Genomic DNA, 91,388 nt, shown 5'->3' with positions numbered 1-91,388 from the left:
ACGCGCGCCCCGAGCCCAGCCTGCACAGCGCGCCGGCGCCGTCCGCGCCCGCACGGCCCGAACCGGCGGCGGACACCGCCGAACGCCCCAGCGGTTTTCTCTCGCGGATGCCCGCCCTCATCCGCCGGGCAGAGCCCGAACCGGAACCCGAGCTCGTTGATCGCAGCTATCACGGCGAGGAACCCGAGGCCCCCGGCCCCGATCGCATCCGGGCCAAGATCGCGGACGTGGTGCGCGCCCGCCGGTCCGACCCCGACGAGGCGGCGGAAGAGCCCCACGCCGACAAGCCGCTCACGCGCGGTCGTGGCCGCAGGCCCGATCCGCTCGTCCTGCGCGAGACGCCGGTGCCGGGCTTCAAGCCGGAGCCGCCGCTGACCGCGGGGCAAGCCGTGACGCAATCCGCGCCGGAGCCCGATCCACAACCCGAACCGGCGCCGCTGTCCGACGGGATGCCGCCAATGCCCGAGGCGACGGCCACCGGCCAACGGCCGCGCATCCCGACCCCGGAGCCCCGCCACGTGGTGCAGCACCCGCCGCGCAAGGCGCCGGAGCCTTCCGAGCGCGCCCGCGCCGAGGCGCAGCCAGCCCTGCAGTTCGACGACACGCCCGAAGCCGACTTCGAGCTGCCGGCGCTCGGCCTGCTGACCAACCCCGAGACGATCCAGCGTCACCACCTTTCCGACGAGGCGCTGGAGGAAAACGCCCGGATGCTGGAAAACGTGCTCGACGATTACGGCGTTAAGGGCGAGATCGTCTCGGTGCGTCCCGGCCCCGTCGTCACCATGTACGAGCTGGAACCCGCCCCGGGGCTCAAGGCCTCCCGCGTCATCGGGCTGGCCGACGATATCGCGCGTTCGATGAGTGCGCTCTCTGCCCGCGTGAGCACCGTTCCGGGGCGCAGCGTCATCGGCATCGAGCTGCCCAACGACAACCGCGAGATGGTCGTCCTGCGCGAGCTTCTGGCCACCCGCGATTTCGGCGACAGCAACATGCGCCTGCCGCTGGCCCTCGGCAAGGATATCGGCGGTGACCCGGTGATATCCAGCCTGGCCAAGATGCCCCACCTGCTGATTGCCGGAACCACCGGCTCGGGCAAGTCGGTGGCGATCAACACCATGATCCTCAGCCTGCTCTACAAGCTGACGCCGGATGAATGCCGGCTGATCATGATCGACCCCAAGATGCTGGAACTCAGCGTCTATGACGGCATCCCGCACCTGCTCTCGCCAGTGGTCACGGACCCGAAAAAGGCGGTCGTGGCCCTCAAATGGGTCGTCGCGGAGATGGAAGAGCGCTACCGCAAGATGTCCAAGATGGGCGTGCGCAACATCGACGGCTACAACGCGCGGGTCGAGGACGCGCAGGCCCGCGGCGAGATGTTCAGCCGGACCGTGCAGACGGGCTTTGACGACGATACCGGCGAGCCGGTGTTCGAGACCGAGGAGTTCACCCCGGAAAAGATGCCTTACATCGTGGTCATCGTCGACGAGATGGCAGACCTCATGATGGTCGCCGGCAAGGAGATCGAGGCATGCATCCAGCGGCTGGCGCAGATGGCGCGGGCCAGCGGAATCCACATGATCATGGCCACGCAGCGCCCCTCGGTGGACGTCATCACCGGCACGATCAAGGCCAACTTCCCCACGCGCATCAGCTTCCAGGTGACGTCGAAGGTCGACAGCCGCACGATCCTTGGCGAGATGGGGGCGGAGCAGCTGCTGGGCATGGGCGACATGCTCTACATGGCTGGTGGCGGCAAGATCACCCGCTGCCATGGGCCGTTCGTGTCCGACGAAGAGGTCGAGGAGGTGGTCAACCACCTCAAGGCGTACGGGCCGCCCGACTATGTCGGCGGCGTTCAGGAGGGCCCGCAGGAGGAGAAGGCCAGCGACATCGACCAGGTTCTGGGGTTGTCCACCGGCGGCAATACCGACGGTGACGACGCGCTCTACGATCAGGCCGTGCAGATCGCTATCAAGGACCGCAAGTGTTCCACTTCCTACATCCAGCGCAAGCTGGCCATCGGCTACAACAAGGCCGCGCGGCTGGTCGAGCAGATGGAGGAACAGGGCGTTGTCAGCCCCGCCAACCATGTCGGCAAGCGGGAAATCCTCGTGCCCGAGCAGTAGCGGCGCGCTGGCCGCCCTTGCGCCGTGTGCGCGCATATCGCGGCGGCCGTGGCGCGTTCCCTTTGCCGCGATGTTGCCGATATTGCCCGTTGCCGCCAACGGCTTGCCCTTGCCGTGCGGGTGGGCATGTTGATGCTGGCGGGGCCTTGGGCGGCGGGCGTGGCCTTGATCCTCGGCGCGCGCATGCTGATATCCCGTTGACCGGTTCTTGTTATCGCATGTCGCGGCCCCGCGAGGCAGGATCGGAACGGATTCGCGCAGGAAGGAGCAGCGCCAACATGGATTTCAAACGTTTTGCCGCGGCGGTGGCGCTGACCTTCGCGATGGCCCTGCCCGCGGCGGCTGAAAAGCTGTCACTTGGCGAGATCTCGGCCTACCTCAACGGGTTCAAGACCGCAGCCGGCGCGTTCACCCAGATCAACGACGACGGCACGATCAGCACCGGGCAGATCTTCCTGAAGCGACCGGGGCGGGTGCGGTTCGAGTACGATCCGCCCGACGACATACTGGTGATCGCGGACGGGACGCGCGTCGGCGTGATCGACGGCAAGTCGAACACGGGCCCCGAGGCCTATCCGCTGCACCGCACGCCGCTCAAGATCATACTGGCCAACGACGTCGACCTGACGCGCGAACGCATGGTGACCGGCCACAGCCTGGACGGCAAGACCACGATCGTCGAGGCACAGGACCCCGAGAACCCGGAATACGGCAGTATCGAGCTTGTCTTTACCGGCGATCCCGTGGAGCTTCGCCAATGGGTGATCAATGACAGCGCCGGCGCGCGCACCACGGTGGTTCTGGGCGACCTGCAGACGGGCGTCCAGCTTGAAAATGACCGCTTCGAGATCCCCGGCGTGGGCGTGGACGAACCCGACCGCTGAACGCACGGGCCGTCAGTACCAGCGGCAGTTGCGCAGTTGCGCCTCGTAGGTTTCGGCCCGTGCGGCCGTCTTGTCGGCCACGCGCATCAGCCAGGGTTTTTGGCGGTGACTGCGACGGGAAAAGCCTGCGCGCCCCTCGTGATAGGCAAGGTACTGGTTGCGCGTGTCGTGCTTGGAAATGCCCAGCCTCTCGGTCGACTGGTCCATGTACCACCCCATGAAATCGGTCGCGTCACGGATATCGTTGCGGCGCGCGCCGAACCGGCCGGTCGTCTCGCGGTACTCGTCCCATGTGCCGTCCAGCGCCTGGCTGTAACCGTAGGCCGAGCTGATGCGTCCCATGGGGATGATGCCCAGTGTCCAGCGGAAGGGCGTGCGCGCCTCGCCGTCGAACTTGCTTTCCTGGTAGATGGTGGCCATCTGGACATGCACCGGGATGCCCCAGCGGCGCTCGGTCGCGCGGAACGCGCGGGCATATTGCGGCCGTTGCTGGAGGATGTCGCACGCATCGTCCAGGTTCGATGGCGGCGGCCCGCCGGTACGCCCGCCGCAGGATCCAACCAGCAGCAGGATCAGAATGACGCGAAGTGCCCTGCTCATCTGCCTCTCGCTCGCACGTGTTTTTTTGGCAATGGTAACGAAAACCGGCGCGCGACGGAATCCCGAATCCGCGCCGAAGGCACTGTAAATCCGGGGTTCACAATGTGTTTCCCAAGAAATCCCGGCTGCACGTTGGACAAAGGCCCCTTGAAAAAGATAAAGTGCGCGGGTAGGGGCTGACGACAATGAACACGACACGCGCGAAATATCACATCGGACAGGTGGTGCGGCATCGCAAGCACCCGTTCCGCGGGGTCATATTCGATGTTGATCCCGAGTTCTCCAATACCGAGGAATGGTACGAATCCCTGCCGGAGGAAAGCCGCCCGGCCAAGGAGCAGCCGTTCTATCACCTGCTCGCGGAGAATGATCAGAGCTACTACGTCGCTTACGTGAGCGAGCAGAACCTGATCGCCGACTACTCCGGCGAGCCGGTTGATCACCCGGATATCCCCGACCTGTTCGGCCCCTTCGAGGATGGTCACTACCCGCTGCATTTCCAATTGAACTGACCCGTAGGCGGGGCGCACGCCTAGGGGTCAGTTATGTGCCGGGCGGGCTGGCCGCCCGCGCCATGGCTGTCATCAGGTCAGGGGTTTGAACCCCGCATCCGCAGCTTTCAACGGGTCAATACCCAAGGGCGCAGCCGTCCTTGCGGGCGTCACTGCCGCCTTCCAGCACGCCGTCGGGACGGATCAGGATCGCCTGCGCGCCGCCGATGGCCTCCTGGGGCACCACGACGTTGTGCCCCATATCCGAAAGCGCCTGCCGCACCGCCTCGGGATAGCCACGCTCGACGCGCATCTCGCCCCCGGTGGCAAAGCAGCGCGGCGCGTCGATCGCCGCCTGGGGGTCCATGCCGAAATCCCGCAGGTTGGACACGAACCGCGCGTGACCGTTGGGCTGATACGCCCCGCCCATCACGCCGAACGGCATGACGACCCCGCCGGTCTGGCGCAGCATCCCCGGAATGATGGTGTGCATGGGCCGTTTGCCGCCGGCCATCTCGTTGGGGTGGCCCGGCGTGAGGTTGAACCCCGCGCCACGGTTCTGGAACAGGATTCCGTACTTCTCCGACGCGATACCCGAGCCGAAGCCGTGGAAGATAGAGTAGATCAGCGACACTGCCATGCGATCCCGGTCGACCACGGTGATGTAGACCGTGTCGCGGTGGACTGCCTCGGTCAGAGGGGCGGCTGCCGGCATCGCCTGGAGCGGGTCGATCAACGCCGCCAGCGCCTCCGCGGTCTCCGGCGCCAGCATGAAATCAAGCCGCGCGGTGTGGTCGGGGTCGGCGATGATCCGGTCGCGGGCGTCATAGGCCAGCTTGGCCGCCTCGGCCTCGATATGGGCGCGCTCGGCCCCCCAAGGATCCATTCCAGCGATATCGAACTGCCGGAGGATGTTGAGCATGAGTATCGCCGCCGCACCTTGGCCGTTGGGCGGATGCTCGACCAGATCCACACCGCCGTAGCTGCCCGCAACCGGCGTGGCCGTGTCGCACGCCGTGTTGGCAAAGTCCTCGGCCGTGTGAACGCCGCCCATTGCCTTCAGCGTGGCCAGCATGTCCTCGGCCACCTCGCCCTCGTAAAAGGCGCGGCGCCCGTCCTTGGCGATGCGGCGCAACACCTCGGCCTGTCCCGGCGCGCGAAAGATGTCGCCTGTTTTCAGCGGGCTGCCGCCGTTGGAATAATGCGTGATGCCATGGCCCTGAAGCACCTCGCCCGCGCGCGGCCAGTCAAAGGCGACGCGCGGCGCCACGGGGACACCCTCCTCGGCATACCGGATCGACGGGGCAAGCAGCGCGTCGAGCCCCAGCCGCCCGTACGTCTCGCTCAGATGGCAGAACGCATCGACGGCGCCGGGGATCGTCACCGCATCGACCCCGTTGACCGGCACCGTCTGGTGGCCCGCCTCCCGCAGCTCGGCTGCGCTCGCGGCCGCCGGCGCGCGGCCCGACCCGTTCATCGCCTCTATTCGGTTCCCGCCGCCGGGGTTGAACAGCACGAAGCAATCGCCGCCGATCCCGGTCATCTGGGGTTCGCATATCCCCAGCAGGACCGCGCCGGCAATCGCCGCGTCCATGGCGTTCCCGCCTCTTTGCAGGATATCCACCGCCGTCTGTGCGGCAAGGGGATGAGAGGTTGCGCAGATACCATTGGCGGCAAGCACCGGGGAGCGGCCCGGCAGATGAAAGTCGCGCATTGAAGGCTTTCCCTTGTCTTTCCCGTTCGGACGGACCCTAGCCGCCCCGTCGGAGGATGCCAATCGGCGCGTTTCCATCCTTGTTCCGGGTAAAGACCTCGACGCCGCGCACTGGGTGGGGGCTGTTCAACGCGGCGCCGAGGGAAGCTATCTGCAGCTACAACACAGTGAATGCCGGCCTTTCTTGGCGAATTTACGCTTGAATTGTGGCGAAAGTTAGGTCTCTGCCTCTCGTTCGGCGCCCCTTTGCCGAAACCGCAGTTCCAGGCGGTTTTGCCCATGCTCATGACGGTAAGACAGTGACTCCGTCTGCTCGCGGATCAGGAACCAGCCGAAACCGCCCTCGGGAAGGGTCTCTGCCCGGCCTGACGACTCGGGCAGCGTACCGGCGGGCATGGCCCCGCTGGGCATGGGGCGGCCCGAATCGTACACGATCACCCTTAACTCGTCCTGCGCGATGCTGGCGCACAGCCGCACCCGCCCAGGCGCCGACCCGTCATAGGCATGTTCCGCGATGTTGTTCATGACCTCCGCCAACACCAGCTCCGCCCGTGACAGCAGCGCCGGCCCGGCACCGCCCGCGCTCAGCCGTCTGCACATGGCGCTCAGGACGGCGCGAATGGCATCTGGCGTTGCGATGACCTCGGTTTCGAACCGTGCCCCCGACCCGGCGCATCGGCCGTGGCGGGTCATCTCGCGACCCTCAGCCGGCTCCAAGGCTCTGCGGTGCGCTGGCATCTGCGTGAATCTCGAACACCGAATCCATCCGCGTCAGGCGGAATACCCTGGCCACGTCCGGGTTCAGCCCGGCCAGTTCCAGCGACCTTTCGGGTGAAAGGAATTTCATGACCGCCACGATCGCGCCGAGACCGCTGGAATCCACGAAGACCACATCGCCCAGGTCAAGGATCACCCGGCGGGGGGCGTTTTCCGTTTCGGCGCGCATCGCATCCTTGAACCGGATCGCGGCGGCCGAATCGATCCGGTCGGCCCGCACCACCACGATCAGCGCGTCCTGCTGTCTGCTGCACTCAAGCTGCATGATCTGTCCCGTGTCATAGGTAGTAATACGCCAAAGGCTAGACCGCATTCCTTACGATCCGGTAACCTGCCGCCTGAGACCACGAGGAGGAACGACAGTATGAAGAGCGTTGTGATTGCCGGCGCCGCCCGCACGCCCATGGGCGGCTTTCAGGGGGATTTCGACGGCGTCGAGGCCGCGCATCTTGGCGGCGCGGCCATTCGCGCGGCGCTGTCCGATGCGCGGGCGGACACGGCGGACGAGGTGGTGATGGGCTGCGTGTTGCCCGCGGGGCAGGGGCAGGCCCCCGCGCGGCAGGCGGGCTTTGCCGCCGGGCTCGGGGAGGAGGTGCCGGCGACGACGCTCAACAAGATGTGCGGCTCGGGGATGAAGGCCGCGATGGCGGGTTTCGACCAGATCGCCCTTGGCTACGCGGACACGATGATCACCGGCGGCATGGAAAGCATGTCCATGGCGCCGTACCTCCTGCCCAAGATGCGCGGCGGCGCGCGTCTCGGCCATTCCGAGGTCAAGGACCACATGTTTCTCGACGGGCTGGAGGACGCCTATGACAAGGGCCGGCTGATGGGCACCTTTGCCGAGGACTGCGCCGAGACCTACCAGTTCACCCGCGAGGCGCAGGACGAGTACGCCTTCGGTTCTCTCGACGGGGCGCTGGCGGCGCAAAGGACCGGCGCGTTCGACGGCGAGATCGCGCCGGTGACGATCGCAACCCGCAAGGGCGAGGTGACGGTCACCGTCGACGAGCAGCCCGGCAAGGCGCGGCCCGACAAGATTCCGCATCTCAAGCCGGCCTTCCGCAAGGACGGGACGGTGACGCCGGCCAACTCATCCTCCATTTCCGACGGCGCTGCTGCGCTGGTGCTCGCCTCGGACGAGGCGGCGCGGGCAGGCGGCCTGAACGTCCGCGCGCGCATTCTCGGCCATGCCAGCCACGCGCAGGCGCCCGGCTGGTTCACCACCGCCCCCGTGCCTGCCGCACAGAAACTGCTCAAGCGCATCGGCTGGGGTATCGACGACGTTGATCTCTGGGAAGTCAACGAGGCCTTCGCCGTGGTCCCGATGGCCTTCATGCGCGAGATGGGCCTGCCCCGCGACAAGGTGAACGTCAACGGCGGGGCCTGCGCGCTCGGCCATCCCATCGGCGCCAGCGGGGCGCGCATCATGGTCACCCTGCTCAACGCGCTGGAAAAGCGCGGGCTCAGGCGCGGCGTCGCGGCGATCTGCATCGGCGGCGGCGAGGGCACGGCGATCGCCATCGAGCGGGCCTGACCGGCGCGGCCTTTCCGCGCGTCAGTCGAGGTCGCGCCGCATCGTCGCCATGCCGCCGCGGCGCGACAGCTCCTCGTAACCGGCCTTCTGGTAGAGCTTCAGTGCCGGCTCATTGTCCAGTTCCACCTTGAGCGTGATGCTGAGCGCCCCGAGATCCCGCGCCGCGTCCTCTGCCAGCCGCGCGAGCTCTTCGCCGGTGCCGCCGCGCATCGCCTCCTCGACGAACACATATGTCAAGTGGCGCACTTCCGGGCCGATGCCGACGCGGAGAACGAAGAACCCCACCTCGCGACCCGCCTCGTCGAGCAGGTAAAAGGATTCGTCGTCGGCCTCCTTGAGCCACTTCATCTGCCATTCGCCCGGATCGAACGGATGGCGCGCATGGGGATTCACAAGGGCCAGATCGGCCGGATCGTCCAGAAGCCGCGCCAGCGGATCGAGGTCGCGGGCGGTGTTGTGACGGAGTGTCAGGGTCGTCATGATGGCGCTCCTTGGCGTGTCAGGGTCGTTCAGGGGCGTTCGGCGCGCGCCCCTGCCATGGCGCGCGGCCCGGATGCAAGGGCTGGCGCAAAGGACCGGGCCGTGCGATACGCCGCGTCATGAGGATCGACTACGACACCGCCGCAAGCACCATCATGGCCCTCGCCGACGGCGAGGCCGACGTGATCGCGCTGATGGCCACGCTGGCCTGCGAGCTGCACCATGCCGACGATCGCTTCGACTGGACCGGTTTCTACCGCGTGACGGAGCCGGGGATGCTCAGGATCGGGCCCTACCAGGGCGGCCACGGATGCCTGACGATCCCGTTCTCGCGCGGCGTCTGCGGCGCGGCCGCCCGCACCGGCGAGGTGCAGCTTGTCGACGATGTCTGCGCCTTCCCCGGCCACATCGCCTGTTCCGCCTCCACCCGGTCCGAAATCGTCCTGCCCGTGCGGGACGGGCAGGGACGGCTGATCGGCGTGCTCGACATCGACAGCGACCGGCCGGCAGCCTTCACCGGCAAGGATGCGCAGGGGCTGGGCGCGATCCTCGACGCCGTGTTCGGCCGGCTCTGACAACTCGTCACGCGGCGGTTAACCAATCTTAAACTCTCGCCGGTCTATCCGTTAACCAAGGTTGCGAAAGCGGGGAGGCCGCCATGGTCGCGCGGGCCTATACGGTGGCGTTCGAAGGGGTGGAGGCCCGGCCCGTCGAGGTGCAGTGCGCCGTCACCGCCGGCATGCCGGGCTTTTCCGTCGTCGGCCTGCCTGACAAGGCCGTGTCCGAGGCGCGCGACCGCGTGCGCACCGCGCTCACCTCGATGTCCATCGCGCTGCCGTCCAAGAAGATCACGATCAACCTGTCGCCCGCCGACATGCCCAAGGAGGGCAGCCATTACGACCTGCCAATCGCCCTTGCGCTGCTCGCGGCGCTGGAAATCGTCCCGGCCGACGCGGTGGAGGGGACCTGCTCGCTCGGGGAATTGTCGCTCGATGGGTCGCTTCTGCCGGTGGTCGGTGCCCTGCCCGCGGCGATGACCGCTGCCAGCGACGAGCGGACGCTTCTCTGCCCCAAGGGCTCTGGGGCAGAGGCGGCGTGGGTCGATGCCGCGCAGGTGATCGGCGCGGCGAGCCTTGCCGACGTGGTGCGCCACTATACCGGGCAGTCGCCGCTGCCGCCCGCCGCGCCCGGCGAGGTGACGGGCGCGCCCTCGGACCGCGACCTTGCCGACGTCAAGGGACAGGAGCGCGCCAAGCGCGCGCTGGAAATCGCCGCCGCCGGGCGGCACCACCTGATGATGGTGGGCACCCCCGGCTCGGGCAAGTCGATGCTGGCGGCGCGGTTGCCCGGGCTGCTGCCGCCGCTCACCGCGCGCGAAGCGCTGGAAACCTCGATGATCCATTCGCTTGCCGGGCTGATCGAGGAGGGCGGTATCAGCCGCGCACGCCCTTTCCGCGAGCCGCACCACACCGCCTCCATGGCCGCGATCGTCGGTGGTGGGCGCCGCGCAGGCCCCGGCGAGATCAGTCTTGCCCATAACGGCGTGCTCTTCATGGACGAGTTCCCCGAGTTCGCCCGCGCCGTGCTGGAAACCCTGCGCCAGCCGGTCGAAACCGGGGAGGTCGTGGTCGCCCGCGCCAACGCGCACGTGAAATACCCGTGCCGGTTCATGCTGGTGGCCGCCGCCAACCCCTGCAAATGCGGCTACCTGCCCGACGCCGCCCGCGCCTGCGCCCGCGCGCCCCAGTGCGGCGCGGATTACATGGGCCGCATCTCCGGCCCGCTGATGGACCGCTTCGACCTGCGGGTGGAGGTGCCGCCCGTGTCATATGCCGATCTCGATCTGCCCTCTGCCGGTGAAACCTCGGCCGTCGTGGCCGATCGCGTGGCGGCGGCGCGGTCGGTGCAGGCCGCAAGGTTCGGCGCTGGCGGCGCGGGCCGCCTGAACGCCGATGCCGAGGGCGAGACGCTCACCGCGATCGCAACGCCCGACAGCGAGGGGCAGGCCCTTCTGGCCGATATCGCCGACCGCTTCGGCCTTTCCGCGCGCGGCTACCACCGCGTGCTGCGCGTGGCCCGCACCATCGCGGACCTCGACGGCGCGGACACGGTGCGCCGGCCGCACGTGGCCGAGGCCGTCAGCTACCGTCTCTCGACGGCGAAATCCGGCTGATCCAGCTGCCCACCTGCCGCAGCGTGGCGTTGGCCTCGGGCAGGTATGGCTGGAAAAACGGCCAGACATGCGGCAGGTCGTGCGCGACGATTTCGGTCACGTCCACGCCGTCGTGGCCCAGCCGCGCGGCCATCCGCCGCGTGTCGTCGAGCAGGATCTCGGTATCGCCCACCCCCAGCCAGACCGGCGGCGCCCCGCGAAAATCGGCGAATAGCGGCGAGGCGCGCGGATCGTCCGCCGCCGCGCCGCTCAGGTAGATCTCTGCCCCCTCGCGGGTCCGGCAGGCCGGGAGCATGACGTCCGCCTCGGCATTCCGGCTCAGGCTTTCGCCCGACAGCGTCAGGTCCGTCAGTGGAGAGAACGCGAAGAGCCCCGCGGGCCGCGGCAGATCGTGCCGCAGGATCTCGCCCAGTAGCGCCAACGCAAGGCCGCCGCCCGAGCTGTCGCCGCCGAGGATCACCCCGCCGGGCCGCTTGCCCAGCTCCCGCCAGACCGCCAGCGCATCCTCCACCGCCGCCGGAAAGGGATGTTCGGGCGCCAGCCGGTAATCGGGCAGGCAGACGGGCAGGCCGGTGATGCGCGACAGCCGCCCCAGCATCGCGCGATGGGTGTCCGACGAGCCGAAAACGTAGCCGCCGCCGTGGAAATATAGGATCAGCGGGCCGGTTCGCCGCGCAACGCCCCGCGCCGTCACCCATTGGACCGGCACCTGCGCCATCCGGCCCCGGGTCCGGCGCGTGCCCGGCGGGGCGTGGAACAACAGCCGTGCCTTGATCTCGAAATTCCGCCGCAGCGTCTCCGGCGCCGTCACCCTCGCCAGATAGGGCTTCTCGGTCAGGCGCAGCCAGGGGTTGAGGATAGCCCGGGCGAGGCTCACGCCCGCCTTGCCTCGATCGCGTCCCAGATCCGCCCGGCCACGTTGACACCGTCGAAGCGTTCCAGTTCCTGGATGCCCGTGGGGGATGTCACGTTGATCTCGGTCAGGTAGTCCCCGATCACGTCGATGCCGACAAAGACCTGCCCCTTGTCGCGCAGCAGCGGCCCGATCTCGGCGCAGATCTCGCGGTCGCGCTCGGTCATCGCGATTTTCTCGGGGCGCCCGCCCACATGCATGTTGGACCGGGTCTCTCCCGCGCCGGGAATGCGGTTGATCGCGCCCACCGGCTCGCCGTCGACCAGGATCACCCGCTTGTCGCCTTGCGCGATCTCGGGCAGGTATTTCTGGACGATCAGCGGCTCGCGCGAGAAGCCGATGAAAAGCTCGTGCAGCGCGCTCAGGTTGCGGTCGGATTCGGCGAGGTGGAAAACCCCGGCGCCGCCGTTGCCGTAGAGCGGCTTGAGGATGATGTCGCCCTGCGCGGCGCGGAAGGCGCGGATCGTGTCGAGGTCGCGCGCGATCGCGGTGGGCGGCATCAAGTGCGGAAAATCGAGGATGAGCAGCTTCTCGGGGAAGTTGCGCACCCAGAACGGATCGTTGACCACCAGCGTCCCGGGCCCCAGCCGTTGCAGCAGGTGCGTTGTGGTGATGTAGAACATGTCGAAGGGCGGATCCTGCCGAAGCCAGACCACATCCATCCCCGACAGGTCGCGCGTCTCTTCCGACCCGAGGCGGAAATGGTCGCCCTTGACGCGCTGCACCTCCAGCGGCCAGCCCCGCGCCACGACCCGGCCCCGGTCATAGGCCAACCGCTCCGGCGTGTAGTAAAAAAGCTCATGCCCCCGCGCCTGCGCCTCTTCGGCCAGGCGGAACGTGCTGTCAGCGTTGATGTCGACCGGACCGATCGGGTCCATCTGGAATGCAATTTTCATGGGCCGCCCCCGGCAGATCTGCTGCCGCCATTACATGCGGCAAAGATCGGGCCGGTGCAAATCAGAAATGGCTGAACGCGCCCTCGCGGATTTCCACCCGCCCCTGCGCGTCGCAGACCGCGAGATCGAAGCGCACCTCCGAAAGCTGGCCCATGGGCGTTCGTGCGAGGTATTCCGATGCCGCCGCGTGCACCCGCTCCATCTGGCCGTGGCGCAGGCGCAGCGCCGCTGCGTCGAAGGAGCGCGCCTTCTTTACCTCGCAAAAGACATGAACGCCATCCTGCAGGAACACCAGATCGATTTCGCCCGCGGTTCCGCGCCAGCGCGTTTCCAGCAGGTCGGCGCCGGCTGCTTCATAGGCCGCCGCGACGGCGCTTTCGGCGCACATGCCCGAAAGATAAGCCCGGCGGCCCCGGCGCCGCCGTGTCACGGCCGTGGCATTTCCGTCGGTCTCCGCATGTGCGGTCATTCCGTCTCCTTGTCCAGTTCCAGCGCCCTTTGGTACACCTGCCGGCGCTTCAGGCCCAGCCTGGCCGACACGGTATCGGCCGCGTCCCGTACCGTCTGGTGTTGCAACGCCTCTTTCAGCGCCCTGTCTACATCGATTTCCCTAACGTTTCCCGAATCTCCCTGTCCCACGAGCACGACGACCTCGCCCTTCAGGTTGCGGTCCGCCGTTACGGTCGCCAGGGACTCGAGCGTCCCGCGCATCACCTCTTCGAATTTCTTTGTCATTTCCCGGCACACGGCCGCCTCGCGCGTGCCGCCCAGAACCTGCGCCGCGTCGCGCAGCATGGTGGCCACACGTTTCGGCGATTCGTAAAAGATGAGCGTGCCGGGCACTGCCGCCAGCTCCTTCAGCGCGGATTTCCGCTTGCCCGCGGGGGACGGCAGGAAACCGGCAAAGAAGAACCGGTCCGCCGGCAGGCCCGAGAGCGTCAACGCCGTGATTGCCGCCGAGGGGCCGGGGGCCGAGACCAGCCCGTGCCCCGCCTCCACCGCCGCGCGGGCAAGGTCGAAGCCGGGGTCGGATACCATGGGTGTTCCGGCCTCCGAGGCATACACGACGGACTTTCCCGCCGCCAGCGCCTCCATGATCGCCGGACGCGCCCGCCCCGTGTTGTGGTCGTGGTAGCTGATGATCCGGCGCCCGCGCAGGGCGATGCCGTGGATCTCCATCAGCCGGCGCAGGCTGCGCGTGTCCTCGGCCGCCAGCACGTCGGCGCCCGCCAGGAGATCGAGCGCCCTGAGCGTGATGTCGCGCGCCGCCCCGATCGGTGTCGCGATCAGGTAAAGCCCCGGCGCCGGTTCCGGGCGTTCCGGATTCCCCACTGGACCCCTCCTGCATGACGTTTATGATCGTCGGTCACGGACCCACTGCCAGCAAGGAGCCCGACCTGTCGATGTTTGCCGTTTTCACCCGCATCCGCAAGCTGTTCCTCCCCGTCCTGCTGCTGCCCGTTTTCCTCCTCGCGGGCTGCCAGGGCGGCCCGGTGATCGGCAGCGGCCCGTCAGTCGGCCCGTCGGCGCCTGTGCCCGTGGCCTTGCTGGTGCCTTACGGGGCGTCCGATCCCAACGAGCAGAAACTTGCCGAGGACCTGGAGAACGCGGCGCGCATGGCAGTGTCCGACCTTGCCGGGGTCAAGGTCGATCTGAGCGTGTATGACACCGCGGGGAACGCCGACAAGGCGCGGGAGGCCGCGCGTGCCGCGGTCGGCGGCGGTGCCCGGATCATCATCGGTCCGCTGCGCGCAGAATCGGCCACCGCCGCGGCCGATGCCGTCGCGCCGCGCGGGGTCAACGTGCTGGCGTTTTCCAACGACCCCACGATCGCGGGCGACAACCTATTCGTTCTGGGCCAGACCTTCCACAGTACGGCGGACCGGTTGGTGCGTTTCGCGACGGGGCAGGGCAGGGACCGAATCCTGACCGTCTATGCCGATAACCGCGCCGGGCGTCTTGGCCGCCAGGCGATCCAGCAGGCGATCACGCGCAACGCCGCCGTTCCGGCCGGCGGCGTCAGCTACGCCTTCTCGCAGGACGCTGTGGTGGAGGCCGTGCCGCGGATCAGGTCGGCGGCGGAGGACAACAGCGCAAACGCCATATTCTTCACCGCCAACAGCGCGGGGGCCCTGCCCCTGTTCACGCAGATGCTGCCCGAGGCCGGGCTGGGCCAGGATGAGGTCCAGTATATCGGCTTGTCACGTTGGGATACGCCCCCCCAGACGCTGGAGTTGCCGGGCGTGCAGGGCGGCTGGTTCGCGCTGCCCGATCCGCAGCGGACGGCCCAGTTCCGCGAGCGTTTCGAAACGGCGTACGGGCGCCCGCCGCATGCGCTGAGCGGTCTGGCCTATGATGGTATCGCCGCGGTCGGCGCCTTGGCCAAGGAAGGCGGCAATCTGGGCCGAGACGCCCTGACGCAGCCCGCGGGTTTCCAGGGCGTGAACGGTATTTTCCGCTTCACGCCGGATGGCACCAACGAGCGCGGTCTCGCCGTGGCCACGATCCGCGACAAGGCGGTCGAGGTCATCAGCCCCGCCCCCGCCAGCTTCGGCCGGGCCGGGTTGTGAACGGGTGCGGGAACCCCGAACCGCCATGACCTGCCACGTTCCCCGCCGCAACAATGGACGGTTTCGCAGAATGTCAGCGGCCGCCGCGGTGGTGAACCGCGGCGGGTGCCGGCCACAGGGTGCCGCATGAAGGACATCCCGCCGGCCCCCGACGCGCTGATCCGGCCGTCCGACCTGATCTTTGACCGGCGCGCGGTCGGCGCCGAGATCGACGCGGCCTGCGACACCGCCGCGCCCGGCGGGCAGGACGGGGCGGAGCTTCGCAAGCAGGTCGTCGCGGTGCTCGCCGGGGCGATGAAACAAGGCCGGGCCCGGATCGCAGAGGGCCTTGCCGCCGATCCTTTCGCCGCCCGGGCCGCCACGCGGGCCTATACGTGGCTGACCGATTGCATCGTTCATGCCGCGCTCGACGTGGCGACGCACCGCCTTCACCCGCTTTCCACCCCCACCGAATCCGAACGCATCGCGGTGTTCGCAGTCGGCGGCTACGGACGCGGCGAGATGGCGCCGTTCTCGGACGTGGACCTGCTCTTCCTGACGCCCTACAAGATCACCCCCTGGGCAGAGAGCGTGATCGAGAGCACGCTCTATATCCTGTGGGACCTGCGGCTCAAGGTCGGCAACGCCAGCCGCACGGTGCGCGACTGTCTGCGGCTCGGGGGCGAGGATTTCACGATCCGCACGGCGCTGCTGGAAAACCGGTTCCTCTACGGCGATGCCGATCTGGCGGAGACGCTTCGCCGGCGCCTGCACGACGAGCTTTTCGAAGGCTCGGCGCGGGAATTCATCGAGGCCAAGCTGCAGGAACGCGGCGCGCGCCATGAAAAGCAGGGCGTGCGCTACATGGTGGAACCCAATGTCAAGGAGGGAAAGGGCGGCCTGCGCGACCTGCAGTCGCTTTTCTGGATCGCCAAGTATCTCCACCAGGTCGACGACGTCGCCGAGTTGGTGGATCTTGGCATGTTCACCGAGGACGAGTTCGACACCTTCGCCAAGGCAGAGAACTTCCTCTGGGCGGTGCGCTGCCATCTGCATCTGGCCACGGGCCGGGCCACCGAGCAGCTTACCTTCGACCTGCAGGTCGAGGTGGCCGAGCGCCTGGGCTACACCGACCGTTCCGGCCGCCGCGCGGTCGAGCATTTCATGCAGGACTATTTCCGCCATGCCACCGCGGTGGGCGAGCTCACGCGCATCTTCCTCACCAAGCTCGAGGCCGCGCACGTGAAATCCGAGCCGCTGCTGCAGCGCCTGTTCAAGCGCAAGCGCAAGCTCAAGCCCGGCTACGTCGAGGTGCACGGCCGCCTGGCCATCGCCGAGGAGACGGCCTTCCTGTCGGATCCGCTGAATCTGCTGCGCGTCTTCGAGGAGGGGCTGCGCACCGGCCTGCTGATCCATCCCGACACCATGCGCCTGGTCACCGCGAACCTGCAGCTCATCGACGAGGACGTGCGAAACAACCCGCGCGCCCGCAAGCTGTTTCTCGATCTGCTGCTCAAGCACGGCGCGCCGGAACGCGCCCTGCGCCGGATGAACGAGCTCGGCGTCCTGTCCGCCTTCATCCCCGAGTTCGAGCCGATCCGCGCGATGATGCAGTTCAACATGTATCACAGCTACACGGTGGACGAGCACATCATCCAGTGCATCGCGCAGCTCGATCGCATCGAGCGCGGCGAACTGGAAGAGGAGTTGCCCGTCGCCTCCTCGATTCTGGAGGAGGGGGTGAACCGCCGCGTGCTTTACGTGGCGCTTTTGCTGCACGACATCGGCAAGGGCCGGGACGAGGACCATTCGATCCTCGGGGCGAAAATCGCGCGCAGGGTCGCGCCGCGGCTAGGGCTCAAGGCCAAGGAGGTCGATACCGTCGAGTGGCTGGTGCGCTATCACCTGCTGATGTCCGACATGGCCCAGAAGCGCGACATCGCCGACCCGCGCACGGTGCGCGACTTTGCCAAGGCGGTACAGACGAAGGAGCGGCTCGACCTGCTCTGCGTGCTCACCGTCTGTGACATCCGCGGCGTGGGCCCGAACACGTGGAACAACTGGAAGGCCTCGCTGCTGCGCGCGCTCTACCGCCAGACCCGCCGCGCGATGGAGGGCGGTCTGGAAGAGCTCAACCGCGAACAGCGCGGCTCGGATGCCAAGCGCAACCTGCGCGCGGCGCTATCCGACTGGGACCCAAAGGACCTGAAAACGGAAACGTCGCGTCACTACCCACCCTACTGGCAGGGGCTGCACGTCACCGCGCATGTCGTCTTTGCCCGTCTCCTGCGAGACCTTGACGCCGACGAGATCGCCATCGACCTCGCCATCGACGAGGACCGCGACGCCACCCGCGCCTGTTTCGCGCTGGCCGACCATCCCGGCATATTCTCGCGTCTTGCGGGGGCGCTGGCATTGGTGGGCGCCAACGTGGTGGACGCGCGCACCTACACCAGCAAGGACGGCTTCGCCACCGCCGCCTTCTGGATACAGGATGCCGACGGCAACCCCTTCGAGGCCGAGCGCCTGCCGCGCCTGCGCGAGATGATCCACAAGACGCTAAAGGGCGAGGTGGTGGCCACCGAGGCGATCCGGAGCCGCGACAAGATCAAGAAGCGCGAGCGCGCCTTCCGCGTGCCAACCCACATCACCTTCGACAATGACGGCTCGGAGATCTACACCATCATCGAGGTCGACACCCGCGACCGCCCCGGACTGCTCTACGATCTCACGCGGACACTGGCGGCCAACAACGTGTACATCAACTCTGCCGTCATCGCGACCTATGGAGAGCAGGTGGTGGATACCTTCTACGTCAAGGACATGTTCGGGCTGAAATTCCACTCCAAGGGCAAGCAGCGCGTTCTGGAAAACAAGCTGCGCCAGGCAATCGAGCAGGGCGCGGAGCGGGCACGGGAATGAGATGCGCGGTCCACCACGGCCTTGCCCCGGCGGCAATTTTCCTGCTGGCAAGAAGCACGGGGGCCGACACAAGCGCCAAGTGCAGGTGCCTTGAATGACCGCGGCGACGACGGAGAGGGCTGTGCTGATCGACCGTGCGCTCAGCCTGCCACAGCAACCCGCGACGGGCCACAACCGCTGGCATCCCGACATTCCCCCCGTCCTGTCCGTCGCCCCCGGCGATCTTGTCCGGCTCCAGACGCGCGATGCCGCCGACGGCCAGATCACCCCGGGCTGCGGGGTCGGGGTGCTCGACAGGCTGGACGCGGGACGGATGCACCCGCTTACCGGGCCGGTCCACGTGGAGGGTGCCGCGCCCGGCGACCTGCTGGAAGTGGAGATCGTCGAGGTCCTGCCGGAAAGCTACGGCTTTGGCATCCAGTACCACAGCCTCGGGGTGCTGGCACGGCACAGCCCGGGGCCGTTCCTCGCCCATTTCGACATCGCTGACGGCTACGCCACCTCGGCGCAGATACCCGGCGCGCGGTTCCGCGGCGCGCCCTTCATGGGGGTTATGGGTGTGGCGCCCGATCATGGCATGCTGGCGGATAGCCGCGCCTACGAAGAGCGCCTCGGCCTGTCCGGCGCGCCGCCGTGCATGGCGCAGTCATGCGTGCCGGATGACCCGGCGGTGGCCCGCGACGGGCTCAGGACGATCCCGCCGCGTGCCAACGGCGGCAATCTCGACATACGGCAACTCACCGCCGGTGCCTCGCTGTTCCTGCCGGTTTTCGTCGACGGCGCGCTCTTCTCGGCGGGGGACGCGCATTTCGCGCAGGGCGAGGGCGAGTGCGTGACCGGGCTGGAGATGGCGGCGACTCTGCTGTGCCGGTTCCACCTGCACAAGGGCCGCGCGGCCGAACGCGGCATCCGTGATCCGCAATTCAGCTTTGCCCGGCCCGGACCCGCCGTGCCGGACGGGCCGCGCCGCTTCCACGCCACGACCGGGCAATCCTTTGCGCGCGATGGCGGCCTTGCCCATTCCGACCTGCGCACCGCCGTCGAGAACGCCCTGCTGAACATGGTCGAGCACCTGATGCAAACGCGGGGTTACGACTTCCAGCAAGCCTACCTCGTCTGCAGCCTTGCCGCCGACCTGCGGATCAGCCAGGCGGTGAACGTGCCGAACTTCACCGCAAGCGTCATCCTCGACCTCTCGATTTTCGAATGAAGGTGACCGGGTTGAACCGGCCCGCCCGCGATTGGCCCCGTCGGATGTTGACATTCAGCGGCCGCTTCGCCCAGTTTGAGGTCATGTCCTTGACCTGCAGGGCCCTGTTGACCGCCTGTTTCGCGGTGGCCGTCGCGGCGTTCCTCGCGGCGTTGCCGGCGCCCGCGTCGGCCCATAGCGCGATGCCGCATGACACGGCGCAGCCTGCGCCCGAGACCGGTCCAGCGGCAGCGTTGCCCGGGGCCGAGACATGCTGTCACCATAACGGCTCCTGCACGGTCCAGATCCTGCCCGGCGCGCCGGGTATGCAGCTGCGGGATGCCGCGCCAACGGCGCTGCGGCATCTCTTCGCGGCGGTTCACGCCGAATCGATGCCCATCGCGACCGACCCGCCGCCGCCGCGCCCCTGACCGATGGATCACCGCCCTGCACGGGCAAATTCTATCGGATCAAGGGAGATGAACATGAAACCGAAACATCTTGTTATGGCCGGCGTCACGCTGGCCGGCCTCGCGGTGGCCGCGTTCGCGCATTCCGGCGCCACCGGCGTCGTCAAGGAGCGCATGGAGGCGATGAAAACCATGGGCGAGGCCGTCAAGCGGATAAAACCGATGATGACGGGCGAGACCGCCTATGACGCCGCAGCCGTTCGTGAGGCCGCCCGCACAATCGCCGCAGAGGCGGGCGAGGCCATGGTGGAGAAGTTTCCGCAGGGGTCGATGGAGGATCCTTCCGAGGTGCGCCCGCGCGTCTGGGAAGAATGGGACCGCTTCGCCACGCTCGCCGATCGGCTGGAACTGGCCGCGACGGGGCTGGAGCGCGCTGCCGGGAACGGCCTGCACGGCGCAGGCCACATGATGGGTGGCCAGCAGGGCATGATGGGCGGCCAGCAGGGCATGATGGGGAACCAGCAAGGAATGATGGGGAACCAGCAAGGAATGATGGGCGGCAACATGATGATGCCGGGTGGTGACCTGCCGAACGGCATGACCGCCGAACATATCGGTCAGATGCCCGCCGACGGCGCCTTCATGATGGTCACGCAGGTCTGTTCGGCCTGCCATGACAGGTACCGTCGGGACGACGGCTGATCATGCCGCGCACAATCGGGATCCTGATGGCCCTTGCCGCATTGGCGGGGCTGGGGGGCGTGTCGCTGATGGCTTGGCCCATCGGCACGCCGCCCCAACTGGCCGAGCGAAAAGGTGACCCGCAACGGGGCGCATACCTTGCCCGTGCGGGAGGGTGCATCGCCTGCCATTCCGCCCCCGGCTCGGGTCGTCCGGCCTTGACGGGGGGCGCGCCCATAAAGACCGCCTTCGGCACCTTCGTGCCGCCCAACCTGACACCGCACGAGGAGGCCGGCATCGGCGCGTGGTCGATCGAGGCCTTCGCCCGGGCCGTCCGGCAGGGGATCGCGCCTGACGGCACGCCTTATTACCCTGCTTTTCCCTATGCTTTCTACGGCCATCTCAGCGATCAGGACATCGCCGACATGTGGGCGGCTTTTCAGGGAGTGCCCCCGCAGGATGTCACGGCCGGCGGACATGACCTTGGTTTTCCCTTCAATCTGCGCGCCGGGCTCAAGCTGTGGCGCGCGGTCTATGCCCACGGCCCGCCGACCGCGCCCGTGCCGGAACGGTCCGAGGCATGGAACCGGGGGCGTTGGCTGGTCAACGGGCTGGCCCATTGCGGGGCCTGCCATACAGACCGCAACCTCGCGGGCGGCCGCAGGCCGGGCCGGTACCTCGCGGGCAGTGACGACCTGCCCGGCGGCGGCACAGCCCCGTCCATCCGTGCCGGCGACCTGTCGGAGGCGGGGTGGAGCGTTGCGTCCCTCGCCTACGGTCTGAAATCGGGCGTGATGCCCGACGGCGATACCTTCGGCGGCGGCATGGGCGAAGTTGTCCGCGACGGCACGGCATGGCTGTCGGATGCGGATCGCCGGGCGATAGCCACCTACCTGTTGAACAAGAACGAGACCGGGGCGGGGCAATGACGCCCGCCCGATCCACGCAATATCGGGAGACACGAAAATGAACAGGATGCTTCTTATCGGTGCGGTGGCGGCGGGCCTCGCGGGGGCCGCCGTCTACATCGCCCGTCCCGGCGGCGACGACGCCGCGTCCGGCAGCGCCACCGCCTCGGCACAGGACGGGCCGATGGTCGAGGTGACCCTGCCCGCCGAGCTGTCGCAAAAGGCCCGGATGGGGGAACGCGCGTTCAACGCCGTCTGTGCGGAATGCCATGGCACCAATGCCGCCGGCAACGCGGGCAAGGGGCCGCCGCTGGTGCACAAGATCTACGAGCCGTCGCATCACGGAGACATGTCGTTTCACATGGCGGTTCAGAACGGCGTGCGCGCGCATCACTGGACCTTCGGCAACATGCCCGCGCAGGAAGGTCTGACCAAGGCCGACGTGACCGCGGTCATCGCCTATGTCCGCGAGTTGCAGCGCGCCAATGGGATCGAGTGAGGCATCGGCGCATCCGGCGGCCTCACCGCGCCGGGGCACTGCCGAGGTAACACGGAGGCGTGGCCGCTCCATGTTTCCGCCACCTTTTCGGCCGGTTGACCCCGGGCCGGATCGCGCGCCCTTCCCCCCTTACGCGCGATCCGCTAAGGCTCTTTCAGTCCACTGGCGAAAGGCCCCGAATGAAACCCGTCCGCCTTCTCTCCGGCGTGCTGACCGTGGGCAGCTGGACCCTGATGAGCCGCGTTCTCGGCTTCGTGCGCGACGTCTTGATCGCGGGCTTCATCGGGCCGGGGGTGCTGATGGACGCCTATGTTGCCGCCTTTCGCCTGCCCAACATGTTCCGGCGTTTCTTCGCCGAGGGCGCTTTCAATGCCGCCTTCGTGCCGATGTTTTCCAAGCGACTGGAATCAGGGGAAAACCCGGAGGGATTCGCGGCCCTTGCGCTGGCGGGGCTGAGCCTTGTGCTGCTGGTTCTGACGGGGCTTGCCATGGTGTTCATGCCCGCGCTCGTGTGGGCCACGGCCGAGGGGTTCTACGGCGATGAACGCTTCGATATCACGGTAGAGTTCGGGCGCATCGTCTTTCCCTACATCTTCTTCATCTCGCTGGCCGCGCTGTTCTCCGGCGTGCTCAATGCCGCCGGCCGCTTCGCCGCCGCCGCCGCCGCGCCGGTGCTTCTGAACATCCTGCTGGTCACGGCCATGACGGTGGCTTGGGCCGTGGGCGGCGCGGTGGCCCAGGCGCTCGTGTGGACAATACCGGTGGCGGGGCTGGCGCAGCTGGCGCTGGTCTGGGGCGCGGCCGAGCGCGCGGGCCTGCGCATCCGGCCCGTCCGTCCCCGCTGGACGCCCGAGATGGCCCATTTGCTGCGCGTGGCCGTTCCGGCGGCGCTGGCCGGCGGGGTGGTGCAGGTCAACCTGCTGGTGGGGCAGCTTGTGGCCTCGAACTACGACAAGGCGGTAAGCTGGCTGTACTCGGCCGACCGGCTCTACCAGTTGCCGCTGGGGGTCGTGGGCATCGCCGTGGGTATCGTCCTCTTGCCCGACCTGTCGCGCCGGCTCAAGGCGGAGGACGATACCGGCGCGCGCGAGGCCTATTCGCGAGCGGGGGAAATTTCGCTTGCCTTGACGATACCCTCGGCGGTCGCGCTGATGGTCATACCACTGCCGCTCGTCTCGGTCCTGTTCGAGCGCGGCGCGTTCGGCGCCGACGACACGGCCGCCACGGCGCTGGCCGTGGCGATCTACGGTCTCGGGCTGCCCGCCTTCGTGCTGCAGAAGATCCTGCAGCCCCTTTTCTTTGCGCGCGAGGACACTCGCAGCCCGTTCCGCTTCGCGCTCGTGGCGATGGTGGTCAACGCGGTCATCGCCGTCGGTCTGGCCATCGCGATCGGCTGGATCGCCGCGGCGGTCGCGACCACCGTGGCGGGCTGGGTCATGGTCTGGCTGCTGATGCGTGGTGCCCGCTCGATGGGAGAGGTGGCGCGCTTCGATGCACGCTTTCGCCGCCGCGTCTGGCGCATCTGTGCCGCGGCGCTCCTGATGGGGGTGGTTCTGTGGGGCGTGTCGGTCCTGTTGACCCCCTTCTTCGCATTGGGGGGCTGGCGGTGGCTGGCGCTGCTGGTGCTGATTGCCGCGGGCACGGTGGCCTACTTCCTTGCCGGGCAGGTGATGGGCGCCTTCCGGCTGTCGGAGTTTCGCGCCGCGCTCCGCCGCTGAGGTGGCGGTGCCCGCGTCCGCTACCGGTGCCTGATTTTCGACCGCAACCGCCGCCACCCGCCGGGCACCAGCACGAAGGACAAAAGAAATCCCGCGCAGAAGCCCGCTACATCCGCGATCCACGTGGTGCCGGTGCCGAAGAAAAGCCCGAAGACGAGTTGCAGCGCCAGCAATATGCCGATGAGCGAAAAGGCGCGGATCTGTTGTTCGCCCATCTGCCCCAGCCGCAGCCACACGAGATAGGTGAACCCGCCGATGAGGCCGTAAACGCCGGGAAAGGCCCCGATCAGCCCGCCCCCCTGCGGCAGGATCAGCGCGTATGTCAGTGCCCCGAGCGCGGCGGAGGCGAAGAACAGAACCAGCACGGCCAATTGGCTCAGCCGTTCGCCAACGAACTTGCCCAGTGCCAGGGTCAGGACGGCGGCGAACAGCATGTGGGTAAAGGTCGCGTGGACGAACGGGTAGGTGAAAAGCCGCACGGCGTAATCGAGCCGGAAAATCCCGTTCTCCAGCATCCACGCGAAGGCCCGGTTGGAAAACCCGTAATCCTGTATCGCCAGGCTGCGCCAGCCGATCGCCTCCGGCCCGCCGACGAGGCCCCGTGCACCGAGCGTGAAAACCGCCTCGGCGGCGGCCATCGCGGCAACCAGCACGATGACGGAGGCCGGCAACGGGTTGACGGGGCCGTTATTGGTGTCGGGGTGGCTCATGCCTGCTCTCCTTGACGCCATGCGCGGCCATGAGTAAGCGAGGCGGGCGGAAATTTCCAGACGGAGACGGCGTATGACGGAGGTGGCGTTCACACCCCGCGTGTTCTCGGGCATTCAGCCCTCGGGCAACCTGCATCTTGGCAATTATCTCGGTGCGCTCAAGCGCTTCGTCGAGAGCCAGGAGGAGGGGGTCGAGTCGATTTACTGCATGGTCGACCTGCACGCCATCACCGTATGGCAGGAGCCAGAGGCCCTGTGCCACGCCACCCGCGAACTGGCCGCCGGGTTCATCGCCTCGGGGCTGGACCCAGAGCGGTCGATCCTGTTCAACCAGAGCCAGGTGGCCGAGCACACCCAGCTTGCGTGGATATTCAACTGCGTGGCGCGCATGGGCTGGATGAAGCGGATGACCCAGTTCAAGGACAAGGCCGGCAAGAACGCCGAGCAGGCAAGTCTCGGCCTGTTCGGGTACCCCGCGCTGATGGCTGCCGACATCCTAGCCTATCATGCCACCCACGTGCCGGTGGGCGAGGACCAGAAGCAGCACCTGGAGCTGACACAGGAGATCGCGCGCAAGTTCAACCATGATTACGGCGTGGAATTCTTTCCCGTCACCAGGCCGGTGATCGAAGGCGCGGCGACACGGGTGATGAGCCTGCGCGACGGCGCCAAGAAGATGTCGAAATCCGATGTATCGGACATGTCGCGCATCAACCTGACGGACGATGCCGACACCATCGCGAAAAAGATCCGCAAGGCCAAGACCGACCCCGAGCCGCTGCCCTCCGAGGAGGGGCCGCTAGACGACCGGCCCGAGGCCCGCAACCTCGTCAACATCTACGCCGCGCTGGCCGACATGAGCGTCGATCAGGTGCTGGCCGAGATGGGCGGCAAGCCATTTTCCGAGTTCAAGCCCGCGCTGGCCGACCTCGCCGTGGACAGGCTTGCGCCGATATCGCGGGAAATGGCCCGGCTCATGGAAGACCCCGCCGAGATCGACCGCACGCTGGCGCGCGGGGCCGAGCGCGCCCGCGCCATCGCCGCGCCCATCCTGCGCGAAACCTATCGTATCGTTGGCATGGTGGGGGCCTGACCAGGCGCAGCGCATGACAGGCCCGCGGCCCCGGCGCGGCGCTGTCAGAGCTTTTTCAGCCACCACACATGCTCGGCCGGATAGTTCCGTGCCCACGCCGCCGGAATGCCGAAACGCGTGCCCGTGGCCCCCTCGGGCGCGTAGAGTTCCCTCAACCCCTCTACCGAGAACCCGATCTCGCGGAACAGCGTGATCCAGTCCTCGAAGCCCAGGCTGAACTCCACCCCGCCGGGGTCGATCTTCGCCTCGGTCCAGTCGGTGCGTCCCAGCCCGCGATAGGGCCGGTGCAGCACCCGTTCACAGGCCGCCCCGCTCGGTGGCGTCGTCATCACCACCAAGGCGTGATGGCCAAGGAACACCAGCCGCCCGCCGGGGCGCAGCACCCGCCATGTCTCGCGCAGCCACATCGCCGGGTCGCACCAGATCGCCGCGCCGTATTCCGATATGGCGAAATCGAACGCCCCGTCCGCGAATGGCAGCGCCTCGGCGTTGCCCTCCTCGAAGCGTATATCCGCCCCGTGCTCCCGGGCCAGCCGCCGCGCCGTGGCCAGTTGACCGGCCGACAGGTCGATCCCCGTCACCCGCGCCCCGCGCCGGGCCATCCAGCCCGAGACATAGCCTGTCCCGCAGCCCAGCTCGACCGCCTCCATGCCCGCCATGTCCTCCGGCAACATCCCCAGCCGGGTCTCGGGCACCTCCCAGATGCCCCAGAACGGCGCCGCGCTGGTCCAGGCCCTCTCGCCCGCCGCGACCCAGTCTGTCGCCATGGAGTTCCAGAGATCGCGGTTGATATGGATATGCTCTTCCATGCCCGGCAGCCTAGCCGGGTGTGACCCGCAGGCAAGCGCCATCGCCCGTTATGTGCGCTAATGCACCATTTATATTTTCATACGCAGGATAATGCCTCTTGCTGCACAAGGGCTGCACCCCATATCTCTTCTCGACGCAAGGAGGATACGGCCATGCAGAAACTACAGGTTCAGGGCGTGCATCACATCACGCTGACCGGCGCCGACCGGCAGACATCGATCGACTTCTGGGAGGGTGTGCTGGGCATGCCGTTCATCTTCGACCAGCCGAACCTCGACGATCCCGACGAGGGGCACCTTTATTTCGATCCGGGCGACGGGCGGCTGATCACCGTTTTCACCAACGAGAACCGCAAGCCGGTGCACCGCGCCACGCCCGCGGATGCGGGATGCGTGCATCACCTTGCCTTCAGCGTGAGCGAGGCGACGTTCACACAGGTCGCGGACCGGCTCGAGGCGCGTGGCATACCGCATTCGGGGCGAAAGGATCGCGGCTTCATGGACTCGGTTTATTTCAGAGATCCGCTGGGGCTGCTGATCGAGCTGGCCAGCTACCGGTTCGAGCCGCCACGCGGCTGTTCCCACGCCGATGTGCTGATCGAAGCACATCGCGACCGGGTTGCGCGGGGCGATCATCACATTCAGCAGGTCCACGTCGCCAACGCCATCGAGACGCTGGTACGGCGCACCCAGCCCAGCCTGTCGGCCGACCGCGAGCCCAAGAGCGCCTACTGAACGCGGCGTGAACGCGGGACCGGGGCGAGCACCGCATCCGCAAGCGTGCAATCGCGGATCACGTCCTGCCCGCAGGGGACCGGTTGCAACGTCTTGGACAGGCACAGCCGTGCCTCCTGTATGCGGTTCTCGCGGCATGTGACGGTCAGCATGTCGCGGTGCCATCGCGGGTTCGCCCGGAGGAACGCGTCCTCCACGGCCCGTGCAGAGAGCTTCACGGGTTCGCGCAGCTGTCGGAATACCCCGGGCTTGCGGACGCGGGCAAAGGCCTCGCGGGAGCGTGCGAAATACTCCGCGGCAGAAAGCCCGGTGCAGGTGCCGTGTTTATGCCATTGGTGCCACGCCAGGCCGCCCGATCCCATGATATCCGCCATCGCCGCGGTCATGCCGCGTGATGGCGGCGGCAGCGATGTGGGGCAATTGGCCGGCCAGCCACGGTGGAATTGCGGCCACAGCCCGTGCAGTATCCAGCCGTTGCCGGCCTCGGGGTCACACTGGGCGGCATCCCGCGCCGTGCCCTCCAGCGCGCACCATGTCGGTGACCAGCTCATGCTCAGGACATAGTAATCGAACCGGCCCGCACGGTCGCCGTCGGCCAGGCTCATGCCGGCACATAACCAGAGCAGGATGACGTGTGCCGCGCGCATCATTCGGTCTTTCAATTTGTATTCTGCCCGACTATATACGCGCCAAGTTCCCCGACAACGGAAACCCGTCCCTTCTAGGGACAGCCAAGCCAGGCGACGGGGAAGATGTGCGTTAAGGAGACGTGAGAAATGGCAAAACCGCTTATGGCCAAGGCCACCGCCGTATGGCTGGTGGACAACACGACGATCAGTTTCAAGCAGATTGCCGATTTCGTCGGCCTGCATGAACTCGAGATCCAGGGCATCGCCGACGGCGACGTGGCCGCGGGGGTCAAGGGGTTCGATCCCGTTGCCAACAACCAGCTCACGCAGGAAGAGATCGACAAGGCTGAGAAAGACCCGCTGCACAAGCTGCAGCTCAAGCACAACCCCGCCGCCGTGGGCGAGGAAAAACGCCGCGGCCCGCGCTACACGCCGCTGTCGAAGCGGCAAGACCGTCCGAACGCCATCCTGTGGCTGGTGAAATTCCATCCGGAACTGGCCGACGCGCAGATCGCCAAGCTGGTCGGCACGACCAAGCCTACGATCCAGTCCATCCGCGAGCGGACCCATTGGAACATCGCCAACATGCAGCCCATCGACCCGGTGGCCCTGGGTCTTTGCAAGCAGACCGAGCTTGACGAGGCGGTGCAGAAGGCCGCGGCCAAGAAGGCCAAGGAAGGCGAGGCGATGGGCGATGACGAGCGCCGCAAGCTGCTGAGCACCGAGCAGAGCCTGGAGGCCGAGGCAGAGCCCAAGATGCCGACGGCCATCGAGGGGCTGGAAACCTTCAGCCTGTCGCGCGACGACGACGAAAGCTCGGACGACGGGGAGGAGATCGACGCCGACAGCTTCTTCAACCTGCCCGAAAGCAGCGACGACGAAGACGACGACGAGGACACTGGCGGTCGCGGGTAGGACGCACCGTATCCGGCCGGGCGGCGGATGGCGGGCAATGGCCCGCCGTTTCCCGTTTTTTCACAGGGCCTTGCGGGCGTTGAGCGCAGCGCCGATCGTGCCGTCGTCGAGATAGTCCAGCTCGCCGCCGATGGGGACGCCCTGCGCCAGAGAGGTCAGGCGCACCCGGTCCTCGAGCTGGTCGGCGATGTAATGGGCGGTGGTCTGACCGTCCACGGTTGCATTCAGCGCGAGGATGACCTCGGTGATGCTCTCCGCGGCCACGCGTTCGACCAGCTTGGGAATGCGCAGTTGCTCGGGCCCGATCTGGTCGAGCGCGGACAGCGTGCCGCCCAGAACGTGGTAGCGCCCCTTGAACACGGCCGCCCGCTCCATCGCCCAGAGATCCGCCACGTCCTCCACGACGCAGAGCTGCCCGTTGGCACGTTTTTCAGCCGCGCAGATATCGCAGGTCTCTGACGTGCCGATATTGCCGCAGCTCGTGCATTCCCGCGCGGTGGCGGCCACCCTTTGCATCTGGTCGGCAAGCGGGGTCAGCAACAGTTCGCGCTTGCGGATCATGTGCAGCACGGCGCGCCGTGCCGAACGGGGTCCGAGCCCGGGCAGCTTGGCCATCATCTCGATCAGCGCGTCGATGTCGCGAGTGGAGGTCATGCGCCCTACCGCGGATCAGAACGGCAGGTTCATGTCCTTGGGCAGGCCCATGCCTTCGGTGATCTTGCCCATCTCCTCCTTGGCCTTTTCGTCGGCGGTGGTCTGGGCGTTCTTGATCGCGGCGAGGATGAGATCCTCGACCGCCTCCTTGTCGTCGGGGTTGAAGATCGACGGGTCGATGTCGAGGCTCTTGAGCTCCCCCTTGACCGTGCAGGTGGCCTTGACCAGCCCGGCACCGGATTCACCCTCGACCGTCATGGTCTTCATTTCTTCCTGCAGATCGGCCATCTTCTGCTGCATTTCCTGCGCGGCCTTCATCATCTTGGCCATGTCGCCCATCTGGCCCAATCCCTTGAACATCGTGTCACCCCGGCGTTTGAATTGCGTTGGTCTTGGCCCCTAGATACGGGGCGCGCGGTCCGTGGACAAGGGCAGGCGGCCTTGACGCGCGCAGGGCTCGGGGTCATGTCCGCAACAGCTGTCCGGCACCCGGCGGAGGCAAGCGATGCACCGATTGTGGAAACTGTCCGCCGCCGGCTTTGCCGCGACCGCGATCACCTATGGCCCCGCGCGCATGGGGTTCGGCCTGTTCCTGTCGGAATTCCGGTCGGAGTTCCCGATGTCCAACGGGATTGCCGGGCTAATTTCCAGCCTTGGCTTTTTCGGCATGCTTCTGGGGCTGGTCGCGGCTTACGCGGCGCTGGCCCTGATAGGTCCGCGTCTGCCCGTCGTGCTCGGCCTGGGGCTTGCCGCGCTTGGCATGGGGCTGGTGGTTTCGGCCCCCAACCTGATGGTGCTTTCGGTCGGCGTGTTCCTGGCGATGACAAGTGCCGGGTTCGCGTGGTCACCGTTCAACACCATCGTCAACCGGCAGATCCCGCGCGCCGCGCGGCCGGCCGCGCTGTCGATCGTGAGTACCGGCACCAGCCTCGGGATCGCGGCGGCAGGGGCAACGGCGCTCGCGCTCGGCCTTGGAGAGTTTTCCTGGAGGGCGGCCTGGACCGCCTTCACGCTGGCCGGCGCCGCCGCCTTGACAGCGAACCTGTTGGCCCTGCGGGATTTGCCGCGTCAGATGGGGCCAAGCCCGCATCAACCCTGGGGAATACTTCTGCACGGATCGGCGTTGCCGCTCTACGGCATCGCGCTGTCCTTTGGCGTGACGACGGCGATCTACATTTCCTTCGCGGCGGACCGGATCGAGCAGGCCGGCGGCCTGCCGGGGCTGCCCGACGGCGCATCGTCAGCGGTCATTTTCGTGTGTTTCGGCGTGTGCGGGCTGGTCGGCCTTGCAACCGCGCGCGTCGAGGCGATGATCGGGCTTGCCGGGCTGCTGTGCATGCTGCTGATTACCTCGGCCTTGTCGCTGATCCTTGTGGCCCTCGCGCCGGGATCGTGGACCGGGGTGGTCCTGTCTGCGGGGCTGCAGGGCGCATTCGTCATGAAAATGAGCGCCGTCCTGTCATTCTGGTCGGAAAGGCTCTTTCCGCTGCTGCCGTCCCGCAGCTTTACCGCCGCGCTGATTGCCGTCGCAGCGGGCAGCGTGCTTGGTCCCGTGGCCGCCGGCGTCATGAGCGACCGGTTCGGCGCGGTCCCGATGTTCCTTTGTGTGGCGGCAGTTTCGGTGGCGACGCTCCTGATCCTGGTTCCGCGGCGCGACGATGCCTTTCCGGGGCGGACATGACCCTTCGGCCGCGCCGTGCCCGTTTGCGGGGCGCATTCCCCGTCTGAATGAAAACGGGGCGGGAATATCCCGCCCCGTACCGGTTCACGCCGCGTGCGCGCTCAGGCCGCGTTCGCGAGATCGCGCAGCACGTAGTGCAGCACGCCGCCGTGTTCGACGTATTCCTTCTCGATGGCGGTATCGATGCGGCACTTGAGGGTGATTTCCTTGGACGTGCCGTCGGCATAGGTGATCGTGCACGGCACCTCCTGCTGCGGTTTCACACCCGAAAGCCCCTTGATCGTCACCGATTCGTCGCCGGTCAGCTCCAGCGTCTTGCGGGTGTCGCCGCCGGTGAACTCGAACGGGATGACGCCCATGCCCACGAGGTTCGAGCGGTGGATGCGCTCGAAATTCTCGGCGATGACGGCCTTGACCCCCAGCAGGTTGGTGCCCTTGGCCGCCCAGTCCCGCGAAGAGCCCGCGCCGTACTGTTCGCCGCCGAACAAGACCAGCGGCGTGCCCTGCTCCTGGTAGGCCATGGCCGCGTCGAAGATCGAGGTCTGCTCGCCGTCCGGCCCCTTGGTATAGCCGCCCTCGACCCCGTCCAGCATCTCGTTACGGATGCGGATATTGGCGAAGGTGCCGCGCATCATCACCTCGTGGTTGCCACGCCGCGAGCCGTACGAGTTGAACTCGCGCGGCTGCACGCCCCGCTCGATCAGGTACTTGCCAGCCGGCGTATCGGGTTTGAACGACCCGGCGGGCGAGATGTGGTCGGTCGTGACCATGTCACCCAGAAGCGCGAGGATGCGCGCATCCTCGATGTCGGATATCTGCCCGGGTTCTTTCGACATGCCGCGGAAGTAGGGCGGGTTTTGAACATAGGTCGACTCGGGCGGCCAGTCGTAGGTTTCGCCGGTTGCCGTTTCGACGGACTGCCATTTCTCGTCGCCCTTGAAGACGTCGGCGTATTTCTCCTGGAAGGCCGCACGCGTGACGGTCCGCTCGACCAGCTCGGCGATCTCCTTCTGGCTGGGCCACAGGTCCTTGAGGTAGACATCCTTGCCATCCGGCGTCTGCGCGATGGGGTCGCTGGCGAGGTTGATGTTCATGTCGCCGGCCAGCGCGTAGGCCACCACCAGTGGCGGGCTTGCCAGGTAGTTGGCGCGCACGTCCGGGCTGATCCGGCCCTCGAAGTTGCGGTTGCCCGACAGCACGCTCGTTGCGACGAGATCGTTGTCGTGGATTGCCTTGCTGATCTCGGGCTGGAGCGGGCCGGAGTTGCCGATGCAGGTCGTGCAGCCATAGCCCACGAGGTTGAAACCGATTGCGTCGAGATCATCCTGCAGACCGGCATCCTCCAGATAGGCCGAAACGACCTGCGAGCCGGGGGCGAGAGATGTCTTGACCCAGGGCTTGCGGTTGAGTCCCAGTTCGCGCGCCTTGCGCGCCACGAGGCCGGCGCCGATCATCACGTAGGGGTTGGAGGTGTTCGTGCACGACGTGATCGAGGCGATCACGACCGAGCCGTCGCGCAGCTCGTACTCCTCGCCCTCGACCTTTGCGGTCTTGCGCGGGTCGATCAGCGCATCCGGTGCGGGGCCTTCGGAGGCCATGGCGGTGGCGCCGTTGCTTTCATCCTCGCCGCGGTAGTCGGCGACCACCTGGAAGAATTCAGGGGCGGCGCGGTCGAGCGCCACGTAATCCTGCGGGCGTTTGGGCCCCGAGATGGCCGGCACGATCTCGCCCATGTCGAGCTTGAGCGTGTCGGTGTAGACCGGCGCGTAGTCCGGCCCGCGCCAGAATCCGTTTTCCTTGGCGTAGGCCTCGACCAGCGCGATGCGGTCCTTGTCGCGGCCGGTCTGCTCGAGATAGCGCAGGGTTTCGTCGTCGATGGGAAAGAACCCGCAGGTGGCGCCGTATTCGGGTGCCATGTTCGCGATGGTGGCGCGGTCCGCCAGCGGCAGGTTGTTCAGCCCGTCGCCGAAGAACTCGACGAACTTGCCCACCACGCCTTTCTTGCGCAGCATCTCCACGACCTTCAGCACCAGGTCGGTGCCGGTCACGCCCTCGACCATTGCCCCGGTCAGCTCGAACCCCACGACCTCGGGGATCAGCATGGAAATGGGCTGGCCCAGCATGGCGGCCTCGGCCTCGATGCCGCCCACGCCCCAGCCGAGCACGGCGACGCCGTTGATCATGGTGGTGTGGCTGTCGGTGCCGACCAGCGTGTCGGGGTAGGCCACGGTTTCGCCGTTCTGGTCCTCGTCGGTCCAGACCGTCTGGGCAAGGTATTCCAGGTTGACCTGGTGGCAGATACCGGTGCCCGGCGGCACCACGCGGAAATTGTTGAACGCGCCCTGACCCCATTTGAGGAACTGGTAGCGCTCCATGTTGCGCTCGTACTCTCGGTCAACGTTCATCTGGAAGGCGCGGGGGTTGCCGAACTCGTCGATCATCACCGAGTGGTCGATCACGAGGTCCACCGGGTTCAGCGGGTTGATCTGGCTCGCCTTGCCGCCGAGTTCCTTGATGCCGTCGCGCATCGCGGCGAGGTCCACGACCGCCGGCACGCCGGTGAAATCCTGCATCAGCACGCGCGCGGGGCGGTAGGCGAGTTCATGGTTCGTGCGGCCGCCATTGTCCGCCCACTCCGAAAAGGCCTTGATGTCGTCGGTGGTGACGGTCTTGCCGTCCTCGAAGCGCAGCATGTTTTCCAGCACCACGCGCAGGCTGACGGGCAGACGTGAGAAATCCCCCAGCCCTGCCGCCTCGGCCGCGGCGATGGAGTAATAGGAAACGGTGTTTCCGGCAGCGGTGAGCGTTCTGCGCGTATTGGCGGTGTCTTGGCCGACTGTAATGGGCATGCGGGCTGTCCTTTCGAAATCGGGGCTGGCAATTCGTGCCTGCTTCTGGCCCATCTGGATCAGGCGATCAAGAGGGCAGGGCAGTTTTGTATACTATCGCACACAATTGCTGCGGCGCGCAAGCCTTGCCGGTATCGCGAATCCTTGATTGGCCATCGGCGCAAAGAACGCCTAGAACCGGCCAAGGTCACGGAAACCCGAGGCATCTGCTCCGATGATGAAGAAAACCCGATCCCTTCTGGCATGCGTTCTCATGCTCGTCGCGTCGCCGCTGGCGGCGCAGGAGCGGACCGTGCTGGTCGAGTTGTTCACGTCGCAGGGCTGTTCTGCCTGCCCCCCCGCGGACAAACTGCTACACGAACTCGCCGCGCGTGATGATGTTGTCGCGCTCGCGCTGCATGTCGACATCTGGGACTACATAGGCTGGAAGGACAGCTTTGCCCGCCCGGAGAACACCAAGCGGCAGCGTGCCTATGCACAGGTCGCCGGCCGCGACATGATCTATACGCCGCAGATGATCATCGACGGTGCGGACGATGTGATGGGCACCCATCCCGAGGACGTGTCCGCCCTGATTCGGCAGCACAAATCCACGCCGCGCCCGGTCGACCTGGAAATCACCCGTCAGGGTGACATGCTGTCGATATCCGCGAGGGCAAAACGGGGCGTCGAAGGCACGTGCACGGTGCGCTTGGCGCGCTACAGGCCGCGCGCCACGGTGGATATCCTGCGCGGCGAGAATGCCGGCCGCACGCTCACATACGCCAATGTCGTGACAGAGATGACCAGGGTTGCGGAATGGGACATGCGTGAACCGCTCACCGTCGAGGTGGCGCTGACGGGGGAGTTGCCGGCCGTGGTCATCGTGCAAAGGAACAGTCACGGCCCCGTGCAGGCCGTCGCACAGGCGGATTGACGGGCCTGCAGGTGCCCGCCGTGCCAAGGTTGCCGTCGGCGGCGGGCTTGATGTCGTCGGTTAGGGTGGCGGTCCCCTCTTTTCACTTGGGCGCGTGAAGTTATATACACCCCCGGGATGGTGCCACGCCAAAGGACACCGAGCGAGAAATGCTTCAGCCGATCATTTGCATGTCAGGTTCCGATGACGGGACGGGCGGGGACGACACCTCTGTCGTCATCGAGACCAAGACCAAGACCAAGCGGCCGCCGCTATACAAGGTGCTGCTTCTCAATGACGATTACACGCCGATGGAATTCGTCGTCGCCGTGCTGGAACGGTTTTTCGGCATGTCCCATGCGCAGGCCTTCGAGATCATGTTGACGGTGCACAAGAAGGGCGTTGCCGTGGTGGGGGTCTTTACCCACGAGATCGCCGAAACCAAGGTGACGCAGGTGATGGATTTCGCCCGGCGTCATCAGCACCCGTTGCAATGCACGATGGAGAAGGAATAGCTTGGGCGGATCGTCGCGCCTGGGGCTGGCCGTGGGGTCAGGGGACGTGTCGCTGCCCGAGGACGGGCGGATCGCGGTATTCGGGCCGCGGGCGGGCATGGACCTCTCGGCACTGCCGGGCGGGCTGTGCCAGGTCATCACGGGCTTCAAACCCGACCGCGATCATTTCGCCGGACTTGGGTATGATTGCGTCCGCGAGCCGGAAGGCCGTTACGCGGCATCCTTGGTGTGTGTCGCCCGCGTCCGGGCGCTCACACAGGCGATGATCGCCGAGGCCGCGGCGGTTACTGACGGTCCGGTGATCGTGGACGGGGCCAAGACCGACGGCGTTGAGGCGGTGCTGAAGGCGTGCCGCAAACGCGCGGCGGTCGGGCCCGTTCTGTCCAAGGCGCACGGCAAGCTCTTCCACTTTCCCGCCGGCCCCGGCTTCGAGGACTGGGCGCGTGGCGCGCCCCGCGAGATCGAGGGCGGGTTCGTGACGTTGCCCGGCATCTTCTCGGCCGATGGCGTGGACCCGGGCTCGGCCCTGCTGGCCGATCACCTGCCCGCCAGATTGGGGGCGCGGGTGGCGGACCTGGGCGCCGGGTGGGGATATCTGAGCCACCGGGCGCTCGCGCGGGAGGATATCGAGGAGTTGCACGTGGTGGAGGCCGATTTCGCCGCGCTTGCCTGCGCGCGGCGGAACGTGCTGGACGGGCGCGCCCGGTTTCACTGGGAGGACGCCACGCGTTGGCAGCCCCCGGCAAAGCTCGACACGGTTATAACCAACCCGCCCTTCCACACCGGCCGCAGCCCCGATCCCGCGCTGGGGCAGGCCTTCATCCGCGCCGCGGCGCGGATGCTCGCGCCCAAGGGCCAGCTTTTTCTGGTCGCCAACCGCCATCTTCCGTATGAGTCGGAATTGACACGCCAGTTCGCGGATGTGGGCGAGATGGACGGGGATACGCGGTTCAAGCTGCTGCATGCGGCACGCCCGGCCGTCAGGGCCGGCTGATCCGGCCGCGAGCGGCCAGAAAAGGGGAATCATCCATGTCATTTTCCATTTCGGGCAAAACCGCGATCGTCACCGGCGGCGCCAACGGCATCGGGCTGGCCATCGGGCGACATTTTGCCGACAAGGGTGCCAATGTCATGTTCGCCGACATGGACGAGTCACAGCTCGTCAAGCAGCTCGGGAAGCAACAAGAAGACAGCAACACGCGCTATTTCGCCGGCGACCTGCGGGAAAAGCTGACGCTGGCCAACCTGCTCTCGGCCACGATCGACGCCTTCGACCAGGTCGATATTCTGGTGAACGCGTCGCGGCAGGTGATGGTGTCGGACCCGCTCAATCCCGATGACGACGCCGTGGAAATGCTGCTCCAGCAAAACCTGATCACCTCGCTGCGGACCAGTCAGCTGGTCGCCAAGCGCATGATCAAGCAGGCCGAGGGGCGCGAGGACGGGATTGCGGGGACGATCGTGAACCTGTCGTCGATCGCGGCGCGGCGCACGCATCCCGACCTGCTTGCCTTTTCCGTTTCGTCCGCCGCGCTCGACCAGATGACGCGCAGCCTCGCCGTTGCGCTTGCCCCGCACCGCATTCGCGTCAACGCCCTCGCCTTCGGTTCGGTGATGAGCGCCTCCCTGCGCGACACGCTGCGCGAGAACCGTGATTTCCGCGCCGACATCGAGGATCATACGCCGCTTGGGCGCATCGCCTCGGCCACCGAGCTGGCGGAGGCGGTGCAATACCTCGCCTGCGACAGCTCGGCCTTCATGACCGGCCAGATCATGACGGTAGATGGCGGGCGCACCCTGCTCGACCCGGTCGCTGCGCCGGCACATTGAAGAGGGAAGTACACGACGATGACGGCGCAGATGAGCGAAGAAAAGCGGCGCGCGGCGGACTGGTTCAGACATCTGCGCGACGAGATCGTGGCGGCCTTCGAGGCCCTGGAGGACAGCCATGACACCGGCCCCCTGTCCGAGGCCGGGCCAGGCCGGTTCGAAGTGAGCGAAACCAACCGCAGCAGCGACGACGGGTCCGACGCTGGCGGCGGATTGATGAGCGTGATGCGCGGCGGCCGCGTGTTCGAAAAGGTGGGTGTCAACGTCTCTGAGGTCTACGGCACGCTCGGCGAGGCCGCGCAGCAGGCGATGGCCGCCCGCGGCGTGGCGGGCATCGACCGTGACCCGAGCTTCTGGGCCAGCGGGATCAGCCTTGTCGCGCACATGCAGAATCCACATGTGCCGGCGGTGCACATGAACACGCGGATGTTCTGGACCCCGAATGCGTGGTGGTTCGGCGGCGGGTCGGACCTGAACCCCTGCATCGAGTATGACGAGGACACCGCGCATTTCCACGCCACCCAGAAGGCCCATCTCGACCCGCACGGGAAAGAGCAGTATCCGCGCCTAAAGGCATGGGCGGACGAGTATTTCTACATCCCGCACCGCCACCGCGCGCGGGGCGTGGGCGGCATTTTCATGGATGACCAGAACAGCGGTGACTGGGAAGCGGATTTCGCGCTAACGCAGGATATCGGCAGGGCCTTCCTGCCCGCCTTCGTGCCGCTGGTGGAAAAGCGCCGGGTGCAGGCGTGGAGCGAGGCGGACAAGGATACCCAGCTCGTCCATCGCGGTCTCTACGCCGAGTACAACCTCGTCTACGACCGGGGAACCAAGTTCGGCCTCGCCACCGGGCACGACGCGAACGCCGTTCTGATGAGCCTGCCGCCACTGGCGAAATGGGTTTGATCGCGAGGGGACGGTGAAAACTGTCCGTCCGGTCACGCCCCGGCGCCGGCCTTAGCTTTCACCCGCCAGTTTGCGTTCCAGCTCCTCGAGTTGCTTGGCACGCATCTGGCCGACGACGTTGGCCCCGTCCTTCCACCGGCGGTGAATCCAGAACCACTGGTCCATGTTCGCGCGCACCATGGCTTCGAGGCGGCGATTGAACTCTCGGGTCATCGTCAGCGGGTCGGTATGCGGGATCTCGTCCTCGAGAATAACCTCGAAATCCAGCCCGTTCTCCAGCCGGCGCGCCCAGACCGGCACCAGCGGCGCATCGTATTTCAGTGCCATTTCCGCGGCCGAAAGCGAGGTCAGCGCCGGCTTGCCGAAAAAGTCCAGCGGCAGACCGTCATGTGCGTTCAGGTCGTTCATGATCGCCACCGTTCCGCCCTTGCGCAGATGGCGCACCATCCGGGCGACGCCGGCGCGGCTCTGTTCGAAAATCGGCTCGCTCACCGAGGCCATGGCCCGCACGTAATGGGCGTTGAACGGCCGGTTCGACATGGCCCGGTAAAAACAGGCGATATCGATCCCCTGCTCCACGAGGCTGCGGCGCGCGGCGTTGAAATTGGCGATATGCCCCGAGACGATGACGGCGGGACGCCCTTCGGCCTGTGCCGCCCGCAGGATGTCGATCCCGGGTCCCCGGGCGGGCGCATCGCGCATCCGGGCGAAGAATTCCGGCGAGTAGAGCTCGATCATGCTGCGCCCGACATTGTCGGGCACTGCCACCATCAGCCTGCGAACTTCCGCGGCGGGCAGGTCCGGGCGCACATGGGCAAGATTGTCGCGGACACGGCGGCTGTATCCGGCCAGCGGGGCGAGGATACGTGCCGTCAGCCATCCGGCGACCGGGACGCGCCAGCGATAGGGTAGGGCGCGCGAAAGGATGACCGGAAGGAACAGGGCAACACCGGTCAGGCGCTCTGTGATCGGAATGCGATCTTGGCTGGAGGTCTCGCTCATCTGGGTCGCACGCGGCAGGTTACCCCGCCCCCTTACGCCGCCGGCTGCCGAACGGCAAGACCGTCACGGCCGGTGCGGCTGCCCGGTTCCGATCATCGAGTCGCGCGTGACCAGTGCTGCCAGATCGGCCTCGTTCATGCCGGCGGTGCCCGCCGGGCGCAGCGGCAGCACCATGTACCGCATGTCGGCGGTGCTGTCGTGCACGCGTACCTGCACATTATCGGGCAGATCGACACCGAATTCGCGCAGCACGGCGCGCGGCTCGATCACGGCGCGCGAGCGGTAGGCGCGGGTCTTGTACCAGTCCGGGGGCAGGCCCAGCAGATCGCGCGGGTAGCACGAGCAGAGCGTGCAGACCACGAGGTTGTGCACGTCATCGGTGTTCTCGACCGCGATCAGCCGCAGCGGGCCGATGTCCACGCCGGCCGCACGACAGGCCGCTGGCGCATCCGCGAGCAGCAGCGCCCTGAAATCTGGGTCCGTCCAGGCGCGGGCGACAACGGTGGCGCCCCGCGCCGGGCTGCGGGCGTCCATCTCGTCGATCTGGGCCGCGATTTCACCTGCCGTCATCTGCCCCTTTTCAACGAGGAGTTCGCGCACGGCGATCTCCATCCGCTGCCAGTAGCTCAGCGGCGTGTCGTTGTCGGGGCGGAATGGATGCCCCGAGGCGCTGATACCGTCATGGTCGTGCGGCATCCGTCAAACCCTCTCCAGCCAGTGGCCGAAAATCTCGGCATCGAGCGTGTCTGCCGGGGCTTCCGCGTCCGCGCCCCAGAGTTCCGCCATGGTGAACCTCACCCGGTAAAGCCGCTGCATCTCGGCAGGCAGACCATATGCGAGTTGTTCGGGGTTGCGCGAGGACCCGAGCTCGCGTTCGATCACCCCGACCTTGCCGCGCAAATAGGCGGGCGTGCGGACATGGCCCGGTGGCATCATCGTCTTGACGCGCACGCGTTCAGCCACGCTGCGCCTCGCCATAGGTCGCGCCGCGCGCGGCGACATCTTCCATCCGCTGGCCAAGTTCCTCCAGCGTGTAGACGCCGGATTCCACCAGGTTCTGGTTCACCGCGGCGATCCAGCGTTCATAGTAGCTCATGCGCTCGAAGGCGTCTTCGCCCATGTCCTCCAGCGCCCGGCGCAGCCCGTCGACGGTAAAGAGCCCCTTCTTGCCGCAGAGCACCAGCAGCGCGTCGACGCGCTTTTCCCACAGCGCGTGGTCGTGTTCGGCACGGTCCACGGCGCCCGCTGGCTGGCCACCCATGTCATGCCAGCGGCGTCCATTCATATCCATCATGGCTGCACAGTAGGCCGCGTCCGCCGACCGTGTCCACCGCTTTCATCGGTATGCCCGGATGCCGTCATTCCTTGCGGGCGGGAGCGCCCGTATAGAGGACCGTCGCCACGCAGATCGCGGCGACCGCGATGATGAACCCGGTCGCCGGGCCGACGCAGCCCTCGGCCGCGGCGGTGCGGCGCAGGCTCTCGGCCGGGTTGAAATGGGTATGGAACGAGAGCAGCACGCTCCAGCCGACGCAGATTGCCACGCCGCCCCACGCGCTGCGCAGGCGCAGGACAAGCATTGTCGCCACGAGCAGGACCAGCGCGGCGGGAGAGCCGAACAGGACGAGTGCCTCCGACCACGTGTTGACGGGCTCGCCGTCCCATCCCGGGCGGAGCCTGTCACATGCCGGTCCGGCCAGCGCAGGGCCGGGCAAGAGCGCGGCGATCAGTCCTCTTCGAAGGGATCCCATTCCTCGTCCACCTCTGGCAGCGCCTCCGCCTCGGCAGCGGCCTCCTGCTCTTCCGGCGTGCGGATTTCCGTGATCTCGGCTTCCGGGAAGGCGGCGAGAACGGCCTGCACCAGCGGGTGACCGGCCGCTTGCGCCTTGAGATCGTCGAATTTCGCCGACTCGGATTCGTCGATAGTCGGTGCCCCGCCGGACGAGACGACGGAGACGGCCCACCGGTTGCCCGTCCATCTTTGTAGCGCGGATCCCAGCCTTTGCGGCAGATCCGACGGTGCACCCGGCGCCGGCTCGAACTCGATTCGGCCGGGCCTGTAGGAGACAAGCCGCACGTAGCGCTTCACGTCTATTTGCAGCGTGGCGTCGCGGTTCGCGCGGATCAGCTCGACCACGTGATCGAACGTGGGGAAGCGCGCAACCGCCGCGTCCTGTTGCGGGGCGAGCGCCGTGGTCTGCCCCGATGTGCCGATAGCGGCCCTGCCACTGTCCTGCGTCGATGGCCGTGCGCCGGTTTCGGTGGATGTGCCCGGCCCGGCGGGCGCGCCGCCACCCGGCCCCCGCGGTGGGGGCGGCGACTCCTGCAGCTTGCGCACCAGCTCTTCCGGCGCCGGCAGGTCAGCCACGTGCGTCATGCGGATCACCGCCATTTCGGTTGCCATCATCGCGTTCGGTGCTGCGGCGACTTCTTCGAGCGATTTCAACAGCATCTGCCACATCCGCGTCAGCACCCGCATCGGCAGCGCCTCTGCCATGGCGCGGCCGCGGTCGCGCTCGTCTGGGCCGATGGTGGGGTCCTCGGCAGCCTCGGGGGTGATCTTGACCACGCTGACCCAGTGGGCGATCTCGGCCAGGTCGCGCAGCACGGCCATCGGATCGGCGCCTTCGGCGTACTGGCCTGAGAGCTCTCCGAGCGCGCCGGCGGCGTCGCCTTTCATGATAAGGTCGAAGAGGTCGAGCACGCGGCCCCGGTCGGCCAGCCCCAGCATGGCGCGCACCTGGTCGGCGGTGGTTTCGCCCGCGCCGTGGGAAATGGCCTGATCGAGCAGCGAGGTCGCATCGCGCGCCGAGCCTTCGGCGGCACGGGTGATGAGCGCCAGCGCGTCGTCGGCGATCTGGGCATCCTCGGCATCGGCGATCCGGCGCAGCATGGCGATCATCTCTTCGGGGTCGATGCGGCGCAGGTCGAAGCGCTGGCAGCGCGAGAGCACGGTGACCGGCACCTTGCGGATCTCGGTGGTGGCGAAGATGAACTTGACGTGTTCGGGCGGTTCCTCGAGCGTCTTGAGCAGCGCGTTGAACGCGCTGGTCGAGAGCATGTGCACCTCGTCGATGATGTAGATCTTGTAGCGGGCCGAGGCGGCACGGTAGGCGACGCTGTCGATGATCTCGCGGATGTCGCCCACGCCGGTGCGGCTGGCCGCGTCCATTTCCAGCACGTCGACATGGCGCCCTTCCATGATCGCGGTGCAATGCTCGCACCGGCCGCAAGGCTCTGTCGTCGGTCCGCCCGTGCCGTCGGTGCCGACGCAATTCATGCCCTTGGCAATGATGCGCGCCGTGGTGGTCTTGCCGGTCCCGCGGATGCCCGTCATGATGAAGGCTTGGGCGATCCGGTCCGCCTTGAAGGCGTTCTTGAGCGTGCGCACCATCGCCCCTTGGCCGACGAGATCGTCGAAGGTTTCGGGCCGGTATTTGCGGGCGAGAACCTGATAGGCTTGGGAGGGCGTGTCGTTCATGGGGCCTGCCGGATTCGGACATCTGGCGCGAGCCTAAAGGCCGCCAACAGGAGCGTCCAGCTTGCTTTTGGGGCGGCGAGAGGCCACGCTTGGCCCGCGTGTCAAGGATGGGAGGACCGCATGGTTTGCACGCGGGCCAGCTTTGCCCGGGAAGGCCGGAGGCGATAGGCGTTGTCGGGATTCATCGTGTTCGCTCTTCCGGTCGCGCGCGGGATCGTCGGGATTTCGCCGATGCCGGGCCGCGGGGGGCATTATGCCGAGGATATCGCGCATCTGAAGGACTGGAAGCCGGCGCTGGTCGTCACGCTGGCCACGGAGGCCGAGATGACGGCGGCCGGGGCGGGGGGGCTGGGGAATGATCTCCAGAACAGCGGGACGCGGTGGTTTGCCTTCCCCGTTCCCGATCTCGGTGCCCCCGGGTTTCGCCAGGAGGCGGACTGGCGCGCCGTCAGCCGGCCGGCGCTCGCCGCGCTGGAAGGCGGCGGGCGGGTTCTGATCCACTGCATGGGCGGCTGCGGACGTTCGGGGATGGCGGCGCTGAGACTGATGATCGAGTCCGGAGAGGCGGCGGAACCGGCGCTGCAGCGCCTGCGGGCCGTGCGTCCATGCGCCGTCGAAACTGGCGATCAACTGGATTGGGCGCGACAGGGAGCGGTATAGGCGGGTATCAGGCCGCGGGTGATGCAATGAGAAATCCCGGGCGCGTGCCCGGGAAAGGGTGAGAGGTTGGACAACGACCCAAGCGGGGCTCGTTACGGCTGCTTCCTTCCGGACCTGACCGGGTTGGCGAGGCGCTTGCCCGCGCCAACCTCTCGAACCTTTAAATAGTGGTCACATCGCGGATTCGCAAGGCGCATGGGCGAGCGGCATGCGCAGTTCTACGAAACCCGCCGGGTTCTGGCCGATCGGCTCCAGCCCGCAAACGGCCATCTCCGCCCGATGGGCGCGTATCCCCGGCCCTGTTTCGATCACCGTGCTGGCGCCGGGCACGGGCAGAAACGACCAGACAGGCGTGCCGTCGAGTGTCCGCAAGCCACCGTGCCTAATGAAATCCGTGACCGTATCGCGCACCCAGCCCTTGCATGTCACGATCAGTCGATCGGGGGGCAGGGCGGGATACGGGCCGCCTCCGAAGGCGCGGTAGTTGGTTACCGCCATGGCGAACTGCGCGTCCGGGTCGACAGGGCGGCCACGATGGCCAAGATGCCGGATGCGGCCACGCGCCCCGCGCGTATCGGCCCGACGCTCGCCCTTCGGCGTGTAGAGCGGTCGCGCCGTCAGGTCGATGCGGTAGCTCAGACCGGCGATGGTGTCGACCGCGTGCCCCGGAAAGTCCGGATCGCACAGTGGCTGGTCGTGCGCGCCCGGCTCGACTGTGTGGAAGCTGGATGCCGCGCGTTCCAGCCAGTCAAGGATCTCGGCCCCGCTCAGGCGCACCGCGCAGAGCATGTTCGGAAAAGGGCACAGATCCGTGGCGTGGCGTAGCGTGAACGGACCGGCGGGGATGTCGGTAAAGGCGGCGGGGCCGGAACGGCCGCCGGTGTGATACGGGGCCGTCGCGGCGAGCACCGGCAGATCGGCATGAGGGCCACCGGCCAGAATGGCCCGAAGGGCGCGGCGCTTGGCCTCCGCCACCAGTTGCACCGCCCGGTCGCTGCGGACGCGGGAAAGGTAGCTGTGGATGGGGCGGTGGGTATGGCCGTACGGGGTGTCGAGCCGGTCCAGCGTCGCTGCATGAGGGGCACTGACCCGATCAACGACCGCGGGCAGCGGTGGCGCGGGGGGCGTGTCCCCGCCGGACCGGACCGGGCGGACCTCGGCGTTGTGTCCGGTCACCCGCCAGCCGGACCCGGTCCGCGCAAGGTACAGGTCGATCACCCCGAGATGAGAGCCGCGGTATCCCGGCATGACGGCGGGAACCCCGTCGAATGTGCCGGCATCGTGATCCGCCGTACCCATTGCCCTTGCGCCCGGCCGCGGAAAGATCTCGTGGCTGTGGCCGGCGATGATCGCGTCGATCCCCGGCCGCCGCGCAAGCGCGAGGGCAGCGTTTTCCATGTCGGCATGTTCCGGTCCGGGGGCGGGGCCCGTATGCGCGAGCAGCACGACGATGTCGGCCCCCTGGCGGCGCAGCATCGGTACGCGCGCCTCGGCTGTTTCGACCATGTCGCGTGCCGCCAGGCGGCCACCCAGGTGATAATGGTCCCACGCGACGAATTGCGGTGGCAACAGGCCGAGAACGCCGATCCGCAACCGGTGGCACGACCCGTCCGCCAGCGTGACCCGGCGATCCAGCAGCACCGATGGCGGAAACAGCGTCTCGTCCTCTTCGGCCGTTCGGCCGCGACGTGTCAGCGCGTTGGCGCACACGACCGGCCATTCCGCGCCGGCAAGGGCGGTGTGCAGGGCCTCCAGCCCGAAGTTGAACTCGTGATTGCCAAGCGACACGGCATCGTAGCCAAGGGCATTCATCGCGGCGATGACGGGGTGGACGCCTTCGTGCGAAACGGTGCCGTCGATGTCGCCAAGCGGGGTGCCCTGCAGGAAATCACCGTTATCGAAGAGCAGGCATGGCCTGTCATCGGATCTGGCCTCCGCGATCAGGCTGGCGGTGCGCGCCAGGCCGAAGCAACCCGCGGTGCGGTTGGCGGCATAGTCGAACGGCAAGACGCTGGCATGAATGTCCGATGTCGCCAAAAGGCGCAGCCTTGCACTGGCAGAAAATGAGGAAGGTGACGTCATCGTACCTGTGCCATCCTGACGATCGGATCCGTCCGGTCATCGCGCGGCATCGCCGCGGTGTGGGCTGCAAGAAATCATGCGGTTACCTTAGATATTCCGTTCGGCAGCGTATATAAACACTCATAGGTTGTAAATGCCCGCACCTCGTGCATGCAAGGGATTTTGTGCCATGTGGCCGATGCTGCCCTGTGCCCTTGTCGCCGGGCGGGGAACGTGGCAGGCGGACAGGTCATGGAACATGCCGAAACGGTGACATTCGGCGGCTCGAACCTCGACCGGGCCGCGGAGCTGCGCGGCGCTGACGCGGCGCTGGCTGCGTGTATTGACTCGCGGCAGGCCCGAACGGTTCTGCTGTGGCGGGGCAAGCCGCTGCTGGTTGCGCCCGGGCGCGACCGGCTCGCGCGGTTGCCGATGGATCATGCGGTGCTGGCCGAGGCCGACCTCCCGCCCGTGCTCTTGGGGCGTGAGGATACGGAAACACTCGTCTTTGCCCACGACATATCGGGCTGGCGGCCCGACGGGCTGGACGAGGCAGAGCTGGACAGGTTCGCCGATACCAGTGAGCAGATGCATCCGGAGATGCCCCGAGATTTTCTGTTCGCCGATCTTCGGCGTGTCATGAGCCGTCTCGATCCCCGCGATGCAGAGCTGGCGGCCACGGCCAAGGCCTTGCTGGGCTGGCACCGCAGTCACCGTTTCTGTGCGCGATGCGGCAGCGAAAGCCGAATGGTGCAATCCGGCTGGCAGCGTAGCTGTGACGCGTGCGGGGGACAGCATTTCCCCCGCACGGATCCCGTGGTCATCATGCTCATCACGCGCGGCAACCGCGCCCTGCTGGGGCGCTCGCACGGCTGGCCGGACGGGTTCTATTCTTGCCTCGCGGGCTTTGTCGAGCCGGGCGAAACGGTCGAGGCGGCCGTGCGCCGCGAAGTTTTCGAGGAATCGTCCATTCGCGTGGGCCGTGTCGAATATCTGGCCAGCCAGCCCTGGGCGTTTCCCTCGTCGCTGATGATCGGCTGCCATGGCGAGGCGGTTGACGACGATATCCGGATCGATCCCGGCGAGATCGAGGATGCCGTCTGGGTCAGCCGCGAGGAGGTCATGCAGACCTTTGCCGGGCAGCATCCGACGCTGATGCCGGCCCGGGAAGGGGCGATCGCGCATTTTTTGTTGCGCAACTGGCTTGCGGACACGCTGGATTGACGTGACAATACCGCCAAGGTCCCGCGCGCCACGATCGCGGGGCGCATGTGATGGCAGGCGTTACCGGCAAGCAGGGGCTGGATCATGGAATTTTGCAGGACCGTCGATGTCGAGGCGCCGAGCGATTTCGTTTTCTCCCAGATGGCCGATTTCAACGCGATCGAGCGTGCGGCGATGCGTCGGGGGGCCGAAGTGCAGCGCATCGACAAACTCACGCGGACGGGGCCGGGCATGGCGTGGGATGTCAGTTTCGAGTTTCGTGGCAAGACGCGGGAGCTGCGGCTGGAGCTTGTGGAATACGATCCGCCCAACGGCATGTCGTTCGACTATCGCTCCCCGTCGCTGAGCGGCCGGATGACGCTGGAACTCGTGGCGTTGTCGCGCAACAGCACGAGGGTGAGGATGGATGTCACGGCCAAGGCTGAGACCCTGACCGGCAAGCTGATGCTGCAATCGGTGAAGCTGGCCCGCAAGACGGTCAACAGCCGCGCGAAGGCCCGCATGGCCACCTACGCCGCCGAAATCGAGAGACGCTACCGCCACGAGGCTTGACCCGGGCCGGGCCGTGCGATCCGGAAGGAAAGGCATGCGATGCAAAACCGTTACATTCCGACGCTAGGGGCGGTGGTGACGGACCGGAGGTGACATGACATCGGCTTTTACCGCGCCGGGGCGGTTCTACCGCGGCAACCTGCATACGCACTCCACGCTTTCGGACGGACGGCTGACGCCGGACGAGGTGTGCCGCCGATACCGGGCGGCGGGCTATGATTTCATCGCCCTGACGGACCATTTCGTGGGGCTCTTCGGGTATCCGGTGGCAGACACGACTCCGTATCGCACCGGAAATTTCACCACTCTGCTGGGGGCCGAACTGCATTCGGGCCCGCTTTTGAACGGCGATATCTGGCACATCCTCGCAGTGGGGCTGCCAGCGGATTTTGCACCGGCCAACGCGCCGGATTTCGCCCCGGCGGACGGGCAGGAAAGCGGGCCTGACATTGCCAGGCGGGCGCGCGACGCCGGTGCCTTCGTCGCGGTTGCCCATCCGCATTGGTCGGGCCTGACGCTCGACGACGCGATGTCGCTCGACGCGGCGCATGCCGTGGAGATATACAATCATGGCTGCGCGGTCGACGCCGCGCGCGGCGACGGTTTCCACACGGCTGAACTGATGCTGTCGGCCGGCCGGAAACTGTCGCTGGTCGCGACCGACGACGCCCATTTCGCAAGCGACGACGCCTTTGGAGGCTGGGTCATGGTCAAGGCTGAGGAAAATGCGCCGGGGCCGTTGCTGGAGGCGCTCAAGGCCGGGGCGTTCTATGCCACCCAGGGACCGGAACTGCGGGACATACGATTCGACGGAGATCAGATCGTCGTGGAGAGTTCTTCGGTGGAGCGTGTGATCGTGCAAGGCCATGCCAGCGCGGCGCAGTGCCGGAAATCCCCGGCGATGACCGAGGCGCGCCTGGGGCTGGCACCGTTCGCAAACAGTCCTTGGATCAGGGTGACGGCGATGGACGCGGCCGGGCGGATGGCGTGGTCGAACCCGATCTGGCGCGACTGAGGTGAAAAGCGATCGGCCCCGCCCATGACTGGACGGGGCCGGAGCGGTGGCTTGGCTCTGGCCGGTCTCATGCGATGTCGGTGCCGCGCTCCTGCTCGCTCAGCTCTGCGATGTCGACGCCGCGCTCCTGCTCGCTCAGCTCGGCGATGTCGACGCCGCGTTCCTGCTCACTCAGCTCTGCGATGTCGATGCCGCGCTCCTGCTCGCTCAGCTCGGCGATGTCGACGCCGCGTTCCTGCTCACTCAGCTCGGCGATGTCGACGCCGCGTTCCTGCTCACTCAGCTCTGCGATGTCGATGCCGCGCTCCTGCTCGCTCAGCTCTGCGATGTCGACGCCGCGCTCCTGCTCGCTCAGCTCGGCGATGTCGACGCCGCGTTCCTGCTCACTCAGCTCTGCGATGTCGATGCCGCGTTCCTGCGCGCTCAGTTCCGCGACGGTCAACGGCGCCACCGGGCCGAGGGTGGCGAAGGCGGCAAGAGCGGGAATGGCGGCTGCGGTTGCGATCTTGATGATGCCAAGGGTCTTCATGGTGTCCTCCTTTCGAGGTCTGGGTTCGAACTTGGCCGGCGGCGATGCCGGCGTTGATGGTGCAAAGATCGGCTGTTTGGGGGGCTCGAACAATGGCTCTCGCGGCGCTGTGACTGTCCGTGGTCGCCACGGCGCGGCGCCGTGATCGGAAGCGTACAAACTGCTCACGGGAAAGCGACTGGCGCGTGTGGCGATGCTGAAAAAATATATTTAATTCAAACACATGAGCCAGTCACGGCGTGATCGGCCGCTCACATATGCGTGTGAGGGGCGTAACCTTTGAACCACCGCATATGCGGCTTTGAAACAGAATCGGTGGTTCAGTGCCGCTTGGGATCGGCGGGATAGACCCCGAGCATGGTGATCTCGGAGGTGAAATAGTCCAGCTCGTCCAGCGCGCGCTGAACGGCGGGGTCCTCTGGATGCCCCTCGATGTCGGCGTAGAACTGCGTGGCATGGAACGAGCCGCCGAGCATGTAGCTTTCAAGCTTGGTCATGTTGACCCCGTTGGTGGCAAACCCGCCCATTGCCTTGTAGAGGGCCGCGGGAATGTTGCGCACCTGGAACACGAAGGTGGTCATCATCCCGTCCTCGCCCCTGCGGCTCCAGTCGGGCGCGGCCGACATCACCAGAAACCGCGTGGTGTTGTTGCCCTCGTCTTCGATGTCCCGCGCCAGCACATCGAGACCGTAGACCTCTCCGGCCAGCGCGCTGGCCAGCGCGGCGACATGGGGGTTGCCGTCCTCGGCCACCTGGCGGGCGGAACCGGCGGTGTCCGCACCGGTCACGCGGTGGATGCCGTGCCGGCCGAGGAATTTACGGCACTGGCCAAGCAGCATGGTATGGCTCATGGCGTGCGTGATCTGGTTCAGCCCCGTGCCGGGCAGGGCGAGCAGGTTGATCCGCACCCGGACGAACGCCTCGGCCACGATGTAGAGGCCAGACCGGGGAAGAAGGTGGTGAATGTCGGCCACGCGGCCGAAGATCGAGTTCTCCACCGGTAGCATGGCCAGCGCCGCCTCGCCCGAACGGACGGCCTCGATCGCGTCCTCGAAGGTGCGGCACGGCATCGCTTCCATGTCGGGATAGGTTTCGCGGCAGGCTTGATGGGAATAGGCGCCCGGCTCGCCCTGGAAGGCAATGCGTCTGGTCATGTCGCTCCGGTTTGTGTCCCTGCGTCCCGGTGGCCGGGGGTTGGTCGTTTGGTCGCGCAAACTACACCTTGCGCCAGCGTAGTGGAAGCGGATAGATACCGCGCGAGACGGATCAAGGGAAACAGGCCTATGTTCGATACAATGACACTTACCAAGGTCGTCGGAGGCTTTTGCGGCGCACTGCTTTTCTTCCTGCTGGGCCAATGGGCCGCGGAGCTGATCTATCACACCGGCGGCGGCCACGGTAAGGGCCACGATCAGGCCTATGTCATCGACACTGGCGAGGAAGAGGAACAACCCGCCGAGGAAGAAACCGGCCCGAGCTTTGCCCAGCTTTTCGTCGATGCTGACCCCGGCAAGGGTGAGCGCGTGTTCAACAAGTGCCGGGCCTGCCACCAGCTCGAGGAAGGCGCAAACGGCGCGGGCCCCTATCTGTACGGCGTCGTTGGCCGCGATGTCGGCACGGCCGAGGGATTCGCCTATTCCGGCAGCCTGTCGGCGGTCGCCGATGTCTGGACCCCGCGAGAGCTGGACGCGTTCCTCGAGAACCCGGCCGAGTATGCGCCGGGGACCACCATGGGGTTCGCCGGGCTGGATGACGTCGAGGACCGCGCCAACGTGATCGCCTATCTGGACCAGACCGACGGTGACACCTACGAGATCGAGGTGTCCGGCGCCGGCGATGCGGCCGGGGATGACGCTGCCCAAGAGGATGCCGCGGCCACGGAGATGACCGAGGACGCCGCCGAGGAAAGCGCGATGGCCGACGAGCCGGCCGAGGAAGTGACGGCCGAAGCGCCTGACGCCGAGGAGGTCGAGCCGACGCCCGAAGCCGAGGCGGTCGCCGAGGATGTGACCGACGACGCGGCCGGCGACATGAGCGAAACCGCCGAAACGGATGCAGCGGATACCGCGGCCGCGGAGACGGACAGCTCGGGCGAGGCGAGCCAAGAGACTGCGGACGCGGCAGCCGGGGAAGAAAGCGGTTTCGCCGCCATGGTCGCGGCCGCGGACCCGGCAGACGGCAAGAAGGTCTACCGCCAATGCCAGGCCTGCCACGTCGCCGACAAGGAACAGAACCGCGTCGGGCCCCACCTCGTGGACGTGATCGGGCGCGAGGTCGCCGCCGTGGACAGCTTCCGCTATTCCGACGCGCTCATGGAACTCGGCGGGGAATGGACGGTTGACCGGATGAACGCGTGGCTGGAAGATCCCCGCGGCTTCGCCCCCGGCAACAGGATGTCCTATCCCGGCGTGCGGGATGAAGAGGACCGCGCCGCGGTGATCGCCTATCTCAAGAGCCTGTCGAACTGACCTGCCCGGTTGATCCCGATGCTCAAGGCCACCGTCCGCTATCGGACGGTGGCCTTTGCTGTTTCATGCACCATATTTGATCGCGGGGATGGCATCTGCGCTTGAACACCGGCGATGCCCTCCTTTAGCCTTGCGGCAAAACGCCGGGGCGTTCGATCCGGGATCAACAGGAGGACCATGAGCATGATCCGACGCAAGAGCCGGAATGGCACGGCATGTCCTGCAAGACCGGCCGCGATGGCGATCGGCGCGCTTGCGGGGCTCTGGATTGCCGCGCTCGGCGCCGGCGGGGCTGACGCGCAGGACGCGCAGGATCAGATCATAAAAAGCCACGGATATTCCTATTTCGGCGACCTGAAATATCCTGCGGATTTCGAGCATTTCGACTACGTCAATCCCGATGCGCCGAAAGGCGGCGAGATTTCTATCGCGCTTGCCGGCAGTTTCGACTCGATGAATCCCTACACGCGCAAGGGACGGGCCTCGGCATTGTCCTCGGTGATGTACGAGAGCCTGCTTGGCACCGTGCTTGCCGGCGGGGGCAGCCTGCCGGCCGACAGCTATGGCGAACTGTACGGTTTGCTGGCACACACGGTTGAATACCCCGAGGACAAGTCTTGGGTGATTTTTCACATGCGGCCCGAGGCGCGTTTTTCAGACGGCACGCCGGTGACGGCCCATGACGTGCTGTTCAGCCATAACCTGCTGCTTGACGAGGGGCTGAAATCCTATGCCGACGCCGTGCGCGAACGCATTCCCAGGGCCGAGGTGATCGACGATCACACGATCAAGTTCTACTTTGCCGACGGCATTTCGCGGCGGTCGCTCATCGATCAGGTGGGCACGGTGCCCGTGTGGTCGCGCAAGTGGTTCGAGGAAACGGGCGCGGGCCTCGACGAGGGGCGGCTTGAGACGCCGCCGGGATCGGGGCCTTACGTGGTGCACGATGTGGACGTGAACCGCCGCGTCGTGTTCAAGCGCAATCCCGATTACTGGGGCTGGCATCTGCCCATCAACAAGGGGCGGCACAACTTCGATACCATCCGGCTGGAATACTTCGCCGACACCACCGGGGCCTTCGAGGCGTTCACGGCCGGCGAGGTGACCTATCGCACGGAGGCGGACCCAAAGGTCTGGGCGACAGGCTATGATTTCCCGGCCATGGAGCAGGGGCACACGGTCAAGTACACCATTCCCGACGGGATGCCGCCGGACATGACGGGCATCGTTTTCAACCTCGGTTCCCCGCCGTTGAAGGACAAGCGCGTGCGCGAGGCGGTCGCGCTCGCCTTCAATTTCGAGTGGACCAACCAGTCTCTGTTCAGCGGATTGTTCGAGCAGCAGCGCTCCTACTCCACTGGCACGCATCTGGAGGCCACCGGCCTGCCACAGGGGGATGAACTTGCGTTCCTTGAGTCCCTTGGCGATGTGGTGCCCGAGGAGATCTTCACCGAGGAGCCTTGGGTGCCGCACAGCTCCGACCCGGATCGCCTGACCACGCGCGACAACTTGCGAAAGGCGCTCAGACTGTTTGCCGAGGCCGGCTGGCAGGTGGGTGATGGCGGGATGCTGCGGAACGAGGATGGCGCGCCCCTGCGTCTCGACTTTCTCTTCAACGCTTCGGGGTCGCCCACCAACCGCGCGATCGCGACGAATTTCATTTCCAACCTCAAGGCGATGGGGGTCGATGCCCGGCTGGAGGCGGTCGACTCCGCCCAGTATTCGCAACGCGAGCGCGATCGGGATTACGACCTTGTCTTCGATGGATATCCCGCGCTGATGGGCACCGGCACCGGGCTGGCGCAACGCTTCGGTTCGGAAGCGGCCGAATTCAGCCTGTTCAATCCCGCCGGGCTGGCCAGCCCGCTGGTGGACCGGATCATCGAGGAGTCCCTGATGACCGAAAGCCAGGAGGAAGAGGATATGACGATCCGTGCGCTGGATCGCGCGCTGCGTCACGAATTCATCGTCATTCCCGACGGCTACAAGCCCGATCACTGGGTGGCGTACTGGGACATGTACGACCATCCCGATCCTATCCCGCCCTACGCGCTCGGGACGCTTGATTTCTGGTGGTACGACGCGGACAAGGCAGCACAGCTGGAATCCGAGGGGGCGTTGCCGTAATGTCGGTGCCTGCCCTTCATGAAGCGGCCCGGCGCGCCCGGATCACGGCTGCAGCAGCGTCGCGGGGAGGCGTCTGAGGTGGGCGCCTACATCCTGCGCAGGTTGCTTCTGATCCTCCCGACGCTGTTCGGGATCATGGTCATCAACTTCGTGCTGGTGCAGTTCGTGCCGGGCGGGCCCGTCGAGCAGGTGATCGCCCAGATGCAGGGCGAGGGAGATGTTTTCGGGGGGTTCGCCGGCGGGGCGGAGGACGCGACGCTGCAGGAAGGTGAAGGCGAGGGGTATGCCGGCGCGCGCGGCCTGCCGCCGGAGTTCATCGAGGAGCTGAAGGCGCAATACGGGCTCGACAAGCCGCCGCTGCAGCGGTTTGTCGACATGATGTGGAACTACATGCGCTTCGACTTCGGCGAGAGCTATTTCCGCTCGATCAGCGTGACCGATCTGGTGCTGGAAAAGATGCCGGTCAGCATCACACTTGGCCTCTGGTCGACGCTGATCGCCTATCTGGTCTCGATCCCGTTGGGCATCCGCAAGGCGGTGAACGACGGCACGCGGTTCGACAGCTGGACGAGCGGCGTGATCATCGCCGCCTACGCGATTCCCGGCTTCCTTTTCGCGGTGATGCTGGTGGTGCTCTTCGCCGGGGGAAGCTACTGGCAGATCTTCCCTTTGCGGGGTCTCACCTCGGACAACTTCGCCGAGCTCAGCGTCATGGGCAAGATCCTCGACTATCTTTGGCACATCACGCTGCCGGTGACGGCCTCGACGATCTCGGCCTTTGCCACGCTGACGCTGCTGACCAAGAACTCGTTTCTTGACGAGATCAAGAAACACTACGTGATGACAGCCCGCGCCAAGGGCCTGTCCGAGCGGCGCGTGCTCTATGGCCATGTCTTCCGCAACGCCATGCTGATCGTGATCGCCGGGTTTCCTGCCGTATTCATCGGGGTCTTCTTCGGCGGCTCGCTGCTGATCGAGACGATTTTCTCGCTCGACGGTCTGGGGCGGCTGGGGTTCGAGGCGGCGCTGAGCCGCGACTACCCGGTCATGTTCGGCACCTTGTTCCTGTTCGGTCTCATCGGGCTGGTCGTGAACATCATATCCGACATCTGTTACGTGCTGGTCGATCCGCGGATCGACTTCGAGACGCGGGAGGGCTGAGCGCGTGAAACTGTCGCCGCTCAACCGCCGCCGCTGGCGCAATTTCAAGCGCAACAAGCGCGCCTATTGGTCGCTCATCGTTTTTTCCATATTGTTCCTCGTCGCCTTGCCGGCCGAGTTCGTGGCCAATGACAAGCCCATCCTCGTACAGTATCGCGGCGAGTTCTACACGCCGATCCTGAGGTTCTATCCGGAAACGGAATTCGGCGGGGTGTTCCCGACCGAGGCGCCCTACCGCGATCCCGAAGTGGAGTGCCTGATCGTCTCGGGCGGGCTCGACGCGTGTTTCGACGACCCCGCAGGCATCATCGCGGATGCTCAGGACGGGATGGTCAACGGGGAGGCGGTTCAGACGGGTTGGACGCTCTGGCCCTTGATCCCCTACAGCTACGACACGCCGGTGGACCGCCCCGGGGCGGCGCCGCTGCCGCCAAACGAGCAGAACTGGCTGGGCACGGACGGAACCAAGCGCGACGTGCTGGCGCGCGTCATCTACGGGTTCCGCCTGTCGGTCATGTTCACGCTGATCGTCACCTTCCTGTCCAGCGCCATCGGCATATTCGCGGGGGCGGTACAGGGATACTTCGGCGGCAAGACCGACCTGATCTTTCAGCGCATCATCGAGATCTGGTCGGCCACGCCGCAACTCTACGTCATCATCATTCTCTTCGCGATCCTGCCACGCAGTTTCTGGCTGCTTGTCCTGATCATGGTGTTCTTTGGCTGGATGGCGCTGGTGGGCGTGGTGCGCGCGGAGTTCCTGCGCGCGCGCAACCTCGAATACGTGCGCGCGGCCAAGGCGCTCGGGGTGGGCAATATCACGATCATGTTCCGCCACATGCTGCCCAATGCCATGGTGGCGACGCTGACCCTGCTGCCATTCATCGTCACCGGCACCATCGGCACGCTCGCGGCGCTGGATTTCCTCGGATTCGGCCTGCCGTCCTCGTCCCCGTCGCTGGGGGAATTGACGCTGCAGGCCAAGCAGAACCTGCAGGCGCCTTGGCTGGCCTTCACCGCGTTCTTCGCTTTCGCCATCATGCTGTCGTTGCTCGTCTTCATATTCGAGGGGGTGCGCGACGCCTTCGACCCCAGGAAGACGTTCCAATGAGGATGTGCATCCGCCTGTCGCCGCGCGGTGAAACGGCCCTGCCGCTGCACGTGGCGGCCCGCGGCCCGGAGGGGGCACCTTCATGACCGGACCATTGCTCGACGTTCGTGACCTTTCGGTGAGCTTTCACCAGGACGGCCAGACCATGCAGGCCGTCAAGGGCGTGTCTTTCACGGTGGGGCGGGGCGAGACGGTGGCCCTCGTCGGAGAGAGCGGCTCGGGCAAGTCGGTCACCGCACTCTCGACGGTTTCGTTGCTAGGCCCCGCGGCAGAGGTGCGCGGCAGCGTGACATATGACGGGCAGGAGATGATCGGCGCCTCGGACCGGCGACTGCGGGACGTGCGCGGCAACGACATCAGCTTTATCTTCCAGGAGCCGATGACAAGCCTCAATCCCCTGCACACGCTGGAAAAGCAGATCCGCGAGAGCATAGAGCTCCACCAGGGCCTGACGGGCGGCGCGGCGCATGCCCGCATCGTGGAGCTTCTGGAACTTGTCGGCATCCGCGATCCCGAAAGCCGGCTGAAGGACTACCCACACCAGCTTTCCGGCGGGCAGCGGCAACGGGTGATGATCGCCATGGCGCTGGCCAACGAACCCGATATCCTTATCGCCGACGAGCCGACCACCGCGCTCGACGTGACGATCCAGGCGCAGATCCTGGAACTCTTGGCGCGCATCAAGCGGGAGGAGGGGATGAGCTTGTTGTTCATCACCCATGACCTCGGCGTGGTGGAGCGGATCGCCGACAGGGTCTGCGTGATGAAGGACGGCGAGATCGTCGAGTCCGGCGCGACCGCCGAGATCTTTGCCAACCCGCGGCACTCGTACACGCGCAGATTGCTGGGCGCCCGCCCGTCCGGCGAACCGGACCCCGTTACCAAGGGCGCGCGCCCATTGGTGCAGACCGAGGGGCTGCGCGTCTGGTTCCCGATCCAGCGCGGCTTTCTCAAACGCACTGTCGGACACGTGAAGGCGGTGAACGATGCCACCGTGACCGTGCGGGCGGGCGAGACACTGGGCATCGTCGGCGAAAGCGGTTCGGGCAAGACGACGCTGGCGCTTGCGATCATGCGTCTGACCGGTTCCGAGGGGCGGATCATGTTCGATGGCGAGGATGTCCATGGCTGGTCCACGCGCCGCCTCCGGCGGCGCCGGGCCGACATGCAGATCGTCTTTCAGGACCCGTTCGGCAGCCTCAGCCCCCGCATGACCTGTGAACAGATCATCTCGGAAGGTATCGGCGTGCACGGCAATCCTGATGGCAGGCCTGTCCGCGATCTTGTCGCGGAGGTGATGGAGGAGGTCGATCTCGATCCCGCCGCGATGGATCGTTACCCCCACGAGTTCTCGGGCGGACAGCGCCAGCGCATCGCCATTGCCCGCGCGATGATCCTGCGGCCCAAGATGGTCGTTCTGGACGAACCGACCAGCGCGCTGGACATGACGGTGCAGGTGCAGATCGTGCATCTTCTACGGCGTCTCCAGACGAAATACGGGCTGGCCTATCTGTTCATCAGTCATGACCTCGCCGTGGTCAGGGCGATGAGCCACGAGGTGGCGGTGATGAAGGACGGCGATATCGTAGAATACGGCAGCGCGGAAGAAGTTTTCGAGCGACCGCGCACCGATTATGCGCGAACGCTGCTGCACGCCGCACTGGAAGTGACAGCCTGACCTCGATCACAAGGGCGGTCCACCCGCGCTGTGCACCTGCCTTCCGTGGGCAGATCGCCGCGGGCAGGCTCAGATCGCCGAGCTGTGCCCGTTCTGGTCGAGTTCGTAGGCGTCGAGGCTACGCGCGATCATCCGGGTCAGCGGCCGGGCCTCCCGCGGGACCGAGAGCCCTTGCTCGGAAATCTCCAGCGTGCCTTCGAACGCACTTGCCGTCCGGCGCAGCATCTGCATCACCTCGTCCCTGCCGATGTCGAAACGCGCCGCGATGTCGCCGGCGTCGACGCGGAATTCGCACATGAGCTGTTCGATCATCCGGCTGCGCATCAGGTCGTCGCCGGCAAAGACATGGCCGCGCGTGGTGGAAAAGCGCCCGGCGCGGATGGCCGCGGTATGGGCGCCGGTGGCGGGCGCGTTCTGGGCATAGCCTTGCGGAAAGCGTGAGATCGATGACGCGCCCAGCCCGATGAGCACCTCGGCGGTGTCATCCGTATAGCCTTGGAAGTTGCGCCTGAGATTGCCGGTTTTCTTGGCCTTGGTCAGGCCGTCTTCCTGCGTGGCGAAATGGTCTATGCCGATTTCCTCGTACTTGTCCCACAAGAACAGCCGGCTCGCGGTATCGAACAGCGCCAGCCTTTCGCGCGGCGTGGGCAGGGCATCCGACGGGATCATCTGCTGGCGCTTTGCCATCCATGGCACATGCGCGTATCCGTAGAGAGCAACCCGGTCGGGGTAGAGGGAAAGCAGCTTCTGAACGCTTTCAGTGATTCGGGCGTTGGACTGGTGCGGTAGCCCGTAGAGAATGTCGGCATTCAGGCTGTGCACGCCGCGGGCGCGGATTTCGTCCACGGCATCGCGGGTGATCTCGTAGCCCTGGATCCGCCCGATGGTGGACTGGATGTGCGGATCGAAATCCTGCACGCCGATAGAGGCCCGGTTCATTCCCGAGCGGGCCAGCGCATCCAGCCTCTCGCCGTCGATCTCGTTGGGGTCGATCTCGACGGAGAATTCCGTGCGCGCGGTGAATGGCGCGACATCCCGCAGCGCCCCGGCCAATTCCTCCATCATGCCGGGGCTGAGCAATGTGGGCGTGCCGCCGCCCCAGTGCAGCCGCGAAAGGCGAACGCCCTCGGGCAGGTGGTCCTTGAGCAGGGCAATTTCGGATTTGAGCACGTCCAGATAGGCCCGAACCGGGCGCTCTGATTGCGTGCCCTGCGTCCGGCAGGCGCAGAACCAGCAAAGGCGCCGACAGAAAGGCACGTGGACGTAAAGCGATATCTCGGCGCCCGGGGCGATGCTCCGGATCCAGCGCGAGAAATTGTCAGACCCGACGTCACGGCTGAAGTGCGGCGCGGTCGGGTAGCTGGTGTACCGGGGCACCTTTGCGTCGAAAAGCCCCAATCTGCCCAGTTGAGAATCCTTGATCATGAGAATACCATACGAATTGGCTCTTGCGGGCATCCTTGATTTGGATCAAGTGCGACAGCCCTTAAGGAAATTCAGGTAAGCGCGGCCATGCTGAAAGAAACGACCAAGCAGATCCCCAAGGATTGCGGCAACTGCCCGATCCGGCACCGCGCTGTATGTGCGCGGTGCGAGTCGGACGAGCTGGAGCGCCTTGACCAGATCAAGTACTATCGCAACTTCGAGGCTGGTCAGACGGTGATATGGGCCGGCGACCAGATGGATTTCGTGGGCTCGGTGGTCTCTGGTATCGCGACGCTCAGCCAGGCGATGGAGGACGGGCGCACCCAGATGGTGGGGCTGTTGTTGCCAAGTGATTTCGTGGGCCGGCCGGGGCGCGAGACGGCCGCCTACGACGTGGTGGCGACCTCGGACATGGTGATGTGCTGTTTCCGGCGCAAACCCTTCGAGGAGTTGATGACCACCACGCCGCACATCGCGCAGCGTCTGCTGGAAATGACGCTGGACGAACTGGACGCGGCGCGGGAATGGATGCTGGTGCTGGGCCGCAAGACGGCCCGCGAGAAAATCGCCTCTCTCCTGTCGATCATCGCCCGCCGGGATGCCACGCTCAACATGGTCAGTGGCGCGCCCATGGTTTTCGACCTGCCGCTGACGCGCGAGGCGATGGCGGATTATCTTGGCCTGACGCTGGAGACGGTGAGCCGCCAGATATCCGCACTGCGAAAGGACGGAGTCATCGAACTCCAGGGGAAACGGCACGTCACTGTGCCGGATTTCAATCGCCTCATGGAAGAGGCGGGTGACGATAGCGATGGCGGTATGCTGGCCTGACCGGCCTTTCCTCCCGACGCCCTCCAATTTTCGACAGCCCGTGAAACCCGCTGTGCCCGCCCGTGGCGGCGGACGCCCCGGTGACCCGCGCCGGGCGGGGCCGGGGCGGTCTGGTCAGTGTGCCATGAAAACCGGCAGCGTCGCATCCTCCAGCGTGGAGCGCGTGGCGCCGCCGAAGATCGCCTCGCGGAAGCGGGAATGCCCGTAGGCGCCCATCACCATGAGATCGCATTTCATGTCGTTGGCATGGCGCGACAGAACGTCGGAGACGCGCGGCATGGTCTTTGACAGAACGTCGATTTCCACCCTGACCCCGTGGCGCGAGAGAAACTGCGAAAGCTGCCCGCCCGGGTCGGAGCGCGTGGGGCCGTGCGCGGGCGGGTCTATCACGGCGACATGCACCTCGTCGGCCGCCTGCAGGAACGGCATGGCGGCGCGTACCGCCGAAAGCGCCTCGACGCTTTCGTTCCATCCGATCAGGATGCGCTTGGGCCTCGGGCATGGCTCGACACCCGACGGGACCACCATGGCCGGGACATGACCCTCGAAGAGAACCGCCTCGGTGGCGGGCTCGAGTTCGGCGCCGCGCCCCTCGCCATAGGGCTGTGGCAGAATGGCCAGATCGGAAAAACGCGCCCGCTGTGCGATGTGACGGCCGATATCGGCCAACTGCGAAACGCCCTTTTCCGTGGCCCACAGCATGTTTTCGCGCTCCAGCCGCGCCCGGACCTTGCCCTCGATATGCTCTGCATCCTGCTGGGCGCGCGTGATCGTCTCCTGCAGCACGACGGCACTGGCGCCGGCGTAGTAGTAGCCCGTCTGGCTGCGGTCGACACCAAGGCACAAGACGTCGAGATGAGCCTCGTGCGCTGTGGCCATCGCCACTGCGTGGTCGAGGGTCTCGTCGACGAGGTCCTCGTCCGTGAGAACAGAAAACAAGCAGTTATAAGGCATCGCGGGTCCTTCCTCCGTCGAGCAATTGCGGTGTCACGCTATGGCCAGCCATGCAGGCGCGCCTTGATGCGTGTCAACTTGTCTCAAGCCGGTCGCAGAAACGGAACAGGGATTTTCATTGATACAGATCAAAGTATCCTCGGCCCCGGGCGCGCATTAGGGGGGCAGTCTGAACGCGGCCGCGCGTTCCGATTCCCGGATTGTGCGGTGTTAGACAAAGGGACATGAAAATGGCGAACTACATCAAGCTGGTCGTGCTTGGGGTGATCGTGCTGCTGGCACTGATCGCTGCCAACTACGCGCGCGACCTTGCCTATCTGGTCAACGCGCTTACCGTGGCGCTGGCGGCCGGCGGGCTTTTCATCTGGGTCTTGCGGAACACCGATGAACCGGTCACCAAGGTCGACCTTTCCGGCGAGTACATGGACGGCGTCATCCGTGCGGGCGTGATCGCGACCGCGCTTTGGGGGGTGGTCGGCTTTCTGGCCGGGACGTTCATCGCGTTCCAGCTGGCGTTTCCGCAGCTGAACTTCGAATGGGCCCAGGGTTACATGAACTTCGGCCGTCTGCGCCCCCTGCACACCAGCGCGGTGATTTTCGCCTTTGGCGGCAACGCCCTGATCGCGACATCGTTCTACGTGGTGCAGCGGACCAGCGCCGCCCGGCTCTGGGGCGGTAACCTCGCCTGGTTCGTGTTCTGGGGCTACCAGCTGGTGATCGTGCTGGCGGCGGCCGGCTACATCCTCGGCGCGACCCAGTCCAAGGAATACGCCGAGCCGGAGTGGTACGTCGACTGGTGGCTGACCATCGTGTGGGTGGCCTATTTCGCCGTTTTCGTCGGAACCATCGTGAAGCGGAGGGAGCCCCACATCTACGTGGCCAACTGGTTCTACCTGAGCTTCATCATCACCGTTGCGATGCTGCACATCGTCAACAACCTGTCCGTCCCGGTCAGCATCTTCGGCTCCAAATCCGTGCAGGTCTTCTCGGGTGTTCAGGACGCGATGACACAGTGGTGGTACGGCCACAACGCCGTGGGCTTCTTCCTGACGGCCGGGTTCCTCGGCATGATGTATTACTTCGTGCCGAAACAGGCCGAGAGGCCGGTTTTCAGCTACAAGCTGTCGATCGTGCACTTCTGGGCGCTGATCTTCATCTACATCTGGGCCGGCCCGCACCACCTGCACTACACCGCGCTGCCCGACTGGGCCTCGACGCTGGGGATGGTGTTCTCGGTCGTGCTCTGGATGCCCAGCTGGGGCGGCATGATCAACGGCCTGATGACGCTGTCGGGCGCGTGGGACAAGCTGCGCACCGACCCGGTGATCCGCATGATGGTGATCTCGGTGGGCTTTTACGGCATGTCGACCTTCGAGGGGCCGATGATGTCGATCCGTGCCGTCAACTCGCTGTCGCACTACACCGACTGGACGATCGGGCACGTGCATTCCGGCGCGCTTGGCTGGAACGGCATGATCACCTTCGGGGCGCTCTACTTCCTCGTGCCCAAGCTGTGGAACAAGGAGCGGCTTTACAGCCTGAGCATGGTCAGCTGGCACTTCTGGCTCGCCACCATCGGCATCATCCTTTACGCGGCGTCCATGTGGGTGACCGGCATCATGGAGGGCCTGATGTGGCGTGAAGTGGATGCCAACGGCTTCCTCGTGAACTCCTTCGCCGACACCGTTGCCGCCAAGTTCCCGATGTACGTGGTGCGCGGCCTGGGCGGGGTGCTCTACATCGCTGGTGCCATCATCATGTGCTACAACCTCTACATGACCGTCAGACGGAGCCCGGCTGTTGAAGCCACCAACTCCGCTGTCCCGGCCCAGTAAGAAAGGGACGAACAAATGGGAATTCTCGACAAGCATACAGTTCTCGAGAAGAACATCACGCTTCTGTCGATCTTTGCCTTCCTGGTGGTGACGATCGGCGGGATCGTGCAGATCGCCCCCCTCTTCTGGCTGGAGAACACGATCGAGGACGTGGAGGGCATGCGCCCCTACACTCCGCTCGAACTGGCCGGGCGCGACATCTACATCCGCGAAGGGTGCTATGTCTGCCACAGCCAGATGATCCGGCCCATGCGGGACGAGGTGGAGCGTTACGGCCATTACAGCCTCGCCGCCGAGAGCCAGTACGACCACCCGTTCCAGTGGGGCTCCAAGCGGACGGGGCCCGACCTGGCCCGCGTGGGCGGCCGCTACTCCGACGAGTGGCATGTCGACCACCTGCGCGACCCGCAATCGGTTGTCCCGGAATCGGTGATGCCCAAATACGGGTTCCTCGAGGACCGGATGATCGACGGCGAGTATATCGGGGACGTGATGCGCACGAATGCCTTCGTGGGGGTGCCCTATACCGACGCGATGCTGGAAAACGCGCAGGCCGATTTTGCCGCGCAAACGGATCCGTTCGGTGATTACGACGGCCTGCTGGAGCGCTACGGCGAAAACGTCAACGTCCGCAATTTCGACGGGCAGCCGGGCATTTCCGAGGCTGACGCCCTGATCGCCTATCTGCAGATGCTGGGAACGCTGGTCGATTTCTCGACCTTCACGCCAGTGGCCAGTCGGTAGAAAGGAGACGGATCATGGAAACCTACTCGCTGCTGCGCCAGTTCGCCGACAGCTGGATGCTGCTCTTTCTCTTCGCCTTCTTCATCGGCGTCGTGATCTGGGTTTTCCGCCCCGGCGCGTCGAAGGTCTACGAGAACCCGCGCAATATCCCCTTCCGGCATGAAGACAAGCCCGCGCCCGCGCGCGAGGACGACGCCAAGGAGGCGTGAGACATGGCAAAAGACCCCAAGAAACAGAACCAGGACCCCGATACCACCGGGCACGAGTGGGATGGGATCCAGGAATTCAACAACCCCTTGCCGCGGTGGTGGGTGTGGATTTTCTACGCCACGATCATCTGGGGCATCTGGTACACCATCGCCTATCCTGCATGGCCGCTGATCAACGAGGCGACAGCGGGGTACAAGGGCTGGTCGACGCGTGAGAACGTGGCCCAGGAGATCGCCGCGGCAGAGGCCGCGAACGCCGATATCAATGCCCGGCTGGCATCGGTTGAACTGACCGAAATCACCGCCGACCCGGAACTGGAGACCTATGCGACCTCGGCCGGCGATGCCGTGTTCAAGACGTGGTGCGCGCAGTGCCATGGCTCGGGCGCCGCAGGGGCCAAGGGCTATCCCAACCTGCTGGACAACGCATGGCTATGGGGCGGGACAATGGAGGACATCCATTACACCGTCAAACACGGCATCCGGAACGAGGAAGATCCTGATGCGCGCTATTCCGAGATGCCCGCGTTCGGCGATATCCTAGAGGAACAGCAGATCAGCCAGGTTGCCAACTATGTCATGACGTTGTCGGGGTCCGACCCGCAGGATGCCGAGGCCGCCAAGGCGGGCGAGGAGGTTTACCTCAACAACTGTGCCGCCTGCCACATGGACGACGGCAGCGGCGACACCTTCCAGGGGGCGCCCGCGCTGAATGACCAGATCTGGCTTTACGGTGGGGACTACGACACGATCGTCGAGACCGTCACCTACAGCCGGTACGGCGTCATGCCGCCGATGGGTGGCGCCGAGCTGAGCGAGGCCGAGATCCGCGCCGTCACAACCTACGTCCACCAGCTTGGCGGTGGCGAATAAACCTGAGGTTTCCGCAGCCGGCCACGCGTCGGCTGCGGGAGAGGGTGCCGGCCCGTCCGTCCTGTTCGCGCGTTTCCCGGTCGGGCCGGTGCCTTCAATTCCGCCGCCGTGGGCGGGCAGTCCGATCAGACGACGCTGAGGACGACGATCATTGCGAGCGCGTAGATCAGGATACCGCCCCCGATCAGGAAGTAATGGAACCGTCCGATTACCGTGGCCTTGGCCAGGTTGCGCGCTTGGTCCAACAGGTCGGGCCACGTGTAGCTGACGAAATCGCCCTGCGTGAAGAGCGACCTGATGCGGCCATCCTCGTCGATCACCGGCAGGCGTCGGAACCTTTCGTTGGACATTATTCGAAGCCAGTCGAGGATTTCATCGGTTTCCCGCGCCATCCTTGGCTCGCGGGTCATGATCTCGCCCAGTGTGACCTCGTTGGGGTCGGCGCCGCGGCCCACGAGCTTGTTCATGACGTCGCGTTCGGTCACGATCCCCTCGACGCGGTTGTCGTCGTCGGTCACGATGATGCACCCGTAGCTTTTCTCGCTCATTGCCGAGACGGCATCGGCCACAGATGCTGCGGCCTTGCTGGTCAGCGGGCGCGGCTTGCTTGCATATTCCGGCCGGTCCATCAGCCGCGCACCCTTTCGCGTGTCATCCTGTGCCATCGGGTTTACAGCTCCCTCTGTCGTGTTTGCGTTGCGGTCCGAGGTAGGGCAGGTGCCTGAGGCGTCAAAGAATCATCTCCGCGGCACGGCGCGGGACATCATGGCCGCGACGCGGTATGCGACGGGTATTCACATCGTGACCCGCCCCGGGGGTGCTGCGCCCGCCCGCAAGGCCTTTCATTGCCTGGCTTCGGCGGAAGGCGAGACAACCTGCCGCGGGTGAATGATCAGTCGCAGAGTCATAATTTGACACAGGTCAAGGTTCATACTGGCCCTGACTGGAAGAAGATACACAGACTTTCCATCCCGATGGAGTGATTCCCCTTGGCAGATACCCAGCCAAACCCCGCGCCAAGCCTGTACGCTGCCCGCGAGCCGGTCTTTCCCAAGCGCGTGTCGGGCAAGTTCCGCAACCTCAAATGGGTGATCATGATCGTCACCCTCGGGATCTACTACCTGACCCCGTGGATACGGTGGGACCGCGGGCCGGAACTGCCCGACCAGGCCGTGCTGGTGGACCTCGCCGACCGGCGTTTCTTCTTTTTCTGGATCGAGATCTGGCCGCACGAGTTCTATTTCGTTGCCGGGCTGCTGGTCATGGCGGGGCTGGGGCTGTTCCTGTTCACCTCGGCGCTCGGGCGGGTCTGGTGCGGCTATGCCTGCCCTCAGACCGTGTGGACGGACCTTTTCATCCTCGTGGAACGCTGGATCGAGGGCGACCGCAACGCGCGCCTGCGCCTGCATCGGCAAAAGAAGCTCGACTTTCGCAAGGCACGCCTGCGTCTGTCGAAATGGGCGGTGTGGCTGCTGATCGCGATGGCGACGGGCGGTGCGTGGGTTTTCTATTTCACTGACGCGCCCACCTTGCTGGTGGACCTGTTCACGTTGGACGCGCATCCCGTCGCTTACACCACCGTCGCCATCCTGACCGGCACGACGTTCTTTTTCGGTGGTTTCGCGCGGGAACAGATCTGCATCTACGCCTGCCCGTGGCCGCGCATCCAGGCGGCGATGATGGACGAGGACACCATCACCGTGGCCTATCGCGAATGGCGGGGCGAGCCGCGCAAGCACTCCGAGGAGGTCAAGAACGGTGCCGAGCAGGGCGACTGCATCGACTGCATGGCGTGCGTCAACGTGTGCCCGGTCGGCATCGATATCCGTGACGGCCAACAGCTGGAATGCATAACCTGCGCGCTGTGCATAGACGCCTGTGACGACATCATGGCCAAGATCGGCAAGCCACGGGGTCTTATCGACTACATGGCCCTCACCGACGAGGAGCGCGAGCGCGCCGGGCAGGAGCCGCGCCCCGTGTGGAAACATATCCTGCGCCCGCGCACGATCCTATACACGTCGCTGTGGTCGCTGGTGGGTCTTGGCCTGCTCGTCGCGCTATTCATCCGGCCCGAGATCGACATGACGGTGGCGCCGGTGCGCAACCCGACCTACGTGACGCTTGCCGACGGCTCCGTCCGAAACACCTACGAGGTGCGCCTGCGCAACAAGCATGGCGAGCAGCGCCCGTTCCGTCTGAGCGTCAAGGGCGACCCGGCGATCCGCATACAGCTGGAGGGCACGCCCTATGAGACGGTCAGCGTGCCGGCCAACGAGCAACTGTTGCAACGCGTTTACCTGATCGCGCCGCCGGGGTCGGACCCGGCGCAGGCAGAAAGGTCGGATGTCCGGCTCTGGGTCGAGGACATCTCGAACGGCGACCGTGCCTATAGCGATACCATATTCAACGGAAAGGCCAACTGATGGCGGAACGCAAGATCACCGGAAAGCATGTCCTGATCGGGTTCGTCGCCGCCTTCGGCGTGATCATCTCGGTCAATGTCTTTCTGGCAGTGTCGGCGGTGCGCACGTTTCCGGGGCTGGAGGTGAAAAACTCCTACGTGGCCAGCCAGACCTTCGACGAACGCAAGGCCGCGCAGGAGGCGCTCGGCTGGGATGTCAGGGCGCATCATGCCGACGGCGTCCTGACACTCGCGATCACCGACGAGGCGGGCGCGCCCGTGCGCGTGGCAAAGCTCGATGCGACGGTTGGCCGGGCGACCCACGTGGCAGACGACGTCACGCCCGATTTCCGTTACGATGGCAGTGCATATGTCGCGCCGGTCAGCCTGGGCGACGGCAACTGGAATATCCGGATGGAGGCGATCGCCGGCGATGGCACCCTCTTCGAGCAGCGCGTCGTCCTGATCAAGGAATGAGCCGATGACAGCCTCGCTGCGCCAGACCCCCTCGGCCTGCCCGGCCTGCGCCGCGGCGCCGGCGGCCGAATCTGCCGCGGCACCGGAACCGGACGGCGCCCAGATCCTGCTCAGCCTGCCGACCATCCACTGCTCGGCCTGCATTTCCAAGATCGAAAAGGCGCTCGATGCCCATCCGCAGGTGCATTCGGCCCGCGTGAACCTGACGCTCAAGCGCGCCAGCATCGAGGCCGAGCCCGAGGTCACGGCCGAGCAGATGCGCGCGCTGGTGGAGGGGCTGGGGTACGAGGCGCATGAACTCGACCCGGGGACGGTCAACGCAACGGCGACGGACCGGGCCGGGCGGAATTTGCTGATGCGCCTTGCCGTGGCGGGCTTTGCGTCGATGAACGTGATGCTGCTGTCGGTTTCGGTCTGGTCCGGCGCGGACGACGCGACGCGGGATATGTTTCACTGGATATCGGCGGCCATCGCGCTGCCGGCGATCGCCTTTTCCGGGCAGCCGTTTTTTGCCAACGCCTGGGCCGCGCTGCGCAACCGTCAGCTCAACATGGATGTCCCGATCACACTGGCGATTGCCCTGGCGATCGTCACGTCGCTGTGGGAAACGGCGCTTTCGGGCCAGCACGCCTATTTCGACGCGGCTCTGGCACTTACCTTTTTCCTGTTGGCGGGTCGGTATCTTGACCATCGCACCCGGTCGATTGCCCGCTCGGCGGCAGAGGAGCTGACGGCGCTCGAGGTGCCGCGCGCAATACGCATACGGGACGGGGCCGAGGAAACGGTCGCCGTGGCCGAGCTGGCGGCCGGCGACACCGTGCTGGTGCGGCCCGGGGGCAGGATGCCCGTCGACGGCGAGATCGTCGACGGCACGTCCGAGATCGACCGTTCCTTGCTGACGGGCGAGACGGTGCCGGTCTTTGCCGGCGAGGGACAGCCGGTTTCGGCGGGGGAGGTGAACCTTACCGGGCCGCTGACCATCCGGGCTATGGCGGTAGGGTCCGACACCTCGCTGCACCGGATGGCCGATCTGGTGGCGATCGCGGAGTCGGGGCGTTCGCGTTACACATCGCTGGCGGACAAGGCTGCGAAACTCTATGCGCCGGGGGTGCACATCCTGTCGGCGTTGGCCTTCCTGGGGTGGTATCTCTACACCTTCGACCTGCGCACCGCGCTCAATATCGCGGCGGCGGTGCTGATCATCACCTGCCCCTGTGCGCTCGGTCTTGCCGTGCCCGCGGTGACCACGGCGGCGAGCGGGCGGCTGTTCCGCAAGGGGATGCTGATCAAGCACGAAACCGCGCTGGAGCGGCTGGCGCAGGTGGATACGGTCGTGTTCGACAAGACCGGAACGCTGACCGAGGGCGTGCCGGAGCCCGTCAACCTGGACCGGATGGCGCGGCAGGACGTGGAACTGGCGCTTGCGCTGGCGCAAGGGTCGTCGCACCCGCTCGCGCAGGCGATCACGCGCGCGGCGCGCGCTGCCGGTATCGCGGCCGCGCAGGTCGATGACGTGACCGAGGTGCCGGGCTACGGCACCAAGGCGACATGGAACGGCCAGGAGGTGCGCCTCGGCAGGGCCTCCTGGGTCGGGGCAAGCGGCGGCCCCGAAACCGCCGCCTATCTCCGCCGGGGCGATGATGCGCCCGTGGCCGTCACCTTTGTCGACCGGCTGCGCACCGGAGCGGAAGATGCCGTGGCAGCACTCAAGGCGGCGGGCAAGCAGGTTTACCTGATCTCCGGCGACACCACGCCGGCGGTGGAGGCGCTGGCCACACGGCTTGGAATCGATCGGTGGATGGCCGAGGCGCTGCCCGCCGACAAGGTCGCCCGGATCTCGGCCATGGCCGAGGAGGGGCGTCACGTGCTGATGGTGGGGGACGGGCTCAACGACACGGGGGCGCTCGCAGCGGCACACGTGTCCATATCCCCCGCCTCTGCACTTGATGCCGCGCGCGTGGCCAGCGATATCGTCCTGCTTGGCGGCGACCTGTCCCCGATTGCCGCGGCCTGTGACACGGCCCGGTCGGCCACGCGCAGGATCCGCGAGAATTTCCGCATCGCCACGGTTTACAACGTGATTGCCGTTCCCCTGGCGGTGGCCGGGCTCGCCACGCCCCTGATCGCGGCCTTGGCCATGTCGGCCAGTTCCATTACGGTGTCTCTCAACGCGCTTCGGCTGAGGTGATCCATTGACCGTTCTCGCCTACCTGATCCCGATATCGCTCGTCATGGGGGGGCTTGGGCTTGCCTTCTTCATATGGACGGTGAAAACCGACCAGTATGACGACCCCGAGGGGAATGCGCGCCGCATTCTCAGCGACGAGTACGACGACAAGCCCAAGCAGTAGCGCGCAAGGCTCAGGCGCCCGAAAGTCGCTGCCATGCGATGACAAGCAGCGCCACCCCCAGCCCCGCGGGGATCATCCAGAACCAGTTGCCACCGCGCCGCAGAAACGCCGTTTCCGGCGCATCGGGCAGGAAGTGCACCGTGACCTGCGTGCCGGCCGGATACGCGTCCACGAGGCGCTGCGCGCGGTGGCACATCATGATCGTTTCCGCACCCGGCGGCGGCGTCACCCGCGTTCCGATCCTGTCCTGACCGTCCACGCGGTAGCGATAGCGCACCACCGGCTGACAGCCGTCCTCGATTTTTCGCAGCTCGCCGCCGATCACGGTTCCCGTCGTCGTCCGGGCCCGGCGCAACACACGCCGCCGCCGTTCGCGCAGCACCGCCCCGAGAATGATCAACGCCGGCCCGCCGGCCAGCATGATCACAAGTTGGTAGAGGCCGGGTTGGCCGCTCATTTGCAATAGCTGTAAACCACATCGCAGTCGCCGCCGTGACCCTGCTGGCAGAAGCGGCGGGCATTGCCTTCGGCGGTGGCCTTGGTCCCGCCCGCGCCGACGCCCCACCAATAGCCCCCGCGCGTCCTTTGGGCGAGTGCGTGGCATGTCTTGCGTGTCGGTTCCGATACGATGCGGCAAGCGGCTGCACCGCAGAAATCGAGGGCGGTTTTCCTTGCCTGTGCCACAGACGCGCCCCGCCCGTGGCCGAAGCGGCCGGCCATGTCCAGCGCAAAGACCATCGCGTCGGGTCCGGTGGATTCATCCCCGTGCCGCCGGGTGCGCATGTCGCTCTTTTCGGTCGTCACCGGAACGACCGCGATAGGCCCCAACTCGGCGCGAATATGATCCAGCCCGCCAAAGACCTTCAGCGTGCGATCGACGAATTGGGCCTGAACAACGTAGTAGGTGCCGGGTTCGATTTTCCGCGCCGGGGCACGCCGTTCCAGCACGGGCTTGCCGGTCTGCATGAAATCGCAACAGTCCGCCTTGTGGAAATGCACGGTCCTGTTTGCTCTCCCCTCGCGGATCTCGACGATCGCGTAGCGCACCTCGTCTATGCGGCAATCAGAGAAATCACCGGGCAGGATACGGATGGGGAAATCCTGCGGCACCGTGCTGCCGCTGCGCGGCGCGTCGACCACCGGACTGCATGGTTTGGGGGCGGCCGTCGCGGCGTCGGGCGCCATCATGAATGCCGTGAAGGCCAGCAGAGAAGCCAAGGGAATCCGAGCGCCGTTGAGCGTCATGCAAAGCCCTTTTCTTGAAAGAATGAACGCACCCTCGGCTAACAGCCCCTCTCGCCGCGGGTCAACCCGGCGGGTCATGCCGGGCCGGCTGTCGCGTATCTGCGTCGGGGCATGCGCCGATGCGGGCCCGGTGCCCCCGGTTCAGCCGGACGGCTCGATCATGAAACAGGTGATCTGCTTGGCCTGAAGCCGACGACAGGCGAGTTCCGCGGTCTCGCGGCTCAGCCCCATGAAATTCGCGTCATAGCCGCCGGTACGTTTGCGCACCTTGCGCAGCGATCCGTCAAGCGTGGACATCTCGTTGAGCGCAACCTGCAACAGAACCTTGCGGGCCTTGTACTGGCTTGGGTATCGGCCCACCGTGATGCCCCAGTGGCGCCCGCCAGAGGTCGATATGCGCTCCACCACGGTCTTGTTCGCGCCATCGTCTGTCCCATCCCGTGTCTCCAGCGCGGCAAGGTCGGTCGGCCGGGCCGCGGGCGTGATCTCCGGCACGGGCTGCGTGGCATCCGCGGACCCTTTTGAGGATTGCGCCGCGGCCATGACTGCCTTGTCGATATCTTCCTTGGTGGCGATCGTGACCGTTTCGGCCTGCCTTTCCGATCCGGGGCGGGGCCGCGGGCGCAGGCTTCGGGTCACGGCCGCGGCGGTTTCCATGCGTTCACGCTTGCCGAAGCCACCCGGCACGCTGTGCCCGTCCACCTTGCCCATGTAGGGCGGGCGTGACGGCGGATTCAGCGCCACGCGGGTCGGGGCGCGGCGAAAGCCGAGATCGAGCAGTTCGGCAACCTTCGCGTTGCGAGAGGCGGTCGAGCGGCCACCGAACACCGTGGCGATCACCCGTTCGCCGCCACGCCGGGCGCTGGCGGTCAGATTGAAGCCGGCGGCGCGGGTATACCCCGTCTTGATCCCGTCTGCCCCCTGGTAGCTGCGCAGCAGCTTGCGATTGGTGTGATACACCGTCCGCAGCCCCGCATCCGCGGTAATGCGCGAGAACAGGTTGTAATAATCGGGATAGTCATAGAACAGGTGCCGCCCGAGGATCGTCATGTCCCGCGCGGTGGACAGATGTCCGCTTTCGGTCAGGCCATGAGCGTTCTTGAAAGTGGTGCGCGTCATGCCAAGGGCCTTGGCGGTGCGGTTCATCCGCCTTGCAAAACGCGCCTCGGACCCCTCGATGGCCTCGGCCAGCGCGGTGGCCGCGTCATTGGCGGATTTCACCGCCGCCGCGCGGATGAGATAGCGCAGCCGTATCCGCTGCCCCGCCCGCAGACCCAGCTTGCTGGGCGGTTCACTGGCGGCATGGCGGGAAATCTTGACACGGGTATCGAGATCGATCTCGCCGTTCTCGACGGCCTCGAACACGACATAGAGCGTCATCATCTTTGTCAGGGAAGCGGGATGCAACCGCGTGTCGGCGTTCCGCGAATGCAGTATTTCGCCGGTGCGCGCGTCCATCACCATCGCGGCATAGGGCGCCGCCGCCGTGCTCAGCGGGAGCACCACCAGCATCCAGATGGCGGCCGTCATCAACAGTCCCCACCGGACCGGCTGTTTCCTCCGGCGTCTCATGAACCTGCTCTTGTCTGCCTCATGCCGCCGGTGTCCGGCTGGCGCGTTGTGATTACGTAGATGCTAGCATAGCGAGTGTGTAGATTAAAGCCTTTATTCTCAACGCCTTCTGCTTTTTTCTTGATGTTTTGACCCAATATCTTGTGCCGATTGTGGCGGCATTCCCCCATTACGGCCAATGTGGCAGCAATGTGGCGGTTTCATGTGACTGTGTGAAACGAAAAGGGCCCGGGCATTGCCGCCCGGGCCCATGACAACCGCCGTGCGGTCCGGTGTCAGTTCAGGGCCTTGTCCGTGACCTCGTGCGTCCAGGCCGCGTCTCCGGGATGTTCGGTAATGACCGGGTCGGAGCCGCCCGACAGCAGGGAGTCGACCGTGCGCTCGAAATCGGCCGGGTCCAGCTCGCCGTTAGAGCCTTCGGTCAGCTTGGCGATCTCGCGCATCATCCGTTTCTGGTGCTTCTCGGTCTGGGCGCCGGTCGCGTCGTTTTCGAGCACGATCATCGCCGCCTCGTCGGGGTTCTCCTCGGCCCATTTCCATCCCTTCATGGAGGCCCTGACGAAACGCGCCAACTTGTCCACTTCCTCGGGATCGTCGAGCATGTCCTCGTGGACGTACAGACCATCTTCAAGCGTGGCGACGCCCTGATCCTCGTACTTGAAGGTAATCAGTTCCTCGGGCTTGATGCCCGCGTCGATCACCTGCCAGTACTCGTTATAGGTCATGGTCGAGATGCAGTCGGCCTGCCCCTGCAACAGTGGGTCGACGTTGAAGCCCTGCTTGAGCACCTCGACGCCATCCTCGCCCCCATCGGTCGGGATACCGAGCTGGCTCATCCAGCTGAGGAACGGGTATTCATTCCCGAAGAACCACACGCCGAGCGTGCGGCCGGGGAAATCCTCGGGGCTTTCGATGCCGGTGGATTTCAGGCAGGTCAGCATCATGCCCGAGCGCTTGAAGGGCTGGGCGATGTTGACCAGCGGCAGGCCCTTTTCGCGCGCCGACAGCGCCGCGGGCATCCATTCCACCGTGACGTCCGCGCCACCGCCGGCGATCACCTGCGTCGGCGCAATGTCCGGACCGCCCGGCTTGATCGTGACGTCGAGGTTCTCTTCCTCGTAGAATCCCTTGTCCTTGGCCACGTAATAGCCGGCGAACTGGGCCTGCGTGACCCATTTGAGTTGCAGGGTCAGATCGTCTGCCGCCTGCGCCATGCCGGCCCATAGTCCGGCGGTGGCGAGGCCGATTGTCTTGGCGAGTGTCTTCATGTCAGTCTCCCTTGTTGGTGCCAGTTGTCTTGTTATGCCCGGCCCCTTTGTGATGGGTGCCAGAATGTCACCGCTTTCTCGATCAGCGCAACCCCGCCGTAGAACAGCGAGCCTGCGAGGGCGGCAACGACGATCTCGGCCCAGACCATGTCGATGGCCAGCTGGCCGACCGAGGTCGAGATGCGGAAGCCCATGCCCTTGATGGGCGAGCCGAAGAACTCCGCGACGATGGCGCCGATCAGCGCCAGCGTCGTGGCGATCTTGAGCCCGTTGAAGATGAAGGGCATCGCCGCGGGCAGGCGCAGCTTCAGGAGCGTCTGCCAGTAGCTCGCGCCATAGGTGCGCATCAGGTCGCGCTGCATGCTGTCGGTATCGCGCAGCCCGGCCACCGTGTTCACGAGCATGGGAAAGAAGACCATCACCACCACGACCGCCGCCTTGGATTGCCAGTCGAAGCCGAACCACATCACCATGATTGGCGCGACGCCGATGATCGGCAGGGCGGCCACGAAATTGCCCACCGGCAGCAGGCCGCGCGTCAGGAAGGGCGAGCGGTCGATGGCGATTGCCGCCAGCACCGCCGCCGTGCAGCCCATTGCGTAGCCGGTGAAGGCGCCCTTCACCACGGTCTGGACGAAATCGACCCAGAGCGTGCCGAGGCTTGCCGCGAAGCGGTCGGCGATGGCGGTCGGGGCGGGCAGGATCACCGGGCTGACCTCCAGCCCGCGCACGATCAGCTCCCACATTACCAGGACGGTGAGGCCAAAGATGACCGGCACGGCATAGCGCGCGCCCCGCGTGCCGCTTTCGGCCAGCCGCACATTGGCCCACCACGCCACCAGCCAGATCAGGATTGCCAGTGCCACCTGGATCATCGGGCCACCCCCATGCGCCGGTCGGCGGCGCGCTGGATCGCGCCGACGATGATGATCAGGATGCCGGCCAGGATCGCTGCGGCAAACAGAGCGGCCCACATGATGAGCGGCTGGCCGAACTGGCTGCCGATCAGCATGCGCGCGCCCAGCCCGTTGATCGCGCCCGTGGGCAGCTCGCCCACGATCGCGCCGATCAGGCTGGCCGCGATGGCGACCTTGAGCGAGGCGAAGAAATAGGGCAGCGAGGCGGGCAGGCGCAACTTCCAGAACACCTGCGACCGGCTGGCGCCATAGGTCTTGAGCAGGTCGAGCTGCATGCTGTTGGGCGACCGCAGGCCGGAAACCATGCTGACCAGAACGGGAAAGAACGACAGGTAGGCCGAGATGATCGCCTTGGGCACAAGCCGGTCCTCGACCCCCACGGCATTGGCCACGACCACGATCATCGGGGCCAGCGCGACGATGGGGATCGTCTGGCTGATGACGGCCCAGGGCATCACCGACATGTCGACGGCGCGGCTGTGCACGATCGCGATGGCAAGACCGACGCCCACCACGATACCGAGCGCGAAGCCCCAGAGCGTGGCCTCCAGCGTGACGAAGCCGTGGTAGACGAAGCTGCGCTTGGAGGTCACGGCGTGACCGAACACGCCATCCCACAGTGTCGCGATCACCTGGTGCGGCGCGGCGACCACGGGCCGGTCCTGCGTCATCGTGGCGACCACGAGATCGGGAAAGCTCATCTCGCGGCCCAGCCTTTCGGCCATTTGCAGCGCCCAGGTGGAATTCATCCATATGGCCGCCAGGTACCAGATCACGACGATCACGGCGACGACGGTGAGAACGGGCAGGGCGTTACGCATCACGCGTCCCCCCTGCCGGTGGCGGCGGGCCGGAACGGGCGGCGCTCAGTCGTCATAGCCGTGCCCCGCGCGCAGGCCCTCGCGGACGCGATGGGCCACTTCCAGGAATTCGGGCGTGTCGCGGATGTCCAGCGGGCGCTCCTTGGGCAGCGGGCTTTCGATCACGTCGGTGATCCGGCCCGGGCGGGGCGACATCACGACGATCCGGGTGGAGAGGTAAACCGCCTCCGGGATCGAGTGGGTGACGAAACAGATCGTTTTGTGCGTCCGGTCCCATAGCTGCAGGAGCTGCTCGTTGAGGTGGTCTCGCACGATCTCGTCCAGCGCGCCGAAGGGTTCGTCCATCAACAGGATGTCCGCGTCGAAGGCCAGCGCCCGGGCGATCGAGGCGCGCTGCTGCATCCCGCCCGAAAGCTGCCAGGGGTATTTCTTCTCGAATCCCGCCAGGTCGACCAGTTCCAGCACCTCGCCCACGCGCCGTTGCTGTTCGGACTTGCCATAGCCCATTATTTCCAGTGGCAGGCGGATATTGCCCCCGATGGTGCGCCAGGGGTAAAGCCCCGCCGCCTGAAAGACGTAGCCATAGGCGCGGGCACGCCGCGCCTCCTCGGGGCTCACGCCGTTCACGGTGATCGTGCCGCCCGTGGGATGCTCCAGATCGGCCATGCAGCGCAGAAACGTCGTCTTGCCGCAGCCCGACGGCCCGATGAAAGAGACGAAGTCGCCTTTCTCGACGTCCAGCGTCACGTCCTTGAGCGCATGCACCGGCCCGTCATTCGTCTCGAAGGTCAGCGACAGGTTCTGCGCGCTGATCACTGTCTCGCTCGTCAAGTCTCGTCCCCCGCTTGCCCGGGCTTATTGCGCCCATGCTGGCTGATTATTGTCAATGGGCCGCGCCCGCCGTTCACCGGGCGTGGCCGGGTGTTTCAGATACCTGCCGGAATGTTCAGCGGATCGCGTTCCACGCGCTTGGGCGCCGTCAGCTCCTTCCACTTCGACAGCGCCTTGTGCGCCGAGGGGAAGGCCGGGCGCGGCACGAAGCGGCCGCGGCCCGGTTGCGGCTGCGAGTTCTGGCCCCAGGCCCAGATCACCTCGCCGCGCGAGATGGTATAGCGGGCATTGGCCGTCACCTCGAACCCCTCGAACACGTTGTAGTCGAGGATGGAATGGTGGTTGCTGGCCGAGATCGTGCGCGAGATGCCGGGATCCCACACCGTGATGTCGGCATCCGCCCCCTCCACGATCGCGCCCTTCTTTGGATAGATGTTGAGGATCTTGGCCACGTTGGTCGAGGTCGCGGCCACGAATTCGTTCGGGGTCAGCCGCCCGGTCTCCACCCCCTTGGTCCAGAGCACCGAAAGGCGCTCCTCCAGCCCGTTGGAGCCGTTGGGAATCTTGGTGAAATCCTCCAGCCCCATCCGCTTCTGCTCGGTCGAGAACGCGGCGTGATCCGTGGCCACCACCTGCAGGCTGCCGGCGGCGAGGCCGTTCCACAGGCCGTCCTGGTTTTCCTTGTCGCGGAAGGGCGGGCTCATCACCCGGCGCGCGGCATGGTCCCAGTCCTTGTCGAAGTACTCCGACTCGTCGAGTGTCAGGAACTGTATCAGCGGCTCACCGTACACGCGCATCCCCTTCTGCCGCGCCCGGCGGATGGCCTCGTGCGCCTGTTCGCAGCTCACATGCACGATATAGAGCGGCACGCCCGCGGCATCGGCGATCATGATCGCGCGGTTGGCGGCCTCGCCCTCGACCTCCGGGGGGCGGGAATAGGCGTGCCCCTCCGGCCCGGTGATGCCCTTCTCCAGCATCTGCTGCTGCAGGTCGGCCACGATATCGCCGTTCTCGGCATGCACCATCGGCAGCGCGCCCAGCTCCTTGCAGCGCTTGAACGACGCGAACATCTCGTCGTCCTCGATCATCAGCGCGCCCTTGTAGGCCATGAAATGCTTGAACGAGTTGACGCCCATCTCCACGGCGTCCTTCATCTCGTTGAAGACGGTCTCGTTCCAGCCGGTGACCGCCATGTGATAGCCGATGTCGGTGCAGATCTGCGGGGCGGACTTGCGGTGCCACTCGTTGATCGCGTTCTTCAGGCTGCCATCCGCGCCGGGCAGGCAGAAATCCACCAGCATCGTGGTTCCGCCGCAGGCCGCGGCCCATGTGCCCGTCTCGAAGGTCTCGGCGGCGGTGGTGCCCATGAAGGGCATCTCCATGTGGGTATGCGGGTCGATCCCGCCGGGGATGACATAGGCACCCTCTGCGTCGATGTATTCATCGCCCTTCAGGTCCTCGCCGACCTGCTTGATCTTCTCGTCCTCGATCAGGACGTCGGCCTTCCATGTCCGGTCCGCCGTGCAGACGGTGCCGTTCTTGATGACTTTGGTGGTCATGTGCTTTCTCCCTGTTTGTCGCTCCCTCGCCCCGGCGTCTTCTGGCCGGAAATATCCCGGGGGAGTCGCACTTGTGCGACGGGGGCAGAGCCCCCTATTCCACGATCTCCGCCGTCTCCACGACCGCGTGCATCAGCACGTCCGCCCCCGCGGTGGCCCAGTCCTTCGAGATTTCCTCGGCCTCGTTGTGGCTCAGCCCGTCGACGCAGGGACACATCACCATCGCCGTGGGGGCCACGCGGTTGATCCAGCAGGCGTCGTGCCCCGCCCCGGAAATGAGGTTCATGTGGCTGTAGCCCAGCCTTTCGGCGGCGTTGCGGACGGCCGTCACGCAGCCCTCGTCGAATTTCACCGGGTCGAAGCCGCCGACTTTCTCGAACGCCACCTCCAGCCCCATCTCGTCGCAGATCGCCTGCGCCTCCTTGCGCAGGCGGTTTTCCATGTCCTCGATCACCTCCAGCTCGGGTGAGCGGAAATCGATCGTGAACACCGCCTTGCCCGGGATCACGTTGCGCGAGTTGGGGTAGACATCGATATGGCCCGACGCGCCGACGGCATGGGGCTTGTGGGACCACGCGATCTCGTCCACCTTTTCCAGCACGCGCGCCATGCCGAGGCCGGCATTCCTGCGCATGTACATCGGCGTCGAACCTGTGTGGCTTTCCTTGCCGGTTATGGTGACCTGCGTCCAGCTCAGGCCCTGCCCATGGGTGACCACGCCCACGTCCTTGCCCTCCGCCTCGAGGATCGGGCCCTGCTCGATGTGCAGCTCGAAGAAGGCGTGCATCGGCCGCGCCCCGACCTCTTCCTCGCCGCGCCAGCCGATGCGCTCCAGCTCGTCGCCGAACCGCTTGCCCTCCGCATCGACCCGGTCATAGGCCCACTCCTGGGTGTGCATCCCGGCGAATACGCCCGAGGACAGCATCGGGGGCGCAAAGCGCGTGCCTTCCTCATTGGTCCAGTTGGTCACCACGATGGGGTGCTTCGTCCGGATGCCCAGATCGTTCAGCGTGCGGATTATCTCCAGCCCGCCCAGCACGCCCAGGATTCCGTCATACTTGCCGCCCGTTGGCTGGGTGTCGAGGTGCGAGCCCACATAGACCGGCAGCGCGTCGGGATCGGTGCCCTCGCGCCGGGCGAACATGTTGCCCATCTGGTCGAGGCCCATTGACAGCCCCGCGTCCTCGCACCATTTGCTGAACAGCGCCCGGCCCTGGGCATCCTCGTCGGTCAGTGTCTGCCGGTTGTTTCCACCGGCGACGCCCGGGCCGATCTTGGCCATTTCCATGATGCTGTCCCACAGCCGGTCGCCGTCGATCTTGAGATTCTCGCCGGGTGCCGCCATCACGTCACCTCCCCTTGGATAGCTTTCAGGGTGCCCGAGTCGCGCGGATCGCGCAAACGCGGCGCCCCTCTTGCGGTGTTGGCTTTTTTACCATTTGGTAAAGATACGATTGCGGAGCCGACCCGGCCTGTCAAGCCACGTCTGCCAAGGGGCGGGCAATCTGGCCACCCTGCCGCGATCGGTGCTAGGGTTTGCGGCAAAACACGCGAAGGGACAAGCATGCAGGACAGCCCCCCCGCCGGTGCGGCACCGCGGACGAGCCGTATCCAGCAGCGCAACCGCAAGCGCATCCTGGACGCGGCGCTCGACGTGTTCTCGCAACATGGGTTCCGTGGCGCGACGCTTGACCAGATCGCCGACGCGGCCGGGCTGAGCAAGCCCAACATCCTCTATTATTTCTCCGGCAAGGAAGAGATCCACGTCACGCTGCTGAACGGGCTGATGGACGCGTGGCTGGCCCCCCTGCGCGAGATCGACCCGGATGGCGACCCGCTGGAGGAAATCCTGCGCTACGTTCACCGCAAGCTGGAGATGAGCCGGGAATTTCCGCGCGAAAGCCGCCTTTTCGCCAACGAGATCATCCAGGGAGCGCCACGGATGGCGCCGCACCTGCAAACCGGGTTGAAACCGCTGGTGGACGAGACGGCGGCGCTGATCGACGGCTGGATCGCCGCGGGGCAGCTGGCGCCGGTGGATGCACGCCACCTGATTTTCTCGATCTGGGCGACGACGCAGCACTATGCGGATTTCGACGCGCAGGTGCAGGTGTTGATGCGGGGGCGCGACGACGTGCATGCCGGCGCGGCCGCCTTTCTCGACACGCTCTACCGGCGCCTGCTCACACCTTAACCTCGCGTTCACCATGGCCGGTGCAGCATCGGGACATGCCCGCCCGAACCCGACAGACCGGACCCGATTACTGGCTTGACCAGATGTTCGCCGCGAAGGCGGTGCAGCGCCGTGGCGTCGTGCGTCGTTCGATCGCATGGGTCGACAGGGAGGTCGGGCGCGACACGTTCCTCCGTGCCGTGCGCGCCCGCGGATTCCACCTGATAGAAACCGCCGACCAGTACGTTGTCGTGTGCCACCCCGGCCCGGTCCGAATGCTGTTCTGAAAAATTCGCGAATTTTTCAGAACGGAGATTTTTCGCGAAAAATCTCCGCGCCTATTCGGCCGCGCATTTGCCGGGGTTGTTGGGGTGTGTTGTCCAGTTGGCGTATTCTCCGGGCACGATCTGCCCCGTGCGTTCGTCTACCGCGCCGGGTTCCAGTTGTTCCATGGTTATGCAGCCCTCGACCGGGCAGACATTGACGCACAGGTTGCAGGCCACGCATTCCGAGTCGATGACCTCGAACACCCGGTCCTCCGACATCGAGATCGCCTGGTGGCTGGTATCCTCGCACGCCGCATAGCAGCGGCCGCACTTGATGCACAGGTCCTGGTCGATCCGCGCCTTGGTGACATAGTTCAGGTTCAGGTGCTGCCAGTCGGAAAGGTTCGGTACCGCCCGCCCGACGACCTGATCGACGGAGTCGAAGCCCTTTTCGTCCATGTATTGCGACAGGCCCGAGATCATCTCCTGCACGATCTTGAAGCCATAGGTCATTGCTGCCGTGCAGACCTGCACGTTGCCCGCGCCGAGCGTCATGAATTCCGCCGCGTCACGCCAGGTGCTCACCCCGCCAATGCCGGAAATCGGCAGGCCCTGAAGCTCGGGCGTGCGGGCGATCTCGGCCACCATGTTGAGCGCGATGGGCTTGACCGCCGGCCCGCAATAGCCGCCATGCGCGCCCTTGCCGTCGATCGTGGGCTCGGGGGCGAACATGTCGAGGTTCACACCGGTGATCGAGTTGATCGTGTTGATGAGGCTCACCGCGTCGGCGCCGCCGTCCTTCGCTGCCTGCGCGGGCTTGCGGATATCGGTGATGTTGGGCGTGAGCTTCACGATCACCGGCAGGTCGCTGTGTTTCTTGCACCACTCGGTGACCTGCTGCACGTAATCCGGCACCTGGCCCACGGCCGACCCCATGCCGCGTTCGCTCATCCCGTGGGGGCAGCCGAAATTGAGTTCGACCCCGTCGCAGCCCGTGTCGGCAACGCGGGCGAGAATCTCCTTCCAGCTGTCCTCGTTCACCGGCACCATCAACGATGCGACGATGGCGCGGTCAGGGTAGTCCTTCTTTACCCGCGCGATCTCGTCGAGGTTGGTCTGCAACGGCCTGTCGGTGATGAGCTCGATGTTGTTGAGGCCCAGGAGTTGGCGATCGGCTCCCCAGATCGCACCGTAGCGCGGGCCGTTGACGTTGACGATGGGCGGGCCGTCCTCGCCCAGGGTTTTCCATACCACGCCGCCCCAGCCGGCCTCGAAGGCGCGGCGCACGTTGTATTCCTTGTCCGTGGGCGGCGCCGACGCCAGCCAGAACGGGTTGGGCGAGGTGATGCCGACGAAGTTCGTCTCGAGATTGGCCATTGTGCTGGTCTCCCCTGGCTCGGCTCAGCCGGTCAGGCTGGCGTGAATGTCCTCTGCGGCGTCGCGGCCCTCGGCCACCGCCGTCACGGTGAGGTCGTCGCCGCCGGCAGCGCAGTCGCCCCCGGCCCAGACCCCGTCGAGCGATGTGCGACCCGCACGCGTGACCTTGATCTTGCGACCGTCGAGATCCGGCAGGTTGCCACCTTGCAGCGTCTGGCCGATGGCCTTGAACACCTGGTCGGCGGGCAGGCGGAACCGCTCGCCCGTGGGTTCGAGTTCGTCATCTGTGTATTCGAACTCCACCTCGCGCACCTTGCCATTGCCGTGGATGGCCACCGGCGCCGCGTTGGTGATGATCCTTACCCCCTTGGAGGCGGCAAGATCCTGTTCGTAAACGCTGGCGTTCATGCGCTCGCGCCCGCGGCGATAGACGAGGGTGACGTTCAGCGCCCCCAGAAGCCGCGCCTGCACGGCCGCGTCGATCGCCGTCATGCCGCCGCCGATCACCACCACGTCGCGCCCCACGGGCATCCTTGACAGGTCCGCGGCCTGCCGCAGCTCGGCGATGAAACCGACGGCGTCGGCGATCCCGTCCTTGTCCTCGTTCTCCAGACCGAGCGCGTTGACCCCGCCCAGGCCGATCCCCAGGAAAACCGCGTCGTAGCTGTCGCGCAACGCGCCGAGCGTGAGATCCTCCCCGAGCCTGCGGCCCGTTTCGACGGTAATGCCGCCGATCTGCAGCAGCCAGTCCACCTCGGCCTGTGCGAAGTCGTCGACGGTCTTGTAGGCGGCGATGCCGTATTCGTTCAGACCGCCGGGCTTTTCATGGCCATCATAGAGGGTGATGTCGTGGCCGTGCATCGCAAGACGGTGCGCGCAGGCGAGGCCCGCGGGCCCCGCACCGACCACTGCCACGCGTTTTCCGGTGGGCGCGGCACGGCTGAAGGGATGGCTGTTCGTGGCCATCAGCGTGTCGGTGGCATAGCGCTGAAGTTGACCGATCAGCACCGGCTTGCCCTCCGCGATCTCGCGCACGCAGGCTTCCTCGCACAGCGTTTCCGTCGGGCAGACGCGGGCGCACATGCCGCCCAGGATGTTCTGCGTCAGGATCGTCTTGGCCGCCGCCTCGGGCGTTCCGGTGGCGATCTGGCGGATGAAAAGTGGGATGTCGATTTCCGTCGGGCAGGCCGTGATGCAGGGTGCGTCATGGCAGAAGTAGCACCGGTCCGCGGCCACGAGCGCCTCGTGGTCATCAAGCGGGGGATGCAGGTCGGCGAAGTTGTTCTCGTACTCCTCGGGCCGGAGCCGTCCGGCGGCGATCCCGGGGGTCAGCGCGCTATGGGTCAATGTGTCCTCCCCTGCTGGACGTCTTTTGGGGGAGTATGCCACAGGATTATTTTTTATCAAATGGTAAAAAATGGGCAGTGCGCACACGCCGGCACCGCCCGGCGTCTGGCCGCATCCGGCCGCTCAGCGAGATTGCTCGTGTTCCAGCCGCTGCCGGGCGATCGCCTCGTTGCGCTCGGCGCGCTGCTGGTCGGCAAGGGCACGTTCGACGTAACTCAGATGGGCCTCGACCGCGGCCCGGGCGGCGGCCCCGTCGCGCGCCTGCAGCGCCGCGTTTATCGCGCGGTGCTGGTCGAGCAGGGCACCGCGCGTGGTGTGCTGCTTGAACATGACCTGACGATTGTAGAAGACACCCTCGCGCAGGAGCTGGAACATCGAGCGCATCATGTGCAGCATCACCACGTTATGGCTGGCCTCGATGATGGACATGTGGAACTCCGCGTCCAGCCGGGCCTCGCGGTCGGGTTCGGTCCGGGCGTGGGCTGCCTCCATCTTCGCGAAGATCTCGCCCACCACTGCGAGATCGGTATCGGAGGCCAGCCGCGCCGCGCGCTCGGCCGCCAGCCCCTCGAGATCGCGGCGAAAGGCGACGTAGTCGAAGACCGCTTCGCCATGGTCGGAAAACAACCGTATCAGCGCGTCGGAAAACGCGTTCCCCAGCACGTCGGCGACGTAGATGCCGGCCCCGGCGCGCGTCGTGAGCAGGCCCTTGTCCTGAAGTTCCGCCACCGCGTCCCGCAGAGACGGGCGGGAAACACCCAGCCTTTCGGCCAGGTCGCGTTCCGCGGGCAGCCGCTCGCCGGGGCGGAGTATGCCGCGCAGGATGAGCTTCTCGATCTGTCGTGTTACCGCGTCTGAGAGCTTTTCCGGAGTGACTTTCTGAAATGGCATCGGCATGGTCCTGGTCGGGGCGGTTTCGCCGGGGGCGCTGCCCCCGTCGCGCCCTTGGCGCGACTCCCCCGGAGTATTTCAGGCAAGATGAAGCGTGATCCGGGGAGCGATCCGGTATGTTTGCCCGGACCGGCCGCCACGGTCAATGCAGCGCGACAAGCGATATCACGCCCACCAGGACCAGGCTGGCGGCCCAGATCGTGTCGAGGTTGAACCAGCTCCTGCTCAGGAATCGCAACCCCAGCCAGCGATAGACGCCGACGGCCAGCGCGCCGCCCGCCAACGTCATCGCCACGGTGTGCGTGACCGCCACGGCGAGTGCCGCGCCGGTGTCGGAGGACATCAGCGCGAAGGCGGCGCGATGGCCCGTGCCCTCCTGTGAAAGGTCGCACAGGCCCAGGTATATCGGCACCAGCATCAGCCCCGCACCGTGCGCCATGGCCGCAAGGAAGGACCACAAGGCCAGCCGGGACGGGGGCACGCGGGCGAGAAACCGCGGATGCCGGCGCGTGACCAGCAGGTAAATCCCCATCGCGATCACGAGGACCGCCGCCCCGACCTGGATCTCGCGCTGCCAGTCCACCAGCAGGAGCATCGCCGAAAACGGCAGCAGGATCGCCGTCATCGCCACGAGGTGCCCCGCCCCAAGGGCCAGCAGTGCACGCCAGAGCCTGTGGCCGTCGCGCTCCATGAGCGCGGCCGATACTGCCAGCGGCCATCCCATGCCGGGGTTGAGGCCGTGATAGAGACCGGAGGCGATCACGGCCCACCAAAGGGCCGCGACCGTGCTTGCGTCCTCCACGGATCAGACGGAGGGGTAACAGAAACTGTCGGTGGAGCAGTCTCCGCCCTCCAGCCGGATCTGGTGGGCGCGGTAGCCGTCGGGGAACTCCACCCAGAAATCGGGGTCGAGGTCAAGCCCGCCGCCATCGCCCGCGCGCGCCATCACCATCGCCGCGCCGCGTTCGCCCGGGTAGAACTGGTCATCCCAAGTGGAATAGAGCGAATTCGTCCAGTAGACCCGCTTGCCGTCGCGGCTGATCTCGACCATCTGCGGGCCATAGCCGAACGGCTTGCCGTTGGGGTGCTTGGTCTTCTTGACGATCCCGCCGATCTCGACCTTGCCGGCCAGCTTGGGGTTCATCGGGTCGGACACGTCATACTGGTGCATCTCGCCGGTGCCCCAGCAGGCCACGTAAAGGAACCGGTCGTCGAGGCTGAGGTCGATATCCGTCACCAGGGGCGGCACCGCCTCGAACCCTTTGAGAAGCTCGGGCAGGTCGTCGGCAGCAGCGGGTTGGGGGTCGATGGTGATGGTCTTCCTGGCCTCGAAGGTGCCGTCCTCCTTCTGCCACCAGGTGAAGATCGCGCCCTGAAGGTTGGTGGTGTCCACGACCACGCCGCAGAAGCCGTAATCCTTGGCCGGGTCGTGCGCGGGCCGGATTTCCAGTGCCATCTGGTGGTTCTCGCCGAGGTCGATGGTCTGGACGTTGCGGCGCTCGCGCAGGTTCCAGAAATGGATCTTGTGGCCATACTTGTTGGACAGCAGGTCCTCGGGGACGAGTCCGTTCTCGAACTGCGGCGGCAGGCCCCATTCGGAACTGACCATGTAGTCGCGCGGCAGGTTCCACCAGAAATCGTAGTGTTTCTCCTGCTGGCCGCGGTCCATCTCGTACCGGCCGAGGATCTCGAAGCTCTCGCAATCCATGATGAATATTCCCGGCGGGCCGTCGGTGCCATCCTCGCCACCTCCGCCAAGGGTGGACACGTATATCCCCTCCGGTCCGCAATGGATGGTGTGCGGGCGGGAATAGCCGGTCTTGGCGAACACCTCCTCGGGCTCGATGATCTTGTGGATCTTGGCCTCCAGCGGCTCCTTGACGTCGATCACGTAAATGCGCGACGACCGGATGCCGGGAATGATGAGGTACCGCCGTTCCAGGAACGCGTGCCCCGAGAGAGGTGACAGCGACGACGAACAGGCGTTCCAGCCGAAATGGTGAAACTCGTCACCCTTGTTCGGCATGATGACCTTGTGGACGATGTCGCCATAGTTTTTCGACCCCGGGTCGACGTCGATGATGGCAAGCCCGTCGGGCTGCGACCCGTCCGGGCTGAGCATCAGCGTGAAGGCGAGCTTCTCGGCCGGTGCGTCCATCGCGATCTTGGGGGTGGGGTAGAATGTCGGATCCGGTCTCAAATTCATTTTGCATTTCCTCCCTGTCAGGCGTGGGCCGCGGGCTTGTCCCGGCCCTGAGCCTTTGGGGATGTTGACATGCAATGCGGATTCAGGAAACGGAAATCTGCCTTGGTCGGCCGCCGGGGGCGGTCAGTACTCCACCCCGAGTTGCGCCTTCACGCCCGAGCGGAACGGGTGCTTGATCATCTCCATCTCCGTGACCAGGTCGGCGATCTCCACGAGATCGTCCTTGGCGTTCCGCCCGGTCAGGACGACATGGGTCATGTGCGGCTTTTCCTCCGCGAGGAACTGGACCACCTCGGCGATGTCGATATAGTCGTAGCGCAGCGCGATGTTGATCTCGTCGAGCAGGACCATCCGGTTCGAGTCGTCCCGGATCAGGTTCTTGGCGGTCTCCCATGCCGCCTGTGCCATCTCGATGTCGCGGGCGCGGTCCTGCGTCTCCCAGGTGAATCCCTCGCCCATGGTGTGAAACGCGCAGACATCCGGGAACCTTTGGGTGATCAGGTCGCGTTCTCCGGTGCTCATGCCGCCCTTGATGAACTGGACGACGGCGCACTGCATGCCGTGGGCGATACAGCGGAATATCATGCCGAAGGCGGCGGATGACTTGCCCTTGCCCTTGCCGGTGTGGACGATGATCAGGCCCTTTTCCTCGGTCTTGGTGGACATGATGCGGTCGCGCGCGGCCTTCTTCTTGGCCATCTTTGCCGCGTGGCGTTCGCTGTCGTCGCTCATCTGGCGCGCCTCCCCTTCATTGGAACAGTGCCAGTACATAAGGCGCGATGATGGCGGTCAGCAAGGCGTTGAGCCCCATGCCGATCCCTGCGAAGGCGCCCGCGGTCTCGTTCACCTGAAAGGCCCGGGCGGTGCCGATGCCATGGGCGGCGACGCCGACCGAAAAGCCCCGCGCGCGCCAGTCGGTGACGCGCAGACCGTTCATCAGCGGCGTCACGATCACCGCGCCGATGATCCCCGTCAGGATCACCAGCGCCGCCGTCAGGGTGGGCAGGCCGCCAAGCTGTTCGGCGATCCCGATGGCGACCGGCGCCGTGGTCGACTTGGGTGCGAGCGAGGCCAGCGCGGCCCCCTCCACCCCGAGGGCTCGCGCGATCCATAGCGCCGAGACCACCGCCGTGACCGACCCCACCGCCAGCGCGCCGGCCATCGGCAGCAGCGTGCGGCGGACATGGTGCAGGTTGGTGTAAAGCGGCCCCGCCAGAGCCACCGTTGCCGGGCCCAGCATGAAATGAACGAACTGCGCGCCTTCGAAATAGGTCGCGTAGGGTGTTTCCGTGGCCCATAGCACCGCGGCGAGAAGAGCCATGGCCACCAGGACCGGGTTGACCAGCGGGTTGCGCCCCGCCGCGCGGAACGCCGTGTCGCCGACGAGGTAGGCCGCCAGCGTCGCCGTCAGCCAGATAAGCGGCCCCTCGCGCAGATAGGACCAGATGTCGGGCAGGTCCGTCATTCGGTCTTCTCCGCGTTGCCCGTGAGCCGGGCCAGCCAGACGAAGGTGAGCGCGCCGGTCACAAGTGCGAGCACCGTGCTGGCCACCAGTGCAAGCAGCAGTGCCGGCCCGGACTCGCCGAGCGCCTCGGCGTGGCTGATGACGCCGACGCCAGCGGGCACGAAAAGCAGTGACAGATGGGCGAGTATGCCCTGCGAGGTCGGCAGGATGCGGTCGGCGAGCTTCCGGCTGGCGATGAACCCCGCCAACAGCAGCGCCATGCCGATCACGGGCCCGGGGATGGGCAGGGCCAGCGCGCGGGCCAGAACCTCGCCGGCCAGCTGCGCCGCGAGTATGATCGCGATGTTGAGTATCATGGCAGCCTCCGGACCGTTCGTGCGGGGCGATCATATGGCCTGTTGGGCGAAAGAAAAGGGCCGCGTCGGTCCCGGGCGCACCCGGCGAGGGGAGCCTCGCAAAGCGTGGCGGCTGGGCCGTTGCGGTCGCGGCTGAGTTACTCGATTGAAAATGTCGTGGTCGCCTCGACGGCGGTGCCGTTCACGGTCAGTTGGCCGTGATCGTTTGCATTGAGTGTCACGCGGAGTTGGTGCTCGCCCTTGGGCAGCGCCGACAGGTGAAACCAGCGGGCATAGGCGCGGGCGATCTTGACACCGTTGAGGTAGACATGGGCGTGACCTTCGCCGGGCACGTGCGGGCCGTTCACCGACCTGGGGGCGAAGGTGAAGTTCTCGGTCGCGATCTCGAGGTTCCGGCTCCGTGGTCCGTCGGGGTGCACCACGATTTCAAGCCCGGGCGCGGGCCCCGCGACCTCGGTCATTTTCGAATGGTCTTGGTCGCCGTCGCCATGGTCGTGGGCGGCATGATCGTGCACGGCATCGTTGCCATGCGCATGCCCCTCGACCGTTGCGCCCGTCGTGGCGGCGACCATGAATCCGAGACCGGCGCCGAAAAACAAACCGATGATGAGAAAGACGAAGTGTCGGGGCATCACGTGCTCCTCCTGCGCGGCGCGGGCGGCACACGGACCGCCCGTGCCTGGCTTGGTGGCTCAGGCCGCAGCCGGGGCCTGGGTCGCCTCGCGCTGCCAGAAATACCCGGCGAGTGCGCCCAGAACGACCCACACGGCCAAGCCGACGCCAAGCGCGCGGCTGGCGAACAGCGCGGCGATCTCGGGCGGGACCGGGCCGGCAAAGCTGTCGGGATGCGGGGCGCCGACCGCGTGCGGCGCAACGATCAGGACTGCTGCCGCGCCCCATGCTGCCCAGCTCCGGCCGAAACCGATCAGCCCCAACCCCGCAGCCGTGGCCGCCACGGTGGACCACCACCAGACTTGCCGTGCACCGATGTCGCCCGCGGCCACGCCCGGCACCTCGGGGGGCAAGGAGACGGCGGGCGCAAGGTGGAACGCGGCAAACCCCGCAATCCCCCAGACAAGCCCGGTGCGGGCGTCGATCCGCACACCCCGGTCCGCGGCCAGTGCCATCACCGCGACAAGCATCAGCGCATAACCCACGTAGATCAGCGCAGAAAACAGCACGCTCAGCCCGTCGCGAACGGGGCTGAACCCCGGAAGGTCCGGGTCGGCGCTGACGGCATCGCCGCCGAAATGAACGAGTTCGCCGGATTCATAGAGTTCGGCGTGCAGTAGCACCGGCTGCACGAAAGCGAACTGCAACGCGGCCGCTATCAGGCCCGCGCAGAAGCCAGCGAGCAGCGCGCTGGTCAGGATTCTCTGGAGCATGGATCAGTGGCAGGGAAAGCCGGTCGCGTGGCGCACGTCATGGGCGGAATCGTGCAGCGCGGCCGCCTGCACATGCCCGGCGACGGAGAGGATGCCGAGCCCAAGCCCGAGGGCGGTCAGGACCGGAAGAATTGCGGATTTGGATGCCGATTGAACCAGTGCGGTCATGTCTTCTACTCTCTTTTCGCGCCCCACACCCGGGGCTGGATGCCATCGCGCAAAGGCTGGTCTCCTGGCTCGCGGGTCGTCGCCTTGTCTGCCGCCTTCCCGGGCATGAGCGCCCAGTGGCATCTTGGCAGGGGCTCGCCGCTCACAGTCGCGGGGGCGGCTGACGCATGGGCGCCCTGTTTGGGTCCGCCGGCACGTCATTCCCATTTCGTCCCCGGATGCGTCGCACCCGATACGGGACCCTTGCATGTCTCGGTATGAAGCGGGCGCGCCGTTGCGTCAAGGCAGATTCCGACGCCCGGTGTTACAGTGGCGGCATGGCCGCGTGGCTGCCGCGGTTTGTTTCCCGATCCCCGACGCTGACCGGCATCACGCGCGGCGCCTTGCGCATCCGCGGTGCGGCGGCAATATCTTGTGGATAACCGTCAGCTGCAAGCCACATGGTGGGGTTTGCCGTTGACAGGTTGCGCCTGAGCGCATCTGATGGCGACCCAAGACCGGAATCACCGGCGCCAGACCGACCGAGAGGGCACGCCGTGCAGTTTTCCAAGCTCAGGCTGACAGGCTTCAAAAGCTTCGTTGACCCCACCGACCTGCTGATCCAGCCGGGCCTGACGGGCGTGGTGGGGCCCAATGGCTGCGGCAAGTCCAACCTGCTTGAGGCGCTTCGCTGGGTCATGGGAGAGAACCGGCCCACCTCGATGCGCGGCTCGGGCATGGAGGATGTGATCTTTGCCGGGGCGGCGACGCGCCCGGCCCGGAACTATGCCGAGGTCGCGGTTCATATCGACAACACGGACCGGCTGGCGCCGGCGGGGTTCAACGATGCCGACCACCTCGAGATCGTCCGCCGCATCACCCGCGACGTGGGCAGCGCCTACAAGCTGAACGGCAAGGACGTGCGCGCGCGGGACGTGCAGATGCTCTTCGCCGATGCCTCGACCGGTGCGCACTCGCCCGCGCTGGTGCGGCAGGGCCAGATTTCGGAACTGATCAACGCCAAGCCCAAGGCGCGCCGCCGCGTGCTGGAGGAGGCGGCAGGCATCTCGGGCCTTTACCAGCGCCGGCACGAGGCCGAACTCAAGCTCAACGCCGCCGAGACCAACCTTGCGCGTGTCGACGACGTGATCGAGCAGCTGGCCGGGCAGCTGACACAGCTGGACCGGCAGGCGCGGCAGGCCGCCCGCTATCGCAAGATCGGCGAGGAGTTGCGCCATGCCGAGGGGCTGTTGCTCTACCGTCGCTGGCAGGAGGCCGACGCGGCCCGTGCCGAGGCCGATGCCGGGTTGCATGCCCGGCTGACGGAAGCCGCCAAGGCTGAAACTGCGGCGCGCGAGGCCGCACGGACCCGCGGGGAGGCCGAGGCCGCGCTGCCGCCGCTGCGCGAGGAGGATGCCATCGCCGCGGCCGTATTGCAGAGATTGCAGGTCAGCCGGGATTCGCTGGAAGAGCAGGAGGCCACCGCGCAGGCCCGGATCGAGACGCTTGAGTCGCGCATCAGCCAGTTGTCCCGCGACATCGAGCGCGAGCACAACCTCAATCGCGACGCCGGCGAGACGATCGAGGAACTGGAGCGCGAGACAGAGGTGCTGGCACAGGCGGCCGAGGGGCACGAGGACCGTCTTGCCGCCGCCTCGGCCGGGGCACAGGATGCCGCCGCGGTACTGCAGGAACGCGAAACCGCGCTCAGCCAGCTGACCGAGGACATGGCCCGGCTGTCGGCGCGTCACCAGTCGGCGCAACGGCTTGTCGAGGACAGTCGCAAGACGCTTGAGAACAGCGAGGCCGAGGCGGCCCGCGCCCGTGCTGCCGCCGACACCTCCCGGCAGGCGCTGGACAAGGCCAGCCATGACCATGCCGCGGCACAGGAGGCGGAGGCGACCGCGCTGAAAACGGCCGAGAACGCCGAGGAGACGCTGAGGCTGGCCGACGAAGCGCGCGCCGACGCGCAGTCGCGCGAGGCGGATGCGCGGGCGGAACGTTCCGAGGCCGAGGGCGAGGTCAACGCGCTGTCGGCAGAAGTCTCGGCGCTGGCGCGGCTGGTGGATCGCGACACCGCCGAGGGGGGGCAGATCCTCGATTCGCTCGATGTCGCGCCGGGGTATGAAAAGGCGCTTGGCGCCGCCTTGGCCGACGACTTGCGCGCCCCCGAGGTCGCGCCCGACGGGCCGACCGGCTGGACCCGCCTGCCGGGGTACCCCGTCGCGCAGCCCCTGCCGGGGGGCGTCACGCCACTGTCCACGCATGTCAATGTTCCCGACGTGCTGGCCCGCAGGCTCAGCCAGATCGGGCTTGTCGATGCCGACGACGGACCGGCGCTGCAGTCTGAACTGAAACCGGGCCAGCGGCTGGTCAGTACCGAGGGCGACCTGTGGCGATGGGATGGCTACAGGGCATGGGCCGAGGATGCGCCCTCGGCCGCGGCGCTGCGGCTGGAACAGCTCAACCGGCTCGAGGAACTCAAGCAGCAACTTGCCCATGCCACCGCCCGTGCCGAGGGCGCAGCCCGCGCGCACGAAACGCTGCGCACGCGGTTGGCAGAGTTGACAGAGGCCGACAAGCAGGCGCGCGAGGCCCGGCGTGCCGCCGATGCGGCCGTGACCGAGGCCAGCCGCGCCCTGTCGCGCGCCGAGGCCGACCGCAACCTGGCGAGTTCGCGGCTGGAATCTCTCGGC

At 66.2% G+C, this 91,388-nt stretch carries 91 protein-coding genes, 1 other RNA gene and 1 riboswitch; of the genes, 44 read left to right on the top strand and 48 right to left on the bottom strand.

What is annotated here, in order from left to right:
- Both ACH13J_RS06875 and ACH13J_RS06870 read left to right on the top strand, forming a co-directional pair.
- Positions 1-2,129: DNA translocase FtsK (locus tag ACH13J_RS06875; protein ID WP_397542577.1), on the top strand; the 2,129-nt coding region annotated here is incomplete at its 5' end.
- A gap of 278 nt (positions 2,130-2,407) precedes the next feature.
- Complete coding sequence (locus tag ACH13J_RS06870) at positions 2,408-3,013, top strand: outer-membrane lipoprotein carrier protein LolA (protein WP_397542576.1); 606 nt, start codon at positions 2,408-2,410, stop codon at positions 3,011-3,013.
- Between the two features lie 12 nt (positions 3,014-3,025).
- Here the strand turns inward: ACH13J_RS06870 and ACH13J_RS06865 are convergent, their stop codons facing one another.
- A complete protein-coding gene (locus ACH13J_RS06865; protein ID WP_397542575.1) occupies positions 3,026-3,613 on the bottom strand; it encodes a transglycosylase SLT domain-containing protein in 588 nt (195 codons plus the stop codon).
- A 185-nt stretch (positions 3,614-3,798) separates the two neighbouring features.
- On the opposite strand from ACH13J_RS06865, the gene hspQ reads away from it, so the two are divergent.
- Positions 3,799-4,125, top strand: a complete 327-nt coding sequence (gene hspQ / locus ACH13J_RS06860; protein ID WP_397542574.1) for a heat shock protein HspQ — start codon at positions 3,799-3,801, stop codon at positions 4,123-4,125.
- Between the two features lie 115 nt (positions 4,126-4,240).
- Here the strand turns inward: hspQ and ACH13J_RS06855 are convergent, their stop codons facing one another.
- From ACH13J_RS06855 to ACH13J_RS06845, 3 genes are all read right to left on the bottom strand, one after another.
- Entirely contained in the window at positions 4,241-5,818 is a 1,578-nt protein-coding gene (locus tag ACH13J_RS06855; protein WP_397542573.1) for a gamma-glutamyltransferase, read from the bottom strand.
- Between the two features lie 216 nt (positions 5,819-6,034).
- Entirely contained in the window at positions 6,035-6,511 is a 477-nt protein-coding gene (locus ACH13J_RS06850) for an ATP-binding protein (protein ID WP_397542572.1), read from the bottom strand.
- A 10-nt stretch (positions 6,512-6,521) separates the two neighbouring features.
- The gene (locus tag ACH13J_RS06845) at positions 6,522-6,860 is read right to left on the bottom strand and encodes an anti-sigma factor antagonist (protein WP_397542580.1); all 339 of its coding nucleotides are present in this window, start codon (positions 6,858-6,860) and stop codon (positions 6,522-6,524) included.
- A gap of 99 nt (positions 6,861-6,959) precedes the next feature.
- On the opposite strand from ACH13J_RS06845, the gene ACH13J_RS06840 reads away from it, so the two are divergent.
- On the top strand, positions 6,960-8,132 hold the full coding sequence (locus tag ACH13J_RS06840; protein ID WP_397542571.1) for an acetyl-CoA C-acyltransferase: 1,173 nt from the start codon (positions 6,960-6,962) through the stop codon (positions 8,130-8,132).
- Positions 8,133-8,153: 21 nt separating this feature from the next.
- Here the strand turns inward: ACH13J_RS06840 and ACH13J_RS06835 are convergent, their stop codons facing one another.
- The gene (locus tag ACH13J_RS06835) at positions 8,154-8,612 is read right to left on the bottom strand and encodes a GNAT family N-acetyltransferase (protein WP_397542570.1); all 459 of its coding nucleotides are present in this window, start codon (positions 8,610-8,612) and stop codon (positions 8,154-8,156) included.
- 119 nt (positions 8,613-8,731) lie between these two features.
- Here ACH13J_RS06835 and ACH13J_RS06830 point away from each other — a divergent pair, with 119 nt between their 5' ends.
- Together ACH13J_RS06830 and ACH13J_RS06825 are read left to right on the top strand one after the other, a co-directional pair.
- A complete protein-coding gene (locus ACH13J_RS06830; RefSeq protein ID WP_397542569.1) occupies positions 8,732-9,187 on the top strand; it encodes a GAF domain-containing protein in 456 nt (151 codons plus the stop codon).
- An 83-nt stretch (positions 9,188-9,270) separates the two neighbouring features.
- Entirely contained in the window at positions 9,271-10,785 is a 1,515-nt protein-coding gene (locus tag ACH13J_RS06825; protein ID WP_397542568.1) for a YifB family Mg chelatase-like AAA ATPase, read from the top strand.
- On the opposite strand, the gene ACH13J_RS06820 is transcribed toward ACH13J_RS06825, so the two are convergent.
- The 4 genes from ACH13J_RS06820 to rsmI form a co-directional block, all read right to left on the bottom strand.
- Positions 10,751-11,662 (bottom strand): alpha/beta hydrolase fold domain-containing protein, encoded by a 912-nt coding sequence (locus tag ACH13J_RS06820; protein ID WP_397542567.1) that lies wholly within the window; start codon positions 11,660-11,662, stop codon positions 10,751-10,753. The genes ACH13J_RS06825 and ACH13J_RS06820 overlap by 35 nt on opposite strands.
- Positions 11,659-12,594: a glutathione synthase gene (gene gshB, locus ACH13J_RS06815; RefSeq protein ID WP_397542566.1), complete on the bottom strand. Its 936-nt coding sequence runs from the start codon at positions 12,592-12,594 to the stop codon at positions 11,659-11,661. Before gshB ends, ACH13J_RS06820 begins: the two co-directional genes overlap by 4 nt.
- 61 nt (positions 12,595-12,655) lie before the next feature.
- Complete coding sequence (locus ACH13J_RS06810; RefSeq protein ID WP_397542565.1) at positions 12,656-13,063, bottom strand: YraN family protein; 408 nt, start codon at positions 13,061-13,063, stop codon at positions 12,656-12,658.
- Entirely contained in the window at positions 13,060-13,926 is an 867-nt protein-coding gene (gene rsmI / locus ACH13J_RS06805; RefSeq protein ID WP_397542564.1) for a 16S rRNA (cytidine(1402)-2'-O)-methyltransferase, read from the bottom strand. Before rsmI ends, ACH13J_RS06810 begins: the two co-directional genes overlap by 4 nt.
- 71 nt (positions 13,927-13,997) lie before the next feature.
- Here rsmI and ACH13J_RS06800 point away from each other — a divergent pair, with 71 nt between their 5' ends.
- The 8 genes from ACH13J_RS06800 to murJ all read left to right on the top strand — a co-directional run bounded on the left by ACH13J_RS06800 (position 13,998) and on the right by murJ (position 23,470).
- On the top strand, positions 13,998-15,164 hold the full coding sequence (locus ACH13J_RS06800) for a penicillin-binding protein activator (protein WP_397542579.1): 1,167 nt from the start codon (positions 13,998-14,000) through the stop codon (positions 15,162-15,164).
- Positions 15,165-15,290: 126 nt separating this feature from the next.
- Complete coding sequence (locus ACH13J_RS06795; protein ID WP_397542563.1) at positions 15,291-18,065, top strand: [protein-PII] uridylyltransferase; 2,775 nt, start codon at positions 15,291-15,293, stop codon at positions 18,063-18,065.
- 94 nt (positions 18,066-18,159) lie between these two features.
- A complete protein-coding gene (locus ACH13J_RS06790; RefSeq protein WP_397542562.1) occupies positions 18,160-19,275 on the top strand; it encodes an acetamidase/formamidase family protein in 1,116 nt (371 codons plus the stop codon).
- An 89-nt stretch (positions 19,276-19,364) separates the two neighbouring features.
- Positions 19,365-19,685: a hypothetical protein gene (locus tag ACH13J_RS06785; protein WP_397542561.1), complete on the top strand. Its 321-nt coding sequence runs from the start codon at positions 19,365-19,367 to the stop codon at positions 19,683-19,685.
- 54 nt (positions 19,686-19,739) lie between these two features.
- Complete coding sequence (locus ACH13J_RS06780) at positions 19,740-20,366, top strand: cytochrome c (RefSeq protein WP_397542560.1); 627 nt, start codon at positions 19,740-19,742, stop codon at positions 20,364-20,366.
- A 2-nt stretch (positions 20,367-20,368) separates the two neighbouring features.
- Complete coding sequence (locus ACH13J_RS06775; protein WP_397542559.1) at positions 20,369-21,274, top strand: c-type cytochrome; 906 nt, start codon at positions 20,369-20,371, stop codon at positions 21,272-21,274.
- Positions 21,275-21,311: 37 nt separating this feature from the next.
- A complete protein-coding gene (locus ACH13J_RS06770) occupies positions 21,312-21,752 on the top strand; it encodes a c-type cytochrome (RefSeq protein WP_397542558.1) in 441 nt (146 codons plus the stop codon).
- 179 nt (positions 21,753-21,931) lie between these two features.
- Positions 21,932-23,470 (top strand): murein biosynthesis integral membrane protein MurJ, encoded by a 1,539-nt coding sequence (gene murJ / locus ACH13J_RS06765; RefSeq protein WP_397542557.1) that lies wholly within the window; start codon positions 21,932-21,934, stop codon positions 23,468-23,470.
- A gap of 20 nt (positions 23,471-23,490) precedes the next feature.
- On the opposite strand, the gene ACH13J_RS06760 is transcribed toward murJ, so the two are convergent.
- Positions 23,491-24,180, bottom strand: a complete 690-nt coding sequence (locus tag ACH13J_RS06760; protein ID WP_397542556.1) for a rhomboid family intramembrane serine protease — start codon at positions 24,178-24,180, stop codon at positions 23,491-23,493.
- Positions 24,181-24,253: 73 nt separating this feature from the next.
- On the opposite strand from ACH13J_RS06760, the gene trpS reads away from it, so the two are divergent.
- Positions 24,254-25,273, top strand: coding sequence for a tryptophan--tRNA ligase (trpS, locus tag ACH13J_RS06755; RefSeq protein WP_397542555.1), 1,020 nt, complete (start codon positions 24,254-24,256; stop codon positions 25,271-25,273).
- Positions 25,274-25,317: 44 nt separating this feature from the next.
- On the opposite strand, the gene ACH13J_RS06750 is transcribed toward trpS, so the two are convergent.
- A complete protein-coding gene (locus ACH13J_RS06750) occupies positions 25,318-26,082 on the bottom strand; it encodes a methyltransferase domain-containing protein (RefSeq protein ID WP_397542554.1) in 765 nt (254 codons plus the stop codon).
- 153 nt (positions 26,083-26,235) lie between these two features.
- Between ACH13J_RS06750 and ACH13J_RS06745 the strand changes: the two genes are divergently transcribed.
- Positions 26,236-26,817, top strand: a complete 582-nt coding sequence (locus tag ACH13J_RS06745; RefSeq protein WP_397542553.1) for a VOC family protein — start codon at positions 26,236-26,238, stop codon at positions 26,815-26,817.
- Here the strand turns inward: ACH13J_RS06745 and ACH13J_RS06740 are convergent.
- Positions 26,811-27,467 carry a ribonuclease T2 family protein gene (locus ACH13J_RS06740; RefSeq protein WP_397542552.1) on the bottom strand — a complete coding sequence of 219 codons (657 nt, stop codon included), beginning with the start codon at positions 27,465-27,467 and terminating at the stop codon, positions 26,811-26,813. The genes ACH13J_RS06745 and ACH13J_RS06740 overlap by 7 nt on opposite strands.
- 126 nt (positions 27,468-27,593) lie before the next feature.
- Between ACH13J_RS06740 and ACH13J_RS06735 the strand changes: the two genes are divergently transcribed.
- On the top strand, positions 27,594-28,361 hold the full coding sequence (locus tag ACH13J_RS06735; RefSeq protein ID WP_397542551.1) for a DUF1013 domain-containing protein: 768 nt from the start codon (positions 27,594-27,596) through the stop codon (positions 28,359-28,361).
- Between the two features lie 60 nt (positions 28,362-28,421).
- On the opposite strand, the gene recR is transcribed toward ACH13J_RS06735, so the two are convergent.
- Positions 28,422-29,015: a recombination mediator RecR gene (gene recR / locus ACH13J_RS06730; protein WP_397542550.1), complete on the bottom strand. Its 594-nt coding sequence runs from the start codon at positions 29,013-29,015 to the stop codon at positions 28,422-28,424.
- A gap of 15 nt (positions 29,016-29,030) precedes the next feature.
- Positions 29,031-29,375, bottom strand: a complete 345-nt coding sequence (locus ACH13J_RS06725; protein WP_397542549.1) for a YbaB/EbfC family nucleoid-associated protein — start codon at positions 29,373-29,375, stop codon at positions 29,031-29,033.
- A 145-nt stretch (positions 29,376-29,520) separates the two neighbouring features.
- On the opposite strand from ACH13J_RS06725, the gene ACH13J_RS06720 reads away from it, so the two are divergent.
- Positions 29,521-30,696 carry an MFS transporter gene (locus ACH13J_RS06720; RefSeq protein WP_397542548.1) on the top strand — a complete coding sequence of 392 codons (1,176 nt, stop codon included), beginning with the start codon at positions 29,521-29,523 and terminating at the stop codon, positions 30,694-30,696.
- Positions 30,697-30,797: 101 nt separating this feature from the next.
- On the opposite strand, the gene acnA is transcribed toward ACH13J_RS06720, so the two are convergent.
- On the bottom strand, positions 30,798-33,545 hold the full coding sequence (acnA, locus tag ACH13J_RS06715) for an aconitate hydratase AcnA (RefSeq protein ID WP_397542547.1): 2,748 nt from the start codon (positions 33,543-33,545) through the stop codon (positions 30,798-30,800).
- Between the two features lie 214 nt (positions 33,546-33,759).
- Between acnA and ACH13J_RS06710 the strand changes: the two genes are divergently transcribed.
- The 5 genes from ACH13J_RS06710 (at position 33,760) to hemF (ending at position 37,694) form a co-directional block, all read left to right on the top strand.
- Entirely contained in the window at positions 33,760-34,461 is a 702-nt protein-coding gene (locus ACH13J_RS06710) for a DUF1223 domain-containing protein (RefSeq protein ID WP_397542546.1), read from the top strand.
- Between the two features lie 149 nt (positions 34,462-34,610).
- A complete protein-coding gene (clpS, locus tag ACH13J_RS06705) occupies positions 34,611-34,955 on the top strand; it encodes an ATP-dependent Clp protease adapter ClpS (RefSeq protein WP_397542545.1) in 345 nt (114 codons plus the stop codon).
- Position 34,956: 1 nt separating this feature from the next.
- A complete protein-coding gene (locus tag ACH13J_RS06700; protein ID WP_397542544.1) occupies positions 34,957-35,949 on the top strand; it encodes a methyltransferase in 993 nt (330 codons plus the stop codon).
- 35 nt (positions 35,950-35,984) lie between these two features.
- Positions 35,985-36,785 (top strand): SDR family oxidoreductase, encoded by an 801-nt coding sequence (locus ACH13J_RS06695; protein WP_397542543.1) that lies wholly within the window; start codon positions 35,985-35,987, stop codon positions 36,783-36,785.
- 18 nt (positions 36,786-36,803) lie between these two features.
- Entirely contained in the window at positions 36,804-37,694 is an 891-nt protein-coding gene (gene hemF, locus ACH13J_RS06690) for an oxygen-dependent coproporphyrinogen oxidase (protein WP_397542542.1), read from the top strand.
- 51 nt (positions 37,695-37,745) lie between these two features.
- Here the strand turns inward: hemF and ACH13J_RS06685 are convergent, their stop codons facing one another.
- From ACH13J_RS06685 to ACH13J_RS06660, 6 genes are all read right to left on the bottom strand, one after another.
- Positions 37,746-38,696 carry an LpxL/LpxP family acyltransferase gene (locus tag ACH13J_RS06685; protein WP_397542541.1) on the bottom strand — a complete coding sequence of 317 codons (951 nt, stop codon included), beginning with the start codon at positions 38,694-38,696 and terminating at the stop codon, positions 37,746-37,748.
- A gap of 63 nt (positions 38,697-38,759) precedes the next feature.
- On the bottom strand, positions 38,760-39,392 hold the full coding sequence (gene nthA, locus ACH13J_RS06680; protein ID WP_397542540.1) for a nitrile hydratase subunit alpha: 633 nt from the start codon (positions 39,390-39,392) through the stop codon (positions 38,760-38,762).
- Positions 39,393-39,395: 3 nt separating this feature from the next.
- On the bottom strand, positions 39,396-39,659 hold the full coding sequence (locus ACH13J_RS06675; protein ID WP_397542539.1) for an SH3-like domain-containing protein: 264 nt from the start codon (positions 39,657-39,659) through the stop codon (positions 39,396-39,398).
- On the bottom strand, positions 39,652-39,990 hold the full coding sequence (locus tag ACH13J_RS06670; RefSeq protein ID WP_397542538.1) for a ScnB-like protein: 339 nt from the start codon (positions 39,988-39,990) through the stop codon (positions 39,652-39,654). The genes ACH13J_RS06675 and ACH13J_RS06670 overlap by 8 nt, the downstream gene beginning before the upstream one ends.
- 64 nt (positions 39,991-40,054) lie before the next feature.
- Positions 40,055-40,447, bottom strand: coding sequence for a hypothetical protein (locus tag ACH13J_RS06665; RefSeq protein WP_397542537.1), 393 nt, complete (start codon positions 40,445-40,447; stop codon positions 40,055-40,057).
- Positions 40,423-42,177, bottom strand: coding sequence for a DNA polymerase III subunit gamma/tau (locus ACH13J_RS06660; protein ID WP_397542536.1), 1,755 nt, complete (start codon positions 42,175-42,177; stop codon positions 40,423-40,425). The genes ACH13J_RS06665 and ACH13J_RS06660 overlap by 25 nt, the downstream gene beginning before the upstream one ends.
- Before the next feature lie 171 nt (positions 42,178-42,348).
- Between ACH13J_RS06660 and ACH13J_RS06655 the strand changes: the two genes are divergently transcribed.
- Positions 42,349-42,837: a protein phosphatase gene (locus ACH13J_RS06655; protein WP_397542535.1), complete on the top strand. Its 489-nt coding sequence runs from the start codon at positions 42,349-42,351 to the stop codon at positions 42,835-42,837.
- A gap of 57 nt (positions 42,838-42,894) precedes the next feature.
- On the opposite strand, the gene ffs is transcribed toward ACH13J_RS06655, so the two are convergent.
- Together ffs and ACH13J_RS06645 are read right to left on the bottom strand one after the other, a co-directional pair.
- Positions 42,895-42,991, bottom strand: an RNA gene (ffs, locus tag ACH13J_RS06650) — signal recognition particle sRNA small type.
- A gap of 17 nt (positions 42,992-43,008) precedes the next feature.
- The gene (locus ACH13J_RS06645) at positions 43,009-44,919 is read right to left on the bottom strand and encodes a bifunctional 2',3'-cyclic-nucleotide 2'-phosphodiesterase/3'-nucleotidase (protein WP_397542534.1); all 1,911 of its coding nucleotides are present in this window, start codon (positions 44,917-44,919) and stop codon (positions 43,009-43,011) included.
- A gap of 231 nt (positions 44,920-45,150) precedes the next feature.
- On the opposite strand from ACH13J_RS06645, the gene nudC reads away from it, so the two are divergent.
- From nudC to ACH13J_RS06630, 3 genes are all read left to right on the top strand, one after another.
- On the top strand, positions 45,151-46,122 hold the full coding sequence (gene nudC, locus ACH13J_RS06640) for an NAD(+) diphosphatase (RefSeq protein WP_397542533.1): 972 nt from the start codon (positions 45,151-45,153) through the stop codon (positions 46,120-46,122).
- A gap of 84 nt (positions 46,123-46,206) precedes the next feature.
- Positions 46,207-46,674: an SRPBCC family protein gene (locus ACH13J_RS06635; protein WP_397542532.1), complete on the top strand. Its 468-nt coding sequence runs from the start codon at positions 46,207-46,209 to the stop codon at positions 46,672-46,674.
- A gap of 94 nt (positions 46,675-46,768) precedes the next feature.
- Positions 46,769-47,689: a CehA/McbA family metallohydrolase gene (locus ACH13J_RS06630; protein WP_397542531.1), complete on the top strand. Its 921-nt coding sequence runs from the start codon at positions 46,769-46,771 to the stop codon at positions 47,687-47,689.
- 67 nt (positions 47,690-47,756) lie between these two features.
- Here ACH13J_RS06630 and ACH13J_RS06625 read toward each other — a convergent pair whose 3' ends face one another.
- Positions 47,757-48,218, bottom strand: a complete 462-nt coding sequence (locus ACH13J_RS06625) for a hypothetical protein (RefSeq protein WP_397542530.1) — start codon at positions 48,216-48,218, stop codon at positions 47,757-47,759.
- Positions 48,219-48,538: 320 nt separating this feature from the next.
- Entirely contained in the window at positions 48,539-49,372 is an 834-nt protein-coding gene (locus ACH13J_RS06620; RefSeq protein ID WP_397542529.1) for a prephenate dehydratase, read from the bottom strand.
- Between the two features lie 129 nt (positions 49,373-49,501).
- Here ACH13J_RS06620 and ACH13J_RS06615 point away from each other — a divergent pair, with 129 nt between their 5' ends.
- The 5 genes from ACH13J_RS06615 to ACH13J_RS06595 all read left to right on the top strand — a co-directional run bounded on the left by ACH13J_RS06615 (position 49,502) and on the right by ACH13J_RS06595 (position 56,763).
- On the top strand, positions 49,502-50,686 hold the full coding sequence (locus ACH13J_RS06615; RefSeq protein WP_397542528.1) for a c-type cytochrome: 1,185 nt from the start codon (positions 49,502-49,504) through the stop codon (positions 50,684-50,686).
- A 183-nt stretch (positions 50,687-50,869) separates the two neighbouring features.
- Positions 50,870-52,813 (top strand): extracellular solute-binding protein, encoded by a 1,944-nt coding sequence (locus ACH13J_RS06610; RefSeq protein WP_397542527.1) that lies wholly within the window; start codon positions 50,870-50,872, stop codon positions 52,811-52,813.
- Between the two features lie 78 nt (positions 52,814-52,891).
- A complete protein-coding gene (locus ACH13J_RS06605) occupies positions 52,892-53,974 on the top strand; it encodes a microcin C ABC transporter permease YejB (RefSeq protein WP_397542526.1) in 1,083 nt (360 codons plus the stop codon).
- A 4-nt stretch (positions 53,975-53,978) separates the two neighbouring features.
- On the top strand, positions 53,979-55,085 hold the full coding sequence (locus ACH13J_RS06600; protein ID WP_397542525.1) for an ABC transporter permease: 1,107 nt from the start codon (positions 53,979-53,981) through the stop codon (positions 55,083-55,085).
- An 82-nt stretch (positions 55,086-55,167) separates the two neighbouring features.
- Entirely contained in the window at positions 55,168-56,763 is a 1,596-nt protein-coding gene (locus ACH13J_RS06595; protein ID WP_397542524.1) for a dipeptide ABC transporter ATP-binding protein, read from the top strand.
- 69 nt (positions 56,764-56,832) lie between these two features.
- Here ACH13J_RS06595 and hemN read toward each other — a convergent pair whose 3' ends face one another.
- Positions 56,833-58,188: an oxygen-independent coproporphyrinogen III oxidase gene (gene hemN, locus ACH13J_RS06590; protein WP_397542523.1), complete on the bottom strand. Its 1,356-nt coding sequence runs from the start codon at positions 58,186-58,188 to the stop codon at positions 56,833-56,835.
- Between the two features lie 87 nt (positions 58,189-58,275).
- Between hemN and fnrL the strand changes: the two genes are divergently transcribed.
- Positions 58,276-59,019, top strand: a complete 744-nt coding sequence (gene fnrL, locus ACH13J_RS06585; RefSeq protein WP_397542522.1) for a transcriptional regulator FnrL — start codon at positions 58,276-58,278, stop codon at positions 59,017-59,019.
- A 114-nt stretch (positions 59,020-59,133) separates the two neighbouring features.
- Here fnrL and ACH13J_RS06580 read toward each other — a convergent pair whose 3' ends face one another.
- Positions 59,134-59,973, bottom strand: coding sequence for a universal stress protein (locus tag ACH13J_RS06580; RefSeq protein WP_397542521.1), 840 nt, complete (start codon positions 59,971-59,973; stop codon positions 59,134-59,136).
- 230 nt (positions 59,974-60,203) lie between these two features.
- Between ACH13J_RS06580 and ccoN the strand changes: the two genes are divergently transcribed.
- From ccoN to ccoP, 4 genes are read left to right on the top strand one after another with little or no spacing between them, the layout of a single operon-like run.
- Positions 60,204-61,808 carry a cytochrome-c oxidase, cbb3-type subunit I gene (ccoN, locus tag ACH13J_RS06575; protein WP_397542520.1) on the top strand — a complete coding sequence of 535 codons (1,605 nt, stop codon included), beginning with the start codon at positions 60,204-60,206 and terminating at the stop codon, positions 61,806-61,808.
- Positions 61,809-61,823: 15 nt separating this feature from the next.
- A complete protein-coding gene (ccoO, locus tag ACH13J_RS06570; RefSeq protein ID WP_397542519.1) occupies positions 61,824-62,552 on the top strand; it encodes a cytochrome-c oxidase, cbb3-type subunit II in 729 nt (242 codons plus the stop codon).
- A gap of 14 nt (positions 62,553-62,566) precedes the next feature.
- Entirely contained in the window at positions 62,567-62,761 is a 195-nt protein-coding gene (locus tag ACH13J_RS06565) for a cbb3-type cytochrome c oxidase subunit 3 (RefSeq protein ID WP_397542518.1), read from the top strand.
- Positions 62,762-62,764: 3 nt separating this feature from the next.
- A complete protein-coding gene (gene ccoP / locus ACH13J_RS06560) occupies positions 62,765-63,634 on the top strand; it encodes a cytochrome-c oxidase, cbb3-type subunit III (RefSeq protein WP_397542517.1) in 870 nt (289 codons plus the stop codon).
- Positions 63,635-63,759: 125 nt separating this feature from the next.
- Here the strand turns inward: ccoP and ACH13J_RS06555 are convergent, their stop codons facing one another.
- On the bottom strand, positions 63,760-64,299 hold the full coding sequence (locus ACH13J_RS06555) for a CBS domain-containing protein (protein ID WP_397542516.1): 540 nt from the start codon (positions 64,297-64,299) through the stop codon (positions 63,760-63,762).
- Between the two features lie 324 nt (positions 64,300-64,623).
- Between ACH13J_RS06555 and ccoG the strand changes: the two genes are divergently transcribed.
- From ccoG to ccoS, 4 genes are read left to right on the top strand one after another with little or no spacing between them, the layout of a single operon-like run.
- Complete coding sequence (gene ccoG / locus ACH13J_RS06550; RefSeq protein WP_397542515.1) at positions 64,624-66,060, top strand: cytochrome c oxidase accessory protein CcoG; 1,437 nt, start codon at positions 64,624-64,626, stop codon at positions 66,058-66,060.
- Positions 66,060-66,515, top strand: a complete 456-nt coding sequence (locus tag ACH13J_RS06545; protein WP_397542514.1) for a FixH family protein — start codon at positions 66,060-66,062, stop codon at positions 66,513-66,515. The genes ccoG and ACH13J_RS06545 overlap by 1 nt, the downstream gene beginning before the upstream one ends.
- A gap of 4 nt (positions 66,516-66,519) precedes the next feature.
- The gene (locus tag ACH13J_RS06540; protein ID WP_397542513.1) at positions 66,520-68,703 is read left to right on the top strand and encodes a heavy metal translocating P-type ATPase; all 2,184 of its coding nucleotides are present in this window, start codon (positions 66,520-66,522) and stop codon (positions 68,701-68,703) included.
- A gap of 4 nt (positions 68,704-68,707) precedes the next feature.
- Positions 68,708-68,866, top strand: a complete 159-nt coding sequence (gene ccoS, locus ACH13J_RS06535; RefSeq protein ID WP_397542512.1) for a cbb3-type cytochrome oxidase assembly protein CcoS — start codon at positions 68,708-68,710, stop codon at positions 68,864-68,866.
- Positions 68,867-68,876: 10 nt separating this feature from the next.
- On the opposite strand, the gene ACH13J_RS06530 is transcribed toward ccoS, so the two are convergent.
- The 9 genes from ACH13J_RS06530 to ACH13J_RS06490 all read right to left on the bottom strand — a co-directional run bounded on the left by ACH13J_RS06530 (position 68,877) and on the right by ACH13J_RS06490 (position 78,424).
- The gene (locus tag ACH13J_RS06530) at positions 68,877-69,323 is read right to left on the bottom strand and encodes a DUF3592 domain-containing protein (protein WP_397542511.1); all 447 of its coding nucleotides are present in this window, start codon (positions 69,321-69,323) and stop codon (positions 68,877-68,879) included.
- Complete coding sequence (locus ACH13J_RS06525) at positions 69,320-70,111, bottom strand: DUF4189 domain-containing protein (RefSeq protein WP_397542510.1); 792 nt, start codon at positions 70,109-70,111, stop codon at positions 69,320-69,322. The genes ACH13J_RS06530 and ACH13J_RS06525 overlap by 4 nt, the downstream gene beginning before the upstream one ends.
- Positions 70,112-70,252: 141 nt before the next feature.
- Entirely contained in the window at positions 70,253-71,683 is a 1,431-nt protein-coding gene (locus tag ACH13J_RS06520; protein WP_397542509.1) for a serine hydrolase, read from the bottom strand.
- 275 nt (positions 71,684-71,958) lie between these two features.
- Complete coding sequence (locus ACH13J_RS06515; protein ID WP_397542508.1) at positions 71,959-72,951, bottom strand: ABC transporter substrate-binding protein; 993 nt, start codon at positions 72,949-72,951, stop codon at positions 71,959-71,961.
- A 32-nt stretch (positions 72,952-72,983) separates the two neighbouring features.
- Entirely contained in the window at positions 72,984-73,826 is an 843-nt protein-coding gene (locus ACH13J_RS06510; protein WP_397542507.1) for an ABC transporter permease subunit, read from the bottom strand.
- Positions 73,823-74,689, bottom strand: coding sequence for an ABC transporter permease subunit (locus tag ACH13J_RS06505; protein ID WP_397542506.1), 867 nt, complete (start codon positions 74,687-74,689; stop codon positions 73,823-73,825). The genes ACH13J_RS06510 and ACH13J_RS06505 overlap by 4 nt, the downstream gene beginning before the upstream one ends.
- Positions 74,690-74,734: 45 nt before the next feature.
- Positions 74,735-75,520, bottom strand: a complete 786-nt coding sequence (locus tag ACH13J_RS06500) for an ATP-binding cassette domain-containing protein (RefSeq protein ID WP_397542505.1) — start codon at positions 75,518-75,520, stop codon at positions 74,735-74,737.
- A 95-nt stretch (positions 75,521-75,615) separates the two neighbouring features.
- Complete coding sequence (hydA, locus tag ACH13J_RS06495; RefSeq protein ID WP_397542504.1) at positions 75,616-77,079, bottom strand: dihydropyrimidinase; 1,464 nt, start codon at positions 77,077-77,079, stop codon at positions 75,616-75,618.
- 94 nt (positions 77,080-77,173) lie between these two features.
- The gene (locus tag ACH13J_RS06490; RefSeq protein ID WP_397542578.1) at positions 77,174-78,424 is read right to left on the bottom strand and encodes an allantoate amidohydrolase; all 1,251 of its coding nucleotides are present in this window, start codon (positions 78,422-78,424) and stop codon (positions 77,174-77,176) included.
- A 219-nt stretch (positions 78,425-78,643) separates the two neighbouring features.
- On the opposite strand from ACH13J_RS06490, the gene ACH13J_RS06485 reads away from it, so the two are divergent.
- On the top strand, positions 78,644-79,273 hold the full coding sequence (locus ACH13J_RS06485) for a TetR family transcriptional regulator C-terminal domain-containing protein (protein WP_397542503.1): 630 nt from the start codon (positions 78,644-78,646) through the stop codon (positions 79,271-79,273).
- 35 nt (positions 79,274-79,308) lie between these two features.
- A complete protein-coding gene (locus tag ACH13J_RS06480) occupies positions 79,309-79,539 on the top strand; it encodes an N-(5'-phosphoribosyl)anthranilate isomerase (protein WP_397542502.1) in 231 nt (76 codons plus the stop codon).
- Between the two features lie 51 nt (positions 79,540-79,590).
- On the opposite strand, the gene preA is transcribed toward ACH13J_RS06480, so the two are convergent.
- From preA to ACH13J_RS06425, 11 genes are all read right to left on the bottom strand, one after another.
- Entirely contained in the window at positions 79,591-80,895 is a 1,305-nt protein-coding gene (preA, locus tag ACH13J_RS06475) for an NAD-dependent dihydropyrimidine dehydrogenase subunit PreA (protein ID WP_397542501.1), read from the bottom strand.
- 24 nt (positions 80,896-80,919) lie between these two features.
- Entirely contained in the window at positions 80,920-82,242 is a 1,323-nt protein-coding gene (locus ACH13J_RS06470) for an NAD(P)-dependent oxidoreductase (RefSeq protein WP_397542500.1), read from the bottom strand.
- Positions 82,243-82,365: 123 nt separating this feature from the next.
- Positions 82,366-83,133, bottom strand: coding sequence for an FCD domain-containing protein (locus ACH13J_RS06465; RefSeq protein ID WP_397542499.1), 768 nt, complete (start codon positions 83,131-83,133; stop codon positions 82,366-82,368).
- Between the two features lie 142 nt (positions 83,134-83,275).
- On the bottom strand, positions 83,276-83,935 hold the full coding sequence (locus ACH13J_RS06460) for a hypothetical protein (protein ID WP_397542498.1): 660 nt from the start codon (positions 83,933-83,935) through the stop codon (positions 83,276-83,278).
- Between the two features lie 3 nt (positions 83,936-83,938).
- Positions 83,939-85,339 carry a selenium-binding protein SBP56-related protein gene (locus tag ACH13J_RS06455; protein ID WP_397542497.1) on the bottom strand — a complete coding sequence of 467 codons (1,401 nt, stop codon included), beginning with the start codon at positions 85,337-85,339 and terminating at the stop codon, positions 83,939-83,941.
- A 123-nt stretch (positions 85,340-85,462) separates the two neighbouring features.
- The gene (gene cobO, locus ACH13J_RS06450) at positions 85,463-86,071 is read right to left on the bottom strand and encodes a cob(I)yrinic acid a,c-diamide adenosyltransferase (protein WP_397542496.1); all 609 of its coding nucleotides are present in this window, start codon (positions 86,069-86,071) and stop codon (positions 85,463-85,465) included.
- A gap of 16 nt (positions 86,072-86,087) precedes the next feature.
- Positions 86,088-86,804, bottom strand: a complete 717-nt coding sequence (locus tag ACH13J_RS06445; protein WP_397542495.1) for an LrgB family protein — start codon at positions 86,802-86,804, stop codon at positions 86,088-86,090.
- Positions 86,801-87,160, bottom strand: coding sequence for a CidA/LrgA family protein (locus ACH13J_RS06440; RefSeq protein ID WP_397542494.1), 360 nt, complete (start codon positions 87,158-87,160; stop codon positions 86,801-86,803). The genes ACH13J_RS06445 and ACH13J_RS06440 overlap by 4 nt, the downstream gene beginning before the upstream one ends.
- 137 nt (positions 87,161-87,297) lie before the next feature.
- Positions 87,298-87,792 carry a hypothetical protein gene (locus ACH13J_RS06435; protein ID WP_397542493.1) on the bottom strand — a complete coding sequence of 165 codons (495 nt, stop codon included), beginning with the start codon at positions 87,790-87,792 and terminating at the stop codon, positions 87,298-87,300.
- Positions 87,793-87,852: 60 nt separating this feature from the next.
- Positions 87,853-88,545 (bottom strand): CbtA family protein, encoded by a 693-nt coding sequence (locus ACH13J_RS06430; protein ID WP_397542492.1) that lies wholly within the window; start codon positions 88,543-88,545, stop codon positions 87,853-87,855.
- A gap of 3 nt (positions 88,546-88,548) precedes the next feature.
- On the bottom strand, positions 88,549-88,713 hold the full coding sequence (locus tag ACH13J_RS06425; RefSeq protein ID WP_397542491.1) for a CbtB domain-containing protein: 165 nt from the start codon (positions 88,711-88,713) through the stop codon (positions 88,549-88,551).
- 37 nt (positions 88,714-88,750) lie between these two features.
- Positions 88,751-88,973: riboswitch (cobalamin riboswitch) on the bottom strand.
- Between the two features lie 276 nt (positions 88,974-89,249).
- Here ACH13J_RS06425 and ACH13J_RS06420 point away from each other — a divergent pair.
- Positions 89,250-91,388, top strand: a 2,139-nt coding sequence (locus ACH13J_RS06420; protein WP_397542490.1) for an AAA family ATPase, incomplete at its 3' end; no start/stop codon positions are given.

It is taken from the genome of Roseovarius salis (genome assembly GCF_044472985.1).
Classification (GTDB): Bacteria; Pseudomonadota; Alphaproteobacteria; order Rhodobacterales; family Rhodobacteraceae; genus Roseovarius; species Roseovarius salis.
This window is presented reverse-complemented; position numbering and strand designations above follow the sequence as displayed.

What these genes read in the sequence shown, in the direction of transcription:
- ACH13J_RS06540 (WP_397542513.1), top strand. Translation starts at nt 66,520, where the DNA reads ATGACAGCCTCGCTGCGCCAGACCCCCTCGGCCTGCCCGGCCTGCGCC.
- ACH13J_RS06630 (WP_397542531.1), top strand. Translation starts at nt 46,769, where the DNA reads ATGACATCGGCTTTTACCGCGCCGGGGCGGTTCTACCGCGGCAACCTG.
- murJ (WP_397542557.1), top strand. Translation starts at nt 21,932, where the DNA reads ATGAAACCCGTCCGCCTTCTCTCCGGCGTGCTGACCGTGGGCAGCTGG.
- hydA (WP_397542504.1), bottom strand. Translation starts at nt 77,079, where the DNA reads ATGACCACCAAAGTCATCAAGAACGGCACCGTCTGCACGGCGGACCGG.
- acnA (WP_397542547.1), bottom strand. Translation starts at nt 33,545, where the DNA reads ATGCCCATTACAGTCGGCCAAGACACCGCCAATACGCGCAGAACGCTC.
- ACH13J_RS06770 (WP_397542558.1), top strand. Translation starts at nt 21,312, where the DNA reads ATGAACAGGATGCTTCTTATCGGTGCGGTGGCGGCGGGCCTCGCGGGG.
- ACH13J_RS06670 (WP_397542538.1), bottom strand. Translation starts at nt 39,990, where the DNA reads ATGATGGATATGAATGGACGCCGCTGGCATGACATGGGTGGCCAGCCA.
- ACH13J_RS06750 (WP_397542554.1), bottom strand. Translation starts at nt 26,082, where the DNA reads ATGGAAGAGCATATCCATATCAACCGCGATCTCTGGAACTCCATGGCG.
- nthA (WP_397542540.1), bottom strand. Translation starts at nt 39,392, where the DNA reads ATGCCGCACGACCATGACGGTATCAGCGCCTCGGGGCATCCATTCCGC.
- ACH13J_RS06445 (WP_397542495.1), bottom strand. Translation starts at nt 86,804, where the DNA reads ATGACGGACCTGCCCGACATCTGGTCCTATCTGCGCGAGGGGCCGCTT.
- ACH13J_RS06580 (WP_397542521.1), bottom strand. Translation starts at nt 59,973, where the DNA reads ATGCCTTATAACTGCTTGTTTTCTGTTCTCACGGACGAGGACCTCGTC.
- ACH13J_RS06525 (WP_397542510.1), bottom strand. Translation starts at nt 70,111, where the DNA reads ATGACGCTCAACGGCGCTCGGATTCCCTTGGCTTCTCTGCTGGCCTTC.
- ACH13J_RS06855 (WP_397542573.1), bottom strand. Translation starts at nt 5,818, where the DNA reads ATGCGCGACTTTCATCTGCCGGGCCGCTCCCCGGTGCTTGCCGCCAAT.
- hemF (WP_397542542.1), top strand. Translation starts at nt 36,804, where the DNA reads ATGACGGCGCAGATGAGCGAAGAAAAGCGGCGCGCGGCGGACTGGTTC.
- ACH13J_RS06555 (WP_397542516.1), bottom strand. Translation starts at nt 64,299, where the DNA reads ATGGCACAGGATGACACGCGAAAGGGTGCGCGGCTGATGGACCGGCCG.
- ACH13J_RS06710 (WP_397542546.1), top strand. Translation starts at nt 33,760, where the DNA reads ATGATGAAGAAAACCCGATCCCTTCTGGCATGCGTTCTCATGCTCGTC.
- ACH13J_RS06635 (WP_397542532.1), top strand. Translation starts at nt 46,207, where the DNA reads ATGGAATTTTGCAGGACCGTCGATGTCGAGGCGCCGAGCGATTTCGTT.
- ACH13J_RS06850 (WP_397542572.1), bottom strand. Translation starts at nt 6,511, where the DNA reads ATGACCCGCCACGGCCGATGCGCCGGGTCGGGGGCACGGTTCGAAACC.
- ACH13J_RS06645 (WP_397542534.1), bottom strand. Translation starts at nt 44,919, where the DNA reads ATGACGTCACCTTCCTCATTTTCTGCCAGTGCAAGGCTGCGCCTTTTG.
- ACH13J_RS06485 (WP_397542503.1), top strand. Translation starts at nt 78,644, where the DNA reads ATGCAGGACAGCCCCCCCGCCGGTGCGGCACCGCGGACGAGCCGTATC.
- ccoP (WP_397542517.1), top strand. Translation starts at nt 62,765, where the DNA reads ATGGCAAAAGACCCCAAGAAACAGAACCAGGACCCCGATACCACCGGG.
- ACH13J_RS06425 (WP_397542491.1), bottom strand. Translation starts at nt 88,713, where the DNA reads ATGACCGCACTGGTTCAATCGGCATCCAAATCCGCAATTCTTCCGGTC.
- ACH13J_RS06595 (WP_397542524.1), top strand. Translation starts at nt 55,168, where the DNA reads ATGACCGGACCATTGCTCGACGTTCGTGACCTTTCGGTGAGCTTTCAC.
- ACH13J_RS06775 (WP_397542559.1), top strand. Translation starts at nt 20,369, where the DNA reads ATGCCGCGCACAATCGGGATCCTGATGGCCCTTGCCGCATTGGCGGGG.
- ACH13J_RS06870 (WP_397542576.1), top strand. Translation starts at nt 2,408, where the DNA reads ATGGATTTCAAACGTTTTGCCGCGGCGGTGGCGCTGACCTTCGCGATG.
- ACH13J_RS06620 (WP_397542529.1), bottom strand. Translation starts at nt 49,372, where the DNA reads ATGACCAGACGCATTGCCTTCCAGGGCGAGCCGGGCGCCTATTCCCAT.
- ACH13J_RS06615 (WP_397542528.1), top strand. Translation starts at nt 49,502, where the DNA reads ATGTTCGATACAATGACACTTACCAAGGTCGTCGGAGGCTTTTGCGGC.
- ACH13J_RS06825 (WP_397542568.1), top strand. Translation starts at nt 9,271, where the DNA reads ATGGTCGCGCGGGCCTATACGGTGGCGTTCGAAGGGGTGGAGGCCCGG.
- ACH13J_RS06480 (WP_397542502.1), top strand. Translation starts at nt 79,309, where the DNA reads ATGCCCGCCCGAACCCGACAGACCGGACCCGATTACTGGCTTGACCAG.
- ACH13J_RS06745 (WP_397542553.1), top strand. Translation starts at nt 26,236, where the DNA reads ATGCAGAAACTACAGGTTCAGGGCGTGCATCACATCACGCTGACCGGC.
- ACH13J_RS06625 (WP_397542530.1), bottom strand. Translation starts at nt 48,218, where the DNA reads ATGAAGACCCTTGGCATCATCAAGATCGCAACCGCAGCCGCCATTCCC.
- hspQ (WP_397542574.1), top strand. Translation starts at nt 3,799, where the DNA reads ATGAACACGACACGCGCGAAATATCACATCGGACAGGTGGTGCGGCAT.
- ACH13J_RS06565 (WP_397542518.1), top strand. Translation starts at nt 62,567, where the DNA reads ATGGAAACCTACTCGCTGCTGCGCCAGTTCGCCGACAGCTGGATGCTG.
- ACH13J_RS06790 (WP_397542562.1), top strand. Translation starts at nt 18,160, where the DNA reads ATGACCGCGGCGACGACGGAGAGGGCTGTGCTGATCGACCGTGCGCTC.
- ACH13J_RS06545 (WP_397542514.1), top strand. Translation starts at nt 66,060, where the DNA reads ATGGCGGAACGCAAGATCACCGGAAAGCATGTCCTGATCGGGTTCGTC.
- ACH13J_RS06520 (WP_397542509.1), bottom strand. Translation starts at nt 71,683, where the DNA reads ATGAGACGCCGGAGGAAACAGCCGGTCCGGTGGGGACTGTTGATGACG.
- clpS (WP_397542545.1), top strand. Translation starts at nt 34,611, where the DNA reads ATGCTTCAGCCGATCATTTGCATGTCAGGTTCCGATGACGGGACGGGC.
- ccoO (WP_397542519.1), top strand. Translation starts at nt 61,824, where the DNA reads ATGGGAATTCTCGACAAGCATACAGTTCTCGAGAAGAACATCACGCTT.
- ACH13J_RS06465 (WP_397542499.1), bottom strand. Translation starts at nt 83,133, where the DNA reads ATGCCATTTCAGAAAGTCACTCCGGAAAAGCTCTCAGACGCGGTAACA.
- hemN (WP_397542523.1), bottom strand. Translation starts at nt 58,188, where the DNA reads ATGATCAAGGATTCTCAACTGGGCAGATTGGGGCTTTTCGACGCAAAG.
- recR (WP_397542550.1), bottom strand. Translation starts at nt 29,015, where the DNA reads ATGACCTCCACTCGCGACATCGACGCGCTGATCGAGATGATGGCCAAG.
- ccoN (WP_397542520.1), top strand. Translation starts at nt 60,204, where the DNA reads ATGGCGAACTACATCAAGCTGGTCGTGCTTGGGGTGATCGTGCTGCTG.
- ACH13J_RS06505 (WP_397542506.1), bottom strand. Translation starts at nt 74,689, where the DNA reads ATGCGTAACGCCCTGCCCGTTCTCACCGTCGTCGCCGTGATCGTCGTG.
- trpS (WP_397542555.1), top strand. Translation starts at nt 24,254, where the DNA reads ATGACGGAGGTGGCGTTCACACCCCGCGTGTTCTCGGGCATTCAGCCC.
- ACH13J_RS06695 (WP_397542543.1), top strand. Translation starts at nt 35,985, where the DNA reads ATGTCATTTTCCATTTCGGGCAAAACCGCGATCGTCACCGGCGGCGCC.
- ACH13J_RS06845 (WP_397542580.1), bottom strand. Translation starts at nt 6,860, where the DNA reads ATGCAGCTTGAGTGCAGCAGACAGCAGGACGCGCTGATCGTGGTGGTG.
- ACH13J_RS06515 (WP_397542508.1), bottom strand. Translation starts at nt 72,951, where the DNA reads ATGAAGACACTCGCCAAGACAATCGGCCTCGCCACCGCCGGACTATGG.
- ACH13J_RS06760 (WP_397542556.1), bottom strand. Translation starts at nt 24,180, where the DNA reads ATGAGCCACCCCGACACCAATAACGGCCCCGTCAACCCGTTGCCGGCC.
- ACH13J_RS06810 (WP_397542565.1), bottom strand. Translation starts at nt 13,063, where the DNA reads ATGACCGCACATGCGGAGACCGACGGAAATGCCACGGCCGTGACACGG.
- preA (WP_397542501.1), bottom strand. Translation starts at nt 80,895, where the DNA reads ATGGCCAATCTCGAGACGAACTTCGTCGGCATCACCTCGCCCAACCCG.
- ACH13J_RS06830 (WP_397542569.1), top strand. Translation starts at nt 8,732, where the DNA reads ATGAGGATCGACTACGACACCGCCGCAAGCACCATCATGGCCCTCGCC.
- nudC (WP_397542533.1), top strand. Translation starts at nt 45,151, where the DNA reads ATGGAACATGCCGAAACGGTGACATTCGGCGGCTCGAACCTCGACCGG.
- ACH13J_RS06740 (WP_397542552.1), bottom strand. Translation starts at nt 27,467, where the DNA reads ATGATGCGCGCGGCACACGTCATCCTGCTCTGGTTATGTGCCGGCATG.
- ACH13J_RS06440 (WP_397542494.1), bottom strand. Translation starts at nt 87,160, where the DNA reads ATGATACTCAACATCGCGATCATACTCGCGGCGCAGCTGGCCGGCGAG.
- ACH13J_RS06455 (WP_397542497.1), bottom strand. Translation starts at nt 85,339, where the DNA reads ATGAATTTGAGACCGGATCCGACATTCTACCCCACCCCCAAGATCGCG.
- fnrL (WP_397542522.1), top strand. Translation starts at nt 58,276, where the DNA reads ATGCTGAAAGAAACGACCAAGCAGATCCCCAAGGATTGCGGCAACTGC.
- ACH13J_RS06660 (WP_397542536.1), bottom strand. Translation starts at nt 42,177, where the DNA reads ATGAACGACACGCCCTCCCAAGCCTATCAGGTTCTCGCCCGCAAATAC.
- ACH13J_RS06665 (WP_397542537.1), bottom strand. Translation starts at nt 40,447, where the DNA reads ATGGGATCCCTTCGAAGAGGACTGATCGCCGCGCTCTTGCCCGGCCCT.
- ACH13J_RS06795 (WP_397542563.1), top strand. Translation starts at nt 15,291, where the DNA reads ATGAAGGACATCCCGCCGGCCCCCGACGCGCTGATCCGGCCGTCCGAC.
- ACH13J_RS06865 (WP_397542575.1), bottom strand. Translation starts at nt 3,613, where the DNA reads ATGAGCAGGGCACTTCGCGTCATTCTGATCCTGCTGCTGGTTGGATCC.
- gshB (WP_397542566.1), bottom strand. Translation starts at nt 12,594, where the DNA reads ATGAAAATTGCATTCCAGATGGACCCGATCGGTCCGGTCGACATCAAC.
- ACH13J_RS06610 (WP_397542527.1), top strand. Translation starts at nt 50,870, where the DNA reads ATGATCCGACGCAAGAGCCGGAATGGCACGGCATGTCCTGCAAGACCG.
- ACH13J_RS06530 (WP_397542511.1), bottom strand. Translation starts at nt 69,323, where the DNA reads ATGAGCGGCCAACCCGGCCTCTACCAACTTGTGATCATGCTGGCCGGC.
- ACH13J_RS06720 (WP_397542548.1), top strand. Translation starts at nt 29,521, where the DNA reads ATGCACCGATTGTGGAAACTGTCCGCCGCCGGCTTTGCCGCGACCGCG.
- ACH13J_RS06430 (WP_397542492.1), bottom strand. Translation starts at nt 88,545, where the DNA reads ATGCTCCAGAGAATCCTGACCAGCGCGCTGCTCGCTGGCTTCTGCGCG.
- cobO (WP_397542496.1), bottom strand. Translation starts at nt 86,071, where the DNA reads ATGAGCGACGACAGCGAACGCCACGCGGCAAAGATGGCCAAGAAGAAG.
- ACH13J_RS06780 (WP_397542560.1), top strand. Translation starts at nt 19,740, where the DNA reads ATGAAACCGAAACATCTTGTTATGGCCGGCGTCACGCTGGCCGGCCTC.
- ACH13J_RS06510 (WP_397542507.1), bottom strand. Translation starts at nt 73,826, where the DNA reads ATGATCCAGGTGGCACTGGCAATCCTGATCTGGCTGGTGGCGTGGTGG.
- ACH13J_RS06840 (WP_397542571.1), top strand. Translation starts at nt 6,960, where the DNA reads ATGAAGAGCGTTGTGATTGCCGGCGCCGCCCGCACGCCCATGGGCGGC.
- ACH13J_RS06800 (WP_397542579.1), top strand. Translation starts at nt 13,998, where the DNA reads ATGTTTGCCGTTTTCACCCGCATCCGCAAGCTGTTCCTCCCCGTCCTG.
- ACH13J_RS06490 (WP_397542578.1), bottom strand. Translation starts at nt 78,424, where the DNA reads ATGGCGGCACCCGGCGAGAATCTCAAGATCGACGGCGACCGGCTGTGG.
- ACH13J_RS06435 (WP_397542493.1), bottom strand. Translation starts at nt 87,792, where the DNA reads ATGCCCCGACACTTCGTCTTTCTCATCATCGGTTTGTTTTTCGGCGCC.
- ACH13J_RS06725 (WP_397542549.1), bottom strand. Translation starts at nt 29,375, where the DNA reads ATGTTCAAGGGATTGGGCCAGATGGGCGACATGGCCAAGATGATGAAG.
- ACH13J_RS06685 (WP_397542541.1), bottom strand. Translation starts at nt 38,696, where the DNA reads ATGAGCGAGACCTCCAGCCAAGATCGCATTCCGATCACAGAGCGCCTG.
- ACH13J_RS06735 (WP_397542551.1), top strand. Translation starts at nt 27,594, where the DNA reads ATGGCAAAACCGCTTATGGCCAAGGCCACCGCCGTATGGCTGGTGGAC.
- ACH13J_RS06835 (WP_397542570.1), bottom strand. Translation starts at nt 8,612, where the DNA reads ATGACGACCCTGACACTCCGTCACAACACCGCCCGCGACCTCGATCCG.